We start from the raw sequence: 114,872 nt of genomic DNA on the forward strand, positions 1-114,872 counted from the left end.
ATTCGTCGTCGTCGAAGTTATAACTGCCCGGCGCAAGGTTCTCGAACCGCGTGTACTTGCCGATAAACGCCAGGCGGATAAAGCCGATCGGGCCGTTCCGCTGCTTGCCGATGATGATTTCGGCGATGCCTTTATGCTCGGTCTCCGGGTGATACACCTCGTCCCGGTACACGAACATGATCACGTCGGCGTCCTGCTCGATCGCTCCGGATTCCCGCAAGTCGGAGTTCACCGGGCGCTTGTTGGGACGTTGTTCCAGGGAGCGGTTGAGCTGCGACAGCGCCACCACCGGGCAGTTGAATTCCTTGGCCAGGGCTTTCAGGGATCGCGAGATTTCGGAAATCTCGTTGGTCCGATTGTCACCGCTGGAACCGGGGATCTGCATCAGCTGCAAATAGTCGATCATGATCAAGCCGATTTCGCCGTGCTCACGCACCAGGCGGCGGGTCCGCGCGCGCATTTCCGAAGGGCTGATACCGGCGGTGTCATCGATGAACAGCTTGCGGTCATTGAGCAGGTTGACCGCCGAGGTCAGGCGCGGCCAGTCGTCGTCTTCCAGCTGGCCGGAACGCACTTTGGTCTGGTCGATGCGGCCCAGCGAGGACAGCATACGCATCATCAGCGATTCGCCTGGCATCTCGAGGGAGTACACCAGCACCACTTTGTCGCTGCGCAGTACCGCGTTTTCCACCAGGTTCATGGCGAAGGTGGTTTTACCCATCGACGGACGGCCGGCGACGATGATCAGGTCGGACGGCTGCAGGCCGCTGGTCTTGTCATCGAGGTCGGTGTAACCGGTGGACAGGCCGGTAATGCCTTCACCGGTGTTGAACAGCGTGTCGATGCGATCGATCGCCTTGGTCAGCAATTCATTGACGCCGACCGGCCCGCTGGTTTTCGGCCGAGCCTCGGCGATCTGGAAAATCTGCCGTTCGGCTTCATCGAGGATTTCTTCGGCGGTACGGCCCTCGGGGTTGAAGGCCGCATCAGCGATTTCGGTGCTGATACCGATCAATTGGCGCAGCGTCGCACGCTGGCGGACGATCTGCGCATAGGCCTTGATGTTGGCGACCGATGGCGTGTTTTTCGCCAGTTCGCCCAAGTAACCGAGGCCGCCGACCTGCGATGTCTGACCTTCCTTGTCCAGTTGCTCGGCAAGGGTCACGACGTCGATCGGCATGTTCTGATCGGCCAGCTTGGCGATCGCACGGAAGATCAATCGGTGGTCATGCCGGTAGAAATCGCCGTCGGAGACTTGATCGAGCACACGCTCCCAGGCGTTGTTGTCCAGCATCAGACCACCGAGTACAGCCTGTTCGGCCTCGATGGAATGCGGCGGCACTTTCAGCGCGGCGGTTTGCAGATCGTATTGCTCGGGAGCGGAGATTTCGTTCATGGCCACTTGGAGTCAGGGTTGAAAACGGGAGTACCAGAAAGACAAAGGGCACGACCTGTAAACAGGATCGTGCCCGATGTTACCGGCAAGCACCCAAGGGTGCCAGCCGACAAGTGTTGCTTAAGCTGCTACCACGACAACGCGTACGGTGGCTTCAACTTCAGCGTGCAGGTGCACGGCTACGTCGAATTCACCCACGTTGCGGATGGTGCCGTTCGGCAGACGAACTTCGCTCTTCTGCACTTCAACGCCGGAAGCGGTCAGTGCGTCAGCGATGTCGTGAGTACCGATCGAACCGAACAGCTTGCCTTCGTCGCCAGCGGTGGCAGTGATGGTCACTTCCAGCTCGGCCAGTTGGGCAGCACGGCTTTCAGCCGATGCTTTACGGTCTGCGGCGGCTTTTTCCAGCTCAGCGCGACGCTCTTCGAACGCAGCCAGGTTGGCAGCGGTCGCAGCGGTAGCTTTGCCGAAAGGCAGCAGGTAGTTACGGCCGTAACCGGCCTTAACGTTTACTTTGTCGCCCAGGTTGCCCAGGTTGGCGATTTTTTCCAGAAGGATCAGTTGCATGTGGAAATCCTCTTAACTTTTAACCTTCACCGTTCGCGTTATCGGTGTCTTTCGACACGTGACGACCGCGAAAATCAATCAGGCTGTCGACAATGGCTAGAACCACGAGCAACGGATAGATCAGCTGCATGAACAACAGCAGCGTGACGTACAACCCCACCAGCCAGAAACCGGCCAGTCGCTTCTGCCCGACCAGCCCGTGAATCAGGGCCAGTCCGGCGAACACCAGCGGTACACTGCACAACGGCGTCAACATGGCCATCTGTGCACCGAGATTCGGGCCCAGAAGCATCAACGCCAGCAGCAACATCGCCGGCCCCAGCGGGATCCGGATGGCGCGAAACTCGCGACCAAAACCACCCGGGTTGTACAACAACGCTTGCCAATGCCGCCCGACAATCAGGCTCAGCACGCTGACGATCTGCAACAGCGCCGCAATCAGTCCGGTCAGGACCGGTGCAATCAGGGACGCGAACCGCGCTTGCTCATCCACCGACAATTGCTTGTAGGTATCACCAAGAAGCGCCGGCATGACCTTTATCAAGGCTTGCGCGAGCATCTCGATCTGGGCCGCAAACGCCGCCCCGAGCACCACTGAAAACACCACTCCAATCACTACGCTGACCAACAGCGTGCGAACCCAGGACTCACTTGCGCGCAAAACCAACGCAAGTCCCGAAGACCCCAGCAGCACCAGAAGTGCCCGTGGGTCATCGGCATACAGCCACCAGATCAAAGCCGGCAGCAGCCCCAGAGACAGAACACCCAGGGCGTCCGTCAGTCCGCGCCGCAGCAGCACAAGGCTCCCGGCGGCAGCGCCCAACCAATACAACAACGGCAATGTTGCACATCCGGCCACCACGAGTGTGGCCTGCATACGGCCTCGCATGATGAACTCAGCTAAGGCACGCATGCATTCAATCCTTTGCTACTTGTCGACTGCCCGGTCTCAGCGGCCGTGGCTGTCGGTGTAGGCCAGCAGGGCCAGGAAGCGGGCGCGCTTGATAGCGGTGGCCAGCTGACGCTGATAACGAGCTTTGGTACCGGTGATGCGGCTTGGAACGATTTTGCCGGTCTCGGATACGTAGGCTTTCAGAGTGTTGAGATCTTTGTAATCGATCTCTTTCACGTCTTCAGCGGTGAAACGGCAGAATTTACGACGACGGAAGAAACGTGCCATTTGATAGGCTCCTTAATAAGGTCCGTGGATTACTCGTCAGCGTTATCGCTGTCGTTCTCTTCGCCTTCAGCGCTTTCAGCGCCTTCGTGCTCAGGACGATCGCGACGCTCACGGCGCTCACTGCGGTTTTCTTCAGCCTTGAGCATCTCGGATTGGCCGGTAACGGCTTCGTCGCGACGGATGACCAGGTTACGGATCACTGCATCGTTGTAGCGGAAGTTGTCTTCCAGCTCGGCCAGGGCCTTGCCAGTGCACTCAACGTTCAGCATCACGTAGTGAGCCTTGTGAACATTGTTGATTGCGTAGGCCAGTTGACGACGGCCCCAATCTTCCAGACGGTGGATTTTGCCGCCGTCTTCTTCGATCAGCTTGGTGTAACGCTCAACCATGCCGCCGACTTGCTCGCTCTGATCCGGGTGGACCAGAAAGATGATTTCGTAATGACGCATGAATGCTCCTTACGGGTTGTAGCCTGCCGCTCAAAAACGGTCAGACAAGGAGTGAATGACACTTATGGACTTGCTGGCGCGGGGCACATGCGTGCCTGCCGTCACAGCAAGGGGCGTAATTGTAGAGAAGGGATTGGGGCGGCGCAAGGCAATTGGTGATTATTTGAACAATCACCGGAAGACATCTGTAGGAGCCGCCGAAGGCTGCGATCTTTTGACTTTGTTTTTTAAGATCAAGATCAAAAGATCGCAGCCTGCGGCAGCTCCTACAGGGGGCCTTATTTCTTGGCGGCAGCCTTGGCTTTTGCGCCGCGCTGACGCTGGGCTTCGAACAGGCACACGCCGGTGGCCACGGACACGTTGAGGCTGCTGACGCTGCCGGCCATCGGCAGATTCACCAGATAGTCGCAATGCTCGCGGGTCAGGCGACGCATGCCTTTGCCTTCGGCGCCCATGATCAGGATGGTCGGGCCGGTCAGGTCCTGGTCATAGATGCTGACCTCGGCCTCACCCGCCGTACCGACCACCCACAGACCACGTTGCTGGAGCTTTTCCAGAGTACGCGCGAGGTTGGTCACAGCCACCAGAGGAATAACCTCGGCCGCGCCACACGCCACTTTACGCACCACCGGGGTCAGAGTTGCCGACTTGTCCTTGGGCACGATTACCGCCAGCGCACCGGCCGCATCGGCCGAACGCAGGCAGGCGCCGAGGTTGTGCGGATCGGTCACGCCGTCGAGCACCAGCAACAGCGGCGCGCCTTCGGTGCGGTCGAGCAGTTCGTCGAGCATCGCCTCGCCCCAGACCTGGCTCGGACTCACGTCCGCCACCACGCCCTGGTGCACGCCCTCAACCCAGGCGTCCATTTCGCGGCGCTCGGCCTGACCGATCTGCACACGATTCTCGTTGGCCAGTTCGATCAGGGTCTGCACGCGCGGATCGTTGCGGCTTTCAGCCAGCCAGATCTGCTTGACGCGTTTCGGGTGGTGACGCAGCAACGCTTCTACCGCGTGAACGCCGTAGATTTTTTCCAACTGACTCATGACTTCGCCTTCGGTTTACGTGCCCCGCCACTTTTGGCTGGAGCGGAACCCGCTTTCGGCGGGCCCTTGCGGTGTTTGCTCGGTTTGCCGGATTTGCCGGAGGCCGCTTCAGGCGCCGAGCGACCGGTCTTTCCCCCGGACGCCGCTTTACCACCGTTTTTCGCATCGGCCAGCAAGGCCTTCTTCATTTCACGGCTTTTGCGCAGCTCGGCGTTTTTCGCCACGGCATCGCTCGGACGATAGGCCTCGGCGGCTTTCTCTTTGGCCGGACGACGACCAGCGGTTTTTGCCGGTGCCTTTTCTTCGGCAGCCTTGGACGCCGGAGCAGCAGTTTCAGCACCGCGCTTCTTGCGGCCAATCGGCGCACTGATGGTTTTTTCTGCCATCTCGAAGTCGATCTTGCGCTCGTCGAGGTCAACGCGCATGACCCGCACTTCAACGGTATCGCCGAGGCGGAAGCTGCGACCGGTGCGCTCGCCCGCGAGGCGGTGATGCACAGGATCGAAGTGGTAGTAATCGCCCGGCAGCGCGGTGACGTGCACCAGACCTTCGACGTAAATGTCGGTCAGTTCGACGAACAGACCAAAACCGGTCACGGCAGTGATCACGCCCGGGAAAGACTCGCCCACGCGATCCTTCATGAACTCGCACTTGAGCCAGTTCACCACGTCGCGGGTGGCTTCGTCGGCGCGGCGTTCGCTCATCGAGCATTGCTCGCCGAGTTGCTCCAGCGCCGCCTCATCGTACGGATAGATGCGCGCCTTCGGAATGGTCATCGCCCCGGCACGACGTACGTGCGGAGTGTCCTGTTTCGAATGGATCACGCTGCGGATCGCGCGGTGCGTGAGCAGGTCCGGGTAACGACGGATCGGCGAGGTGAAGTGGGTATAGGCTTCGTAATTCAGGCCGAAGTGGCCTTCGTTCTGGGCGCTGTACACCGCCTGGCTCAGGGAGCGCAGCATCACGGTCTGGATCAGGTGGAAGTCTGGACGGTCCTTGATGCTCGCCAACAAGGCCTGATAATCCTTCGGCGACGGGCCTTCCTTGCCTTTGTGCAGGGACAGGCCAAGCTCGCCAAGGAAGGCGCGCAGTTTTTCCAGACGCTCAGGTGGCGGGCCGTCATGGACGCGATACAACGCAGGGATTTCGTGCTTTTTCAGGAACTCTGCGGTGGCCACGTTGGCCGCCAGCATGCATTCCTCGATCAGCTTGTGCGCATCATTGCGAGTGGTCGGACGGATTTCGGCAATCTTGCGTTCGGTACCGAAGATGATTCGGGTTTCCTGGGTTTCGAAATCGATTGCGCCACGCGTATGACGGGCCGCCAGCAGCACTTTGTACAGCGCATAAAGCTGCTTGAGGTGCGGCACCACGTCGGTGTATTCGCCGCGAAGCTTGCGCGCTTCAGTGGCTTTGGGGGTTTCCAGCATCGCGCTGACCTTGTTGTAGGTCAGACGGGCATGGGAGTGGATCACCGCTTCATAGAAGCAGTAGTCGGTCATTTCACCGGACTTGGAGATGGTCATCTCGCAAACCATGGCCAGACGATCGACGTGCGGGTTCAGCGAGCACAGACCGTTGGACAGCTGCTCAGGGAGCATCGGCACCACGCGCTCAGGGAAGTACACCGAGTTGCCGCGCACCTGGGCTTCGTTGTCCAGCGCCGAACCGATCTTCACGTAGCTGGAAACGTCGGCGATCGCCACGTACAACTTCCAGCCGCCGGAGAACAGGCGCAGTTTGCCCGGTTTGGCTTCGCAGTAGACCGCGTCGTCGAAGTCGCGAGCGTCTTCGCCGTCGATGGTGACGAACGGCAGATGGCGCAGATCGATGCGCTTCTCTTTGTCCTTCTCTTCGACTTCCGGCTTGAGTTTGGCCGCTTCTTTGAGAACGGCTTCAGGCCAGACGTGCGGGATGTCGTAGGTACGCAGCGCGACATCGATTTCCATGCCCGGCGCCATGTAGTTGCCGACCACTTCGACCACATCGCCTTGCGGCTGGAAGCGCGGCGTCGGCCAGTGGGTGATTTTCACCTCGACGAACTGACCGATCTGGGCGTTGGCGTTGCGGCCCGGGGTGACCAGCACTTCCTGCTGGATCTTCGGGTTGTCGGCAACGACAAAACCGATGCCGCCCTCTTCGAAGTAGCGACCGACGATGGTTTCGTGAGCACGCGACACAACTTCGACGATCATGCCTTCGCGGCGACCGCGACGGTCAAGACCGGAAACGCGGGCCAGGGCACGGTCACCGTCGAACACCAGACGCATTTGCGCCGGGCTCATGAACAGGTCATCGCTGCCATCGTCCGGCACCAGGAAGCCAAAACCGTCACGGTGACCGCTGATGCGGCCGAGGATCAGGTCGAGCTTGTCCACCGGCGCGTAAGTGCCACGGCGGGTGTAGATCAGTTGAGCGTCGCGCTCCATGGCGCGCAAGCGGCGGCGCAGGGCTTCGATCTGGTCTTCGGTGGTCAGACCAAACTCTTCGACCAGCTCTTCACGGGCAGCAGGCGAACCACGATCAGCAAGGTGCTGAAGGATCAGTTCGCGGCTGGGAATAGGGTTTTCATATTTTTCCGCTTCACGAGCGGCCTCGGGATCGAGGGACTGCCAATCGGCCATTAGATAGTTTTCACCTTGTCTATATGCGGGTTAGTTTGGCATAGGCGCCATCAAACGGGAAATTTCCCACTCTATAAGGCTGTTCTAAAGCCTTGTATCGACGCGTGAAAGCCCTTTTGAACACCACCGGTAAAAAAAATCCATTTTTTTTGCGGGCAGGGGTTTACAGCTAAAAAGGCGCTCCGTATAGTGCGCGCCATCGACGACGTACACACGTTGCCGAGATGCCCAGGTGGTGAAATTGGTAGACACGCCAGCTTCAGGTGCTGGTGACCTTACGGTCGTGGAAGTTCGAGTCTTCTCCTGGGCACCAATTTCGAGTTTTGAGACTAGATCAGTTTCGAGACTCACACAAAAACCCGCGAAAGCGGGTTTTTTGCATTCTAAGGAACGCGTTTGTTAAAACCGATTTATTAAAATTAAATCAGGGGTTTACAGATCAACAAGCGCTCCGTATAGTGCGCCACATCAACAGCGGCAACGCTCGCGATGAATGCCCAGATGGTGAAATTGGTAGACACGCCAGCTTCAGGTGCTGGTGACCTTACGGTCGTGGAAGTTCGAGTCTTCTTCTGGGCACCAATTCAAATTCAAGGTTACGACCTTGAGTTTCCCAAAAACCCGCGAAAGCGGGTTTTTGCGTTTCTGCCTTCCTGAAATTCTTGATCAAACCCTGTAGGAGCTGCCGCAGGCTGCGATCCTTTGACTTTGATTTTTAAAAACAAGATCAAAAGATCGCAGCCTTCGGCAGCTCCTACAGGGGGGGGGGAATTCGTCGAGCAGCAAGGCGCATTTGAGAAACAATATCGTTTATCATTGTCACAAGTTTTTGCAATGCGACAGTGAGGAACCCTGCGAATGATATTTCGAAATACCCTGCGCCGAGGCTTGACCTTCACCCTGCTCGGCCTGGCACTCGCCACTCCCCTCACCCAGGCAGCCGACGCGGTTTCCCTGACGCTCTACAACGGTCAGCACAAGGAAGTCGGCGATGCAATCGCCAAAGCCTTCGAAGCCAAGACCGGCATTCACGTCAATGTGCGCAAAGGCAGCAGCAACCAGCTCGCCAGCCAGATCATCGAAGAAGGCGAGCGCTCTCCCGCCGACGTGATCTACACCGAAGAATCCCCGCCACTGAACAATCTTGGCGAACAAGGTCTGCTGGCCAAGACCGATGACGCCACGCTGGCTGTGCTGCCGAAAGAATATGTCGCCGGCAACGGCACCTGGATCGGCGTCACCGCGCGGGTTCGCGTGGTTGCTTACAACCCGAAGCTGATCGATGAAAAGGATTTGCCGAAATCGGTACTCGGTTTCTCCGATCCAAAATGGCAAGGCAAGGTTGGCTTCGTACCAACCAGCGGCGCGTTTCAGGAACAGGCCGTAGCAATCATCAAAATGCACGGCCGTGATGCCGCCGAAGAATGGCTGACCGGGCTGCGCGCTTTCGGCAAGACCTACAGCAACAACATGGTCGCGCTCAAAGCGGTGGAAAACGGCGAAGTCGCCACGGTGCTGGTGAACAACTACTACTGGTTCGCCCTGCAGCGCGAAAAAGGCCAACTCGATTCGAAACTGCATTACTTCACCGACGGCGACGTCGGCGGGCTGATCACCGTGTCCAGCGCGGCCGTCCTCAAATCCAGCAAACACCCGAAAGAAGCCCAGCAATTCCTCGCCTACATGGCCAGCGAGGAAGGTCAGCGCGTGATCACCCAGACCACCGCCGAATACCCGCTGCACAAAGGCATGGAGTCGGACCGCGGTCTCAAACCATTCAGCGAGCTGCAAGCGCCAAATGTCACTCCGGCCGACCTGGGCAACGCCGAAGAAGCGCTGGAACTGGAACGTGAAGTTGGCCTGAACTGATGGCCGCATCGTTATCCGCCCCCGCCGCGCGCGGGGGTTACGTGCCACGGCGCAAACGGCCGTCAATCTGGCTGGTGCTGCCGGTTTTATTACTGGTGGTGCTCAGCCTGCTGCCGCTGGCCTACGTCGGCCTGAAAGCCTGGCAGGCCGGCTGGGCCGAAGCGCTGCATCTGCTATGGCGCCCGTATGTGTTCGGCCTGCTGCGCAACACTCTGGCGCTAATGGTCGGCGTGACGCTGACCTGCGGCGTGATCGGTCTGTCGCTGGCCTGGCTGCTGGAACGCAGCAATCTGCCGGGCCGACGCCTGTGGGGCGTGGTTCTATGCCTGCCGTTCGCGGTGCCGGCGTTTGTCAGCAGCTTCACCTGGGTCTCGTTGAGCGCACAGTTCGAAGGCCTCGGCGGGGCGATTCTGGTGATGAGCCTGTCAAAGTATCCGCTGATCTTTCTGCCGGTGGCAGCGACCCTGCGCAACCTCGATCCATCTCTGGAGGAATCCGCCCGCACCCTGGGACAGAACCGCTGGGGCGTATTTTTCCGCGTCACCCTGCCCTTGCTCTGGCCGTCGCTGCTGGCCGGCTCGCTGCTGATTGCCCTGCACATGCTGGTGGAATTCGGCGCGCTGTCGATCATCGGCCTGCAAACCTTCACCACGGCGATCTATCAGCAATTCGAACTGGAATTCAGTAACGCCAACGCGGCGATGCTCTCCGCGGTATTGCTCGCCCTGTGTCTGATGCTGCTGTGGCTGGAGCTGCGGGTGCGCGGCAAGGGTCGGCATGTACGCACCGGCCAAGGCGCGGCGCGTCAGGCCGAACAAGTGCGCCTCGGGCCGTGGGCCATCGTCGGTCAGCTGTATTGCCTGCTGCTGGCAATTGTCGGCAGCGGGATTCCGCTGGGCATGCTCGCCTATTGGCTGGCGGTCGGCTCGTCGGCAGCATTTCCGGTCGCGGCGATCAGTGAAGCGCTACTGTCGTCACTGGCCCTGTCGCTGGGTGGCGCAGCGTTGTGCCTGCTGCTGGCGGTGCCGGTCGGATTGCTGGTGGTGCGTTACAAGGGCCAACTGGCGATCTGGGCCGAGCGTCTGCCGTATCTGCTGCATGCGCTGCCGGGGCTGGTGATTGCGCTGACGCTGGTGTATTTCGCCCTGCATTACGTGCCGGCGCTGTACCAGACTTCGGCACTGCTGCTGATTGCCTATGCGTTGCTGTTTCTGCCACTGGCGCAGGCACCGATTCGCACCGCATTGAACAAGGCTGCGCCGCAGCTCGAAGAAGCCGCACGCACGCTGGGCGCGTCGTCGTTCACGGCGTTTTGCCGGGTGACGCTGCCGATCATTTTCCCGGCACTGGGTGCCGCGTTTGCCCTGGTGTTTCTGGATGCGATGAAGGAGCTGACGGCGACGCTGCTGTTGAGTCCGACCGGGTTGAACACGCTGGCGACCGAGGTCTGGGCGCATACGGCGAATGTCGAGTTCGCGGCGGCGGCACCTTATGCGGCGTTGTTGATTGTGGTGTCGGGATTGCCGGTGTATCTGCTGACGACGCGGATGTATCTGAGTCGCTGAAGTCGCCTTCGCGAGCAAGCCCGCCCCCACAGTTTGATCGCATTCCCCGGTTGGAACTCGGTCAAACTGTGGGAGCGGGCTTGCTCGCGAAGAGGCCCGCCAAAATACCCTTAAGCCCTGAACTGCCCCAGACTGGCCTTCAACTGCGCCGCCAAGCTATCCAGCACCTTGCCACTGGCCGTGGTCTCCACCACCGCCTGCGCCGCTTTCTCGGCCTGAGCATGAATCGTCTCGACCCGTCCGCGCACCGCTTGTGCGCCCTGCGCCTGATGCGCCGCTGCCTGCGTCGCCAGACCGATCGCTGCGTGCACTTGCTCGACCGATGCCTGCACCGACTGCTGCAGCCGTGCACTGTCGCGCAACACCAGCAAACCTTCGCTGGCCTGGCGCCCGGCCTGCCCGATTGCCTCTACCGCCTCACGCGCCCCCTGCTGCAGAGCGACGATGTGCGCCTGAATGTCGCCGGTGGAGCTTTGCGTCTTGCTTGCCAACGCCCGCACTTCGTCTGCCACCACCGCGAAACCACGCCCGGTCTCGCCCGCCCGCGCCGCCTCAATGGCGGCGTTGAGCGCCAGCAGGTTGGTCTGCTCGGCGATACCGTGAATCACCGTCAGCACCACTTCAATCTGTTCACTCTGTTGCGCCAGGCGCTCGATGACTTTCGCCCCGGTGTCGACCTGCCCGGCCAGCGCTTCGATCAGGCTGCCGACCTTGGCCGAGGTGCGGGTGTTTTCGTCGGTGGCCTGACGAATGTCCACCACCTGCTTCAACGCCGCCTGCATCGCCTGGCTTTCCGATTGTGCCTCGTCGGCCATCTGCGACAGCGCGCGCAGGCTCTCAGCGACTTCATCACGCTGCATCCCGGCTGCCGCATCGGCGCCGGCATTGCGCAGGGTCATCGCGCCAATTTCCACGCCGGTACGCTGGGCCACGTCGCCCGCCTCACGCACGATCGGCTGCAACTTGTCCACAAAGCGATTGACCGCCGACGCCATGTCGCCGATCTCATCCTTGCTGTTGATCTGCACGCGCTTGGTCAGGTCGCCCTCACCCGCCGCCAGATCATCCATCGCGGCGTTGAGCATCTTCAGGCGATTGACCACCCGATGCCCGAGCACCACCGCCAGCAGCAACAGCACGCCACAGCCGACCAGCGCCAGACCCATACCGATGCGCCAGCGCAACGTCGCGGCGGCGTCCTGCACGGTACTGCTGGTATTGGCTTTCATTTCGGTCGCGGTGGATTGCGCCGACTGCAGGCGCGCCTGCATTGCTTTGGCGCTATCAGCGGCGGCACCCTTGAGGCTGTCGCCGACCAGTTGATCGCTGCTGGCGATCAGCGCCGAGAAGCGCTGGTCGAGCGCGGCCAGATCGGTTTCCACCGAAGCGGTCGACACACCCATCAACACTTTGCCAATCTCGACGCCGTTGGGGTTGATCGAGGCTTCGAGGTAGTAGACGGAGGGATCGTTTTTCGCCGCGTCCAGCACCTTGTCCAGCGCCCGCTCGCCCTGGCCTTTTTCCAGCAGGGCCTTGTTGATCGGGTTTTCGCGATTCAGATAGCGGGTCAGGTGCTGCCCGGTAGCGTCGTCGTAAACCACGAAAAGTACGTTGGGATTGCGCTGGGCGCGGCGGGCGAATTCGGAAAGGGTCGGCACGTCGCTGTCCCACATGGCGCGCGGCGCCACCGAGGCGAGCAACTGCGCCATGTCATTGGCCGAGTCCTTCAGGTCCTTTTCCAACGTCGCACGCAGTTGCGCCTGCTCGTCCTTCAGACGCGCGGACAGGCCGGCGGTCAAACGCTGGCGGGTGCTCGAGGAAAGGTTATCGAGGCTCGAGGTGACTTCACGCCCGGCCTGCTCCAACTCGCTCGAGAGCTTCTGGCTATCGGCGCCCAGGCGAACGCCAAGGTCGGCTTCCAGCGCCGTGACCGTGCTTCGTGTCAGGGCGACTGCCACCAGCACTTGCACCAAAAGGGCGATACCAAGGGTAACGAACACGGGCCGCAACAAACGGCTTTGTAACAGTGAGAGAACGGCCGACACTGTGAATCCCTCTACTTCTGACGCCATTAATTTGATGGCACTCTTGTAGACAGAATCACAGCAAAGGTCATGCCGTGCAGCCGGCATAAACGACAAAGGCCCCGATTAAGGGGCCTTTGTTTTTTACATCAACGACTTATCAAGCGAACGGATGACGCAGAACGATGGTTTCGTTGCGGTCCGGGCCCGTCGAAATAATGTCGATCGGTGCACCGATCAATTCTTCAACGCGCTTGATGTAGGCACGAGCGTTAGCCGGCAGCTCTTCCAGGGTCTTGGCGCCCACGGTCGATTCGCTCCAGCCCGGCACTTCTTCGTACACAGGCTGCAGGCCTACGTAGCTGTCAGCGTCGGTCGGCGCCACGGCATTGCCTTGCGCGTCCTTATAGCCGGTGCAGATGTTGATGGTTTCCAGACCATCGAGCACGTCCAGCTTGGTCAGGCAGATACCCGAGATGCTGTTCACATCGATAGCGCGACGCAGGATAACGGCGTCGAACCAGCCGCAACGACGGGCACGGCCGGTGGTCGCTCCGAACTCGTGACCTTGCTTGGCCAGGTGCGCGCCGACTTCGTCGAACAGCTCGGTCGGGAACGGGCCGGAACCGACGCGAGTGGTGTAAGCCTTGGTGATGCCCAGGATGTAATCGAGGAACATCGGGCCAACGCCCGAACCGGTCGCCACGCCACCGGCGGTGGTGTTGGAGCTGGTCACGTACGGGTAGGTACCGTGGTCGATGTCGAGCAACGAACCTTGGGCGCCTTCGAACATGATGTCTTTGCCGGCACGACGCAGGTCGTGCAGTTCGGCCGTCACGTCGAGCATCAGCGGCTTGAGCAGCTCAGCGTATTCCTTGCACTCGGCCAGGGTCTTTTCGAACTCGATGGCCGGCTCTTTGTAGTAACCGACCAGCATGAAGTTGTGGTAATCCACCAGTTCACGCAGCTTGTCTTCGAAGCGCGGCATGTTGAGCAGGTCGCCAACGCGCAGGCCACGACGGGCAACCTTGTCTTCGTACGCCGGGCCGATGCCGCGACCGGTGGTACCGATCTTCAGCTCGCCACGGGCCTTTTCACGGGCCTGGTCCAGCGCCACGTGGAAGGACAGGATCAGCGGGCAGGACGGGCTGATACGCAGGCGCTCGCGCACCGGTACGCCTTTCTCTTCCAGCTTGGTGATCTCGCGCAGCAGGGCGTCAGGTGCAACCACCACGCCGTTGCCGATCAGGCACTGCACGCCTTCGCGCAGCACGCCCGACGGGATCAGGTGCAAGACGGTTTTTTCGCCGTCGATCACCAGGGTGTGGCCAGCGTTGTGACCGCCCTGGTAGCGCACTACGGCGGCAGCATGTTCGGTCAGCAGATCAACGATCTTGCCTTTGCCCTCATCACCCCATTGGGTGCCCAGGACTACGACATTCTTACCCATAACACTTGTCCTCATTCGCGCAAACTTGGTGCCGGCGATGGCCGGCAGGAAAACTCAAGAAGCCAGTGGCGATACTTGCCAAAGCCCGTTCTGCTGAATCAATTGCCGGTCGCAGTCCGCTTCACGGGCGGCGGCCAAAGGTTGTCCAGGCAACGCCTGAACGACACGCTGACCCTCACTGCGCAACTGGCAAACCTGCTGCCAGAGTGCCGCATCCGTACTGTCAGGCATCCAGATACCGCCAGACGGTAGCTCGATCTCAGCACGCCCCAGGGTCACCAGGGTTTTCAAATCGGTAGAGAAGCCGGTTGCCGGACGGGCGCGACCGAAGTCGGCGCCGATGTCATCGTAACGACCGCCCTGAGCGATGGACTGTCCCACGCCCGGTACGAATACCGCGAACACCACACCGGTGTGGTAGTGGTAGCCGCGCAGCTCGCCCAGATCGAAGTACAACGGCAGCTCCGGGAAGCGCACCGACAGACGCTCGGCGATCGCCAGCAAGTCTTCCAGCGCGGCCAGCACCGGCGCCGGCGCATTGGCCAGACGTTCGCGAGCGGCAGCCAGTACCTCACGTCCGCCACACAGATCGACCAGTGCCCGCAGCATGCCGGACAGATCGGCCGGCAGGCCTTCGGTCAAGGTAATGACCTCGTCGATGGCCTTGCGTTGCAGCGCGTCGAACAACTGCTGCTCGACTTCGCCGGACAGCCCGGCGGCGCGCGCCAGACCACGGTAGATGCCGACATGACCAAGGTCCATGTGCACATCCGGCACGTCGGCCAGTTGCAGCATGGCCAGCATCAGGCTGATCACTTCAACGTCGCTGCTCGGGCTGGCATCGCCGTACAGCTCCGCGCCCAGCTGGATCGGGCTGCGCGAGGACGACAATGCACGCGGCTGGGCATGCAGGACGCTGCCGGCGTAGCACAGACGGCTCGGGCCTTCGCGACGCAGGGTGTGCGCATCGATGCGCGCCACTTGCGGCGTGATGTCTGCGCGAAAGCCCATCTGCCGGCCCGATTGCGGGTCGATGACCTTGAAGGTACGCAGATCCAGGTCCTGGCCTGCACCGGTCAGCAGGGATTCCAGGTACTCGATATGGGGAGTCACGACAAACTCGTAACCCCAGCTCTGGAACAGATCCAACACCTGACGACGCGCGACTTCAATGCGCGCCGCTTCCGGTGGCAGTACTTCTTCGATGCCATCTGGCAGCAGCCAGCGGTCTACCGTTGCCATTACGCCATTCCCCTTTGATCCGGGCGGCCAGCCTGCGGGCGAGCCTTGAGTGAAGCAGAAAATGACCGATCCGTTCAAAACGCACGCGCATGAACGACGCGGCGAAAGGCCTGTCACCGGCTTCGCCCATCACTTTCCTCGAAAAACGTTCGGGCCATTCAACCCGATGCCTGCAACAAAAAACAGCAATCAAACGTGCAGACGCAAAAAAGCCGGGAATTTCCCGGCTGCCGCATCATACACACGTTTTCCCAAAGGATCACCCCGCCCGAGGTTTTAGCCGCCGGGCGGAGCGATTCAGGTCAACGCCGTATCAAGGCTTGGACTTTTCCAGGTAACGGAAGAAGTCGCTGCTTGGGTCGAGAACCATGACGTCGGATTTGTTCGCGAAGCTTTCACGGTAGGCGCGCAGGCTGCGGTAGAAACCGTAGAACTCCTGATCCTGACCGTAGGCCTTGGAGTAGATCGCAGCCGCCTGGGCATCACCGTCACCGCGAATTTCTTCGGATTGACGATAGGCTTCAGCCAGCAGCACGCGGCGCTGGCGATCGGCGTCGGCACGAATGCCCTCGGCCAGCTCGTTACCCTTGGCGCGGTGCTCACGAGCTTCACGCTCACGCTCGGTGCTCATACGTTCGAACACGCTGCGGTTCACTTCTTTCGGCAGATCGATGGCCTTGACCCGGACATCGACCACTTCGATACCCAGCTCTTTTTCCGCCATCGAGTTCAGCGAGGCGGTGATATCAGCCATCAGTGCGTCGCGCTCACCCGACACCACTTCGTGCAGGGTGCGCTTGCCGAACTGGTCACGCAGGCCCGATTCCAGACGACGGGACAGACGCTCGTCGGCGATCTGCTTGAGGCCGGACGTCGCGGTGTAGAAGCGCTCGGCATCTTTCACCCGCCACTTGGCGTAGGCATCGACCATCACGGCTTTCTTTTCCAGCGTCAGGAAGCGTTGTGTCGGTGCATCCAGCGTCATCAGGCGTGCGTCAAATTTACGCACCTGGTTAACGTAAGGCACTTTCACATGCAGACCCGGCTGGACATCGGCCTGAACCACACGACCGAATTGCAGCAGCACCGCACGCTCGGTCTGAGCCACGATGTAGAAGCAGTTCCAGCCGACCAGAACCACAACGACGCCAACAATCAGGGCGATCAGCGATTTATTGCTCATCAGCGGGTCTCCCTTGTGCGTGTCTGCGGCAGGTCAGTGACATGCGGCGCGACGTCCGTGTTGTTGCCGGCAGCGGCCGAACCGGTCACCGGTGCATTGCTGCCACCCGAGCTGTTCTGAATCATCTTGTCCAACGGCAGGTAAAGCAGGTTGCTCTGGCCGTTCTTGTTGCCGGTCACGAGCACCTTGCTGGTGTTGCTGAAGACTTCCTGCATGGTGTCCAGGTACAGACGCTGGCGGGTGACTTCAGGTGCCTTGCGATACTCGGCGACCAGTTTGGTGAAGCGGTCGGCCTCACCCTTGGCGCGCGAGATCGTTTCGTCGCGGTAACCGTTGGCATCCTCGAGGATGCGCTGGGCCTGACCACGAGCTTCCGGCACGACGCCGTTGGCGTAGGTTTCCGCCTGGTTGCGCGAACGCTGCTCGTCTTCGCGGGCGCGGATCACGTCGTCGAAGGCTTCCTGCACTTCACGCGGGGCTGCCGCGTTCTGTACGTTGACCTGGGTGACGGTGATACCGGTGCGATAGGTATCGAGGAAGCGTTGCAGACGCTCCTTGATTTCGCTGGCCATCAATTCACGACCTTCGGTCAGCACCTGGTCCATGGCGGTGGAACCCACCACGTGGCGCAGGGCGCTGTCGGTCGCATGCTGCAGGCTGATTTCCGGCTGATCGACGTTCAGCACGAAGTCCTGCAGGTTGGTGATCTTGTACTGCACGGTCAGCGGCACTTCGACGATGTTCTCGTCTTCGGTCAGCATCTGGCCCTGCTTGGTGTACGCACGCTCACGCGTAACGTTTTCCATGTACTTCTTGTCGATCGGCGGGAAGTAGATGTTCAGGCCCGGACCGACAGTCTCGTAGTACTTGCCGAAGCGCAGCACCACGGCCTGCTCCTGCTCGTCAACCACATAGACCGCGCTGTACAGCCAGACGGCCGCCAGCACCACGAGGCCGATGCCGAGCAGACCGCCGAAGCCGCCACCGCTCCGGCCCGAACCACCGCCGTCATCACCACCGCGTTTCTTACCACCACCGAACAACCCGTTCAGGCTTTCCTGCAGCTTTCGGAAGGCCTCGTCGAGATCCGGTGGCCCCTTGCGGTCGCCGTTATTGCGGCGCTTGCCACCCCAGGGATCCTGATTATTCGAGTTGCCACCCGGCTCATTCCAAGCCATAGCGCTCTCCATCTGATAAAGCAAAGACGCACCCACGGCGCGCCGACCAATGCTACAGAATGCCTGCCGTTGCGGCACAACCGCTTTGCCAGGCTTTTATTGCAAAGTGTGTTGCTCGATGAATTCCATCGGCTGCAATCCTTCGCGGCTTACCAGTCGATTCAACTCGACCCGGGGCAAACGAACGGTCAGCAGGCTGATGCCTTCTTCGTCGTGCTGTTCTTTTTGCACCGCACCAAGTTCGAAGAACTGCGCACGCAGTCGAGCGAAGCGTTGCGGCAAACGCAATGTCCCCACGAACAAATCACTGCCCAGCAACTCGGCAATGGCTTGTTCAAGCAATTCCAGACCCGTGCCATCGCGCGCCGACAACCAGACCCGTTGCGGCTTGCCATCGGCATCGCGCTGGATCTGCGGCTCAACGCCTTCAAGCAAATCGAGTTTGTTGTATACCTCCAGGATCGGCAAGTCCTGGGCCCCGATCTCGCCCAGCACCACCATCACTTGCTCGATCTGCAACATGCGATCCGGTTCGGCCGCATCGATCACGTGCAACAGCAGGTCGGAGTTGCTCGACTCTTCGAGCGTAGACCGAAATGCCTCGACCAGCTTGTGCGGCAGGTGACGAATGAAACCCACGGTGTCGGCGAGAACAATCGGCCCCAGGTCGTCCAGTTCCAGACGGCGCAAGGTCGGGTCGAGGGTGGCAAACAGCTGGTCAGCCGCGTACACCTCGGACTTGGTCACGTTATTGAACAGCGTGGATTTGCCGGCGTTGGTGTAGCCCACCAGCGATACGGTCGGGATATCCGCACGGGAACGACCGCGGCGCGACTGCTCGCGCTGACTGCGGACTTTCTCCAGCCGGCCCTTGATCTGGCGCAGGCGCACCCGCAGCAGACGGCGGTCGGTTTCGAGCTGGGTTTCACCCGGGCCACGCATGCCGATGCCGCCACCCTGACGCTCAAGGTGAGTCCAGCCACGCACCAGCCGCGTGCTCATATGGTCAAGCTGAGCCAGTTCGACCTGGAGCTTGCCTTCATGGGTACGGGCGCGCTGGGCGAAAATATCGAGAATCAGGCCGGTACGGTCGATCACGCGACACTCGAAAACACGTTCGAGGTTACGTTCCTGACTGGGCGTGAGAATGTGATTGAAAATCACCAGATCGGCTTCTTCAGCCTTGACCAGGTCGCGCAGCTCTTCGACCTTGCCGCTGCCGATCAGGAATTTGGCGGTTGGCCGATGACGCGGTACGTTAAAAAACGCAACGGTCTCGGCGCCCGCCGAATTAGCCAATTCCTGAAACTCCTGCGGATCTTCGCGCGCCTCAGGGTCCTGACCATCCAAGTGAACGAGGATCACTCGCTCACCACCACCGTGGCGCTCAAAGAACAAAGGAGACTCCTATCAGGCGTTACCTGGCTCAGCGTCACCTGCATCGGATTCGGTTGCGCTAGGCAGACGAATTGGACGTACTGGCACGACTGTAGAGATAGCGTGTTTGTAAACCATCTGGCTGACGGTGTTTTTCAGCAGGATAACGAACTGGTCGAACGACTCGATCGTGCCTTGCAGTTTGATACCGTTGACCAGGTAGATGGAAACCCCGACTTTCTCTTTACGTAAAGTATTCAAGTAAGGGTCTTGTAGCGAATGCCCTTTTGACATGTGCCGCACTCCTTTAAGGATTCAATAATAAAAATAGGTAATTCAGATGGCTTTGGCCGCCACACCCCCAAGGATAGACGGCAATTGCAAGGACTCAGCTCAATATGGAGATGGTTCCAAGGTATTTCAAGGCGCGTGGCAGATTGTCGCAATCAAGACTGTCCAGCCAGTGCAGATCATCCCAGCTGCGCAGCCAGGTGAACTGGCGCTTGGCCAATTGACGCGTGGCAATGACGCCGCGTTCCTGCATTTCAACTAACGACAGCTTGCCATCCAGGTAGTCCCAGACTTGGCGGTAGCCTACCGCACGTATAGACGGCAACCCGGAATGCAGGTCACTTCTTTTACGCAGGGCTACGACCTCGTCGATGAACCCCTGTTCCAGCATATTTGTGAATCTTTGTTTAATGCGTTCGTGCAGTACCTGGCGATTTGCCGGAGCAATGGCCAAGTTCGCGACAGTATAGGGCAATTGTTGCCGTCCCGAAGCGGCTGCTTCAGTACTTTGCGCAGATTGTTGCTGACGCAGCGCGGTCATGCTCTGACCGCTGACCCGATACACCTCCAGCGCCCGGCTCAGACGCTGTGGATCATTCGGGTGAATCCGCGCCGCCGACTCCGGGTCGATTACCGCCAGTTGTTCGTGCAGGGCTTGCCAGCCAAGGCGTGCAGCCTCTTCTTCGATCTGTGCGCGAACCTCGGGATCCGCCGCCGGCATGTCCGCCAGCCCTTCGACCAAAGCCTTGTAATAGAGCATCGTGCCGCCGACCAGCAGCGGAATTTTCCCGCGCGCGGTGATCTCGGCCATCGCTTGCAGGGCATCGCGACGGAAATCCGCGGCGGAATAGGCCTCCGCCGGGTCGAGAATATCGATCAAACGGTGTGGATATTCGGCCAGCAGCTCTTTCGAAGGCTTGGCCGTGCCGATGTCCATGCCGCGATAGACCAGCGCCGAATCGACACTGATCAGCTCGCACGGCAGCACCTTGCTCAGCTCGATGGCCAGGTCGGTCTTGCCCGCAGCGGTCGGGCCCATCAGGAAAATCGCTGGAGGAAGCTGGCTCATCAACGACCGCGCAAGAACAGTTTGTCCAGATCGTCCAGGCCCAATTGGGTCCAGGTCGGTCGGCCATGGTTGCATTGACCGCTGCGCTCGGTGTTTTCCATGTCGCGCAGCAGGCCGTTCATTTCTGGCAGGGCCAGGCGCCGATTGGCGCGGATCGCGCCGTGGCAGGCCATGGTCCCCAGCAGTTCGTTGAGGTGCGCCTGAATCCGGTCGCTGGTGCCGTACTCCATCAGATCCGAAAGCACGTCGCCTACCAGCCGATTGGCTTCGGCCTGCTTGAGCAGCGCCGGAATCTGCCGGATCGCCAGGGTTTCCGGCCCCAGTCGTTGCAGTTCGAAGCCCAGTTTCTGGAACCATGCAGCGTGCTCTTCAGCGCAATCGGCTTCACGCTGACTGACCGCCAGCGACTCCGGCACCAGCAATGGCTGGCCGCTCAGGCCTTCACTGGCCATGGCAATCTTCAGACGCTCGTACATGATCCGCTCGTGGGCGGCGTGCATGTCCACCAGCACCAGACCCTGAGCGTTCTCGGACAAGATGTAGATGCCCTTGAGCTGCGCCAGCGCGTAACCGAGCGGTGGAATGTCCTCCTGACCGGCCGGCAGCGCGTTGGCATTGGCCTCCGGCAGCGGCGCGAAAAACTCGCGGTACGCCGCTTGTGCCTCGGCGGCAGGCACCGCCGTTTGTGGCCGCGGTGTGTACTGATATTGATAGGCGCCACCCGCAGCGGCACCGGACGACGTGTTGAACGCCGGTTGCGCCTGCGGCTGCTCCAGTAGCGCATTGGCCGCCAGACGCATCTCGCCTTGCGGGCCGAACTCGCCAGCCTCGATGCCAGTTGGCCGTACCACAGCGGTGGTCACCGACCCGGCCAGTTGATCCTCCGGACGCACATCGCCCAGCGCACGGTGCAGCGTGCCGTAAAGGAAGTCATGCACCATACGCCCGTCACGGAAGCGCACTTCGTGTTTGGTCGGGTGCACATTGACGTCGACCGCTGCCGGATCGACCTCGAAAAACAGCGCGAAGGTCGGATGCCGCCCGTTGAACAGCACGTCGCGATAGGCCTGGCGCACCGCGTGGGCCACCAGTTTATCGCGCACCGCGCGGCCATTCACAAAGAAATACTGCAGATCCGCCTGACTGCGGTTGAACGTCGGCAAACCGACCCAACCCCACAGATGCAGACCATTGCGCTCGATCTCGATCGGCAGCGCCTGTTCGAGGAAACCCGAGCCACAAATCGCCGCTACCCGCCGCGCACGGGCCGCATCATCGTGGGCCTCGTGCAGGCTGAGGATGGTCTTGCCGTTGTGGCGCAAATGAAAAGCCACGTCGAAACGTGCCAGCGCCAGACGCTTGATCACTTCTTGCAGGTGATCGAATTCGGTTTTTTCGGTCTTGAGAAACTTGCGCCGCGCCGGGGTGTTGAAGAACAGGTCGCGCACTTCCACCGATGTGCCCACCGGATGCGCAGCCGGCTGAACGCGAGGCGCCATGTCGCGGCCTTCGGTCTCGACCTGCCAGGCCTGATCGGCGTCGCGGGTGCGCGAAGTCAGGGTCAGGCGCGCCACGGAACTGATCGAGGCCAGTGCTTCACCACGGAAACCAAGGCTCATCACCTGTTCGAGGTCTTCGAGGTTGCGGATCTTGCTGGTGGCGTGACGAGCGAGGGCCAGCGGCAGATCGTCGGCGGAAATCCCGCTGCCATCGTCGCGCACCCGCAGCAGCTTGACGCCACCCTGCTCGACATCAACATCAATGCGCCTGGCACCGGAATCGAGGCTGTTTTCCAGCAGTTCCTTGATCACCGAAGCCGGGCGCTCGACCACCTCACCGGCGGCGATCTGGTTCGCCAACCGTGGGCTGAGCAGTTCGATGCGTGCGGCGTTCAACAGCTGATTCATTCTTTGGACGCCAGTTCGGTGCCGGGAATGGTCAGGTGCTGACCGATTTTCAGTTCATCGCTGCTGAGATTGTTGGCACTGCGCAGGGTCGCCGGCGACACCTGATAACGCACCGCAATCATCGCCAGCGTCTCGCCGGGACTGACGCGGTGATCGCGCGGCCCTTGGGCAATCTTGCCGGAGTCACGCAGCCAGGCAATGTAGGTGCCCGGTGGCGGGTTTTGCTGGAAGAACTGACGCACGCCGCTGCTGATCGAACGGGCCAGCGCCTGCTGGTGGCTCGACGCCGAAAGCTTGCTCGCCTCGTTGGCGTTGGAGATAAACCCGGTTTCGACGAGGATCGACGGAATGTCCGGCGACTTCAGCACCATGAACCCGGCCTGCTCCACGCGCTGTTTGTGCAGCGGCGTCACGCGACCAATGTTGGTCAGGACTTTCTGGCCGACGTTGAGGCTGGAGGTCAGCGACGCGGTCATCGACAGATCGAGCAACACGCCAGCCAGCATGCGGTCCTTGTCGTCGAGGCTGACGTTGCCGGCACCGCCGATCAGGTCGGAACGGTTTTCGCTGTCGGCCAGCCAACGGGCGGTCTCCGAAGTCGCGCCGCGATCGGACAAGGCGAACACCGAGGCACCAAAGGCCGCCGCCGAGGGCGCGGCGTCGGCGTGGATCGAGACGAACAGGTCTGCGCCCTTCTTGCGGGCAATTTCGGTACGGCCACGTAACGGAATGAAGTAGTCGCCGGTGCGCGTCAGTTCGGCGCGGAAGCCTTTCATGCCGTTGACCTGACGTTGCAGCTCGCGGGCGATCTGCAGCACCACGTCTTTCTCACGCTGGCCGCGCGAACCGGACGCACCCGGGTCTTCGCCGCCGTGACCGGCGTCGATCACCACGATGATGTCGCGTTTGCCGGCCGGGGCTGGCGGCAACTTGATTGCAGGTTCTGCCGGGGTCACCGGTACCGCAGGCACAGTCGCCACCGTAGGGGACGACGCAGGCGCAGGCGGCGGTGCGGCATCGGCCGGGTTATCGAACAGGTCGACCACCAGGCGGTTGCCATATTGCGCGTTCGGCGCCAGCGAGAAGCTTTTCGGAGTGACGGCTTTTTTCAGGTCGATGACCACCCGCAGGTCGGTCGGCGTGCGCTGGGCCGAGCGCATCGCGGTGATCGGCGTGTTGGCGGTCGACACTTTCAGCGGCGCACCCAGGGTGGCGCCATTGATGTCGATCACCAGCCGGTCCGGTGCGGTCAGGGTAAAGACACTGTGCTGCACCGGGCCGCTCAGGTCGAAGACCAGTCGCGTGTTGTCCGGCGCCCGCCACAGGCGCACGCTGTTGACCTTTGTGTCAGCCACAGCGTTGACGGCCACGGCCATCAACATCAGTCCTGCGGCAGCCACCAACGCGCGAAAGCGCATACCTAACCCCATCATTTAATTGGATTCCAATGCCAAAGCGGCACACCAGGCCTCGCCACGCGAGCCCTGGGATAAAATTTTCAGCGAACGCCCGCCGTCTTGCGGGCTAATGGTAATGGTCAGGTCAGGCTTTGGCAAAAAGCCTGCACCTTTATCGGGCCACTCGATCAGACACAGGGCATCGTCTTCGAAATAGTCGCGGATGCCGAGAAACTCCAGCTCCTCCGGGTCGACCAGACGATACAGGTCGAAGTGGAAGGCGCGCACGTCGCCGATCTCGTAAGGTTCGACCAAAGTGAAGGTCGGACTTTTTACCGCACCGACATGCCCCAGCCCGCGAATGATGCCCCGCGACAGTGTGGTTTTGCCCATGCCCAGGTTGCCTTCGAGAAAAATCAGGCCATGGCCCTGGGTCACGCGGGCGATCCGTGCGCCAAAGTCGCTCATGGCCTGTTCATCGGCCAGGTACAGGGTTACTTCAGACACGGTGAATGCTCCTCCAACAACTGACGAATGACTGGAATCAGATCACTGGCCGCCAGTCCACGGCCGAATTTACCTTGTTGCGCGCCGGCATTGGCGTGCAGCCAGACCGCCAGGCATGCGGCATCGAAAGCGTCCATGCCTTGCGCCAGCAACGCGCCGGTCAGACCGGCGAGTACATCGCCCAGCCCGGCAGTGGCCATGGCCGGATGGCCCTGATGACACAACGCCAAACGGCCATCGGGATGGGCAATCAGACTACCGGCGCCTTTGAGCACGACGACCGCCGAATATTTCTTGCTCAGTGCCAGCGCCGCTGCCGGGCGATCGCCTTGCACCTCGGCGGTACTGATTCCCAACAGGCGCGCCGCCTCCCCCGGATGCGGGGTGATCACGCAATCCCTGGGCAGACTGACAACAGCGCTGGCCAGCAGATTCAATGCGTCGGCGTCCCACACCTGCGGCAGCGCCGCATTCGCCGCCGCCGACAACAGCGCCCGCCCCCAACTCGCCTGCCCTAACCCCGGCCCGACCACCAGCACCGAGACTTTCTCCAGCAGGCCCATCAACTGATTGGCCGATGAAGCACCGAGCACCATGGCCTCCGGCACGCGGGTCAATGCAGCGGGCACATGTTCCGGGCGCGTCGCCAGCGAGACCATGCCCGCGCCGCTGCGCAGGGCGGTTTCGCTACTGAGCAGGATCGCCCCGCCAAACCCGTGATCGCCGCCGATCAATAGCACATGACCGAAGCGGCCCTTGTGGGCTGTCGGCGCACGCGGCGCCAGTCGCGGCAGATTAGCCGCCGTGAGCCGCAGCGCGCGGGCCGGCATGTCACGGTAGAAATCGGCGTCGGCTTGCAGATCGTTAAACACCAAGGCACCGACCCGGTCCGCCGCATCCCCGGTGAACAGGCCGACTTTCAAAGCAATAAAGGTCACGGTAAGGTCGGCGCGAACCGCATCACCGAGGACATGCCCGGTATCGGCCGACAACCCGGAAGGAATATCCACCGCCACCACCGGCAGGCCACTGGCATTGATCGCCTTGATCGCAGCGGCATAAGGCTCGCGCACCTCGCCGGCCAGGCCGGTGCCGAGCAAGGCATCGACCAGCACACCGCGCAGCTCGCTGTGCGCGGCCCAGTTGTGCACGGCAACGCCATCATTCATGGCCTGTGCATAAGCCTGCGCAGCATCGCCCTGCGAACGTTGCGGATCACCGACGGCCAGCACCTGCACGGTCCAACCGGCCTGGTGCGCCAGAGCGGCGATCAGAAAACCGTCGCCGGCGTTGTTGCCATGCCCGGCCAGCACGGTCATCTGCTGCGCCGAAGGCCACTGTCGCACCACAGCGCGCCAGGTCGCATGCGCGGCGCGCTGCATCAGTTCGAAGCCCGGCGTGCCGGCGGCAATCAGCCGCGCGTCGAAGTCGCGCACCTGGGCGGCGGCGTACAGCGCGTCGGGTAATTCATCTTTCGTGTGCGGCATGCGTCTTCGGGCTCCGATGTCTGGCAGAATTATACGCACCTCAGCTCCGGTTTCTCTCGCCTCATGTCCGCCATCACCACAGATCTGCCCGCCCTCGCCCAATCGATCAAGGATTGGGGCCGCGAGCTGGGTTTCCAGCAAGTCGGCATCAGCGGTCTGGACCTGGCCGAACATGAGCAGCACCTGGAACGCTGGCTCGCCGCCGGCTACCACGGCGAAATGGATTACATGGGCGCCCATGGCAGCAAACGCTCGCACCCTGAAGAGCTGGTGCCCGGCACCTTGCGCGTGGTGTCGCTGCGCATGGACTACCTGCCCGGCGACACGCAGATGGCACAAAGGCTCGCGCAACCGGAAAAAGCCTACGTCTCGCGTTATGCCTTGGGCCGCGATTACCACAAATTGATCCGTAAACGTGTGCAGCAACTGGCCGACAAGATTAAGGCCGAAATCGGCCCGTTCGGTTTCCGCGCGTTCGTCGACAGCGCCCCAGTGCTGGAAAAAGCCATCGCCGAGCAGGCCGGACTGGGCTGGATCGGCAAAAACACCCTGGTGCTTAATCGCAAGGCCGGCAGTTATTTCTTTTTGAGCGAACTGTTCGTCGATCTGCCACTGCCGGTGGATGAACCGCACAGCACTGAACATTGCGGGCGCTGCACCGCGTGCCTGGACATCTGCCCGACCAATGCCTTCGTCGGCCCGTATGTGCTGGACGCCCGGCGCTGCATTTCCTACCTGACCATCGAACTGAAAAACGCCATCCCCGAAGACCTGCGCCCGCTGATCGGCAACCGCGTGTTCGGCTGCGACGACTGCCAGATCGTCTGCCCGTGGAACCGCTTCGCCCGCCCGACCGGGGAAAGCGACTTCAAGCCCCGGCACAATCTGGACAACGCCGAACTGGCCGAGCTGTTCATGTGGGACGAGGACAAATTTCTCAGCAGCACCGAAGGCTCGCCGCTACGCCGCGCCGGTTACGAACGTTGGCTGCGCAATCTGGCCGTGGGCCTGGGCAATGCGCCGTCGAGCATCCCGGTGCTGGAGGCGTTGAAGGCACGCCGTGATTATCCGTCCGAGCTGGTACGCGAACATGTCGAGTGGGCGCTGAAACAGCACGGCCTCGTGTAATTACATACTGTAGGAGCTGCCGCAGGCTGCGATCTTTTGATTTTGTTTTTTAGAAGCAAGATCAAAAGATCGCAGCCTTCGGCAGCTCCTACAGATTATTCGTGTCAGGGCTGGTCGTTGTAGACAAACTTGGGCATTTCCCAGTGGAAACGGATCGCCAGCAGCCGTAGCAGGAAGCCGCCGAACAAGGTGATCAGGATCGCCTGCTCGCTCGGCACGTTCAGGGCCAGGCAGAGCATGTAGCACCACGCTGCCGCGAACGAGACGCTGGCGTACAGCTCGCGGCGGAAGATCAGCGGGATGTCGTTGCAGAAGATGTCGCGCAGGATGCCGCCGAAGACCCCGGTGATCACGCCGCTGACCGAGGCCACCAGCATGCCGTGGCCCATTTCCAGTGCGGTCATGCAGCCGATCAGGGTGAACGCCACCAGACCGACCGCGTCGAGCACCAGAAACAGCGAGCGCAGGTGACGCATCCAGCGCGCAGTGAACACGGTGAGCATGGCGGCGGCCGAGGTCAGCACCAGGTATTCCGGGTGTTTGACCCAGGTCAGCGGGTAATGCCCGAGCAGCACGTCGCGCACCGAACCGCCGCCCAATGCCGTGACGCAGGCGATCAGCACCACACCGAACCAGTCCATGCCGCGCCGTCCGGCAGACAGCGCACCGGTCATGGCTTCGGCGGTAATGGCGATCAGATAGAGCATCAGCAGCATGGCGGCGGTCCTGGCAGGAAGGCGCGCAGTCTAGCCATTTCGGCGCCGCACCAGAAGAGGGCGGTGCCATCACATGAATGCTTTATCTGTGGCGGGGGGATTTATCCCCGATCGGCTGCGTAGCAGTCGCAAAACCTGAAAACTCGGTCTGTCTGATGGGTTGCATGGGATCGCTTCGCAATCCATCGGGGATAAATCCCCTCGCCACAAAAAGCGTAACCAGCCCCGGAGGTCCGCGAAGCCATCTAGCTGATCAGAACTTGATGAAGTGCTTGCGGTAATGCTGCAGCTCGGCGATCGATTCGCGGATGTCGTCCAGCGCCAGGTGGGTGCTGCCCTTCTTGAAGCTGTCGCGTACGTCCGGCGCCCAGCGTGCGGCTAGCTCTTTCAGCGTCGACACATCGAGGTTGCGGTAGTGGAAGTAGCTTTCCAGCGCTTTCATGTGGGTATAAAGGAAGCGCCGGTCCTGGCAGATGCTGTTGCCGCAGATCGGCGACTTGCCCTTCGGTACCCACTTTTCCAGGAACGCGATGGTTTCGGCCTCGGCTTCAGCCATGCTGATACGGCTTTCACGCACACGCTGGGTCAGACCCGAGTTGCCGTGGGTGCGGGTGTTCCACTCGTCCATGCGGGCGAGCACTTCGTCACTGTGGTGAATGGCGATCACCGGGCCTTCGGCGAGGGTGTTCAGCTCGCTGTCGGTGACAATGGTGGCCATTTCGATTATGACGTCGTTTTCCGGATCAAGGCCGGTCATTTCCAGATCGATCCAGATCAGGTTCTGCGGGTTTGGCATATTCGGACTCCTAGGCAATGCTGCGCAGTTTAGCCTAGGCGGCTGCCCGGGCGTGCTAAACTCGCGGCCGTTTTACCTAATCGCTGCATTCTTCAGACGGAACACCCATGGCCAAACGCCAACTCAATCGTCGTCAAAACTGGCGCATCGAAAAGATCCAGGGCGAGCGCGCTGCCCGCGCCGCCAAACGCGAATCCTCGGCGGTCGAAGCCCTCGAGGGCGGCGACCTCGGCCCTGAGCAACACGGCCTGGTGATCGCGCACTTCGGGGTGCAGGTCGAAGTCGAGGCCGTGGAAGGCGAACTGGCCGGCCAGGTCTTCCGTTGCCACCTGCGCGCCAACCTGCCGGCGCTGGTGACCGGTGATCGGGTGGTCTGGCGTGCCGGCAACCAGGGCATCGGGGTGATCGTCGCGCAACTGCCGCGCACCACCGAACTGTGCCGCCCGGACAGCCGAGGCCAGCTCAAGCCGGTGGCCGCCAACGTCGACATGATTGTCATCGTCTTCGCGCCGCTGCCCGAGCCGCATGCCAACCTGATCGACCGTTATCTGGTGGCCGCCGAGCACGCCGGCATCCGCCCGTTGCTGCTGCTGAATAAATTCGACCTGATCGACGAGCAGAATGCGCCAGCCCTCAACGCGCTGCTGGCGGTGTATCGCACGCTGGGTTACCCGGTGCTGGAGGTTTCGGCGCATCACGGCAACGGCATGGAGCAGTTGCAGAAGCAGCTCGACGGGCGCATCAGCGTGTTCGTCGGCCAGTCCGGCGTGGGCAAGTCGTCGCTGGTCAACAGCCTGCTGCCGGAAGTCGACACTCGCGTCGGGCCGCTGTCCGAGCTGTCCGGTCAGGGCACGCACACCACGACCACCGCGCGCCTGTTCCACTTCCCCGGTGGCGGTGAGCTGATTGACTCCCCGGGTATCCGTGAATTCGGTCTGGGCCACGTCAGCCGGGCTGATGTCGAAGCCGGTTTCATCGAGTTCAATGACCTGCTCGGCACTTGCCGCTTCCGCGACTGCAAGCACGATCGCGAACCCGGTTGCGCACTGCTCAAGGCCCTGGAAGACGGGCGCGTGCAGCAGCAACGGATGAACAGCTACCGCTCGATCATCGCCAGCCTGCCGGAAAACGGCTACTAAACATCCGCGTCGGCAGCCCCTCGCCCGAGGGCTGCCGGATGTCGGAACGCGCCTGACAAATCCCCGCCCCCGTTAAACGTCAGAGCTTTCTGAAAGGCCCGCCCGCGCCTGCCAGCAGGACGTTTCTGTTTCACCGCCCAACCCTTGCAGGCTCGCCTCAGATGCCTAGATTGGGGTCCTCCTTCGCACTTTCGCGACCCTCGAGGAACCCCATGCAGACCTATCACCTGTTCATCAGCCATTCGTGGAACTACTCCCACGCTCACGACAATCTGGTACGCCTGCTCGGCGCCAAACCCGGTTTCACCTTCAAGAATTTTTCCGTGCCGCCGCACAACCCGATCATGGGCGCGCAGACCGACAAGCAGCTCGAAGAGGCCATCGAAAACAAGATTCGCCCTTGCTCGGCGGTGCTGATCATGGCCGGGATGTATTCGACCTACAGCAAGTGGATCAACAAGGAAATCGAGATCGCCAAACGCCTGGGCAAGGTGATCATCGCGATCAAGCCGTTCGGCGCCGAGCGCATCTCCACGGTAGTGCGTGACGCGGCGCACGCCGAATGCGCATGGAACACCGACAGCATCATCAGTGCGATTCGCCTGCACACGGCGGTGTAATCATGCGCAAGGGACTGTTTATCGGGATCAACCACTACGACCATGTCTCGCCCCTGAGCGGCTGTAACAACGACGCAATGGCCATGGCGTCAGTGCTGGAACGTCACGCCAACGGGCGGCCTAACTTCAGCAGCAAAGTGCTGACTTCAGCCGAAGAGAAACTGGCGCTCAACCACATGAAACAGCAGATCCAGAGCCTGTACTCAGGCGACTGTGACGTCGCACTGCTGTACTTCGCCGGTCATGGACAATTCGACACCAGCATTGACGAAGGACTGCTGATTCCGCAGGACTATCAGCCTGGCGGAGACGGTATCCGCATCAGCGACATTCTGGAATGGGCGGACAAGGCCGCGCACATCAAGAACAAAATCATCATCCTCGATTGCTGCCAGGCCGGCGCCGCAGGCGCCACGCGTAACCTGCGCGGCGGCAGCAGCGTGATCGGCGAAGGTGTGACCATTCTCACGGCCTGCAAAAAAGAACAATACGCTTTGGAAAGTCGCGGCCACGGCGTTTTCACCGATCTGTTGCTGCAAGCGCTGCACGGTGGCGCTGCCAACGTACTCGGCAAGGTCACCCCCGGTAGCGTCTACTCGTTTGTCGACAATGCTTTGGGCGCTTGGGAACAGCGTCCGGTGTTCAAGACCAACGTCTCGCAGTTTGTACCGCTGCGCGAGGTCGCGCCGCTGATCGCCGAGGAGACCCTGCGCAAACTCAAGGACTGGTTCCCCGAGCCGAGTTTTGTCTTCCGGCTTGACCCAAGCTACGAGCCCACCGAAGCGACGTTCGACCCCGAGCATGGCGACATCTTCAAGCAACTGCAGATGTGCAATCGCCACAGTCTGATCGAGCCGGCGGATGCCGAACACATGTACTACGCCGCCATCAACTCCACCGGCTGCCGCCTCACAGCACTCGGCGCCTATTACCGTGAACTCGCCCTCAAAGGACATTTCTGATGCCGGTTTTCATCAGCTACCGCCACATGGATCGCCCGCAGGCCATGGCCATCAACAGCCGCCTGATGCAGGCCAACATCAAGACCTACCTCGACGTACTCGACCCGGAGTCGCAGACCACCGAAGACATCACCAGCGTGATCACGCGCAATATCACCGAATGCACGCACCTGCTCGCGGTGGTGTCGGAAAAGACCGCGTTGTCATGGTGGGTGCCGTTTGAAATCGGCGAGGCGACGATCAGCAACCGGCGCATCTGCTCATTCAGGACCGGGCCGGCGGAATTGCCGCTGTACCTCGACAAGTGGCCGAAGTTGAGCACCGACAATGACCTGAATTTCTTTATCGATGCCTATCGTGAGGAAGTGACCAACCGACGGTCGATGGCGCTGGACTCGATCAACGAATCGATCAAGGGCACTTACAAGCGCAATGCCGAGCTGTTTCATGATCAGTTGAAAAGCCGGATCCGGCGCGGGTTCTAAGGCCAATCGACAGGCACAAAAAAGCCGACATCACTGTCGGCTTTTTATTGGTCAGATACTCGCGGGCGGCTTTGGCACGACCGTCTTTGGCTCAGGCTTTTGAAATGCATACAAATGCTGACGCACAATCCCGCCCGGCAGCTCCTTGCCAAACACGCCATAACGCACCGGCCACTCTTTCGGCGGCAGCTTGAACGTGCCGAACAGCATGTCCACCAACGGCGTGTGAATGGCGTAGTTCTTGTAGATGTAGTCCTTGTGCCGGGCATGGTGCCAGTGGTGATAACGCGGCAGCACGATCAAGTAATTCAGCCAGCCGCCGTTGATGCGTACATTGGCATGGGCGAGCACGGCCTGGACGCCGACCAGAATCACATAGGCGTTCAACGCCTGCGGCGCGAACCCCAGCAACATTAATGGCACCAGCACACCGGTGCGGGTCAGCAGGATTTCGATGAAGTGCACGCGGGAACCGGCAAGCCAGTCCATGTGGGTGCTGGAGTGATGCACCGCGTGGATGCGCCACAGAAATGGCACCACATGGTAGAGCCGGTGCAGCCAATACTGGCCGAGATCCGCCACCAGCACCGCGAGCAGGAACTGCACCACCAGCGGCAGGCTTTGCACACTGGCCTGCAAGCCGGGCGATACCGCCCAGCCGGCGATGTAACTCGACGAGGCGGTGATGAAGATCAGGATGAACTGCACCAGCATATGACTGACGAAAAAGTAGGTCAGGTCGGTGCGCCAGTGCGGGCGCAGGATATTTTGCTCGGGATCCTTGGAGTAGAGCTTTTCCAGCGGAATAAACACAATCGCAGAGACCAGCAGCGCCAGCACAAACCAGTCCAGCCCCAGCGAGTACGGCGTCTGTCCGATCGAACTGACCTGAACATTGGTGCCACCAAGAAACACCGCCAGCCCCGACGCCAGCAGCCCGGTAATCCCCAGACGTTTGCGTTTGTTGAGCAGGATATTCAGGGTGCCCAGGCTGAACGATAGCACCAGACCCAGCAACAGTGTGGTGCGTGCGAACTGCTCGTCATAGACCTTGCGCAGTTCGGCTGTGGTCAGCCACTCGGGAAACAGGAAGCAGAACACCGCCAGCAGACTCAACAGTCCGAGAGTGGCGGAAATATAGCCACTGACCCGCCCCTCGCCAAACTTGAAGGGTGCGTTGCCGTGCCGCTGAAAATAGGCTTTGAGTCTTTCCATAACTGATCTTCCGTGATTTGCGAGAACTGCGACTGGTCATTGCGACGCAGGCAGAAACAAAAAAGCCACGGTCACCGTGGCTTTTTGTTAATCACTGCTTCGGCGCGGGCGCCGGTGCAGTGGCTGGCGGAGCAGCCGGGGCTGGTGCCGCAGCCCCGGGAGCGGCCGGTTTTGGCGCGGCATCGTCGAACAGGTTCAGCCGTTCGCGCAGCTCATGGGCCGGGACCGGTTGCTGGTCCGCCGGCAGCGCGTTCGGGTCGACCGGGGTCGCCGGCGCGGCGCCGTGCTCGTCTTTGGCGGAGGGCTTGGCCGCGTCGGCACCTTGCGCACCTTCGATCGCGGCCTGGGCTTTCTTGGTCAGGACCACGATGTCGATACGACGGTTGACCGGGTTGAAGGGGTTTTCCTTGTCGAACAGTGCCGACGAGGCATAACCGACGACCCGCGCCACCTGCGAATCCGGATAGCTGCCTGCCACCAGCGCACGCCGGGCGGCGTTGGCGCGGTTGGCCGAGAGTTCCCAGTTACCGAAATCGCCGGTGCCGGTGTACGGCTTGGCGTCGGTGTGGCCGCTGATGCTGATCTTGTTCGGCACCGCTTTGATGGTATCGGCCATGGCCAGCAGGATGTCTTCGAAGTACGGCTTCAGACGCGCCGAGCCCGAGTCGAACATCGGCCGGTTTTCCGCGTCCATGATCTGGATGCGCAAGCCGTTCGGGGTGATCTCGAACAGGATCTGATCCTTGAACTTTTGCAGCTGCGGATTCTCGTCGACCTTGTTCTGCAGTTCTTGCAGCAACAGTTCCAGACGCTCTTTCTCGACCTGCTCGGCCATGCCTTCAACCTGCTCGGTGTCGACCGTGACCTTGTCCGGCTGCGGCTGCGACTTCACCTCGGGGTTGAGGGTGTTTTCCGGAGCGAGGGTCGGCGTGCCGCCCAGATCGATGATGTATGGCGTGCCGCTTTCGGAGAAGCCGACCGGATCCTTGAAGTAACCGGCGATGGCGATCTTCTGCTCCGGCGTGGCGGTAGACAGCAGCCACAACACCAGGAAGAACGCCATCATCGCCGTGGCGAAGTCGGCGAAGGCGATTTTCCATGCCCCGCCGTGATGCCCGCCGGCTATGCGCTTGACGCGCTTGATGATTATCGGCTGATTGTTTTCCATGGCTTAGCGACCGCGAACGGCTTGTTCCAGCTCGGCAAAGCTTGGACGGTGCGCCGGGTACAGAACCTTGCGCCCGAACTCCACGGCCAGCGATGGCGGCATGCCGGAAGCCGAGGCTACCAGGGAAGCCTTGATCGCCTCGTAGACGTTCAGCTCTTCCTTGGCATCGTGGGCCAGGGAGTGGGCCAGCGGACCGAAGAAACCGTAGGCCGCGAGAATACCGAAGAAGGTACCGACCAGTGCCGCACCAACGTGCAGGCCGATGGATTTCTGGTCGCCTTCACCCAGCGAGGCCATGGTCACCACGATCCCCAGTACCGCCGCGACGATACCGAAACCGGGCATGGCGTCGGCGATGCCGTTCACCGCGTGGGACGGGTGCTCGAGGTCTTCCTTGAGGCTGTAGAGTTCCATGTCGAACAGGCCTTCCAGCTCATGCGGCGCCATGTTGCCGGAGGACATGATGCGCAGGTAATCGCAGATGAACGCGGTCATGCGTTCGTCCTTGAGCACGGCCGGGTACTTGGCGAAGATCGGGCTCGCGGCGGCATCTTCGATATCGCCTTCGATGGCCATCATGCCTTCGCGGCGGCTCTTGTTGAGGATCTCGTAAATCAGCCCCAGCACTTCCAGATAGAAGGTGTGGCTGAAACGCGAACTGAACATGCTCAGGGATTTCTTGAGCACGTGCATGGTCATGTAACCGGGGTTGGCCTGGAGGAATGCACCGAGGGCCGCACCACCGATGATCATCACCTCGAAGGGCTGGATCAGGGCGGCAATCTTGCCGTGGGAGAGCACGTATCCGCCGAGCACGCTCGCGAATACGACGATGATGCCGATAATTTTAGCCATAGATAGAAAGTACTTACTTAAGTCGGGTTCAAGGTCATATTCGGAAGTTAAAAAATCTCTTCTTCTACTTATCGGCAAAACTGCGCCAGACTATAGCCAGTTCAGGCGAAAAGCCAATTTAGCCCATGCCGGGCGCGTCTAAAGTCAGTGAAGATCTCGTCCAGACATGGCTAATGAAACGAACGTCCCACACGCAAAACCGACCACGCTCGAAGGCTGGGTCAAGCTGCTCGATGGCGTCCGCCTGCCCGTGCCGCAAGAGGCTCACGACAAAGTCTGCCGGGCGATCCGTGATAATCGCAGTTCCCTGCGCGACATCGCCGACCTGATGCAGGACAGTCCGGCACTGGCCTTGAGCATCATCCGTGAGGCCAATCGTCACACCCACGGCACCATGGCCGCTCCCGCGGAAAATCTTGAGGTAGCGATCAATCGTCTGGGCCTGGCGCGTACCGAAGAATTGCTCGCGCGGCTGCCCGTCGAAGCGCATATGCAGATCCCCAAGGCCTTGCGCCAGCTGCAAATGATCAGCCAGCACGCCATGCAACAGGCCAACGGTTTTTTCGCCAGCCGCCTGGCGCGCCTGTGGCAGGACATTCATTGGGGCAGCCTGCTGTTTCTCTCGCCGCTATGGCCGTTGGCGCTGACCTATCCCGAATTGCTCGAAGAGTGGGAATTGCGCGTTATCCACAAGGGCGAATCGGCACCAGTGGTTGAAAAGCAACTGTTTGGCGTACGCCTGCTGAAGGTCGCCGAAGCGCTGGTCCAGGCCTGGCACCTGCCGATCTGGGTGCAGCAAGGCTATAAGCTGCTGCTCAGCGAACAACGCGAATTGGTGAAAGTGCTGCGCATCGCCCGCGACAGCGAACATCCGTTGCGCCAGCAACACCGTCTCGACGAAGACCCGACCCTGCGCCGCTGGCTGAACCAGCCGGCCAACACCGTGCTGCTCGCTAACGGACTGGCGTTGTCGGCGCAACAGGCCTGGGACAGTCCGCACAGCGCGCGCTGGCAGTACCTGACCAGCCTTTATCTGCAGGTTCCCATGGATGAAGTGCAGCAGCAGTTGCACCAGCAAGCCGCCAACAGCGCGCGCCAGCATGCCATGCCCGATCTGTGGCACCCGGCCGTTGCCTTATTGTGGCCGTGGGGCACCCATCGTTTGCCGGCCGGGATGTTGCCGGCGGCCGCGCCGAATGCCGAGGATCTGAGCCAATGGCGCCGGCAATGCGCCGAATTGCTGGCCGAGCCGAGCCGCTTCACCAATGCCATGAGCCTGACCGTTGCCGCCCGCGATGCATTGGCCGCCAGCGGCATGCGTCGGGTGATGATCCTGATGGCCGATCGCACCCAGTCCAATCTGCGCGTGCACCAGACCTACGGCCTGCCGAAAGACGCCGCCGCGCTGAATTTTGTCGTCAGTCAGAGCAAAGTCCTGCAACGCTTGCTCGCGCAACAGGCACAGGTGCGAATCAACCCCGAAAACAACGCGCAATTCTCCGCCCTGCTGCCGCCTGGCCTGCGTTCGCTGTTTCGTGGCGAACATCTGTTCCTGCGCTCGCTGGTCAATAACGGCCGGGTGATCATGATCGTCGTGGCCGATCAGGGCGGCGGGCCATTCGCCGACATCACCGTGCAGGCCTTCGGCAAAACCGCACAGTGCATCGAAAAGGCCCTGCACAGCTTTAGCAGCCGTGGTCGATGAGGCTGCGCTACAATCCCCCCCTTTGTGCTCTGGAGACCTCACATGTCTGACTTCTCTGGCTTGCCGCTCGTTATCGAGCCGAGCGACCTGCTCCCGCGGCTCGAGTCCCCCGAACTGATTCTGGTGGATCTGACCAGCCCTGCCCGCTATGCCGAAGGTCACCTTCCCGGCGCACGCTTTGTCGACCCGAAACGCACCCAGCTCGGCCAGCCACCGGCACCGGGGCTGCTGCCGGCGAAAGCCGATCTCAAAGCGTTGTTCGGCGAACTGGGCCATCGCAAAGAAGCGGTCTACGTGGTCTATGACGATGAAGGCGGCGGCTGGGCCGGACGTTTCATCTGGCTGCTCGACGTGATCGGTCATGACAAATATCACTACGTCGACGGCGGTCTGCCGGCGTGGCTGGCGGCTGGCATGCCAATGTCGATCCAGGTGCCGCCGGCGGCAGGTAACCCGGTAGCACTGACTCTGCACGAAGAGCCGACCGCCACCCGCGAATACCTGCAAAGCCGTCTCGGCGCTGCCGATCTGGCAATCTGGGATGCCCGTGGACCACTGGAATACTCCGGCGAGAAAGTACTGGCCGCCAAGGCCGGGCACATTCCCGGCGCAGTGAACTTCGAGTGGACCGCCGGCATGGACCAGGCGCGCCAGTTGCGCATCCGCAGCGACATGCCGCAGATCCTCGAAGACCTCGGGATCACCAAGGACAAAGAAATCATTACCCACTGCCAGACCCATCACCGGTCCGGCTTCACCTATCTGGTGGCCAAGTCCCTCGGTTATCCGCGGGTCAAGGGCTACGCCGGTTCCTGGGGCGAATGGGGCAACCACCCTGACACGCCTGTCGAGATTCAAGGTTCTAAGGACAACTAATGAAAGAGCGTCTGTTTATCCTCAGTCAGTACCTGCTGCCGCATCACCTGCTGTCGCGCCTGGCCGGCTGCGTTGCCGAGTGCCGCGTACGCTGGTTCAAGAATGCCTTTACCCAGTGGTTCGCCAAGCGTTATCAGGTGGACATGTCGCAAGCGCTGGTCGAAGACCTCACCGCTTACGAGCACTTCAATGCCTTCTTCACCCGCGCCCTGAAAGACGGCGCGCGTCCACTGGACGAAACCCCGGGTGCGATTCTCAGCCCGGCGGACGGTGCGGTCAGCCAGCTTGGTCCGATCGAGCACGGTCGGGTGTTCCAGGCCAAGGGCCACAGCTTCAGCGTGCTGGAACTGCTCGGCGGTGACGCGGCAAATGCCGCACCGTTCATGGGCGGCGACTTCGCCACCATTTACCTGTCGCCGAAGGACTACCACCGCGTGCACATGCCGCTGGCCGGCACCCTGCGCGAAATGGTCTACATCCCGGGGCGGATCTTCTCGGTCAACCAGACCACCGCGGAAAACGTGCCGGAGCTGTTCGCCCGTAACGAGCGCGTGGCGTGCATTTTCGACACCGAGCGCGGGCCGATGGCCGTGGTGCTGGTCGGCGCGATGATCGTTGCGTCGATCGAAACCGTGTGGGCCGGTCTGGTCACTCCGCCGAAGCGCGAACTGAAAACCTTCCGCTACGACGAAGCCGCCCGTGCCCCGATCCATCTGGAAAAAGGCGCCGAACTGGGGCGCTTCAAGCTGGGTTCCACCGCGATCGTGCTGTTCGGGCCAGATCAGGTGAAGTGGGCCGAACAACTCGCCGCCGGTTCGCCAGTACAGATGGGCCAAGCCCTGGCACTGCCAAAAGCCTGATACCCCGCCCCCCTGTAGGAGCTGCCGCAGGCTGCGATCTTTTGATCTGTTTTTTAAAAAACAAAATCAAAAGATCGCAGCCTGCGGCAGCTCCTACAGAGATCGCCACCGCGACAGACCGTGACGTTTGCTGCTATGGTTTTTGGCATGAGCCAGACCATGCCCCCTCCGCTGTTAAGCGCCCCGACTCCCACGCAGTCGCGCCTGTCGTTCTGCGAAGCCACCCCGCGCGACCTCAAGCGCTGGATCGCCGGCCTGCCCAAGGCCAACATCGGCGAAACCGCCCGCCAGTTGTACCAAGGCCTGGGCGAACTCAACCAACTGCTGACCCCCAGCGACAACCGCCTGCAACTGCTGGAGCTGCTGCGCCCCGAGGTGTATTTCGTCTGTCAGCATCTGGAGCGACACTTCCTGCACCAGGCGATCATGCTCGACGACCGCTCGCGCAAGATCAGCAACCTGTGTCAGGCCCTGCAAAACCAGTTGGCCATTGGCTACAAGCAGATCGTGTTGCGCATCGTGCCCAAGTACCACAAGGACCGCGCGGCGCTGGTCAGCCTGGCGCTGCAGCGCGCCGCGCATGCGCTCAAGGGCCAACTGTTGCGGGCTGCGCAGCTTTACAGCGCGGCGCCGGAACAGCTGTGGTTCGAGCTACATCAGTTGTATCGCTGTGCTTGCGGCCTGCAACTGCAACAGCGTCGGGTTCACGACGATCTGGCGAGTCTGAGCACAGAATTGAGCCTGGAACAGACCTACATCGCCGCACTGCTATTGGGCAGCGCCCGCTGCAATCAACTGCGGCAGAACCAGATCGCCCGGCTGGCCGAGGTGCTGGAGCCGTGGGGCGCCTTGCTCAAACTGCATCCCGGCAGCCCCGATGACGGACTGTTCGCCATCAGCGCCGAACTGGACACTGGCCCGCGCTACCGCAGCCAGTTTCGTAAAGAGCAAGCGGGCGCGCTGCTCGGCTTCAATCCGCAGCCGCTGGTGGAGGTCATCGAAGCGCACTTGCTGCATCAGCAGACCTCGACGCCACTGTCCGTGCCGAACGGACTGACCCTCGACACCCTGCAACACGTGCACGCCAGTTGGGGCCAGGCCGCCGAGCGCAGTTTTCAGCGCACTGCCGGCCAAGGCAACCTGACCGTATGCGTGGGCATGAGCGCCCTGCACTTCTATCTCGGTGGCGAGCGCACCTTCAGTGAGTTGCTCAAGCATCCCGGCGTGCGTACCGCCAACTTCAGCCGCGCCGTGGTCAAGGGCGAAAAAGACAGCTGGAGCCAGGCCTTCGACGCCGCTCCGCAAAGCAATGCGGAGGAATTTCTGCCTTACGAAGAAATCCAGTACGACCAGCTCGGTGAAGACGAAAATGCCGCTGACCAGACCCAGCATTACCCGACCTACTCGCTGCCGGTGATCAACCACAGTCCCGGCGGTTACTGCCTGGGCTGGCCCGGCGAAGTGCCCGCCGAGTTGCAGGCCGGTGAGATGGTCGGGATTCAGGACAGTTCGAATCAGGGCTGGAGCATTGCGGTGGTACGCTGGATTCGCCAAGTGCGCGGCAGCGGACCGCAAATGGGCATCGAGCTGGTGGCGCCGCACGCCGAACCGTGCGGCTTGCAACTGGTGCGCTCACAGGATGATCACAGCCACTACTTGCGCGGCTTGCTGCTGCCCGAGATCAGCGCCATCGACCTGCCCGCGACCTTGCTCGCACCGCGCCTGCCGTTTCAGGAAGGCAATAAAGTGCTGATCAACACCCACGGCGAAGAACACCGCGCCGGCCTTGATCGACGGGTGGCGAGTACGCACAGTTTCAATCAGTTTGCCTATCGTTCGCTGGAGGCCGCAAAGAATGGCGGCGGCGAGGAGGATTTTGATTCGTTGTGGAAGTCGCTTTGAAAGCAAAAGATCGCAGCCTGCGGCAGCTCCTACAGGGAAATGTGTAGGAGCTGCCGCAGGCTGCGATCTTTTGATCTTTAATTACAACTGCCCGTCACGATCCCGGAACCCCAGCAGATACAGCACGCCATCCAGCCCCAAGGTGGAGATCGCCTGCTTGGCCGACTGTTTGACCAGCGGCTTGGCCCGGAACGCCACGCCGAGGCCTGCAATCGCCAGCATCGGCAGGTCATTCGCGCCATCGCCGACCGCAATGGTCTGCTCCAGCCGCAAGCCTTCCTTGTGCGCCAGCTCCTTCAGCAGATCAGCCTTGCGCTGCGCGTCGACAATCGGCTCGATCGCCACGCCGGTGCATTTACCGTCGACCACTTCCAGTTCGTTGGCGAACACATAGTCGATGCCGAGTCTGGCCTGCAGCTGCTTGGCAAAGTAAGTGAAGCCGCCAGACAGGATCGCGGTCTTGTAGCCCAGGCGCTTGAGTTCGGCGAACAGGGTTTCCGCGCCTTCGGTCAGGCGCAGCGAGGCGCCGATCGAATCCAGCACGCTGACGTCGAGGCCCTTGAGCAGCGCCAGACGCTCCTTGAAACTGGCACGGAAATCCAGCTCACCGGCCATCGCCCGCTCGGTGATGGCCGACACCTGCTCGCCCACGCCGGCAGCTTTCGCCAGCTCATCGATGACTTCGGCTTCGATCAGCGTCGAGTCCATGTCGAACACCGCCAGACGCCGGTTGCGCCGGAACAGCGAATCTTCCTGGAAGGCGATGTCGACGTTGAGTTCCTGGGCAACGCTGAGGAATTCGGCGCGCAGGGCCTGCGGATCAGCCGCCTCGCCACGCACGGAAAACTCGATGCAGCCCTTGCCCTTGTCCGCCGGTGTGTCCAGCGGCATGCGACCCGACAGACGGTCGATATGGTCGATGTTCAGGCCATATTTGGCGGTGATCGAGCTGACCGCCTGCAATTGGCCGGCGGTCACTTTGCGGGTCAGCAGGGTGACGATGTGGCGTTTCTTGCCTTGATTGCCCACCCACTGCTGGTAATCCTCTTCGGACACCGGGGTGAAACGCACCTGCTGGTCGAGCTCGTAGCCCTTGAACAGAATGTCCTTGAGCACGGCTTTGCCTTGCTCGGAATCGGGGATTTCAACCAGGATGCCGAACGACAGGGTGTCGTGGATCACCGCCTGACCGATGTCGAGAATGTTCACACCACCTTGTGCCAGAACGCCGGTAATGGCCGCAGTCAGACCCGGACGGTCGACTCCCGTGATGTTAATCAGGACGATTTCGCGCAACGCGCACCCCCGCAACTGGAAAAAAACCGCATTCTACCCACTTTCAGTGACCATCGGGCACCGCGAGCGCTTTGCCGGTCTAGGGCCTGTCGCTATACTGCGCGTCAACTTCACGGACAAAAGAGCCGAGCTCAGTGAACCGGCCCACGCCAGTTAAAACCGATAACTTCTTCCTGCTGATCTTCCGTGCACTGCGCCACCGCCGTGTACCGATTGCATTGCGCATTGCCAGCCATAACGTGATCCTGGTCGCTCTGGCCCTGGTGATCTATGCCGGAGTGATGGGCTTGCAGTTCAAGCAGGCCATGCACGAGCAGGCCGATGCGCTGGGCGAAAGCCTGACCACGCAGACCGCCACCTCCGCCACTGAACTGCTGGTGTCCAACGACATCCTCAGCCTCAACGTGCTGCTCAACAACCTGACCAAGAACAAGCTGGTGGCCCACGCGGCGATCTATAGCGTGGACAACCGCATCCTCGCCGAATCCGGTCAGCGCCCCAAGCACAGCCTGCTGGGCGAAGCCGAGGGCATGTACGAGAGCAAGATCACTTTCCAGGACGTGACGGCCGGGCAACTGCGCATCAGCCTGGACATGGATCAGTTCCAGCAGCCGATGACCATCAGCCTGCAGAGCATGGGCATTCTCAGTGCGATCCTGCTGGCGCTGTCGCTGGCCTTGAGCCTGCGCATGGGCCGCTATCTGTCGACGCCGCTGCTGCAATTGCGCGTTTGGCTGCGCAACATCGACGAATACACCCCGGGCACCGACCGCCAGGACGAAATCGGCGATCTCGCGCGCCAGTTGCATGCCAACTTCGCGCCGGAGCCTGCGCCAAAACCCGAGCCCGAGCCGGAACCCGAGTTCGAGGAAGACGACGAACCGGAGTTCGAGGTGCGCAACCTGCGTGACCCGAGCTTTGACGAAACCCGGCCGATGGCAGCGCAGAAACCGGCGCCACGCCACGTGGTCAGCACCGTTGAGGACGATGATGACGACGACGCGTTCGCCGATCTGCGCGACGAAGCACTGACCGACGCCGCCGTGCCAGCTGTTCGCCGGCCGACACCAAGCGTGCCGCAGCACAGCGCGGTGCTGGCGGTGCAACTGGGTTCGCAGGAACAACTGCGGCGCCTGCCACGTGCGCGTCTGGAAGAGTTGCAGGAGCGCTACCGCGACTGCCTCGATCAGGCCGCTTCGCTGTATCAGGGCGAAATCGAAACCCTGAACGACGGCAGCACGCTGATGCTGTTCCACACCGAAGACAGCGGCGACGATTACCTGACCAATGCGATCTGCTGCGGTGAGTTGCTGCGCGCGCTCGGCCATCAGTTGCAGATCGAAGTCGCCGACAGTGGCATCACCCTGCAACTGCAGTTGGGTCTGACGCTGGGCGATGAACTGTTCGGCCTGAGCCAGATCGACCTGTTGCTGACCGACTCGGCCCAGGACGCCCTGGCCCTGTCGCAACACAGCCGCAACCTGCTGCTGGTCGAGCGCAAGGTCGGTGACGATGCGCTGATTCGCCAACGCGCGCGCATCCGCCCGATCGCCAGCCCGGAAGGGGCTTGCTGTGTCGAGCGCTTGATGGAGCCGTATCCGTCGCTGCTCGAGCGGCAACTGGCGCGGATGCACGAGCGCCGGGTGTAAGCCTTGGCCTGAAACGCAAAAGCCCGCAGACGAGTGATTGTCTGCGGGCTTTTTGTTGCCCTTGAAAAGATCGCAGCCTGCGGCAGCTCCTGCATTTTGGAATGCGTTCCCCGGTAGGAGCTGCCGCAGGCTGCGATCTTTTGGCGTCTGTACGGGCCTCTTCGCGAGCAAGCTCGCTCCCACAGTGGATCGGCAGCGCCCGAACACCCTGTAGGAACGGGCTTGCCCGCGATGGCGTCAACCCTGCCCCCACAGAACCTCAGCCCCAGAAACAACAAAGCCCGCACTAGGCGGGCTCTGTTCTGAGGCGATCCGGGCTTAGAAGCGGAACACTTCCATGTCGGTGCGAATTGGCGAGGCCATCGGTATCTTCGGCTGCTTCTCGGCATCCGCCGCCGGCGCTGCCGGTTTTGGTGTCGCCTTACGCGGTGCTTCGGCCACCGGAGGCTGGTTGGCCAACGGTTTCAGCGCCGCCGACAACTGCTCGGCGAGGCGCTGCAGCAGAATGCCTTGCGCCTGGACCTGCGACGCCGTGGTGCCGGCGTGCAGCTCCTGCAGATGGACGATGCGGTTATCGCGGACCTTGCCACGGCGATCGATCAAGCGCCATTGCGCATCGAGAATCGCCGGTTGCTTTTCACCCGAATCCAGACGCGTGATGGTCATCAATACCTGCACATCCGGGGTAAACCCCAGCGTGGCGGGTGCCAGCACCACGCGCTGGCTGTCGAGATGACCGGCCACCTGACGCATCAGCAATTGATCGATATCCGACGAAAGGCTGCCTGCCCAACGACCGTCGGTCGATGCTTGCAGGCTGCCGTCCGGCTGACGTTGCAGCAGGGTTTCACGTTGCAGGTAATCAGCAATGACTACCGGGCCCAACAAAACCGCCATGCCTGTGCTTTGCGCAGGCTGAGCCGGACTTCCGCTGTCCAGCTGATACAGCGACACCGGCTGGTGTACGCTGCAACCCGCCAGGCCCAAAACGCCGGCGAGCAGGAAAATAAGGGGGCGCAGAGAAGTCATCATCCCGTCCAGGTGGTCGCCACAAGGCTGCCCACAGTGAAAATACTCAATAAATATAAAGAACGCTCGGCCACGCCGGCGCTTGGAGAGGCCATATCATCCGTGAATATGCGTCGCGACTCCAGCGCCAAAGCATCGATCTACGCGTTAAATCGTAGATCGACACGTCTAGAGAGGGCGTTCTGGCCTAGTTGAGGTTTTCGACGAGCAGCGCATCCACCCTCTGGAAGCCTCTTGGCAGCTTGTTGCCACGACGGCCACGCTCACCTTTGTAGTGTTCGAGGTCGTCGGCTTTCAGCGACAAGGTGCGTTTTCCGGCCTGCAACACCAGGGTGGCGCCTTCCGGAAGTACGGCGATGTCCGTGACATATTCTTCGCGACTGGCCACGCGTTCACCGGAGATACCGATGATCTTGTTGCCCTTGCCCTTACCCAATTGTGGCAGATCGCTGATCTTGAAGATCAGCAGGCGACCTTCGGTCGTGACCGAAGCCAGCCAGTTCTGCTCGCGATCGGCCACCGGGCGCGGCGCGATGACTTTGGCATTGTTCGGCAGGCTCAACAGGGCCTTGCCGGCCTTGTTCTTGGCTTGCAGATCTTCACCTTTGACCACGAAGCCGTAACCGGCATCGGAGGCGATCACGTAGAGCGCATCGTCGTCCGGCATCAACACGCATTCGAAAGTCGCACCCGGCGGTGGCGTCAGACGGCCGGTCAGCGGCTCACCCTGGCCGCGGGCCGACGGCAGGGTGTGCGCGGCTACCGAATAGCTGCGACCGGTGGAGTCGATAAACACCGCAAACTGGTTGGAACGCCCCGCCGCCGAAGTCTTGAAGCCGTCACCGGCCTTGTACGACAGGCCGGTGGCGTCGATATCGTGGCCCTTGGCCGAACGGATCCAGCCTTTTTCCGACAGTACGACAGTCACTTTCTCGTTCGGCAGCAGATCGTGCTCGGTCAGCGCTTTGGCTTCAGCACGCTCGACGATTGGCGAGCGGCGATCATCGCCGTAGGTTTCCGCGTCTTTGAGCAGTTCGCTGCGCACCAGCTTCTTCAGCTTGGCTTCGCTGCCCAGCAAGGCCTGGAGTTTGGCTTGTTCCTTGAGCAGTTCGTCCTGCTCGTCGCGCAGCTTCATCTCTTCCAGACGCGCCAATTGCCGCAGTCGGGTGTCGAGAATGTAGTCGGCCTGAATCTCGCTGAGGGCAAAACGCTCGATCAGCTTGGCCTTCGGGTGCTCCTCGGTACGGATGATGTGGATCACTTCATCGAGGTTGAGGTAGGCGATCAACAAACCGTCCAACAGGTGCAAGCGACGCTCGACCTTGTCGAGGCGGAATTGCAGGCGGCGACGCACGGTCAGCACGCGGAACTCCAGCCATTCGACCAGCAACGCACGCAGGTTTTTCAGCTGCGGCTTGCCGTCCAGACCGATGATGTTGACGTTGACCCGGTAGGTCGACTCCAGCTCGGTGCTGGCGAACAGGTGCTGCATCAGCGCTTCGTGATCGACGCGGCTGTTGACCGGAATGATCACGATGCGGCACGGGTTTTCGTGGTCGGATTCGTCACGCAGGTCGGCGATCTGCGGCGCTTTCGACGGTTTGGCCTGCATCAGCGCGGCGATCTGCTCCAGCACCTTGGCCCCGGAGACCTGATGCGGCAGCGCGGTGACGATAATGTCGCCATCCTCGACGTGGTACACGGCGCGCATGCGCACCGAGCCCTTGCCGGTTTCGTACATTTTCAGCAGGTCGGCGCGCGGCGTGATGATTTCCGCTTCGGTCGGGTAGTCCGGGCCCTGAATGTGTTCGCAGAGCTGCTCGACCGTGGCTTTGGGCTCATCGAGCAGACGCACGCAAGCGGTGGCGACTTCGCGCAGGTTGTGCGGCGGCACGTCGGTGGCCATGCCCACGGCGATGCCGGTGGTGCCGTTGAGCAGGATGTTCGGCAAACGTGCCGGCAATACCAGCGGTTCCTGCAGGGTGCCGTCGAAGTTCGGACCCCAGTCCGCGGTGCCCTGCCCCAGCTCGCTGAGCAGCACTTCGGAATAGCGCGACAGACGTGCTTCGGTGTAACGCATGGCGGCGAAGGACTTCGGATCGTCCGGCGCACCCCAGTTGCCTTGGCCATCGACCAGCGTGTAGCGATAGCTGAACGGCTGGGCCATCAGCACCATCGCTTCGTAGCACGCCGAGTCGCCGTGCGGGTGGAACTTGCCGAGCACGTCGCCGACGGTACGCGCCGATTTCTTGTGCTTGGAATCGGCGTCCAGCCCCAGCTCGCTCATGGCGTAGACGATACGCCGCTGTACCGGTTTCAGGCCGTCGCCGATATGCGGCAGAGCACGGTCCATGATCACGTACATGGAGTAGTTGAGGTAGGCATTTTCGGTGAAGTCAGCCAGCGAGCGGCGTTCTACACCGTCCAGGCTGAGATCAAGGGAGTCGCTCATGCGGGCCTCATCGGTTCGTTGTCTGGCGCAGCAGCATGGTGCCACCGCGCTGGGTAAATTCAAGTTTGTTCAGGGCGCTCATGCCGAGCAGCACCTGATCGCCATGCAGTCCCGGCGCCACCAGTGCACGGACGTCCCGCAGCACGATGTCGCCCAGTTGCAGGCGGGCGATTTTGGTCCGGTAGCCCTGACTGAGGCCGTTGGCCGTGCTCAGGGTCACGCCGAAGCCTTCTTCCAGTTTCAAGCGTCTGGCCAGATCCGCCGGGATCGCCACATCGGTGGCACCGGTGTCGAGCATGAACTCCACCGGCTCACCGTTGATCTGGCCGCTGGCGACAAAATGCCCTTGGGCGTTGCCGGCCAGCTTGACTTCGATCACCCCGTTACGCTGCTCGGATGTGACCACTACATTTGGATTCTGCTGGCGTTCTTCCCATTGGCCGAAAAAACGCGTCGCCAGAAACAACCCGGCGCACCAGGCCAGAATCATCAACACCCGACCGGCACGCTTGCCCGGCGGTTGCTGACTCACGGCTTGGCGCTCCAGCCACCGTCCGGCGCGGCAAAGCGCCAGACGATCGGGCGTTTTTCGCCATCGGCACGCGCGCCGTCGTTGTTGTCCAGACCGATCCACGCGCCTTCGGCGTCCACCACCAGCGCCTCCGCCAGACCGTAGGCCTGTGAATAACGCCGTTGCGGCTGCAAAGCTTCATCTGCGAACGACCAGCAGCGCTCGACTTTGGCCGTCAGCGCATCACGCCGACAGATGCGGAACGCATTGCGCTCGAGGGTGAACAGTTTGCCGTTGAACAGTGACAGGTCGGCGAAGTCCCGAGTGACCGCGCGGGCCTTGGGAAACTGCGGCGGTTGCATCTCGACCCCGGCTTCGCTGAGCAGCACACAGCCGCCGTCGCAATCCCAGACCGTCTGCTGGCGCTTGATCTTCAGCAGGCCACGGCGCTCACGCTCGGCAGCCAGCCAGATTTCATCGCCGGCCGGGTTGATCGCCAGACCTTCGAACAAGGCGTTGAAGTGAAGCAACATGCCACTGGCCCGGGCCTCACGCACCAGCATCGGCGAGATTTTCAGCCACGCCGCCGTGCCTTGCGGCGAGACCTGCAGCACCGCCGCATGCGCCTCGCTGACGATGTAGCGGTTACCGGCGCTGTCGCAGGTGATGCCTTCGAAATCGAGGTCACCGCCACGGATGAACGACGCCGCCCAGGTCCGCGAGCTCAGGCCCCACGGCAAGCCGCTGTCGGGCACTTTCGGCACGTCGAGGTGCACGGTTTCGGCCTGCCACACCGGATCAGCCGTGTTGAGGCGATAGATCTGGTCGTCGTCCCGATCGGACACGGTCCACAGATCTTTGCCGCACAGCGCCAGCCCGGAGAGGTTGCCGCCGCGCATGCCGTCCACCGGATGCTCGGCCAGCAGCTTCAACTCGGGGACCGCCTCGGCCGCCACCGTCGTCGTCGAACCCAGCAATAACGCGCACGCCAGGGCGACGGCAAAGCGCATCAGGCCAGCACCTCGGCAAGGTTGCCCTTGGATTCGAGCCAACTCTTGCGGTCGCCGGCGCGTTTCTTCGCCAGCAGCATGTCCATCATTTCCGAGGTCTGGGCGAAGTCTTCACCGAGGGTCAACTGCACCAGACGCCGGGTGTTCGGGTCCATGGTGGTTTCACGCAACTGCGGCGGGTTCATTTCACCCAGACCTTTGAATCGGGTGACCTGCGGCTTGCCGCGTTTCTTCTCGGCCACCAGACGGTCGAGAATCCCGTCGCGCTCGGCTTCGTCGAGGGCGTAGTAGATCTCTTTGCCAAGGTCGATGCGGTACAGCGGCGGCATGGCGACGTAGACGTGACCGGCATCCACCAGCGGGCGGAAATGCTGGACGAACAACGCGCACAGCAACGTGGCGATGTGCAGACCGTCGGAGTCGGCGTCGGCGAGGATGCAGATCTTGCCGTAACGCAGCTGGCTCATGTCCTCGGCACCCGGATCGACACCGATGGCCACAGCAATGTTGTGCACTTCCTGGCTGGCCAGCACTTCGCTGCCGTCGACTTCCCAGGTGTTGAGGATTTTGCCGCGCAACGGCAGGATCGCCTGAAACTCTTTGTCCCGCGCTTGCTTGGCGGAACCACCGGCGGAATTACCTTCGACCAGGAACAGTTCCGAGCGCATCGGATCCTGTCCGGCGCAGTCCGCCAGCTTGCCCGGCAGCGCCGGACCTTGAGTGATCCGCTTGCGCTCGACCTTCTTGCTCGCTTTCAGGCGGCGACCGGCGTTGCTGATCGCCAGCTCGGCGAGGGCCAGACCGGTTTCCGGGTTGGCATTGAGCCACAGACTGAACGCATCCTTGACCACACCGGAAACGAACGCCGCCGCTTCACGGGACGACAGACGCTCTTTGGTCTGGCCAGAGAATTGCGGCTCCTGCATCTTCATCGACAGGACGAAAGCGATGCGTTCCCAGACATCTTCCGGCGCCAGCTTCACGCCGCGCGGCAGCAGGCTGCGGAATTCGCAGAATTCACGCATGGCATCGAGCAGGCCCTGACGCAGGCCGTTGACGTGGGTGCCGCCCTGCTCCGTGGGAATCAGGTTGACGTAGCTTTCCGTCACCGAAGTGCCGCCTTCGGGCAGCCACAGCAACGCCCACTCGACGGCCTCCTTGGTGCCTGCCAGATTGCCGCAGAACGGCGCATCCGGCAGACGCTCGAACTCGCTCACCGCATCAACCAGATAGGAACGCAGACCGTCTTCGTAATGCCACTCGACCTTCTCGCCGGTGCCTTTGTCTTCGAAGCTGATCAACAGCCCCGGGCACAATACGGCCTTGGCCTTGAGCACATGCTTGAGGCGGCTGATGGAAAACTTCGGCGAATCGAAATACTTCGGATCCGGTGCGAAGTAAACGCTGGTACCGGTATTGCGTTTGCCGACGGTGCCGATCACCGCAAGGTCAGTGGCCTTGAAGCCGTCGGCGAAAGTCATTTCATATTCATTGCCGTCACGCTTGACCCGCACACGCACTTGCGTCGACAAGGCGTTGACCACGGAAATACCCACCCCGTGCAGACCGCCGGAGAACTGGTAGTTCTTGTTGGAAAACTTGCCGCCCGCGTGCAGCTTGGTGAGGATCAGCTCGACGCCCGACACTCCCTCTTCCGGGTGAATGTCGACTGGCATGCCGCGCCCGTCGTCGCTGACTTCCAGCGAGTGGTCGGCGTGCAGGATGACCTGGATCGATTTGGCGTGGCCGGCCAGAGCTTCGTCGACACTGTTGTCGATGACTTCCTGGGCAAGGTGGTTCGGCCGACTGGTGTCGGTGTACATGCCGGGGCGTTTGCGCACCGGGTCGAGGCCCGAGAGGACTTCGATGGCGTCGGCGTTATAAGAGCTAGCGCTGGGAGTGGCCATAGGGTCTCGTCGTCAGTGATTCAATAAAAAAGGGGCAAGACATCACAGTGCAGTGAAATCGATTGCCTGATACAAATCGGCGCCAATGCCGGCAAAACTCAGCAACGCCGGCAGTTGCCCGGCAAAACCCTGAAAACTGTGGTCGCCGCCGGCCTGAATGCGCAAGGCACAGGCCCGGTAATACTGCTGGGCGAGGCGATAATCCAGTGTTTCATCGCCGGTCTGCAACCACACCTGATAGCGCTGCGCATCCACCGGCGCCGGCACTTCCAGTTCGGCCAGCGCCGTGACGTGGTCGTGGGTCAGTTCCCAGGTTTCTTCGGTATACAGGTTTTGCTGCGTGCCCAGGTAGCCGTCGAACATCCGGTGCGGACTGACTGCCGGGTTGACCAGCAGGGCTTTCAAGCCGTGGCGCTCGGCCAAGTGAGTCGCATAGTAGCCGCCGAGCGAGCTTCCCACCAGTAACGGCCGGCCCAGCTCGGCAATCGCCTGCTCCAGCTGACCGATGGCTTGACGCGGGTGGTGATGCAGCGCCGGGACACGCAGTTGCTCGCTCAACCCCAGTTGCTCCATCACGGCGACCAGCTGACAGGCCTTCTTCGAGGACGGCGCGCTGTTGAAACCGTGGATATAGAGGATCGAACCGGACATTTGAGCTCCCTGGGTGTCGGCGAAAGATAGCGGAGTTTACAGGGAGTCAGGGAAGTCGTGGGTGTTTGTAAGGACGCCATCGCGAGCAAGCCCGCTCCCACTTTGGAATGCGTTCCCCTGTGGGAGCGGGCTTGCTCGCGAAGAGGCCCGATGGGCCTCAGTAACCGTTGGAGCCGTAATCGATGGTGAATTCGAAATCGGTCACGCGCTCGACGCCCGTCTCGATTCGCCCATCCGGCATCAGCCGCAACCAGCGATACCCCGGCGCCTGTTCGCCGACCTTGAAGTCGTGACTGCGCGGTTCGAACTGAATGCAGGTCGACGGCGAGGCCAGCAGTCGTACGCCGTTGCGCTCGCGGTCGATTTCCTGGTGCACATGCCCCCACAGCACCGCGCGGACCTGTGGAAAACGGTCCAGCACCTCGAAGAACGCTTCGGGATTGCGCAAACCGATCGGCTCCATCCACGGGCAATCGATCGACACCGGATGATGGTGCAGACACACCAGATGATGGCGCTCCGGCGCTTCGCTCAGCGAACGGGCCAGCAGTTGCAGTTGATCGTCCTGCAGAAACCCTGGCACCGATCCCGGCACCGCCGAATCGAGCATGGTCACCCGCCAGTTGCCGATATCGACCACCGGCTCCAGCAGCGCGCTCTGCACCGCGGCCTGCGCCATGATCTGCGGTTCGTCGTGATTACCGGGAATCCAGCGCGCCGGCGCGTCGATTTGTGCGCTCAGCTGACGAAACTGTTGATACGACTCCAGTGTGCCGTCCTGGGAAATATCGCCCGTGGCCAGAATCAGGTCGATCTGCGGCTGCTGTTCCAACACGCACTCAATAACCCGTTGCAGGCTGGCACGGGTGTTCATGCCCAGCAGCGTGCCATCCGCCTCGGCGAACAGATGACTGTCGGATAGCTGCACCAGCAACGCCGGATCAGCGGTGGTCAATGTGGATACGCTCGGCAAGGCGCTCTCCCAGGGCAAAAAGCACGGAATCGGTTGAGTGGCGCAATTATGCTGGGGGATGACGCAAAGAGGAAACCGGCGAACCGGACGCAGTTCACAACTAGCGTACGACTTCGTACTCGTGCCCCAGGGCCAGGCAATGGCTCAGCCATTCCCCCAGGAACAGATTGAGCTGGGCCTTTTCATCCGGCTGATGCATCGCGGCGTTCGGATAAGGATAGATGCCGCGAAAGCGTCGTGCGTGTTCGGCGCTGATCACCTCGGCCATACGCGCGTCGTGATACACCTGCACTTCCAGTTGCGGCACCGGCAGCCATGGCAGGCTGTGTTCCTGACGCACTTGTAACGTGGTGGTGTAAGGACAGGTCTGCAGCACTTCGAGGGCCAGCACGCCGAGCATTTGTTCGCCCTGGGTCACGGCGATGCGCCGCGCCTCGGGGTCGTTGCGCATGTCCGGCAGCAGTCGCATCAGGCGCGCGTAGTTGGCCTCGCAGGCGGCTTGCAGCCCTGCCAGGTCAACCCGATACCGATCGCGCAGCTTGTTTACGACCATAGCCCCCTCACTTCGGCGCGGTTGAGCGCCAGCCACTGCAAGGCGATGATGCTCGCCGCGTTGGCAATGCGTCCGTCACGGACGGCCTGCAAGGCATCTTCAAAAGCCCAGACCGTGACGCGGATATCTTCGGCTTCTTCCTCCAGCCCATGCAGGCCGCCTACGCCTTCGGTGCTGCACCGCCCCAGAAACAAATGCACGAATTCATTGCTGCCACCCGGCGAAGGGAAATATTTGGTCATCGGCCACAGGGCCTTGATGTCCAGCCCAGCTTCCTCCTGCGCCTCGCGGTGAGCAACCTCTTCCGGCACTTCGGCCTTATCGATCAGACCGGCGACCAGTTCCACCAGCCACGGGTTGTCGGTCTTGCCCATGGCGCCGACGCGAAACTGCTCGAGCAGCACCACTTCGTCGCGCTGCGGATCGTAAGGCAGCAGGCACACCGCATCGTGACGCACGAAGACCTCGCGGTTGATCTCGCGGCTCATGCCCCCGGCGAACAGTTCATGGCGCAGGTGCAGACGGTCGAGCTTGTAGAAGCCTTCGTAGCAGCGCTCGCGCTTCACGACATCGACGGTGGTCGGAATGGCATTGGCAAAATCAGTCATGAACATCCTCTTTACTGCAAATCCGTTTACGCGGTGCCTGGCGGGACGGGCAACCTCGACTTCGCGCCATCCTAACGCGCCGATGCCGATTGATGCAGCCCCTTTACCGTCAGCGGGATGGACGGTGGCGGCGAAACCCACTCTAATTAGCTTAGTGGCGAACTGACTGCTTCGGTGAGAGTCGAAGCGGATAACTTTTTGCCTTCCCCTGTTTCAGAAAGGACGCCCATGTCGCTTTTCAAAATTGCCTCCGTGGCCGCCATCGCCCTGACCCTGGGTGCCTGCGCCAACCTGTTCCAGCCCAATTACCGCACGCCGCTGGAGACCACCCGCGACGCTTCGGAAACCCTGAAACCCGGCTGCTCCAACCCGGACTGCCCGCTGGTCAACATCGACACCGTGCACTTCGCGGCCGAGCCTGCGCTGGACGGCATCATCGAAAAACGTCTGCTGCAAATGACCCGCACCGAGGCGAACGCACCGGTGGCGCCAACCCTGGCGGCCTATCGTGATCAATTTCTGCGCAGCGCCGGCCCGCGCAACAGCAGCTATCTGCAGGCCAAGGTACGCGAGCAGCATGACGGCTTGGTGATCATCGAGCTGTCGAGTTACCTCGACACCGGTGGTGCACATGGCACCCCGGGCCGCGGCTTCATCAACTACTCACGCCAGCAGCATAAAGTGCTGAACCTGTCGGACATGTTGCTGCCGGGTCAGGAAGAGGCGTTCTGGAAAGCCGCGCAAGTGGCGCACAACAGCTGGCTGATCAGCACCAAACTGGATCAGGAAGCCGAGTTCGTGAAGAACTGGCCGTTCGTGAAAACCCCGAACGTGGCGCTGACCTACGGCGGCGTGATCCTCAAGTACGACGTGAGCACCATCGCGCCATACGCGCTGGGCCACGTCGAACTGAAGATTCCTTACCCGCGCCTGAACGGTATCGTCAAACCCGAGCTGTTTCCGGGCCGTAACTGAAGGCTCGACCGAGCACCAGCTGCAACAGCCCTGCCAGCATCAGTGCCGGCAGGGTCGCGCCGACATCCGGATACAGATTCGCCAGCAAGTGGTAGGTGCTGATCCCGCCCAGCCACGCCAACAGCGCCGGCCAGCGCAATGCGGCTGACGCCACCTGAGCGCTGCGCTTGCGCAGGATGAAGTGATCCACCAGCACCACGCCGAACAGCGGCGCGAACACCGAGCCGATCAGCAGCAGGAAGTTCTGGTACTGCGCCAGTGGCGCCAGCAGCGCGATCAGGGTGCAGAGCACACCGATGGCCAGCGCCAGATGCTCGACCTTCAAACGCAACAGAATCCCGCTCGATACCGCTGCCGAATGAATGTCGGCGAAGGCGTTTTCCGATTCGTCCAACAGAATCAGCAGCAGCGGAATCCCCAGGCCGGCACCGGCCAAAGCCAACAGCAAAGCATTGACCTCACCGCTCGGCGCGAACGCCAGGGTGTAGGCCACGCCGAGGCTCATCAGCCAGAAATTGCCGATGAAGAAACCGATCGCCGTACCACCGAACACGTTCTTCGCGCGCTTGCCGAAGCGCGAGTAGTCGGCAATCAGCGGCAGCCACGACAGCGGCATCGCGATGGCGATGTCGAAACCCACGGCGAACGGCATCGAACCATCCCCGCTACGCGCCCAGAGCGCCGCCAGATCGGCCTTGGCGAACAGGTTCCAGGTCAGCCAGATGCACGCGGCGAGGATCAGCCAGATGCCCCATTTGCGCAGGATCTTGCGCACGAACGTCAGCGGCCCGCTGACCGCAAGCAGCGTTGCCAACGCACCGAAGCACAAGGTCCAGAGCATCGGGCTGGCCCACAGCGAACCTTCGCTGAACGCGCGGCCGCCCAGCAGGCTGGCGGCATCGCGCATGACGATGATTTCGAACGAGCCCCAACCGATCAATTGCAGCAGGTTGAGCAGCGCCGGCAGGCTCGCACCTTGACGGCCGAGACTGAGTTTGAGCGCGGCCATCGACGACAGGCCGGTGTCGCTGCCGATCACCCCGACCGCCGCCAGCAACAGCACGCCGACCAGCGTGCCAAGGAAAATCGCCAGCAACGAACCCGACAGGCCCAGCCCCGGCGCGAGCAACGCACCGGTCTGCAGCACCATCAGGCCGATACCGAGGGAGAACCACAGGGAAAACAGATCGCGACCGCCGAATACCCGCTTGTCGGCGGGTACGGCGAGGTCGGGGGAATAGGTGCCGGGTTGAATGCTCAAGGGTGTTATCTCAGAGGGACGTTTGTTGTTGTGTTGATCACACAGACCTCTTGTGGCGAGGGGATTTATCCCCGATCGACTGCACAGCAGTCGCAATTTTGAGTAATGGGTATTTCAGATGTACCGCACTCTCAGGTATTGGGGCTGCTTCGCAGCCCATCGGGGATAAATCCCCTCACCACAAAAAATCAGCCAGATATCAAACCTTCTTGTACAGCTGACTGCCTTCCTTCTTGAACCGCTCGGCCTGTTCCGCCAGGCCTTGGGCGACGTCCACGTCGACCGTGTCGATCCGCTGGTTGGCCGCGTATTCACGGACTTCCTGGGTGATCTTCATCGAGCAGAATTTCGGCCCGCACATCGAACAGAAGTGCGCGACCTTGGCCGAATCCTTCGGCAGGGTTTCATCGTGATAGGAACGCGCAGTGTCCGGATCGAGGCCAAGGTTGAACTGGTCTTCCCAACGGAATTCGAAACGCGCCTTGCTCAGGGCGTTGTCGCGAATCTGCGCGCCCGGATGCCCTTTGGCCAAGTCCGCAGCGTGGGCGGCGATCTTGTAGGTGATGATCCCGGTCTTCACGTCATCCTTGTTCGGCAGGCCCAGGTGTTCCTTCGGCGTCACGTAGCAGAGCATCGCGCAACCGAACCAGCCGATCATCGCCGCGCCGATACCCGAAGTGATGTGGTCGTAGCCCGGCGCAATATCAGTGGTCAGCGGGCCGAGGGTGTAGAACGGCGCCTCGTCGCAGCACTCCAGCTGCTTGTCCATGTTCTCCTTGATCAACTGCATCGGCACGTGGCCCGGGCCTTCGATCATGCATTGCACGTCGTGCTTCCAGGCGATCTTGGTCAGTTCGCCCAAGGTTTCCAGTTCGCCGAATTGCGCTTCATCGTTGGCGTCGGCAATCGAGCCCGGACGCAGACCATCGCCCAGCGAGAAGCTGACGTCGTAGGCCTTCATGATTTCGCAGATTTCGTCGAAGTGGGTGTAGAGAAAGTTCTCTTTGTGATGCGCCAGGCACCACTTGGCCATGATCGAACCGCCACGGGAAACGATGCCGGTCACGCGCTTGGCGGTCAGCGGCACGTAGCGCAGCAACACGCCGGCGTGGATGGTGAAGTAGTCGACGCCCTGCTCGGCCTGCTCGATCAGCGTGTCGCGGAACAGCTCCCAGGTCAGGTCTTCGGCGACGCCATTGACCTTCTCCAGCGCCTGATAGATCGGCACGGTACCGATCGGCACTGGCGAGTTGCGGATGATCCACTCGCGGGTTTCGTGAATGTGTTTGCCGGTGGACAAGTCCATCACCGTGTCCGAACCCCAGCGAATGCCCCAGGTCAGTTTCGCCACTTCTTCTTCGATGGACGAACCCAGGGCGCTGTTGCCGATGTTGCCGTTGATCTTCACCAGGAAGTTACGGCCGATGATCATCGGTTCCAGTTCGACGTGGTTGATGTTGGCCGGAATGATCGCGCGACCACGGGCGATTTCTTCGCGGACGAACTCAGGGGTGATTTCTTTCGGGATGCTCGCGCCGAAACTGTGGCCGGCGTGTTGCTGGTTCAGCAGGCCGGCAGCGCGGGCCTCTTGCAGTTTCATGTTTTCGCGGATGGCGACGTATTCCATCTCGGCGGTGATGATGCCTTTGCGCGCGTAGTGCATCTGGCTGACGTTGGCCCCGGCCTTGGCGCGGCGCGGGTTGTTGACGTGGGCGAAGCGCAGCTTGGTCAGTTCCGGGTCGGCGAGACGTTCCTGGCCGAAGTTGGAACTCAGGCCTGGCAGGCGCTCGGTGTCGCCGCGGTCGTCGATCCACGCCGAACGCACGTCGCCCAGGCCTTTGCGCACGTCGATCACCACGTTCGGGTCGGTGTACGGGCCCGAGGTGTCGTAGACGGTCACCGGCGCGTTGATTTCGCCGCCGAAGTCGGTCGGCGTCACATCGAGGGTGATTTCGCGCATCGGCACGCGGATGTCCGGGCGCGAGCCCTGAACGTAGACTTTTTGCGAACGGGTGAACGGCTGAACCGATTGCTCGTCGACCTTGGCCGAGTCACTCAGGTTGATCGCGTTTTTTGATTTTGTCGTCATCACGGGCTCTCCAGACAGCATCCAGGCAGTGGATTGTCGGAGCAGAACCTGAAAGGCACGGACGCACCAGGGCTGGTGCTGTGCATCGTCGTCGAGCGTTCGATTGTCGAACAATTTCCCGGACGAAGCACAAGAGGACTCGCCGGGTGACGAGAAATCTTGTTCCCTACGCAGGCGCTAACCTGATCAGGTTCAACGGGATCCGAAATTATTCGATCTCAGCCTCATAGCAAGGCACCCCGACAAGAACCCGGCCAGTCTAGACACAACCGGCAAAGAACGCCAACACCGCGGCAAACACCATGATGAATGGCGCAATTAGCGGGACTTGCAGGATTGTTGCCGCACGATTGCGCAACTACACTCGCTTGGCCCCGTGCGCCTTGACGCTGCCGGGGCCGCGCCGTAGCCTTGGCGCGCACATTATTTCCGTAATATTTTTGCTAGGGATCGCCTCATGCTGCGCAAACTTTCACTGGCTGTTGCCGTGTCTTGTGCGTCCAACGCAATGGCCTGGGCAGCAGAAGCGCCGTTGTCGACCAAGACCGATCTGGTCAGCGTCTATCAGGAAGCGGTCGACAACAACGCCGATCTGGCCGCCGCCCGCGCGCAGTACGGCGCGCAGAAAGAAGTGGTGCCGCAGGCCCGCGCCGGGCTGCTGCCGAATCTGTCCGGCGGCGCTGAAGTAGCCGACGTGCGCACTTCGATCGACCAGCCCTCGGCGATCGCCAATCGCAGTGCGCATTCCTATCAGGCGACCCTCGCCCAGCCGCTGTTCCGTGCCGATCGCTGGTTCCAGTACCAGGCAGCCAAGGACGTCAACGAGCAGGCCGCGCTGCAACTGTCGGCCACCGAACAGAACCTGATCCTGCAATCGGCGGAAAGCTATTTCAACGTGCTGCGCAGTCAGGACAACCTGGCCTCGACCAAGGCTGAAGAAGCCGCGTTCAAGCGTCAGCTCGACCAGTCCAACGAACGTTTCGATGTCGGCCTGTCGGACAAGACCGACGTCCTGCAATCGCAGGCCAGTTACGACACCGCGCGCGCCAACCGGATTGTCGCCCAGCGTCAGGTCGATGATGCCTTCGAAGCGCTGATCACCCTGACCAACCGGCAGTACAACTCGATTCAGGGCATCGTCCACACCCTGCCGATCCTGCCGCCGGCGCCGAATGACGCCAAGGCCTGGGTCGACACCGCCGCCAAGCAGAACCTCAACCTGCTGGCGAGCAACTTCGCGGTCAGCTCCGCCGAACAGACCCTCAAGCAGCGCAAGGCCGGGCACCTGCCGACCCTGGATGCCGTGGCCAAATACGAAAAAGGTGACAACGACGCCCTCGGTTTCGCCAACCCGAACGCATTCGGCACGCCGTACAGTGGCAACGTCGAGCAACGGACCCTGGGCCTGCAACTGAACATCCCGCTGTACAGCGGCGGACTCACCAGCTCGCAAGTGCGCCAGTCCTATGCGCAACTGGATCAGAGCGAGCAGCAGCGTGAATCGCTGCGTCGGCAGATCGTCGAAAACACCCGTAACCTGCACCGCGCGGTAAACACCGATGTCGAGCAGGTGCAGGCGCGCCGGCAGTCGATCATCTCCAACCAGAGCGCGGTGGAAGCCACGGAAATCGGTTATCAGGTGGGTACACGCAACATCGTCGACGTGCTCGACGCCCAGCGTCAGCTGTACACCTCGGTGCGCAACTACAACAACACCCGGTACGACTACATCCTCGACAACCTTCGTCTGAAGCAAGCAGCGGGGACGTTGAATCCGGGTGACTTGCAGGACCTGACGCGCTATCTGAAAGCCGACTACAACCCGGACAAGGACTTCCTGCCGCCGGACTTGGCATCGGCTGCGGAAGCACAGCTCAAGGCACGGCCTTAAACAATCTGGAATGAATCCCCTGTGGCGAGGGGATTTATCCCCGATGGGTTGCGTAGCAGGCCCAAAACCATTCACCGCGGTGATTCAGGCAGATCTGGCAAACAGCATTTACGACTGCTACGCAGCCGATCGGGGATAAATCCCCTCGCCACAATAATGTTCCAAGCGACTATTTGATCAACCGCCCCAAACCATCCAGCAACCGCTGCAACGCGCCCTGATTACGGCGCATCACCGCCAGCCCGGCCTCGGTCATGCGCTGCGCATCGCGCGGCAATTCGAACAGCCGCTGCACTTGCACCGCCAGCCCTTCGGCATCATCGACTTCCGCCAGCGCACCGGCTTCGCGCAATTGCGCGGCAATGTCGAGGAAGTTGAACAGGTGCGGACCGCTGAGTACCGGTTTGGCCAGCGCTGCCGGCTCCAGCAGATTGTGTCCGCCGTTCGGCACCAGACTGCCACCGACAAAGGCGCTGTCAGCCAGTGCGTAGAGAAACAGCAGCTCGCCCATGGTGTCGCCGAGCAGTACGCTCGTCTGCGCATCGACATTGGCGCCGGTCGAACGCCGCAGCGTGGTAAAGCCTTCGCGCTGGCACAGTTCGAACACCGAATTGAAGCGTTCCGGGTGACGCGGTACCAGAATCAGCAACGCATTCGGGTAGTTCGCCAGTAGCCGACGATGGGCGTCGAGGACCACTTCGTCTTCGCCTTCGTGGGTGCTGGCGGCGATCCACACCGGACGTTCCAGTGCCTGCCATTGGCCGCGCAGTTCAGTGGCGCGTTGCAGCAGCTGCGGGTCGATGGTCAGGTCGAACTTGATCGAACCGGTGACCTCGACCGTCTCCGGGCGCGCGCCCAGATCGCGGAAACGCTGGGCTTCGGTTTCGGTCTGCACCGCGAACAAACTCATCTCGGCCAACATCGGTGCGGTCAGCTTGCTGAAGCGGCCATAACCCCGGGCCGAACGTTCGGACAGCCGGCCGTTGGCCAGCGCCACTGGAATCCCGCGTCTGGCGCATTGGTGGATGTGGTTGGGCCACAATTCGGTTTCCATGATCACCGCCAGTTTCGGCTGCGCCCGGTCAAGAAAGCGCGCCGCGGCACACGGCAAGTCATAAGGCAGATAGCAATGCTGGATGCGCGGCTCGTTGGCGAACAGTGCCTGAATTCGCTCCGAACCGGTCGGGGTCATGCAGGTCACGGTGATCGGCAGCTGTGGATAACGTTGCAGCAAGGCGCGGATCATCGGCGCCGCGGCGATGCTTTCGCCGACGGACACCGCATGCACCCAGATCCCGCCAGGCTGCAGCGACGGCATGCCGTAGGAGAAGCGCTCGCCAATCCGTTTGGCATACGCCGGGGCCTTGCGCGAGCGCAGCCACAGCCGAATCGCCACCAATGGCAGCCCCAGGTAAAACAGCGCGGTGTACAGAGTTCTATTCATGGCGGCGGAGTTTATCGACTTTTGTCGCCAATCGCCCGCAAGTGCACGGCAAAACGTTCAGCCAGCCAGCGCGCCGCCGGCCCCAGCGGTTCGTCGCGGCGCCAGACCAGCTCCACCACCAGCGCCGGCGGCGTCCACTCGCTGTCCAGTTCCACCATCAAACCCTGATAAGCCGAATATTGCACCACGTGTCGCGGCAGCCAGGCCCAGCCAAGGTCGCGCACCAGCCACTCGGCCATCACGTAGAAACTGTCGGCGCGCCACACCTGCGGGCTGGCCGGTTCGTTACCGGGATAGACACTGGTTTGCGTCGACATCAACAGTTGCCGGTGTTGCGCCAGTTGCTGGCAAGTGACGTAGGACTGTTGCGCCAGCGGATGATTGATTCCGCAGACCGTGACCATGTCCACCCGCCCCAAAACCCGACGCTCCAGCGCTTCGGGAATTTCATCGTGATAGAACAGCAGGCCCAGATCGGCGCGGCGCTCGACCAGTTTGCGCGCGACTTCACCCTGAGCGGCGCTGGTCAGTTGCACTTCGAGGCTGGGAAATTGCCCCGCCAGCGCGTCGAAACTTTCCACCAGCGCCTGATACGGCATCGCTTCGTCCTGAGCCACGCGCAACTGCGCTTCCTGGCCGCGCATCATTGCCATCGCCCGACCGTTCAGACGCTCGCATTGGCGCAGCACTTCCCGAGCATCTTCGAGCAGCGCCTCGCCCGCTTCGGTAAGACTGGGTGAACGGCCACTGCTGCGTTCGAACAGACTGACGCCCAAATCCTCCTCCAGCAGGGCAATCGCACTGCTGATCGCCGATTGCGCCTTGCGTTGCTGGCGGGCCACGGCGGAAAACGAGCGCTGTTCTGCGACGCCGACAAAGGCTCGCAGTTGATCCAGATTCCACTGGGTGTTCATCGCTTGACCCATCTTCAAAACAGATAGGTAATGACTTTACCGCATCTGACGAATCTCTAGAATGCCGCCTCAGCAAGCAATGTTTTACATGAGGATCCACACATGAACGCCTACGCCTTCCTGGCTATCGCCATCTGCGCCGAAGTGATTGCCACCGTCTCGATGAAAGCGGTCAAAGGCCTCAGCACTCCGCTGCCGCTGATCCTGGTCATCGTCGGATACGGAATCGCGTTCTGGATGCTGACCCTGGTGGTGCGCACCGTCCCGGTGGGTGTCGCCTACGCCGTTTGGGCGGGTTTGGGCATCGTCATGGTCAGCGTCGCCGCGCTGTTTATTTACGGGCAGAAGCTGGACGTGCCGGCGATGCTGGGGATGGCGCTGATCGTATTGGGCGTGGTGGTCATCCAGCTGTTCTCCAAGACCGCGGGGCATTGAAAAAAAGATCGCAGCCTTCGGCAGCTCCTACATGGGAATGCATATCCCTGTAGGAGCTGCCGAAGGCTGCGATCTTTTTTCGCCTCTGAGCTCCGATCCTCGAGTCTGTATACTGCGCCCTCGTCTTGAACACTGAGGTCGTTGCATGCCATCCGTTATTTCCACCGACGTTCTGATTGTCGGCGCTGGTGTCGCCGGCCTCTGGCTGAATGCGCGTCTGCGCCGTCAGGGTTTTTCGACCGTGCTGGTGGAAAGCGCCAGCCTCGGCGGCGGGCAGAGTGTGAAGTCCCAGGGCATCATCCACGGCGGCGCCAAATACGCATTGCACGGCGCGCTGACCGGCGCCTCGGAAGCCATCGCCGACATGCCGCGGCGCTGGCGCGAAGCGCTGGCCGGCAGCGGCGAGCTGGACCTGACCGGCGTGCGCCTGTTGTCCGAAGCGCATTACCTGTGGTCGCCGGGCACCCTGGCCGGCAATCTCACCAGTTTCTTCGCCAGTAAAGCGGTGCGTGGCCGGGTCGATCAGGTCAAGGGCGATCAACTGCCGCCGGCGCTGCAAGACAAGCGCTTCAAAGGCAAGGTCTATCGCCTCGCTGAGCTCGTGGTCGACGTACCTAGCCTGATCCAGCGCCTGGCCGATCTGGCTGGTGACGGCCTGCTCGCCGGGCAAATCATCGAACCGCTGCTGGAAGCCGGTGTGCTGGTAGGCCTGATAGTCGACGGCCGCGAGATTCGTGCCCAGCGCATCGTCCTCAGCGCCGGGGCCGGCACCGCGCAGTTGCTGGAGCAGTTGGGCCTGAGCCAACCGGCGATGCAACGCCGTCCGCTGCACATGATCATCGCCAAAGGCCCGGGCCTCAAGCCGCTGTACGCACACTGCCTGGGTGGCGGCACCAAGCCACGGATCACCGTGACCACCCATCCGGCCGCTGACGGTCAGTGGGTCTGGTACATGGGCGGCGACATCGCCGAAAGCGAAGGGGTCAACCGCGAGCCGGCGGAACAGATTGCCACCGCGCAAAAAGAGATCGCGCAGCTGTTGCCGTGGATCGACCTGAGCACCACGCAGTGGGCGACCTTGCGCGTGGATCGCGCCGAACCGCTGCAGACCGGCCTGACCCGTCCGGACAACGCCTTCCTCGCCGAGCAGGGGCGCCTGCTGGTGGGCTGGCCGACCAAACTGGCACTGGCGCCGGACTTCGCCGACCGGGTCATTGCCGCGCTGGAGCGCGACGGCATTCAGCCGCAAGCCGCCGAGCCACTGCCGCCACTGCCGAAACCACCACTGGGCGTTCCCGCCTGGGAGCAATTACTGCCATGACCATTGCGACATTGCACGACCTGCATCGCCCATTGGGCAGTACCGGCCTGATGGTGTCGCCACTGGGCCTGGGCACGGTCAAACTTGGCCGCGACCAAGGGGTGAAATACCCCAATGGTTTTCAGATTCCGGACGATGACGCCGCACGCCTGCTGCTCAATCAGGCAAAAGGGCTGGGCATCAACCTGATCGACACCGCCCCGGCCTATGGCCGCAGCGAAGAACGCCTAGGCCCGTTGCTGCGCGGTCAGCGTCAGGATTGGGTGATCGTCAGCAAGGTCGGCGAAGAGTTTACCGATGGTCTGTCGCGCCACGACTTCAGCGCCGCGCACACGCGGCTGTCGGTGGAGCGCAGCCTGCAACGTCTTGAAACCGATTTTATCGACCTGGTGCTGGTACATTCCGACGGCAACGACTTGGCGATCCTCGACCATGAGGAGGTCTATGCGACCCTCGCCGCGCTCAAGGCCGAGGGCAAGATTCGTGGTTTCGGCTTCTCCGGCAAAACCGTCGAAGGCGGCTTGAAAGCACTGGAGCAAGGGGACTGCGCGATGGTCACCTACAATCTGAACGAACAGAACGAGAAGGCAGTCATTGACTATGCTGCTGCCCACGGCAAAGCCATTCTGGTGAAAAAGGCCCTGGCCAGCGGCCATGTGTGCCTGAGCCCCGGTGTGGATCCGGTGCGCGCCAGCTTCGAGTTGCTGTTCCAGCAGCCCGGCGTGGCCAGTGCTATTGTCGGGACGATCAATCCGCTGCACCTTGCCCATAACGTTGCGACCGTTGCTCAGGTCCTTCGTGGTCACTGACGCCGCCCCGCGGCCTTAAGCAGGAGCCGACATGCCGCGCACGCTCATCAGAAAGAACCCGAGCAACTTCAAGACCCTGCCGCTGTTCGTCGAAGCCACGCCCGAAGGCCTGACCTATCAAAGCGTCGGCATGCCGCTGAACTTCGCGCAGACCTTGCAGCGCCGCAAACCGGTGAGCGTGGCAGATGCCGAGCGTTTCGCACTGGAGCTGGCCAACCTTGGGGTCTCGGTGCGCCTGACCCTGCACTGGCAGAATCGCGACTATTGGGTGCTGGTGCGCCAGCGCCGCCAGGATCGCGGTGACGTGGTGCTCAAGCTGATTTCCGGTTACGTGCCGGCCCACGAACTGAATATCCCGCTGCACACCGCGATTCAGGAGATTGCCGAAGAGTGCCTGCTGGAAACCCCGGAAGGCTGGCTCGGCGGACGCTTCAACGACACCTGGCTGCCGGCGCCCTACGCGGCCGCCCTGCATTATCGCGAGGCGCTGCCGTTTCGCCTGACGCCGTTGTCCGGCTCGGCGCGGCCGGTGCGTTGTGCCAATCTGCAATTGCTCGAGCGGCCGCAAGCCTATGTGCATTTGCCCACGGCTTCGCTGCAACTGATCTACGACCTGCGCCTGGAAGTGCCGAAAGAGGCGAAATCGCTGAGCCTGTTTCACGTCGATGAGCGGCTGGAGGGTGATCAACTGGTGGCGCGTCTGGATCGCAAACGCCCGGACCTTTACCTGATGCCGTTGCAGGACGGCGAGCCGCTGGCCGAACTCTACACCCTGAAAAAGGGCCAGCTGTATCCGGCCGGCACCCGCGGTCTGTATCTGGCCGAAAGCTTTGCCAGACAGGATGGCTGGCTGGTGCGCGAGGAGCGGATTCGCTGGAAGGACTGGCTGCGCCAGCAAGGTCTGACGGCGCCGGAGAGGCCTACGGGACTGGCGCGGCTGCGCGGCAAAGCAAAGCAGTTGCTGAAGAAAATCGTACCGCGCAAGAAGGTCAGTTCCTGAAACGCAAAAGATCGTCACCTGCGGCAGCTCCTACAAGGAACCGTATTCCAATGCAGGAGCTGCCGCAGCGGCGATCTTTTGACTTTATTGACCGCGGATTTTTTCGACAATCGCCGTCGTCGAGCTGTTTTCCACCAGCCCCAACACTTTCACCGTGCCGCCATAGGCCTTGACGATGTCCGCGCCGACCACCTGGTCAATACCGTAGTCACCGCCCTTGACCAGTACGTCCGGTTTGACCTCGCGCAGGAGGTTTTCCGGTGTGCCTTCCGGGAAGCTGATCACCCAGTCCACCGCGCCGAGGCCGGCGAGGACCGCCATGCGCCGGTCGACACTGTTGATCGGCCGGCCCGGCCCTTTCAGGCGGCTGACGGAAGCGTCGTCGTTGATCGCCACGATCAGCCGGTCGCCTTGCGCACGCGCCTGCTCGAGGTAGGTCACGTGACCGGCATGCAGAATGTCGAAGCAACCGTTGGTGAAGACGATGCGTTCTTTGTGCGCGCGGGCATCGGCGACGGCCTGTACCAGTTGTTCGAGCCCCAACACACCACGCTCGGAACCTTCTTCACGCTGAATCGCACGACGCAGTTCCGGCGCGCTGATCGCTGCAGTACCGAGTTTGCCGACCACGATACCGGCCGCCAGATTGGCCAGCGCCACGGCGTGCGGCAGATCTTCACCAGCAGCAATCGCTGCCGCCAGCGTGGAAATCACCGTGTCGCCGGCACCGGTCACGTCGAACACTTCACGGGCACGGGCTGGCAAGTGCAGCGCCGGATGCTCCGGGCGCAGCAGGGTCATGCCGTGTTCGCCACGGGTCACCAGCAGTGCACCGAGTTCGAGATCGTGCATCAGGGCGGCGCCCTTGCTCACAAGTTCGTGTTCATCGGCGCAACCGCCGACGATCGCTTCGAATTCGCTGAGGTTCGGCGTGATCAGACTGGCGCCACGGTAGATGGAAAAATCCTTGCCCTTGGGATCGGCCAGCACCGGAATGCCTTTGGCCCGGGCCGCTTGAATCAACGCCTGATGGTTCTTCAATGCGCCTTTGCCGTAATCGGACAGCACCAGCACCTTGATGCCTTCCAGCAGATCATCGACCTGCGTGGCCAGGGCCAGGGCATCGGTGGCAAACGGTTCTTCGAAGTCGATACGCAGCAATTGCTGGTGCCGGCTCATGACCCGCAGTTTGACGATGGTCGGCTGATGCGCAATGCGCTGGAACAGCGCGCGCACGCCCGCACCCTTGAGACTGTTGCTCAGGCTGTCGGCGGCCTCATCATCACCGGTCACACCGACCAGCGACGCCGGCGCACCCAGCGCGGCAATGTTCAAGGCAACGTTGGCAGCACCGCCCGGGCGGTCTTCGATTTGCTCGACTTTTACCACCGGTACCGGTGCCTCAGGGGAAATCCGTGAGGTTCCGCCATGCCAGTAACGGTCGAGCATGACATCGCCGACCACCAAGACTGGGGCTTGATCGAATCGCGGCATGGACAACTTCATGGAGCAACCCACATACAAAATGAACAGGGGCGCGATATTAGCACAGGGTGGCGCAGGCTTGAGTGCCGCCTGCAACAGGATGAAACAGCTGCACTTTTTGCCTATTTTTTGAGCAGCAGCGCCGCCAGTTGTCTACAGGCTTCGGACAACTCCATGTCGTCGCTGTCAATCTGCCACTCGGCTGCCAAGGGCGCTTCATAAGGACTGTCCACCCCCGTGAAGTGTTTGAGTCGTCCCTCGCGCACCGCTTGATACAAGCCTTTCGGATCGCGTCGAGCGCAGACCTGCAACGAAGTACTGACGTGCACTTCAATGAAATCACCCTGCGCAAACAGCCGGCGCGCAGCGTCCCGTTCGGCACGGAACGGTGAAATGGCGGCGACGATCACAATCAACCCGGCATCGACCATCAGCCGCGCCACCTCGGCCATGCGTCGGGTGTTTTCCCGGCGGCAGGCGTCACTCATGCCCAGATCGCGACACAGCCCGTTGCGCACATTGTCGCCATCAAGCAGGAAGGTGTGCAGACCGGTATCGTGCAGATGCACTTCGAGTGCATTGGCCAGAGTTGACTTGCCAGCGCCAGAGAAGCCAGTCAGCCACAGACAACGTGGGCGCTGTGCCTTGAGCGCCGCCCGGGCCCGGTGCGAGAGCGCCAGAGCATACGGGCGAATGGCGAGTGTCGGCAGCGCCAGCGACAACCTGTCATTCATAACCGAGCCACTCGTAATCACGCTGATACACCCGGCGCACCAAGCGTCGTGTGCGCACGGAGCAGAACTCACGCGCCGGCAGGGCTTGCCGTTCCCGGGAGCCGTTGACGTGCGGTAACGGGCAGGTCAGCCCCAGGTGCTCACAGACCAGCGCGAAATCCCGCGCCAGATGTTCCTGATAACCCACAAAGTCCAGCGCCAGGTGTCCCAGCGAATCAGTGAGAAAGTCGCTCTGCGCGGCAAAGTGCAATTGCCGGACGATCGTTTCCGGATGCAGCCAGCGCGCGACAAAATCGTCGAAGTCCCGGTATTGCCGCACCAGCCGCTGCGCCGCCTGGTCACGCGCACTCAGTTCATTACCGCGCAAAAAAGCGTAGGCCGAGTAGGCGCGCTCCAGCGGGTCGCGGACAAACGCGAACTTGAAAGCTTGCGCAAACTGCTCGGGAAACTGCTCTTCATACCAGTACAGCGGCAAATGCCCGGGACGCCAGCCGTCGAACATCGCCGCGCAAATGCTGCTGCCAGCGCACTTGGGAACATGAATGAACAGGCAGGAGCGTTGCTCGAAGGCGCGGGGAAACCTCAGGTTGGCGGACATCGATTTGTTCACCGCCTGGCGATCGACCACCGACAGGCGCCCGAGCAGAAAGGCCCGCTGCGGCTTGGGGAGCAGTTTCCAGAGATAGCGTTGCAGCATGAAAGTACCCGCGCGACGGGGATGCCCCCTCGATGGACGTCAGAGTTCGTTGAGGAACCTTAACAAGCGCGGTGCCGGGATTTATTCCGGTTTGGTCAAGAAGGGTAAAGGTCTGGATACAAATCGCCGGGCGCATTGCGCGCCCGGCAACCAACGGTACAGATCAGGCGATGTCTTCGGCCGGCGCATCCAGGCCCATGGCGTTCAGGCGGGCGTAATAGCCGTTTTGCGCGAGCAACTCGCTATGGGTGCCGCGCTCGACGATCCGGCCTTGATCCATGACCAGAATCAGGTCGGCCTTTTCGATGGTCGACAGGCGGTGAGCGATCACCAGCGTGGTGCGACCCTTCATGACCTGATCCAGTGCCGCTTGAATGTGTCGTTCGGATTCGGTGTCGAGCGCCGAGGTGGCCTCGTCGAGAATCAGCAATGGCGCATTTTTGAGCAGCGCGCGGGCAATCGCCAGACGCTGGCGCTGGCCGCCGGACAGCAGCACGCCGTTCTCGCCGACCTGGGTGTCGAGGCCTTGCGGCAGCTGCGAGATGAAGTCCATCGCGTAGGCGTCACGCGCGGCTTTCTCGATGTCTTCGCGCGGCGCACCGGCCAGATCGCCATAAGCGATGTTGTTGGCCACGGTATCGCTGAACAGGGTGACGTGCTGCGTAACCTGGGCAATGTGACGACGCAGGTTGAGCAGCTTGTACTGCTCGACCTCCACGTCGTCGATGAGGATTTCGCCCTTGTCGTGGTGATAAAAACGCGGAATCAGGTTGGCCAGCGTCGACTTGCCGCTGCCCGAACGCCCGACCAGCGCCACCATCTGCCCCGGCTGGACCGAGAAGCTGATGTCATCGAGCACCTGACGTTCGGTGCCCGGATAAGTGAAGCTCAGGTTGCGCACGTCCAGACGACCGCTCACCGCGTCGCGCTCCACCGTACCGGTATCGACTTCCGGCTCGACGTCCAGTTGTTCGAAGATGCTTTCGGCACCGGCCACACCTTTCTGGATGGTCGAGCTGACCTCGGACAATTGGCGGATCGGCTTGGGCAGCAGGCCGGCCAGAGTGATGTAGGCGACCATGTCACCGGCCGAGGCGTCACCGCGCAGGTACAGCACCAGGAACATCAGCACCGCCATTGCGGTATAGATCACCAGTTGCAGCATCGGCGTGTAGATCGCGCCGGTGCGGGTCATGCGCAGTTGTTTGTCGGTGTTGCCCTGGCTGGCGTCGAGGAAGCGCTGTTGCTCGTAAGCCTCGCCGCCGAAGCTGCGAACGACGCGATAGCCCTGGATGGTTTCCGAGGCCACATGAGTGACGTCGCCCATCGCCAGCTGAATCTTCTTGCTCTGCTTGCGGAATTTCTTGCTCGCGGTGCGCACCATCACAGCGATGAGCGGCAGGATCGCAACCATCACCAGCGTCAGCTTCCAGTTCATGAACAGCAACGACGCGAACAGGAAGATCACCGTCATCCCTTCACGGATTACGACCTTGATCGCATCTGTTGCCGCCCCCGTGACCATGGTCACGTTGAAGGTGATACGCGAAATCAGATGGCCGGAGTTATGCTTGTCGAAGTAGCGGTTGGGCAGGACCAGCAGGTTGTTGAACAACTGCACCCGCAGGTCGTGCACGAGGCCCAGGGAAACCTTGGCCAGAAAATAGTTGCCCAGATAGGAACCCAGGCCCTGCCACGCGGCGATCAGGATAATCAGCAGCGGCACGGCCTGCAGCAGCTGCAGGTCACGCAGGTACGGTACGGAAGGAAACAGCACCGCTTCAGGATTGGACAGCCCGTCGACAAAATACTTGAGGATGTAGCCGAGCATCGGCTGCGTCGAGGCGAAAATCAGAAAGCCGACGATGCTGATCAGAAACAGACTGATGTACGGCCGGACGTAGCCGAGCAGGCGGAAGTAGATTTTCAAGCTCGAAGGGCTTGCGGCGGGACTGGAGTCGGTCATATCACGCGAAAGTCGATAAAAAGGACGCTGACTTTAGCACAGCTTCTTCAGGGTTCTGGCAATCGGCGAAAGGCTGTTATTGTTACGCATCTTTTTTGCATCAAATAGCCATCAGTCGAATGGTCGATCAACTTCAGGAATGAATCTCACAGCATGCAACTTCGCGGCTTCAGCAGTACGTCCAATCGAGTTTTCGATTTCATTAGCCTGTGGATCCTTCCCACGGGTTACTTCTTGCTCCTGTGCGCGCTGTTCTTTTTGCCCGGCCGAAGCCTGCACCACAAGCTGTTCTACGGACTGTTCAGCATTCCGACACTGATCGCGCTGTGCCTGCGCCCGCGTGAACTCAAAGAGCTGCTGCGCGAGCCGATCTTCGTCGCAGTGCTGTTGTTCGCGGCGTGGGCGCTGCTCAGCCTCGCCTGGGGCCCGGGAGGTGAGCCATTCGGCGGAATGTTCAAGCCGCCAATGCATACCTTGCTGCTGTTTGCCGGTTGCTATCTGCTGGTGCGCTATCGCAGCGACATCCTCCAGCCGTTGCTGTTCGGCGCCGCGCTGGTCGCGCTGGTCGCCACCGCAATTTTCCTCATCATGTTCGCCCGGGTCTATGAGCCCGGCATGCGCCTGATCGGCGGTGGCGCCTTCGATAACCCGTTGCTCAGTTCGCACCTGTTCGGGTTCTTCAGCGCCTATTGGCTGAGCGTGAGCATGACCTGCAAACGCCGGCAGATGCTGTGGCTCAGCGTACCGGCGATGGCCATCATGTTCATGGCGGTGATCGGTACCGGCTCCAGAACCCCGCTGGTGGCGCTGACCATGGCGGCACTGTGGCTGTGCTTCATTTGCTGGAACCGACGCTCGGTGGGACTGCTGATCGCCCTGGCTCTGGGCGGTATCACCGTATTGACCCTGTTCCGGCAGATGATCACCGAACGCGGCGATTCCTATCGTCTGGAAATCTGGCAGAAAGTGCTGCACATGATTGCTGACCACCCATGGCTCGGTCACGGCTACAGCGCCAGCCTTGCCGTCGATCCAGGCAACGGCGTCAGCTTTCAGGAGCCGCACAGTTTTGCCTTGGGCGTTCTGTATTACGTCGGCATCATCGGTTTGCTGCCCTGGTTGTTTTTCCTGTTCCGGGGCCTGCTGAGCAGCTGGCGCCAGCGGGTTCAGCCCCTGTTGATCATTGCCTCGACCTGGCTGGTATTCGGGATCGGTGCCGGCCTGACCGAAGGCGGCGGAATCATTTCGCGGCCCAAGGAGCACTGGTTCCTGCTGTGGATCCCGCTGGCGCTGATCGCGGCAGTGAGCATCAATCAACGCGCGCGACGCCTGTTGACCCTGCCGGTGCAAAAGCTGGCAGTTGCCGACCTTGAGCAATTGAGCCGCGAAGCGCAGATCATCGAAGAAGATGGCTTGGGCCCGAAAGTCCTGCGCCTGAGCGACGGCAGCTTCCTCAAACTGTTCCGTCGACGCCGCTGGTACACCTCCGGCAGTTTCAATCCCTACTCCGAGCGTTTCGCAGTCAACAGCGAACAACTTCGCCTGATGGGCATTCCTACCCCACAGGTATTGAATCTGTATCGTCTGGACGACGGCAGCAGCGCCGTGCATTACGCGCCATTGCCGGGTCACACCCTGCGTCAGGTACTGCAAAGCATTACCGCCCCGGCGGTACGCCAGGCGCTGGTCGAGCGCTTCGGCAAATTCATGGCGCAACTGCATGAGAAAGGCGTGTATTTCCGCTCGCTGCATCTGGGCAATGTGCTGGTCCTGGAAGATGGCGAATTCGGTCTGATCGATCTGGCCGACCTGCGCATCTACCCTACCCCGCTCAGTCTTTCGCTGCGCCAACGCAATTTGCGTCACATGCAACGTTACACTGTCGACAGGCGCTGGTTATTCGAGGATCACCTCGATGCGCTGCTCCAGGGGTACGCCATGACGGCGTCTAAATCCGCGGTTGAAAATCTGCACAGGCAAGTGCTGGCCGGTAACACGGCGGCCCGGGTTCACTGATGAACGAAACCAATCCCCTATTGGCGCTGGCCGCTTATCTGCTGGCCATTGCCACCTCCGCGCTGCTGTTGCGCGCGATACCGAAGATCGCCCGACACCTGCAGCATTCCGGCGAAAGCCGTTATGCCAGCATCGACGGTCTGCGCGGCTACCTGGCGTTTGGCGTATTCGTGCACCACTCGATCATTACCTGGATCTTCCTGCGCACCGGGGTGGTCGACTTCCCCCCCAGCAACTTCTATTCGATGCTGGGCCAGGGCAGCGTCGCGCTGTTCTTCATGATCACCGGGTTTCTGTTCTGGAGCCGCCTGCTCGCCCAAGGACGCAACCACGACTGGCTGGCGTTCGGCGTCTCCCGGGTATTTCGCCTGTATCCGCTGTACCTGCCACTGATGCTGCTGGTATTCGTGTCGGTCTTCCACCTGCAGGACTGGCAACTGAAAGAACCGGGCCTGGAACTGGTCAAGCAGATACTCGCGTGGCTGACATTCGACCGCCCGGACATCAACCAGTACCGCCACTCCGGCATGCTGATTTCCAACGTCACCTGGACGTTGGCTTACGAGGTGTTTTTCTACCTGGCACTGCCCCTGGCCGGGCTGGTGTTCATCTACCGCGGCAACTGGCTGCAGGTGGTGCTGTGCCTGATCGGGATATACGCGCTGTATCAGGTCATCGGCTGGGAGCACTCGCTGAAGAAGCACTTTCTGGCGAGCTTTCTCGGCGGCATTGCTGCCGCGTACTGGATTCGGCGCCCGGCGCTCGTAGCCTGGAGTCAATCGCGCCTGGCAAGTGTCATCGCCGTGCTCGCCCTGGTGACTGCATTCACCGCGTTCAGTCGGGCATTCAAGACCGCGCCGTTGCTGTTGCTGAGCCTGTTTTTCGTGATTGTGGCGTCCGGCAACAACCTGTTCGGCACCCTGAAACCACGCAGCATTCGCTGGCTCGGCGAGATCAGCTACAGCACCTACCTGCTGCATGGCTTCATCCTGTGGATGATGGTGCAGCGTCTGCCGCTGCTGCTGAATATCGATGCGCGGGAAACGTCGGTGTACCTGCCATTGATGGCGGTATGTACGTGCTTGCTGATTCTGATCAGCAGCGCGACGTTCCTCTATATCGAGCAACCGGGCATGGCTGCCGGCAAAAAGCTTGTGCACTGGTTGCGCCAGCGCCAAAACGGCGCAAAGCGCCTGCCGGAGAAAGTCGCTCGCTGAGGGCGAGCGAGCGCTGCCTCAGTCCTTTTCCAGCGGAGAAAACAGCAAACGTCCAAGACCGCGCCAGGTCTTCTTGTTCCAGGCCTTGAACGGGATCTGCGCCAGCAGCTCGCGTGCCAGCTTGCGATTGCGGTTGGCGGTCTTGAGGAACATCGAGTTCAGCGCCTTGAAGCGCACTTCGTCGTACAGCGGATGATCGCTGAACAACGCGTAGGTGCGCAGGATGTTCTCGATCATGAAGCGATGGTTCTTGTACGAGTTGGTGGCGTGCTTGCGGTAGCGGGCCATCACCACGTTCAGGCCATCGATGAAGTAACCGGCACGGGTCACCTTCAGCTCGATATACAGGTCCTCAAGGCGAATCGTCGGATCAAACCCACCGACCTTTTCCAGCGCTTCACGGCGGATCATCAGGGTCGGCGCAGGCGGATAAGGCTTGCGCTCGAGAAACATGTCATCGAAATCGAGACGGCGGAACGGCACATCACGGCGCTGACGCTTTTCCGGGTAAAGGCTACCGTCGGCGTGCATCAATTCGATATTGCCGGCACAGATGCCGACTTCGGGCTTGCCGTCCATGTACGCCACCTGGGTGGCGATTCGCTCCGGATACATGATGTCGTCGGAACCGAACGGCACGATCAGGCTGCCCTTCGAACGGGCAATGGCGCCGTTGAGAGTGTTGGTCAGGCCCTGATTCTGCTGCACGCGAAAATCGAAACCGTACTGCGCCTGTAGCGCGCTGATGCGCTCGACGCTGTTGTCCGTCGAACCGTCATCGACCACCAGCAGCTCGATGTTCCTGTAGCTCTGGTTGAGGACGCTGAGGATGCTTTCCTCGATATACGGGCCGTGGTTATACGAGGCGATGATCACGGTAACGAGGGCGTTTGCTTCACTCACTGCGTTCTCTGCGCTCATGGCTGCTCCTTGCGAGCCTGCTCCAGGCCAGAATCGATCAGGTCCAGATATTCCTGACGGAACACCTCGATATCATGTTGCTCCTGCAGGTAACGGTAAGCCTGCTCACCCTTGGCCTTGAGCTCCTGATCCGACAGGGCCAGATAGTTATCCAGCGCGACCACCAGACTCGGCACATCCTTCGGCGTGATCGCCAGACCACCGGCCCCCTCGATCAGCGGCAGCATCGCTGGCACATTCGAGGCGATCACCGGCAGATGCCCGCTCATGCCTTCGAGCAGCGCCAGGCCCAGGCCCTCGGCCAGCGACGGCATGGTCCAGATGTCGAACGCGCGCACGTATTGCAGCGCGTTCTCCTTGAAGCCCAGCAGGTGTGCACGGCCGCTCAGACCCAGTTGCTCGATCTCGGCAGCCAGCGGCGCCTGCAGGCGCCCGGCACCGATGATCGCCAGCTGGGTGTTCGGGTATTTGTCTTTCAGCGCCGCGAACGCCTGCAGCAGATAAGTGTGGCCCTTGACCGACACCAGTCGCCCCAGCGCGCCGATCAAACGTACATCGGGGTCTATGCCAAGCAGCTCGCGGGCTTTTTCGCGACTGTGTTGCAAGCCTTCGGCCTGTTCGATGTCGATGGCATTGGTAATCGCGTAGGTGTTCTGCTCGGTGAAACCGCAGTCGCAATCGAGCAAATACTGTTTGACCGCCGGCGACACGCCGACAAACCGCCAGTGGCGGTCGATCAGGCGCTGAGTCTGGCGGCGTCGGTAAAAGCGGTCGTATTCGCCGAACCCGTGGGAGATGCCGATGCACAGCGGCACCTTCAACCAGCGGTTGAGCGTGAGCATCATGTTCACCGGTTTGAAGCGGTTGCAGATCACCACGTCGAACTTTTCCTGACGGCAGAACTTGTACAACTGCCACATCGCCCGCAGGCGCATGCCTTTGAGCGACTTGTCGGAAAACTCGAAATACACCGAACGGTCGGCCCGGCTGACCGGCTCGCCCGGCCCCGGCTTGCCGCGCAGGAACGCGGCGGTGACCTCATAGCGATCCGAAGGCAGCGCTTTGACGATCTGCTCGGCCAGGTCGGCGAAATCATGGGCTTTGACGTTGTAGTCGGGTTGCAGCTGCAACACCTTGGACCGTTGACTCATGACTCTCCCCGCTGATCGCCCGGTTCACCGTGCTTCAATAACCAGAACAATTCCTGGCGTCGGACCGCTTTTCGAAAAAATTCGTTTTCGCCGTACACCGAAGATGCACGACCGGCCAGCAAGCGCTGAATCACTCGGCGCAGGCGACGCTTGAACGGTGCCGGCGGCTGCAGGTCGTGCATCATGCCCAGCGCCATGGCCTTGTCGCGCTGCTGTTCGATCGACAGCGGCAAACACAACGGCTGCATCGCCACGCTCGAATCGAAGGTCGGCGGCAGCGCAATGCCCTGCCCGGTGTTGCCCATCGGCCAGCGGTCGTTGTCGTGCAAATGGTTGGCGTAACCGAGCAGCGTCGGCTGCCAGTCGAGGCCGTGCAAGGCCTGTAGAACGGCTTGTTGCGCGCAGATATGGTCCGGGTGGGGATCGAGCGTCGGGTGCGGCAGCACAATCACCTGCGGACGCGCGCGCAGCAGCACCTCACGCAAGTCGGCCAGCAGATTGTTCCAGGTCGGTGCGCCATCGGCGTCGCCTGGCAACGTGAACGGGTTCAACTGACGAAACAGTCGCGTGTCGTTCAGGTCGGCTTCCCGCGAACCCACCGCCTGATTCGGTGCAGCCTGCATCGCCGCCAGTTGCAGGCAGAAGTACCCGAGTTGTACGCAGTGTTCCTGCGGCACGCCGGCCCAGCGCGGCACGGCAAGGCTGTCCCACGCACGCAGACGGCCCTTGAGCCGCGCCGCCTCGACCTTGTTCAGGCCCATCTGCTGATAATGCTCAGCTTCGATCTCGCCCGCGGTCAGAGTGACAATCCAGGTTTCATCGGCCTGGCTGTACAGGCCATAAGCGGCCAGTTCGGCGTCATCGGCATGCGGCGCGATCACCATCACCCGCTGACGGCGATAGTCCGGTTGCTCCAGCGCCCACAGCACTGGCTCACCGCTCACCCGGCAGAAGCGCCCGCGCAAACGCAACTGGCCCTGCGACAGGGCTTGCGCCTGCCCGCTGAGGTTCAGGTAACGCAGGCCGTTGACGCCGCGCTCGAAGGTTTGCGCATCCGGATTCGTGCCGCCGCGCAATTCGACGCGCGGATCGAAGAAGCGTCCGAGCCAGCTGCTTTTGACTCGCACGGCAAGGATCAGGGTGGCTTCGTCGACCAGCATCACGCCCTCGTCCAGGCGCAATTGCTCGCCGTGCAGATGGACCTTCGGCTGCGGCGTGAACGGCGGAAAGCTGTACTGGTAATCGTCTTTCGGCGAGTAGAACAGGTGATCGGCAAACCACGCCTCGTGGGCGATCCAGCCAACCAGCGCGAGCACCAGCGGCAGCCACCACGCCACCAGCACCCCGAGCGCGATCAATACGATCAGGGCGATCAGCAAGGTGATGCGTTTATTGCGCCGATGACGCTTGAGCAGTTGCTGTTTGCGGCTCATGGGCTGACTCATACGGTGAACACCGGCACAGGATTGCACCAGCGATCCTTGTATTCACGGTCGGCGCGACCGAAGGAGAAACGCAGCGGTTTGTTCAGTGCTCGCGCCTGTTCCCAGGCACTTTGCGTATTGAGGAAGCTCAACACGCTGCCGGGGCTGAATTCGCGGGTTTCGGGGTCGACGCCGCCGTTGATGTATTCGACGCTGATCCATTCCGGCGCTTCGACGCGGTACACCAGTTGAATCGCAATCGGCGCATCGTTGAGGAAGATCACCGAGCCGATCAGCAACTCGCGCAGCAATTCGATGACCTCGGCCATGCGCGCCGCACCGGTAGCGGGGAAGCCCCAGCGGCGCTGGAACAGATCACAGTAGATCGCCGCCAGTTCGGCACTGGAGAACTCGCTGACCGCACGCACCACACCGCCGGCTTCTTCCAGCAGACGCAATTCGCGACGCTGGTTGTAGCGAAACTTTTTCGACAGCTCTTCCGGGGTGCGGGCCATGGCCAGCTGCTCGGTCTGCAACTTGAGGCCGCTGAAGCGGTTCTCGTTGAGCGCCGACAGATAGCGTGCGCGATGACGCAGCGGGGCCTGGGCATCGGCGGCGGCCGGCAGGATCAGCTCGGCATTGCCGAGGTCGAACAGGCCTTTCTTGCCGTTGCGCTTGAGCACGTCCTTGGACAGCGCCAGATCGCGGCCCCAGGTCGCAATCGCCGCTTTGACTTCGCCGCCCTGCTCCCAGGCCAGATAACGCACCGGAATCCCGGCCAGCGCGGCCAGGCGTTCGACCACCAGCGGATGGGTGGCCACGCTGCCGCCGAAACGCTGCCAGGCGGCGGCATAGGTGGAGGCGTCAACGGGCGACCAGCCACGTTCGCGCCAGCCTTGAAATCGGTTGAGCATCAGCCCCTCGGTGCCAGATCGATAACTTGCGGCAGACGCCAGAAGGTGTCGCGCACCGCACGGTCGGAGAAACGCTCACGCAGACGGTCGAGCATCAACTCGGCGCATTGTCGGCGCTGCTGATCATCCATGCTCGCCAGATGTTGCAGGCCTTGTGCGAGGTGTTCGGCATCGCCCAGCGGAAACAGAATGCCCACGCCTTCGACCACTTCCTTGGCGCCGCCACAGGCGGTGGCGAGCAGCGGCACGCCGGCGGCCATGGCCTCCAGCAGCACCATGCCGAACGGTTCGTGATCGGAGCTCAGGGCAAACACGTCGAAGGCACGGAAGTAATTGCGCGCCTCCGGGACCTGACCGAGAAACAGCACGCGGTCGCCAATGCCCAGCTCGCGTGCCAGTTCCTTGAGGTCCTGTTCCAGACGACCCTTGCCGAGGATCACCAGTTGGCTGTTGCCCGGCAGGCCGGGCAAGGCTGCGGCAAAACCGTGCAGCAACGTGGCCTGATCCTTGTCCGGGTGCAGCCGCCCGACGTTGCCGACAATGAACGCATCCGCCGCCAGCCCCAGGGTCTCCCGGGCTTCGCGAGGCGACACCTGACTGGCCTGCAGGGCCTGCACGTCGATGCGGTTGTACAGGGTCTGGATGCGGGTCGACGGCCATTTCGGCAGGCAACGGCGCATGTCGTCGCGCACCGCGTCGGACACACCGAGCAGGCTCAGACGTTTGCGGAAAATATGCGCGAACAGCTTGCGCGTACCGCGCTTGTAATCGTCAAACGCGTGGTGCACACCAATCACCGGCAACGAGGTGCCAAGCAAGGCGATGTAGATCGGCTTGAAACGATGGGCGATGCAGAAACTGAAATTGCGTGAAGCGGCGATCTTGCGCAGATCGCCGATGGCGCCCAGCTTCAGGCCACGAATGGCCTTGGAGCTGTATTCCATGAACAACACTTCATCGGAAGCACATGCGGCGGCCACCTCGCTATCGGCGGCCCCGGTCAGAAAGACCGTGGTCACCCGATAACCGGTGCCCGCGAACAGGCTGGCGTACTGCCGTGCGCAGTCGAGGAACGGCCCGTCATAGCCGTGACAGAACTGCAGCACATGGCGTTCAGCCGAGCGAGTCATAAGCGTTTGCGCCCTCTTTGACCACCAGAATGTCTTCCATGATCAGGTACTGCAAATCGGAGCCGAAGAACATGTTCAGCGCGTCGGTCGGCGAGCAGATCATCGGTTCACCACGACGGTTCAGCGAGGTGTTCAGCGACACGCCGTTGCCGGTGAGGTTTTCCAGTGCCTTCATCATGTCGTAGTAGCGCGGATTGTATTCACGCTTGAGCACCTGGGCACGGGAGGTACCGTCTTCGTGGACGACTTCCGGCACGCGGGTCTTCCACTCTTCCGCCACTTCGAAGGTGAAGGTCATGAACGGCGCCGGGTGATCGATCTTGATCATCTGTGGTGCCACAGTGTCGAGCATCGACGGGCAGAAAGGCCTCCAGCGCTCGCGGAACTTGATCTGGTGGTTGATGCGGTCAGCCACCCCGGCCACGCTCGGGCAGCCGATGATCGAACGCCCGCCCAGCGCGCGCGGACCGAACTCCATGCGGCCCTGGAACCAGGCCACCGGGTTGCCATCGACCATGATTTTGGCGATCTGCTCCGGCATGTTGTCGAGTTTGCGCCAGGTCGGCTTGTTCTCGTGACGGGCGCACGCGGCGATCACGTCTTCGTTGCTGTACGACGGGCCGAGGTAGACGTGTTCCATCTTCTCGACCGGTACGCCACGGGCGTGGGACACGTAGGCCGCAGCGCCGACCGCGGTACCGGCATCGCCGGACGCTGGCTGGACGAACAGCTCCTTGATGTCATCGCGAGCAATGATTTTCTGGTTCAGCTTGACGTTCAACGCACAGCCACCGGCGAAGGCCAGTTTGCCGGTTTCCTTGAGCACGTCGCCCAGGTAGTAGTCGATCATCTGCAACGCCAGTTTCTCGAACAGCGCTTGCATGCTCGCGGCGTAGTGGATGTACGGCTCGTCGGCGATGTCGCCTTCGCGCTTCGGCCCCAGCCATTCGATCAGCTTCGGCGAGAAGTAGAAGCCTTTGCCCTTCTCTTTATAACGACGCAAGCCAATCACGTTGGCGTAGTCGGTATTGATCACCAGCTCGCCGTTCTCGAACGAGGCCAGACGCGAGAAATCATATTTGCTGGCGTCGCCGTATGGCGCCATGCCCATGACCTTGAACTCGCCGTCGAGCATCTCGAAACCGAGGAACTCGGTGATCGCGCCGTACAGGCCGCCGAGGGAGTCCGGGTCGAAGAACTCCTTGATCTTGTGGATCTTGCCGTTTTCGCCGTAGCCGAAGAAGGTCGTGGCGTATTCGCCCTTGCCGTCGATGCCGAGGATCGCGGTTTTCTCTTTGAAACCCGAGCAGTGGTAGGCACTGGAGGCGTGAGCCAGGTGGTGCTCGACCGGTTCGATCTTGATCTTCTTCGGATCAAAACCCAGCTGCTCCAGGCACCAGACGATCTTGTTGCGATAGCGCTTGTAGCGACGGTTGCCCATCAGGATCGCATCGAGGGCGCGGTCCGGGGCGTACCAGTAGCGCTTGGCGTAGTGCCAGCGCGCCTTGCCGAACAGGCTGATCGGGGCGAACGGAATCGCCACTACGTCAACGTCGGACGGCTTGATACCGGCCTGTTCCAGGCAGAACTTCGCCGATTCGTAGGGCATGCGGTTCTTTGCATGCTTATCGCGGACGAAGCGCTCTTCTTCAGCCGCCGCCACCAGCTTGCCGTCGATGTACAACGCGGCTGAAGGGTCATGGCTAAGGGCGCCGGACAGGCCAAGAATCGTCAATGCCACAGGGTCTAGCCTCTCAAGTCTGCATTCAGGCGCGACGCGCCCTGAAAATTGATGTGCCCTCGCACCGGGCGAGAGACAGCTAAAGGGCGGGATTATAGCGTAAACGTGGCAGGAATGACCCTGTGCGAATTGTCCCAGGTCGATTGGCCCGGATAAGCCTTGCGCTAAGGCTTAATAACCGCCCTGCCGCCAATAGACGCTGAGATTGCCATCCATGACCTGTCGATAAACCGTAAACGGCAGCACCACCGTGTCCATCACTCCGGACAACGGCAGATCCACCAGCACGAATGGCAGCAGCACGCCGGTAGGGTCGGGCGGGGCGTTGAGTACGCAGAAATCGAACGCCAGGCCGCTGTAGATCCGTGGAATCGATTGGCAGTAGGTCTTCTGCTTGCGCAGGTCGCGGGCGACGTCGGCGTCCATTTGCAGTACCGAGGCGGCGGTGCCGCAACCGGATAAAACCCACGTGCAGGCGGCGACGGCCACAGCTTTTTTGATGATCAAGTTTTGCCCTCCGAAATGGTCAGGGCAAACTAGCAGCGTGGCTGTGGCGGGCACAGTTCATGGCTTCTGGAGAAGCTGTAGGACAAGTCAGTGGAGTTTGTCCGGCGTTGCTCGAGGGGAGGCTTTCACGGCCTTGGAGGCCTCATCGCGAGCAGGCTCACGCCTACAGGGAAATGCATTCCCATGTGGGAGCGAGCTTGCTCGCGAAGGCGAATCAGGCTGCGCTGGAGATATCCTTGGGCAAGCGCTGGTCAATCACCCGATACAACGCGCTGCTCTCGGGCCAGTTGCGCATGAACCGCGCTCGATCCCGCGCGTAAGCTGGGGCGAAACTGCTGACGGAGCTGTGCTGACACATTGAATCGAGATCGATCAATGCCCAGCGATCCTCCTGCCAGAACAGGTTGTGGCCCTTGAAATCGCCATGGCTGATGCGCTCGGCGATCAGTTGCGCAAACAGTTGGTCCAGCGCCTGCAGTTCGGACTCCGGCGCCGCGCCGCTTTCGACGTACGGGGCGAAACGCTCGATGATGTCCGGCCCCGGCAGGAAGTCGGTAACCAGATAGGCCCGACTGCGCAGCCACAGGAAGCGCTTCTCCAACACTGCCAGCGGTTTCGGCGTGGCGATTCCAAGGAAGGCCAGGCGATTGCCTTCACGCCAGGAATGCCAAGCGCGGCTCGGGCGCCAGAAACGCTTGAGCCAGTGGGCAAAGCCTTTGATGTTGTAGCGCTTGATCACCAGCGTGCGCCCGGCCACTTCGACCTTGCCGACGCTCGCCGCGCCGCCGGTCTTGTACAGATGGCCCTGATCAAGCAGCGCGTCAGCCTGCGCCAGCACCGGCAGCATCGCCGCCTCTTCCTCACGGCGGATCGCCCGCAAGCTAAACGCACCGCGCTGCACACTGAACAGGGTGCATTCACGGCCAACCTTGATCAGGTAATCCTTCAGGCGCCAGGCCCGGACCCTGGCGATCTGCTTTTGCAACGCCTCCAGCGGCAGTGCGTGTTCGCTGTTGCTCAGCAGGTAATACACCAGCAACTCTTCGGTGTACGGCTCCAGTGACTTGGGCAACTGGGCAAAAAACACCCCGAGGTTTTCCAGCACCTTCTGCCGCGACAACGGCTGACCGGCGGTTTCCGCGCAAATCCCGGCACCATCGATCAGGTACAGCTGACCCGCGTGGCGCAACAGGTTGTCCAGGTGCAGATCTTCCTGCCACAGGCCTTTGCCATGCAGTTGACCGATCGCGCCCAACGCCTCGGCCAGTACCGCCGACTGCTCGTCCGCCAGCACCGGCAACGACTCGACCTGCTGCCAGGCATCGCCGAGGCTTTCGGCGTTTTCCAGAAACTCGAACAACAGCCAGCCGCCTTCACCGTCCTGCAAGCCATCAGCCAACAGCAACGGCGTGGTCAAGCCCTGCCCGGCGAGCAGTTTGACGCCCGCCAGCTCACGCTGAAAATGCCGCGCGGCCTTGCTGCCCACCAGCAATTTGGCCAGTACCGGCCGCCCGCGCCAGACCCCGGCACCGACATAGCGCTGTCCGGGCAACACCCGCAGCAGACTCAGCAACTGCAGATCCGCAGGGCCTGCCGCATCAGCCAGAGTGATCGTCAGCGGCAGGCTCGGCGTACGTCCGGCGTTTTTCAGGTCGGCCAGGCGCATCAGCGGGTCTCCTTGCGACTGCGTCGTGCAGTCAGGCGCGAAACCCAACTGTCGACCAGCGAACTGTCGACGGGCTGATCGAGATAGGCCGCGAGCAATTCGCGCAATTGCGCCTCGCCCCATTGCGGCGCGCGACGCAGCAGCGGCTCCAGATCCTTGACCCGGTCACGGTGACCGAACAGCAGCGGCCGGGTCTTTTCCAGGTCGATCAGTTGCGCCCGATAGTGCTCGCCATCGGCCTGCAAAAAAATGTGTTTGGGATAAAAACAGCCGTGCACCTGACGCACGCCGTGCAGTTGGCGCGCCAGTTGCCCACAAGCCTGGAGAATCGCCGACTGCTGTGCAGCGCTCAGTTCGGACCAGCGTTGCAGCAGCGAATCGAGGTCGTCCCACCCATCGAGGGCACGGGTCAGCAGGATCGCGCGGACGTCGCCGTTGACCTTGCGCTCACCGAAGAACGCCGCTTGCAGCGCAGGAATCCCGAGTTTGCTGTAGCGACTGATATTACGAAACTCACGGGCGAAACTCGGTTCGCCGAACGGCGCATGCAGGGTGCGGGTCAGGTAATTGCTCTGACGCTTGAGGTAGTAGGCCCGCCCTTCCAGCTCAAGGCGAAACACACTGCTCCAGCCACCGCCATCGGTGTTCGGCTCATCCACCGCTTCGAGCTGCTTGGCCCACAGCGCATCGAACGTATCGAGGCCATGACGCTCAAGCAGCGCGCGGTCTTCAGCGGCCAGAAAATCAGTCATTCGCGTCCCTCGAAAAATCTCACCACGTGACGAATCCGTTGCTTGTCGGCGGCATTGAGCCGGTCACGTCCGCGGTATTGCAGATAGAAGCGCAAGCGCTGGGTGTTCGACAGGTGATATTTGGCCACCTTGTCGAGACAGGCCAGGTCCTTGGTGATCCGGTACTTGAGCCAGAAACCGCGCCAGAAATCGCCATTGGGGCAGTCGATCAGAAACAGCTGCGCCTGATCGTCGATCAGCAGGTTGCGCCACTTCAGGTCGTTATGGGTAAAGCGATGATCGTGCATCGTCCGCGTGTAAGCGGCCAACTGTCGGCTTACGCCATCGACCCATACGCGATCCTTCAGCTTCGGATCGTTGCGTTCGGCCAGCGCCGAAAGGTCTTCGGTGCGCGGCAGCTCACGGGTGATCATCGCCCCACGGGCGTAGGCCGCACCGCGACGCTCCAGGCCCCAGGCCACCACCTCAGCGGTAGGAATGCCCCACTTGGCGAAGCGCTTGAGGTTCTGCCACTCCATCTTCACCCGTGGCTTGCCCAGGTAACGGCGCAGGCCTTTACCGGCGCCAACGTAGCGCTTGACGTAATAATTGACGCCGTTGCGCTCGACACGCACGACTTCCGACAGCGGATCGCGGGTCAGCCGTTCACCCTGCAAGGCAAACACCGCTTCGAGGCTACCGAAATCGTCGGCCAGATCGCTGTATTGCGGTTCCAGAATCCAACCCGCCATCAGAGCGCATCCCCATAACGCTGTTTACGCGCATAGAGCTTGTTGGCCTTGCCTTCGAGCCAGCTCAGCAGCGGCGCTTCTTCGGCCAGGATCTGCCGCAGCGGTTGCTGGAAGTAGCCTTTGAGAAAACGCAACTTGTCGCGGCGGGTCAGGCCGATGTCCAGCGCCGAGAAATACAGCGCGGCCAGGTCCTTGTTGCGCCAGCGCTGAGTGATCTTTGCCCGGGTCTGCGCGCGGTGCAGGTCGATCACCGAGAGCTTGAAATCACTCGAGGTGATCGGCTTGTCGGTGTGCAGCAGGAAGTGGCAGATATAGCAGTCGCGATGGTTGACTCCGGCGCGGTGCATCATGCCGGTCATGCGCGCCACTTCAGCGATCAGCGCGCGTTTCAGGGTTGGCTCCGGCGGCTGCTTGACCCAGTCGAGGCTGTAGTCTTCGAGGCTGATGGTCGGCGCCAGCTCTTCGGTGACAATGAACGAATGCTGATCGGCCGGGTTGCTGCCCTTCTCGCCGTAAGCGACTGCAGTCATGGTCGGCACGCCGACCGCCTGCAGGCGCTGGATCGCCTTCCACTCCTGACCCGCGCCGAGCACCGGCAGCTTGGCGGTCAGCAGATTCTTGAAGATCTCGCCCCAGCCGATGCCACGGTGGATCTTGACGAAAAATCCGTTGCCGTCGACTTCCGTGCGCAATGTCCGGCGAGCTTCCAGCTCGCGGTAGACCTCGCCCTGCAAGCCCTCGACTTCAGCGAACGGGTCGCGCCCGGCCCAAAGGCTCTTGAACGGTTCAGCCAGCATCAACTTCATTTAAGCGTGCTCCGCCAGAATCACATCGGCCGCGTGTTGCGGCATGCTGTAGAGGTCGGCCGTCTCGGCGAAGGCCAGACCATTGCGGCTCCAGGCCGCGCGTGCAGAGGCGTCGCTCAACATCTCGGTCAGGTACTGAGTCAGTTGCGCCTGCTCGAACGGCTCGTCCAATACGCGCCCGGCGTCGGCCTCGGCAATGTAATGGGCGTAACCGCAGACCGCGCTGACCAGCACCGGCAAACCCGCTACCAGCGCTTCGAGCAGCACCGTACCGGTGTTTTCGTTGTACGCCGGATGGATCAACAGATCGGCGCCAAGCAGGAAACGCGGGATATCGCTGCGGCCCTTGAGGAACGTCACGTTGTCGCCCAGACCCAAAGTGGCACTCTGCATCTGGAACAATTTGGGGTCATCCTGGCCGATTACAAACAGCCGGGTACGTTTCTTCAGTTCGGCGGGCAATGCGGCCAGCGCCTTGAGGCTGCGATCGACGCCCTTGGTCTTGAACCCGGAACCGATCTGCACCAGCAGCAGTTCGTCGTCTTTCAGATCGAATTCAGCGCGGAAACCGGCGCGAATTTCATCAGCATCCGCTGGACGCCGGCGGTCCTGGGCAATCCCTGGTGGCAGCAGATGGAAGCGCTCCAGCGGCGTGTTGTAATGCTTGATGAACAGCGGCTGCTGCACTTCGGAAATCATCAGCACTTCGGTTTTCGCGTCTTTGGCGAACACCGCGCGCTCGTACTCGGCGAAGTGGCGATAACGGCCCCAGCGGCGGTACAGCGAATGACGCAGGTTCTGCGCCTTGTCTTCGAAGCAGCCGTCGGCGGCGTAGTAGACGTCCAGCCCCGGCATCTTGTTGAAACCGATCAGACGGTCCACCGGACGCTTGGCCAGGTCCGCTTCCATCCACGCCGTGAGTTTCTCGTTGCGCCGATGATTGAAGAACGCCTTGACCGGCGCCACCAGCACTTCGAAACCGGGCGGCACGTCGCCTTCCCAGATCAGGGTGTAGACGCGAATCTGGTGACCGCGCTTCTGGCATTCGAGGGCGATGCGCATGAAGTCGCGCTGCAGGCCACCGAACGGGAAATATTTGTACAGGACGAATGCCAATTGCATCAGCGCAGCTCCTCAGCCATCAACAACGTGCTCAGTCGGCTGGCGACACGCTCGGGATTTACACGCGTGAAGCACAAGGGCTGCTCGCGTTTCAGGTCAAACTGACGGGCATCCTGCGCAGTCGGTTGGTAAGTGCATTTCTTTTGCAGGCAAGGGGCACAGGGGAAATCACTGGCCATGTGGATCTGCACCTTGCCGTAGGCGCCGGTCAGGCCCGGATTGGTCGGGCCGAACAGGGAGATGGTCGGCACGTCCAGCGCCGCGGCCAGATGACCGAGACCGGTGTCCACCGCCACACACGCCTGGGCGCCGGCCAGCACTTTGCCGACCCCGGCCAGATTCAGCTTCGGCAACACCTCGGCGTGTTTGAAACCGGCGGCGATGCGTTCGGCGCGAGCCTTCTCCAGCGGGTTGCCCCACGGCAGCCTGACCCCGACGCCAAGATAGCCGACCCGCTCGGTCAGCTCGCGCCAGTAGGCTTCCGGCCAGTGTTTGGTGTCCCAGGTGGTGCCGTGCAGGAACACCACGAAGGCGCTCTTGCGCGGCAGTTCCACCAGACGCTCGACGTTGAGGCCGTAATCGCCCCGCCCTTTGGGCAGGTCATAGCCGAGGGCGATGGCGAACAACTGCCGCACGCGCTCGACGGCATGCTGCCCGCGAGCCACGGCCAGTTTGCGGTCGTAGAACCGTGCGGCGATCGGCTCGCGCGCCGAGCCCTTGTCGAGGCCGGCCACCGGGGCTTTGACGTAGCGGGTCAGCCAGGCGCTTTTCAGCAGGCCCTGAGCGTCGATCACCAAATCGTATTTGCTGGCGCGCACGCTTTGCTTGAAGCGCTTCCACTCGCCACTCTTGATGGTTTGCCAGAGGTTCTTGCGCCAGCGGCGGATCGCCACCGGGATCACCTTGCCAACCGCCGGGTGCCAGGTCGGGATCTCGGCGAAACCTTCTTCCACCACCCAGTCGAACTTGATCCCGGGGATGGCCCGGGCCGCATCGGTCAGCGCCGGCAGCGCGTGAATCACGTCGCCCAGCGATGAAGTCTTGATCAGCAATACCCGCAACTTATTGAACCTCGACCACGGAGCCCTGCAATTTCTGCAAGGCATCGTTGACCGCGTCCGGCAGCAGCTGGCGCAGGCAGTTGTAATGGCCGAAACGGCAGGTGCGATCGAAGCAAGGGCTGCAATCGAGACCCAGGCGGACGATTTCGACGTGCTCGGCCAGCGGCGGGGTGAACCCCGGCGAGGTCGAACCGTAGACCGCCACCAGCGGACGGTTCAGCGCCGCTGCCACGTGCATCAGGCCAGAGTCGTTGGACACCACCGAGTCGGCGCAGGACAGCAGGTCGATGGCCTCGGCCAGCGAGGTGCCACCACTGAGGTTGACAGCCTCTTCACGCAGGCCGGGAATCAGCCGCGCGCGGATGTCTTCACCCACGGCGTGATCGTTTTTCGAGCCGAACAGCCATACCTGCCAGCCTTCGCGAATTCGCGCTTCGGCGACTTTGGCGTAATGCTCGGACGGCCAGCGCTTGGACTCGCCGAACTCGGCGCCGGGGCACAGGGCCAATACCGGGCGATCAAGACTCAGGCCAAACTTGGCCAGCGCCGCTTCGCGGGTCACCGGGTCGATTTGCAGGCTCGGGCGCGGATAGGGTTTCGGCAGCTCGGAGTTCGGTTCATAGGCCAGCGCCATGAAACGCTCGATCATCAGCGGATAACGTTGTTTATCCAGGGTGCGCACGTCGTTGAGCAGGCCGTAGCGGAACTCGCCACGCCAGCCGGTGCGTTGCTTGATGCCGGCGAAGAACGGTACCAGCGCCGACTTCAGCGAGTTGGGCAGCAGGATCGCCTGGTCGTACTGGCCGGCCAGGGACTTGCCGATCCGCCGCCGCGTCGCCAGCTCCAGCGCGCCATGGCCGAGCGGAAAGCTCAAGGCCTTGCGCACTTCGGGCATGCGCTCAAGGATCGGCCGGCTCCACTCGGGGGCCAGCACGTCGATTTCGCATTGCGGGTGGCGCTGCTTGAGACACTGAAACAGTGTCTGCGCCATCACCATGTCACCGACCCAACTGGGCCCAACGATCAGAATATTCATGTGGTTTCCATAAACGAACCGGGGAGGCAATTACGCCTCCCCGCCTCGAGAATCACAGTGGGAACACCGGCGGCTTGCGATGGGTCATTACCTCAACATCACTGTCGACAGTCACTCCGCTATCGCGAGCAGGCTCGCTCCTACATTGTTTGTTCGTGTCTCAATCTGCAAATCACCACAAATCCCTGTGGGAGCGTGGCTTGCCCGCGATGAGGCCATCACATTCAACCGTGAGGTGGCTGACACTGCGCCATCGCTGGCAAGCCAGCTCCCACAGGGTTTTGCATCTGTTCACACCTCTGCGAATCACCACAGATCCCTGTGGGAGCGTGGCTTGCCCGCGATGAGGCCATCACATTCGACCGTGAAGGTGGCTGACACTGCGCCATCGCTGGCAAGCCAGCTCCCACGGGGTTTTGCATCTGTCACACCTCTGCGAATCACCGCAGATCCCTGTGGGAGCGTGGCTTGCCCGCGATGAGGCCATCTCATTCGACCGTGAAGGTGGCTGACACTGCGCCATCGCTGGCAAGCCAGCTCCCACGGGGTTTTGCATCTGTCACACCTCTGCGAATCACCGCAGATCCCTGTGGGAGCGAGCTTGCTCGCGAAGGCGCCATTACACCCCGACATCTGTGTCAACTGACACTCCATCTTCGCGAGCAAGCTCGCTCCCACAAGGTATTCAACTCAGCCCCAACTGCTTCCAGATCCGCAACACCTGCCGGCGCTCCTCGACAAACTGGTCGCCCGGGATCACCCCGGCGTCCTTCTGCAGGGCCTGCCGGTGGGCGGCGGAGCGGTAGGCTTTATAGGCCTCACGCAACAGACTGGCATCTTCGGCAGGCATCAGCCTTTCGTGTTCCAGCTCTTCCAGAATGCGGATGTTATCGGTCCAGCGCAGCAATGGCGGGTGACTGTGCGACCACGCCAGGGCCGCGTATTGCACCATAAATTCAATATCGACGATACCTCCGGCGTCCTGCTTGAGGTCGAACGGCGCCGTGGCCTCGAAGGCATTTGCCGCGGTACCGGCCACGGTGCCCTTGCTGCCGAGGTTGTCGCGCATCTTCGCGCGCATCTCGCTGACTTCCTGTTGCAATTTCGCCAGATCCCGCGCCTTGCCCAGCACCTGCGCACGAACTTTCTCGAACGCTTGGCCGACATCCTGACTGCCCACCAGCACCCGCGCCCGCACCAGCGCCTGATGTTCCCAGGTCCAGGCTTCATTTTCCTGATAGCGCTCGAACGCCCCGAGCGAACTGACCAGCAGCCCCGAGGCCCCGGACGGCCGCAGGCGCATGTCCACTTCGTACAACTGCCCGGAGTTGGTCTGCGCGGTCAGCAGGTGAATGATGCGCTGACCGAGCCGGGTGAAGAACTGCGCGCCATCGATCGGCTTCGGCCCGTCAGTTTCCGCCTGCGGATCGCCGTCATGGATGAACACCAGATCCAGGTCCGAACCATGCCCCAGTTCCAGACCGCCGACTTTCCCATAACCGACAATGATGAAGCCGGGATCGCACAAGGTGCCGTCGGTGCGCAGCGGCGTGCCGTACTTGGCCACCGTCTGACGCCAGGCCAGCGCCAGCACTTGTTCGAGAATCGCCTCGGCCAGCCAGGTCAGGTAATCGCTGACTTTCATCAACGGCAGGCTGCCGGCGATTTCCGAAGCGGCGACGCGCAAACGGTGCGCCAGTTTGAAGTGACGCAGCGCTTCCATCTGTTGTTCGAGGTCATCTTCGGGAATTCGCGTCAGGCGTTCGCGCAACTCGGCGGCCAGTTCCGGTGCCAGCGGCGGCTTGAACAGCCGACCTTCGTTGAGCAACTCATCCAGCAACAGCGGGAAACGGGTGATCTGCTCGGCGATCCACGGACTGGCCGCGCACAGCGTCAGCAAACGCCGCAGCGCGCCGGGGTTTTCCGTCAGCAGCACTAAATAAGCCGAGCGTCGGGCCACCGCTTCGACCAGCGGCAACACCCGCTCCAGCACCAGATCCGGGTTGTCATGCTCCACTGCCTGCGCCAGCAGACGCGGAATAAAGGCATCGAGACGCTCGCGCCCCAACCGTTGCATCGCGCGCAATTGCGGGCTGCCACGCAGACTCGCCAGCGCTTTCAACGCTTTGCTCGCGTCCTTGAAACCGCCCTCTTCCAACTGGCGGCAAGCGGCCTCCTCGTTCTGCGCTTCTTCCCACAGCGGCAGCCACTCCCCGCCCACCACCACTTCGCAGTCGGCGCCCTCTTCTTCATCGGGATCGGCGATCACCTGGGCGAAGTGCCAGGCGACCCGGCCACGCCAGAACATCAGTTTTTCGTGGAAAGCATCCCAGTCGGCGAAACCGAGCATGAACGCGATGCGCGCCTGATCCTGCGCGCCGTCCGGCAGCATCTGGGTCTGGCGGTCGGCAATCGCCTGGATCGCGTGTTCGGTGTAACGCAAGAATTCATAACCTTCGCGCAGCTCGCTGATCACCGCCGGCGGCAGATAACCCTGCCCTTCCAGCGTGCTCAATACCTTTAATAGAGGACGCTGCTGCAGGCTCAGATCGCGCCCGCCGTGGATCAACTGGAAGGCCTGGGCGATGAACTCGACTTCACGGATGCCGCCGGAGCCCAGCTTGATGTTGTCGGCCATGCCTTTGCGCCGCACTTCCTGCTGGATCAGCTGCTTCATGGTGCGCAGCGCTTCGATCGCCGAGAAGTCCAGATAACGCCGGTAGACGAACGGCCGCAGCATGTCGAGCAATTGCGCGCCGGCCGTTTGATCGCCGGCCACCACCCGCGCCTTGATCATCGCATAGCGTTCCCAGTCGCGGCCCTGATCCTGGTAATACTGCTCCAGCGCATTGAAGCTCAGCACCAGCGCGCCGGACGAACCGTAGGGACGCAGGCGCATGTCGACGCGGAACACGAAGCCGTCGACGGTCATCGGATCAAGGGCCTTGATCAGGCGCTGGCCGAGACGGATGAAGAATTCCTGGTTATCCAACGCACGTTTCACCCCAACGGTTTCGCCGCCCTCGGGGTAGGCGAAGATCAGGTCGATGTCCGAGGACAGGTTCAGCTCCACCGCGCCGAGCTTGCCCATGCCGAGGATGACCATCTGCTGCGGCAGACCGCTGCGCCGCCCGGTCGGCGTACCGAACTGTTGGCAATGGCGGCTGTACAGCCATTGGTAGGCCTGATCGATGGTGGCGTCGGCCATGTCGGAGAGATCGCGGCAGGTCTGCACCAGATCGGCTTGGCGATTGAGATCACGCCAGATGATTCGCACTTGATGGCGGGCTCGCTGGCGACGCAGGACGCGACCGAGTTCGTCTTCGCTTTGCGCGGTATTCACCGCGGCGGCAATCTGCGCGCACAATTCACCCGGCGCGAACGCCCGGTCGAGCTCACCGGACTGCACCAGCGACAGCAACATCAAAGGGTCACGAACGCTCTGTTCAATGACAAAATCGCTGGCGGCGGTAACGCGGGCGAATTGCGCCCAGCGTTCCGGGGTCCAGTTGGCGAAGCGGTGATCGTCTTCCAGCGCGGCGACGACCGTACGGAACGACTGCTCGGATCGAGTGACCAACGGCAAGAGAATGGCGGGCAGTTCGGCAAGCGCGGGCAGGGTCATGGTCTATCCTTGATCGGCGTGTAAAGGGCCGCTTGTAGTGTTTGATGAAAACCCGCTACGTGAAGGACTGTCGAACAAAAGTTAGAAATAGCTGAAATTTGTTCTTCTTTGGCATCCAGCATCAAAGTTTCACCTTTTACGGATGGTATTCGACCAACCTTAACGATTATTCTCACAACGCAGTCGGAGGCCACAAGCCTTTCCGCTGTAGTTTTACTACTCGTCTATACATCCCAAAGGCTGAAATGCGCGAAGATTTGTAGTAAAACTACACGCCGCCGGAACAACCTGTCGGCAATCCAAGAATTTTAAATCGTCTGCCCACAAGGCCAGTCGCAAACTCAGGCAACCGATTCTGGAAGCCTTTCCGCCCTGGAGCAAGCCATGCAAGACCTCGATCCCGTCGAAACCCAGGAATGGCTGGACGCCCTGGAATCGGTTCTCGACAAAGAAGGCGAAGACCGTGCTCACTATCTGATGACCCGTATGGGCGAACTCGCGACCCGCAGCGGCTCGCAGCTCCCTTACGCCATCACCACGCCTTACCGCAACACGATCCCCGTTACCCACGAAGCACGCATGCCTGGCGACCTGTTCATGGAACGCCGCATTCGCTCGCTGGTACGCTGGAACGCGATGGCCATGGTAATGCGTACGAACCTGAAAGATTCTGACCTGGGTGGTCACATCTCCAGCTTCGCCTCCAGTGCGACCCTGTATGACATCGGCTTCAACTACTTCTTCCAGGCCCCGACCGACGAACACGGCGGTGACCTGATCTATTTCCAGGGCCACACCTCGCCAGGCGTTTACGCCCGCGCGTTCATGGAAGGCCGCATCACCGAAGACCAGATGAACAACTTCCGCCAGGAAGTCGACGGTCAGGGCCTGTCGTCCTACCCGCACCCTTGGCTGATGCCTGATTTCTGGCAGTTCCCGACCGTATCCATGGGCCTGGGCCCGATCCAGGCGATCTATCAGGCGCGCTTCATGAAGTACCTGGAGCACCGCGGTTTCATCCAGCCGGGCAAACAGAAAGTCTGGTGCTTCCTGGGTGACGGCGAGTGCGACGAGCCGGAATCCCTGGGCGCGATCTCCCTGGCCGGCCGCGAGAAGCTGGACAACCTGATCTTCGTCATCAACTGCAACCTGCAGCGCCTCGACGGCCCGGTTCGCGGCAACGGCAAGATCATCCAGGAACTCGAAGGCGTGTTCCGCGGTGCACAGTGGAACGTGACCAAAGTCATTTGGGGCCGTTTCTGGGATCCGCTGCTGGCCAAAGACGTCGACGGCATCCTGCAACGCCGCATGGACGAAGTCATCGACGGCGAGTACCAGAACTACAAAGCCAAAGACGGCGCGTTCGTTCGCGAGCACTTCTTCAACACGCCTGAACTCAAGGCGATGGTTGCCGATCTGTCCGACGACGAGATCTGGAAACTCAACCGTGGCGGCCACGACCCGTACAAGGTCTACGCGGCGTACCACGAAGCGGTCAACCACAAAGAACAACCGACCGTCATCCTGGCCAAGACCATCAAGGGTTATGGCACCGGTGCCGGCGAAGCGAAAAACACTGCGCACAACACCAAGAAAGTCGACGTCGACAGCCTGAAGTTGTTCCGCGATCGTTTCGACATCCCGGTCAAGGACGAAGAGCTGGAGAACCTGCCGTTCTTCAAGCCAGAACCAAACAGCGCCGAAGCCCGTTATCTGGCGGAGCGTCGCGCCGCACTGGGCGGTTTCGTGCCACAGCGCCGCGCGCAAAGCTTCAGCGTGCCGACCCCGGATCTGGACACCCTGAAAGCCATCCTCGATGGCTCGGGCGACCGTGAGATCTCCACCACCATGGCTTTCGTGCGGATCCTCGCGCAACTGGTCAAGGACAAGGAAATCGGCCCGCGCATCGTTCCGATCATCCCGGACGAAGCCCGTACCTTCGGTATGGAAGGCATGTTCCGTCAGCTGGGCATCTACTCCTCCGTCGGCCAGCTCTACGAGCCAGTCGATAAAGACCAGGTGATGTTCTACAAGGAAGACCAGAAAGGTCAGATCCTTGAAGAAGGCATCAACGAAGCAGGTGCCATGAGCTCGTTCATCGCTGCCGGTACTTCGTACTCCAGCCACAACCAGCCGATGCTGCCGTTCTACATCTTCTACTCGATGTTCGGTTTCCAGCGTATCGGTGACCTGGCCTGGGCCGCTGGCGACAGCCGTACCCGTGGCTTCCTGATCGGCGGCACCGCCGGTCGTACCACCCTGAACGGTGAAGGTCTGCAACACGAAGACGGTCACAGCCACCTGCTGGCCGCGACCATCCCGAACTGCCGCACCTACGATCCGACCTACGGCTACGAGCTGGCGGTGATCATTCAGGACGGCATGAAGAAGATGACCGAAGAGCAACAGGACATCTTCTACTACATCACCGTGATGAACGAGTCGTACCAGCAGCCAGCCATGCCGGCCGGTGCCGAAGAAGGCATCAAGAAGGGCATGTACCTGCTCGAAGAAGACACCCGCGATGCGGCGCACCACGTTCAGCTGATGGGCTCCGGCACCATCCTGCGTGAAGTCCGTGAAGCGGCGAAGATTCTGCGTGAAGAGTTCAACATCGGCGCCGACGTGTGGAGCGTCACCAGCTTCAACGAACTGCGTCGCGACGGTCTGGCTGTAGAGCGCAGCAACCGTCTCAAGCCTGGCCAGAAGCCTAAGCTGAGCTACGTCGAAGAGTGCCTGAGCGGCCGTAAAGGTCCGGTCATCGCCTCTACCGACTACATGAAACTGTTCGCCGAGCAGATCCGTCAGTGGGTACCGTCCAAGGAATTCAAGGTCCTGGGCACCGACGGTTTCGGCCGCAGCGACAGCCGCAAGAAACTGCGTCATTTCTTCGAAGTCGACCGTCATTTCGTGGTGTTGGCAGCCCTGGAAGCACTGGCTGACCGTGGTGATATCGAACCTAAAGTGGTGGCCGAGGCCATCGTCAAGTTCGGCATCGACCCGGAAAAACGCAACCCACTGGACTGCTGAGGAGACATTTTGTGAGCGAACTCATTCGCGTACCTGACATCGGCAGCGGTGAAGGTGAAGTAATTGAACTGTTTGTGAAGGTCGGCGACCGCATCGAAGCCGACCAGAGCATCCTGACCCTGGAATCGGACAAGGCCAGCATGGAAGTGCCGGCCCCGAAAGCCGGCGTGATCAAGAGCCTGAAAGTGAAGCTGGGCGACCGCCTGAAAGAAGGCGACGAACTGCTTGAGCTGGAAGTCGAGGGTGCCGCGCAAGCGGCCCCTGCTCCGGCTGCTGCTCCTGCCGCCAAGGCTGAAGCTGCTCCGGCAGCCGCTCCTGCACCGGCTGCGCCAGCCGCTGCGCCTGCTGCCGCTTCGGTTCAGCAAGTGCACGTGCCGGACATCGGTTCGTCGGGCAAGGCCCAGATCATCGAGATCCAGGTCAAGGTTGGCGACAGCGTCGAGGCTGATCAGTCGCTGATCACCCTGGAATCCGACAAGGCCAGCATGGAAATCCCGTCGCCTGCCGCTGGCGTGGTCAAGGCCATCAGCGTCAAGCTCAACGACGAAGTCGGCACTGGCGACCTGATTCTGGATCTGCAAGTGGCGGGTGCTGCGGCCCCTGCTGCTGCCGCTCCGGCTCAGGCGGCTGCACCAGCCGCTGCCCCTGCACCGGCTCCTGCGGCAGCCCCGGCTGCTCCAGTGGCCGACAGCGTTCAGGACATCCACGTGCCGGACATCGGTTCGGCTGGCAAGGCCAAGATCATCGAAGTGCTGGTCAAGGCTGGTGACAGCGTTGAAGCCGACCAGTCGCTGATCACCCTCGAGTCCGACAAGGCGAGCATGGAAATTCCATCACCTGCCGCTGGCGTGGTGGAAAGCGTTTCGATCAAGCTGGACGACGAAGTCGGCACCGGCGACCTGATCCTCAAGCTGAAAGTCAAAGGCGCGGCCCCTGCGGCTGCTCCGGCTCCAGCTGCCGCTGCCGCACCGAGCGCTCCAGCGCCGGCCGCCGCTGCTCCGGCCGCCGCGCCTGCTGCTGCCGCTCCGGTTGCTGCGCCTGCCAAGCCGGGCGCGAAAGTTCACGCCGGTCCCGCCGTGCGTCAACTGGCCCGCGAGTTCGGCGTCGAGCTGAGCGCTGTTGGCGCCAGCGGTCCGCACGGTCGCATCCTCAAGGAAGACGTACAGGTTTACGTCAAGGCGATGATGCAGAAGGCCAAGGAAGCGCCAGCTGCTGCAGCGGGCGCAACCGGTGGCGCGGGCATCCCGCCGATCCCGGTCGTGGACTTCAGCCGCTTCGGTGAAATCGAAGAAGTGCCGATGACCCGCCTGATGCAGGTCGGCGCGGCCAACCTGCACCGCAGCTGGCTGAACGTGCCACACGTGACGCAATTCGACTCGGCGGACATCACCGAGCTGGAAGCCTTCCGTGTCGCGCAGAAAGCCGTTGCCGAGAAGGCTGGCGTCAAGCTGACCATCCTGCCGCTGCTGCTCAAGACCTGCGCGCACCTGCTCAAGGAGCTGCCGGACTTCAACAGTTCGCTGGCCCCGAGCGGCAAGGCAATCATCCGCAAGAAGTACGTCAACATCGGTTTCGCGGTCGACACCCCGGATGGCCTGCTGGTACCGGTCATCAAGAACGTCGACCAGAAGAGCCTGCTGCAACTCGCCGCAGAAGCCGCTTCGCTGGCTGAAAAAGCCCGCACCAAGAAGCTGTCTTCGGACGAGATGCAGGGCGCCTGCTTCACCATTTCCAGCCTCGGTCACATTGGCGGCACCGGCTTCACGCCGATCGTCAACGCGCCGGAAGTGGCGATCCTCGGTGTTTCCAAGGCAACCATCCAGCCAGTCTGGGACGGCAAAGCCTTCCAGCCGAAGCTGATGCTGCCACTGTCGCTGTCCTACGATCACCGTGTGATCAACGGGGCTGCCGCTGCACGCTTCACCCAGCGTCTGGGCAGCCTGTTGGGCGACATCCGCACCATTCTGCTGTAACCCCGATCGGCCCTCCCATGCGGGAGGGCCGATTGCGTTTCACGTTTTCGAGCGCCACACGCTCGTACCTCAACCCCGTCACTTTGACGGGGCTTTTTTTTCCTGAAGAAAACAGCACCGCCCCTTCCTACGTGTTCGGCTGACTTGAGCTACGAACCCAGTCCACTTCGCCTCGATATTTTTTGCCAGCAGGCAACTAACCTTTGCCCCTCCAGTTAATAGCAAGCACTTCTACTTTATTTACTGACATCAACTTACTCGAATGGATTCGACTATGTTCAAGCCAACTATTGGCCCAATCATCGGCCACACGACCACTAACCACGCGCGAATATTTATTCGCGCGGACCGCCAAGACAACACGTCGGTATTTGCCGCCATTCGTTATCGGGTGTCCGGCACACGACAATGGTCGAACGGCACTTTTGCCGAACTCGATATATCGCACGACATGAGCACTGTGTTTGCACTCAACAACTTGAACAGCGACACCGAATATGAATACCAGACAGGCTGGTTCAGCCCGATGAATCCAGTGCATAACGTGGATAGCGTGGCCGAACTGCCGCTGCAATGGCCCCGGGAAATCCATCGCCTGCGCACCCGCTCCAGTAAAGCACTGCAACCTCGCGCCTATATCGTCGGCTCTTGCCGTTATTTGCGCATGACCGCCGGCATCCCGTCACTGCCGCACCTCGGTGACCGGATCTTCGCGTCCATCAATCAGTTGATTGAAGGCGCACAACCGCCAATCAGTGCGACACTGATGACCGGAGATCAGATTTATGTCGATGACCTTAATCTGATTGCACCCGACCGTGAATATAAGGAAATCCTCAGCAAGTACCGTGCGGCGTTCTCCCAACCCAACATTCAGCGACTGATGGCCGGCACCTCCACTTACATGATCCTTGATGATCATGAAATCGAAGACAACTGGCCGGCGAACGCCGGAAAGTCTGATCATGCGTTATACCGAAACGCCATGGCAGCTTATGAGATCTATCAGGTCAGCCACAGTCCGGCGCATGAACTGACAACTAACAATGAAATTAACCGGGCAAAACTCGAGCACTACTGGTATCAATTCAGCGACGGCGATATCGAGTGGTTCGTGACCGACAGTCGCACTCGACGCAACCTGTCAGCCGATGATCGCCGCATACTCGACGAGGCGCAGGAACAGGCGCTGCTGCAATGGCTGATCAACAGCCCGGCGCGGGTCAAATTCGTGGTCACCAGCGTGATGTTTTACCCGGACCGCAAACTGCTTGGCGACGACGCCTGGAAGGCTTTCCCCGAACAGCGCCTGCGCCTGCTGGAAACCATCCGCACCCAGCGGATCAAGAATGTCGTATTTGTCTCGGGTGACGTGCACGGCTCGCTGACCGCGCGTCTGACCCACAGCGAAGATCCGGACTTCGAAGTCCACACCATCGTCTCCTCACCGTTTTACAACAGCAAGCTGCTGCCCTACGCCAAAGCTTCGACATTTATCCTCGATCAACCGCTGGCGCGTACGGCAGCCGGCGACTACCGGCATGAACTCACCAGCACGGTGGTCAGCGAAGACAACTTCGCTCACTTGGTGGTCGCGACTGATCAGATTTTGATCAACTACCATGATCGGGATGGCAAGCAGCTGCAATCGATCGGTATCAAATTGCGCTGAAGCCTTGAAAGATCGCAGCCCTCTACAGGGTGATGCGCCCTGTAGGAGCTGCCGCAGGCTGCGATCTTTTGCTCTTTTACAGGACAGACTGGAGAAATGCCCAAAGCGGCCGACACATTCTTATAGCACTTGGCCTTCATCTCTCTTGTCAGTCGGTGCTGCAATGATGCAACCTTGCCGCAGGCAACAGTAAAGAGGGCGAGAGCCCGGCGCGTTCAGCATATTTCCAAGCGAGTTCCTTCATGAAGAGCCAACCCGATGCCGCCAGCCGTATGGCGGCCGAGGTAGTGACGCAGTTGCCTGTGCCCTCGCGGCTCGGCATGCTGCGTTTCGAGCGCTTGAATGAGGCCAGTTGGGCGATGCTGTTCCTCGATCCCAATTGCGAGCGCCAGTTCGGCCTGCCAGCCGTCGAACTCTGCGCCCTGGTCGGTTCACCCTATGCCAGCCTGATGGAGCCCGAAGCGCGCTATCAACTGCATGACGCGATCCAGCAGCAACTGCGCGACAGCCCGCATTATCTGGTGCGCTATACCTTGCACACCGCCGCTGGCGAATTAAGCATCCTCGAACTCGGCGAAGCCTACAAACAGCACAATCGGCATCTGTTGCGCGGCTATCTGCTGGCCGTTGATGACGTGTTCGACGAAGCGCCGACGCTGCCGTCGGTCGACCTGGAAACACAGAATTCCCGCCTGCAGATCGCCCTGGAACTCAATCAGCGCGCCCAGCAGGAGCAACTGCAGCACCTTGAGCGAGTGCGCGCGCAACAGGATCTGATCCTGTTGCTGGCCCGTCAGCGCTACAGCAGCCACAACTCGCTGCAGGAAGCCGCCGAGCTGATCACCCGCTGCGCCTGCGACATCTATGAAATCGACTGCGCCAGCCTGTGGAACCTTGAAGGCAACCTGCTGGTGCCGATTTCTTCGTATCACCGCGCGACCCAGGAATACCTCCTGCCCGAGCCGATCGACATCAGCGCCTTCCCCGACTACATGGAGGCCCTGCACGGCAGCCGCGCCATTGACGCGCACAACGCCACGCGCGATCCGCGCACCCGCGAGATGGCCGAGGCCCTGCGCCCGCGCGACGTCAACGCGATGCTCGACGCCAGTATCCGCGTCGACGGCCAGGTGGTCGGCGTGCTCTGTCTGGAGCAGAGCGGCGTGACCCGCGCCTGGCAGTCCGATGAGATCGCCTTCGCCGGGGAACTGGCGGATCAGTTCGCCCAGGTCATCAACAACCACAATCGCCGCACCGCCACCAGCGCCCTGCATCTGTTCCAGCGTGCGGTCGAACAAAGCGCCAACGCCTTTCTGCTGGTCAACTGCGACGGCGTGGTCGAGTACGTCAACCCGAGCTTCACCGCGATCACCCAATACACCACCGAGGAAGTCCACGGCCAGCGTCTGTCAGAGCTGCCGGCCCTGGAAAACCTTAGCGAGCTGCTGTTCGACGCGCCCTCGGCGCTGGCCAAGAGCAACAGCTGGCAAGGCGAATTCAAGAGCCGGCGCAAAAACCTCGAACCGTACTGGGGCCAGTTGTCGATCTCCAAGGTGTATGGCGACAACCGCGAGCTGACGCACTACATCGGCATCTACGAAGACATCACCCAGACCAAACTGGCGCAGCAGCGCATCGAGCGTCTGGCGTACACCGACAACCTGACCAACCTCGGCAACCGCCCGGCGTTTATCCGCAACCTGGATGAACGTTTCGCCCGCGATAGCGATACGCCGATCAGCCTGTTACTGGTGGACATCGACAACTTCAAGCGGATCAACGACAGCCTTGGTCACCAGACCGGCGACAAACTGTTGATCAGCCTCGCCCGGCGTCTGCGCAACAGCCTCAGCCCGAGCGGCAGCCTGGCGCGGTTCGCCAGTAACGAATTCGCCGTGCTGCTCGACGACACCGATCTGGCCACCGGTCAGCAGATCGCCAACCAGTTGCTGGCGACCCTCGACAAACCGATGTTCGTCGACAACCAGTTGATCAGCGTCACCGGCTCCGTGGGTCTGGCCTGCGCGCCGTTGCACGGGCGCGACCCGCAAACCCTGATGCGCAACGCCGGTCTGGCTCTGCACAAGGCCAAGGCCAACGGCAAACATCAGGTGCAAGTGTTTACCGAGGCGCTGAACGCCGAGGCCAGCTACAAGCTGTTCGTCGAGAACAATCTGCGCCGTGCCCTGACCCAGAACGAGCTGGACGTGTTTTACCAGCCCAAGCTGTGCCTGCGCAGCGGTCGCCTGCTGGGCATGGAGGCGTTGCTGCGCTGGAATCATCCGGAGCGCGGCATGATCCGCCCGGACCAGTTCATCAGCGTCGCCGAAGAGACCGGTCTGATCATCCCGATCGGCAAGTGGATCGCTCGTCAGGCCTGCCGCATGAGCAAGGCCCTGACCGCCGCCGGCATGGGCAATCTGCAAGTGGCGATCAACCTCTCGCCCAAGCAGTTCTCCGACCCGGACCTGGTCGCCTCGATCGCCAACATCCTCAAGGAAGAAGCGCTGCCGGCCAATCTGCTGGAGCTGGAGCTGACCGAAGGCCTGTTGCTGGAAGCCACCGAAGACACGCACTTGCAGCTTGACCAGCTCAAGCGCCTGGGCCTGACCCTGGCCATGGACGACTTCGGCACCGGCTACTCGTCGCTCAGCTACCTGAAGAAATTCCCGATCGACATCATCAAGATCGATCGCAGCTTCATCCACGAAATCCCCGACAACCAGGACGACATGGAAATCACCTCGGCGGTGATTGCCATGGCGCACAACCTCAAGCTCAAGGTCGTGGCCGAAGGCATCGAAACCGCCGAGCAACTGGCGTTTCTGCGCCGTCACCGTTGCGACGTCGGCCAGGGCTACCTGTTCGACCGGCCGATCCCCGGCGCCGAGCTGATCCAGGCGCTCAAGCGCTACCCGCGCGGCCCGCTCTGCCTCTAGACCCGCTACCCCATTCTCGCCATAACATGCCCCCCTGTAGGAGCTGCCGAAGGCTGCGATCTTTTGATCTTGTTTTTAAAAAGCAAAATCAAAAGATCGCAGCCTTCGGCAGTTCCTACATTGGGTAGTGATTAACCGGGCATCATTGGGCACACTGACGGTCTGACTTTTTACATCCCATCCTGACTGAGAGGAACGATCATGGTTCTGCGCTCGGAAATTCTGGTGAACAAAAACGTGCTACCGACCAAAGACCAAGCCCTGCCCGGCCGCGAAACCCCGATGGCTCTGCCTGAAAAGCATTTTGTCTTCGAAGAAACCCCGCTGCTCGGCCCGTTTTTCCAGGACGTCGATTTCGCGATTTTTGGCCTGGGCTGCTTCTGGGGCGCCGAACGGCGCTTCTGGCAGCGTGAAGGCGTGGTCAGCACCGTGGTTGGCTACGCCGGCGGCTACACGCCGAACCCGACCTATGAAGAAGTCTGCTCGGGCCTGACCGGGCACGCCGAAGTGGTGCTGGTGGTGTATGACAAGGCCAAGGTCAGCTACGAAGAGCTGCTGGCGATGTTCTGGGAATTGCACAACCCGACGCAGGGCATGCGCCAGGGCAACGACATCGGCACCCAGTACCGCTCGGTGATCTACGCAACCACACCGGAGCAACTGGACGCGGCGCTGAAGAGCAAAGCGCTGTATCAGGCAGAGCTGGCGAAGGCCGGCCTGGGCGAAATCAGCACCGAGATCGAACAGGCACCGACCGTGTACTTCGCTGAGGCGTATCACCAGCAGTATCTGGCGAAAAACCCGGAAGGCTACTGCGGGATTGGCGGCACCGGGGTGTGCATGCCACCGAGCCTGGCGGGTAACTAAAGCTTAGAAGCTTCGCGAGCAAGCCCGCTCTCACAGGGTAACGCGCCATTTTTGAGTTCGGCGCTAAACCTGTGGGAGCGGGCTTGCCCGCGAAGGCGTCCGTTCAGACGCCATCAAAGCAACTGATCAGCTCTCGGCGATCAACCAATCCATCTGCCACCCACCCTGGGTCTGCCCAAGTTTCTTCGACAGCCACGGCAGCAGCTCACGCAATTCTTCCTCCAGCCCCCACGGCGGATTGGCAATCGCCATTCCCGAGCCATTCAGGCTGTTCGGCGTGTCCAGCGGATGCACCAGCAACTCCACGCGCAACAACTTCGGCGCGCCGGTACCGGCCAGGTCCTGATAGAAACGACGCAGCGCACGCTGGTCCTTCACCGGGTACCAGATCGCCGCCACGGTCTGGCGCATGCGGCCGATCGCCTCTTTCATCGACGCCGCGCAGCGCTGCATCTCGTCAAGCTGTTCGAATGGCGGATCGATCAACATCACCGCACGCTTCTCCTGCACCGGCAACATCGCCCGCGCCACATGCCAGCCCTCGCCCAGATGGACTTTGACCCGGCGATCACCGGCCATGTTGTCCTTGAGCAGCACACCATCTTCCGGGTGTTTCTCGTTGAGCATCACCCGATCCTGCGGCCGGGTCAGACGCCGCGCCAGCTCCGGCGAACCCGGGTAATAGCGCAACTGGCCATCCGGGTTCATCTCGTGCAGAACCTTCATGTAGTCGGCGGTCAACGCCGGCAGATCCGGCTGAGCCCACAAGCGCGCGATGCCTTCCAAGTACTCGCCCGTACGATTGGCCTGATCGCCCTGCAGGTCATACAGGCCAATGCCGGCGTGCGTGTCGAGATAGGCAAACGGCTGCTCCTTGCGCGACATCAGGGCGATGAGGCGGGTCAAAGTCAGGTGTTTGAACACATCGGCATGATTGCCGGCATGGAAGGCGTGACGATAATTCATGGCTGCTCCTGCGACGGCCGTGAAGTTTACCTTTTACCGCGCGGCAAGTCAGGGGTTGGCGGCTGAGCGGCCGTCTTGCCCGCCAAGATCTGGCCCCATACCTGTGGCGAGGGGATTTATCCCCGATGGGCTGCGAAGCGGCCCCCGATTCTGCTGACGCGGTGTGACTGCCGCATCGCGATGACAGGGCTTAGGGCCGCTTCGCTGCCCATCGGGGATAAATCCCCTCGCCACAGGTCATTTATCTCGCTTAACTGGCAGGTAAACGCCTATGCGGCCTACGAGCAGACACCGTCGATCAGCAAGCACTCGAATAACAATGTGGTTTTTTATGGCTGCCTGGAGGTCTACAACTCAGAAGCTTTCGACAGTTTTATCAAGACTCAGGATCGGTACATCGCAGACTGACTGCAACCGCCATAACGTCAAAGATCGCAGCCTGCAGCAGCTCCTACACGGGATCATCTGTAGGAGCTGCCGCAGGCGGCGATCTTTTGATCTTTCTGAGGACGGCATGATGCCCAAGCGTCCCGCGATCACTTGCAGCGCATCACTGCCATCACGCCCGAATATCACTCCGTCTCTGCCAGCAAATACTCCACCAGCGCCGCTTGCGACGATTCTTCCGACGCCGCCAGCAGAAAAAGCTGCCTGACCTTGCAACGCAAAACCGGCCCGGGAAAACCTTCAAACAGCACCGGATGCTCCTCGCTCAGCCACTGCAGAGCATTGCCGACGCGGACATCATCTCCTGCCGCAGCCAACACCGATTCCGGCACCTTCCACCATGGAAACACCCGTCCCGAAACCTGCGCCCTGCCGCCGATATCCACAGCCTGACCATTGATCAACCCGCGTGAAATCACCGGCATCAACTGCGCCGGATCCACATCATCCGACTGCAGGATCGGCAACAAAAACCGCCCATCCCAGAAGCGAAAAAACACCGCTTTGCCATCGGGCACCAGCACCTGCGTCAGGCTGCGAAAATGTTCGACCAGCACTTCAAGTTTCGCCGAGGACACCGCCAGCCAACCCCAATCGCGAGACGCGGTGTTCGCCACCCAATCAAGAAACTCACCGTCAGCCGCGACCATTCCCACAAAGGGCATTACCGCGTCCCACTCGGCGTAGATCGTATCCGCCCAGATCGGGCTCGACGTATCCAGCGGCGGCCTGGCATCGCTAGCGTTACCGAAAATAGCGAACAGCTGCTCCGAAGGTTTCAGCGGTTCACGCGCCAGCCACTCTGCTGGAAGTAAAAACTCAGGCGGCACAGACACCGTCCTTGCAGCGCTCGCATTCTTCGCAGAACGGTGCATCACCCTTGAAGCTCATGATTTGTGCAGCGGTGAGCATGGCTGCCGGCGCTGCTGCGAGTTTGGCGGGCAACCCCGGCACGCTCGGCGCCGCGCTCATGGCCGCCATCGGCGCACCACCGACCTGGATCGGCACGCTGCTGAAGATGCCGCCGGGGCCAATGTTGATCCACTGTCCGCCGGCCTGAATCGTCACACTCGCGCCGCCGTCGATCACCACTTGCTGGCCGGCACTGACATGAAATTGCGCGCTGGCGCTGGTGGCCTGACTGCTCACCCGAATGTGTCGATCACCAACCACGGTCAAATGGTCGTCCTGCTTCACTTCGGTCTGACGCAGGCCGTGGGTGATGCGCTGTTCGTCGGCCTTCAGCTCATGCCTGGCGGTGCCCGTGACCAGGATGCTGCGCTGGTTGTCGACCTGCACCTGCTGGTCGTGCAATACATGCTGGGTCCAGTTGCGCTGGGCGCGCAGGTAAATTTCTTCGGCGCCTTTTTTGTCCTCGATGCGCAGTTCGTTGTAACCGCCGCCACCGGGGCTGCTCTGGCTGCGGAAGACGCTGCGGGTCTGTTCGGCCGGCAGGTCCAGCGGCACCGGGTTCGCCGCATTCGGCAGGCAGCCCATGACCAGCGGCTTGTCAGCATCGGCGTCGATAAAGCCGACCAGCACTTCCATGCCGATCCGCGGGATCAGCACACTGCCGTAATGCTCATGCGCCCAGCCCGTCGCCACGCGCAGCCAGCAACTGGAATGCTCATTCAACTCGCCGTCGCGATCCCAAGCCAGTTGCACCTTGACCCGCCCGTACTCGTCGCAGTGGATTTCCGTATCTTTCGGCCCGGTAACGACCGCAGGTTGATAGCCGAGCATCCGTGGTTTTTCCGGGCCGAGGGCCGGGCGGAAGAACACGTCCCACGGCGTGGCGCGAAAGGTATTACGGTAGCCCTGGAATGTTTCCCCATCACTGGTCACCGATTCCTCCAGCACTTGCGGCTGCCGCCCACGGTGTTCGATGGCAGTGAGCAGCCACAGGTCATTCCAGTCGTTGCGCGGGTGGCCGCTCAGTTGCAGGAAATGTCCGCACACCAGGGCAGATTCATCGCTGGCGCCTTCTGCCTGACGGTAGTCGGCGACATGGCGTTCAAGCGCACGCAGGGCCAGATGTTTGCCGGTTTCACGATCGCTGAATTGACCGGGGAAGTGATAATCCTCCAGCACCGGGCGCTGTTCGCTGTCACTACGGCTTTGCAGCTGCAAGTGCGGCTTTTCAAAGTTGTAGTCGCGCCGAGTCACCACGCTGGTACGGGTTTGCACCCGGACATTGAAGCGCTGGATGGCCGGCGCGCCAGCCGACATGCCGCTGCCCGGCAGATACAGCGTCGACATGGGCAGACGTGGAAACACCGTTTGATCATCACCAAACACCAGCACATGCCCCTCGGGACTGTGTCGAAAGTGGTAGTGAATGCCGACCTCGGCACACAGGCGCTGGATGAACGCCAGATCGCTCTCGGCGTATTGCACGCAATATTCACGCACCGGGTAATCGCTGCCGAGGCGAAACTCGAAGGCATCGCGCAGGATCGCGTGATCCTTGAGGATCCGCGCGACGATCTGCGGCACGGTTTGCTGCTGAAAGATCCGCTGATTGATGCGATGGCCGAGGTACGTCAGACGCGGTACCAGGCTCAAGTGATAGCGCGTCAGACGTTTCCCGGAGTCGCCCTGCCCGACCTGATAGATCTGACCGTGGACACCGGAACCGTCCGCATCGAAACTCAGAAACGCCTGACGGTGCAGCAGGCTTTCGAGGTCCAGATCCGGCCGTTCACTGACCAGTTCCAGCTCGAAACGAAAGGGTTGGCTGATGGCTTCCTTGCCCGTGAACTCAAGGACCTTGAGGTCAATCTGGGCGCCTTCGAGGGTCAACGTGAAACGCGGTTGATTGGCAGGCGCGAACATCCGATGTGTCTCTGCAGAATGGGGGCGGGCGATTCTGCATGAGGGGCAAGGGGGGTTGGGTGGGTGACGGGAAAATCAGATTTTCCCTACTTTTTCTGTCGAAAAAGCCTGCGGATATCGAAGCATCCGGCTACAGACATATCCCTCAAACACAGTGCAGAACCTGTGGGAGCTGGCTTGCCAGCGATGAGGTCGGCACATTCAACCTATTGCTGACTGACACACCGCTATCGCTGGCAAGCCAGCTCCCACAGGATCCTCCAATGTCCTTGAGAAATCACGGGCACAAAAAAACGGCCGATCTCCTGTAGGAAACGGGCCGTTCTCTTGTGAGCCTAAGCTCAGCGCATCACTTGTTCAGGTGAAAATCTTTTTCCGCCGCTTCGAAGCGCTGCACCATGCCAGTGGTCGGCGAGCCGAGCTTGCTGACGATGTAGATCGCCAGGCTGGCGAAAATGAATCCCGGGATGATTTCGTACAGACCCAGCAGTTCGAAATGCTTCCACACCACCACGGTGATCGCGCCGACCAGAATGCCAGCCAGTGCACCGTTGCGGGTCATGTCCTTCCAGACCACGGAAATCAGTACCACCGGACCAAACGCGGCGCCGAAACCGGCCCAGGCGTAAGACACCAGGCCCAGTACGCGGTTTTCCGGGTTGGCGGCCAGTGCGATCGCGATCAACGCTACCAGCAGCACCATGGCGCGACCGACCCAGACCAGCTCCAGTTGCGAAGCGGATTTACGCAGGAAGGTTTTGTAGAAATCTTCGGTCAGGGCGCTGGAGCACACCAGCAACTGGCAGCTCAGGGTGCTCATGACGGCCGCCAGAATCGCCGACAACAGCACACCGGCAATCCACGGGTTGAAGAGGATTTTCGCCAGCTCGATGAACACTCGCTCGTGGTTCTCGGTCACGGGACCGGCCACTTCCGGGTGCGCCGAGAAGTAGGCAATACCGAAGAAGCCCACGGCCACAGTGCCACCCAGGCACAGGATCATCCAGGTCATGGAGATGCGACGCGCGTTGGCGATCGATTTCACCGAGTCCGCCGCCATGAACCGCGCGAGGATGTGCGGCTGACCGAAATAGCCCAGACCCCAGCCCATCAGCGAAATGATGCCGATGAAAGTGGTGCCTTTGAGCATGTCGAAGTTGCTTGGATCCTGCGCTTCGATAGCCAGGAACGTGGTATCAACGCCGCCAGTGGCCAGCAGGACGATGATCGGCGTGAGGATCAACGCAAAAATCATCAGCGTGGCTTGTACGGTGTCAGTCCAGCTCACCGCGAGAAAACCGCCGACGAAGGTGTAGGCAATCGTCGCCGCAGCACCGGCCCACAGCGCCGTCTCATAGGACATGCCGAAGGTGCTTTCGAACAAACGGGCGCCAGCGACGATGCCGGAAGCGCAGTAAATGGTGAAGAACACCAGAATCACGATTGCCGAAATGATCCGCAGCAGGCCGCTTTTGTCTTCGAAACGGCTGGAGAAGTAGTCCGGCAGGGTCAGGGCATCGCCATTGTGCTCGGTCTGCACGCGCAGACGGCCGGCGACGAACAGCCAGTTCAGGTAGGCGCCGACGATCAGGCCGATGGCGATCCAGCTTTCGGACAGACCGGACATGTAGATGGCGCCCGGCAGGCCCATCAACAGCCAGCCGCTCATGTCGGAAGCACCAGCGGACAGTGCGGTCACGACGCTGCCGAGGCTGCGGCCGCCAAGAATGTAGTCAGAAAGGTTGTTGGTGGAGCGATAGGCCATGAAGCCGATCAGCACCATTGCTGCGATGTAGATCACGAACGTGATCAGTGTTGGATTGCTTACGCTCATTAAGTTACGCCCTGGCTTTGTTTTTATGTTGCAGCGGTGATCCATCGCCGACAAACGACGACGTTTGGCAGACGAATGCGGTTCCCGCGCATTTAGGACTGATGTTTCCCCAGGAAAGCCACCAGCCGATGCCCCGGATATTCCCGGTTGCACCTTGGGCGCGAATGCTATGCAACAAAGCGAAAAAGGTGCAACCAGTTTCTGGCGATTAAGTTGCACCTAGTCGGATATAGCGAGAAATAAGGTTTTTTTGCTCCCTTTTAGCGCAGTCAGGGCGCTTCGCTAGAAGCAAAAGCACCAAGCAGGGGCGGCATGTCAGTGCCGGAAAATAATTCCTGACGAGCTGCTTATTATTCCGACAAAAAAAGGGTTGCACCCGGTTGCACCTCATCTGACGCCCGGCTAATCTTGCCGCCAGCTGATGCCACGCAACTGTGGCACCCATGAGGATAAAAATATGGCTACCACCACCCTTGGGGTCAAACTCGATGACCCGACCCGCGAGCGCCTGAAGGCTGCCGCGACCTCGATTGATCGCACACCGCACTGGCTGATCAAGCAGGCAATTTTCAATTACCTGGAAAAACTCGAGGGTGGTGCAACCCTGACCGAGCTGAACGGTTTGACCGCCAAGGATAGCGACGACGCCGGTGAGGTCCACACTGATCACGCTCACCAGTGCTTCCTTGAATTCGCCGAAAGTATCCTGCCGCAATCGGTGCTGCGCGCCTCGATCACCGCCGCTTACCGCCGCCCTGAGCCGGAAGTGGTGCCGATGCTGATCGAGCAGGCTCGCCTGCCGGCGCCGATGGCCGAAGCCACCAACAAACTTGCCGCGACCATTGCGGAAAAACTGCGTAACCAGAAAAGTGCCGGCGGACGTGCAGGCATTGTTCAGGGCCTGCTGCAGGAATTTTCCCTGTCGTCCCAGGAAGGCGTGGCGCTGATGTGCCTGGCCGAAGCGCTGCTGCGCATCCCGGACAAAGGCACTCGCGATGCGCTGATCCGCGACAAGATCAGCACCGGCAACTGGCAGCCACACCTGGGCAACAGCCCATCGCTGTTCGTCAACGCCGCGACCTGGGGTCTGCTGCTGACCGGCAAACTGGTCTCGACCCACAACGAAGCCGGCCTGACTTCATCGCTGAGCCGCATCATCGGCAAGAGCGGCGAGCCGATGATCCGCAAGGGCGTCGACATGGCCATGCGCCTGATGGGCGAGCAGTTCGTCACCGGCGAAACCATCGCCGAAGCGCTGGCCAACGCGAGCAAGTTCGAAGCCAAGGGCTTCCGTTATTCCTACGACATGCTCGGTGAAGCCGCACTGACCGAGCACGACGCACAGAAGTACCTGGCGTCGTACGAACAGGCCATTCACTCCATCGGTAAAGCCTCCCACGGCCGTGGGATTTATGAAGGCCCGGGCATTTCCATCAAGCTCTCGGCATTGCACCCGCGCTACAGCCGTGCGCAGTACGAGCGAGTGATGGACGAGCTGTACCCGCGCCTGCTGTCGTTGACCCTGCTGGCCAAGCAATACGACATCGGCCTGAACATCGACGCCGAAGAGGCCGACCGTCTCGAACTGTCGCTGGATCTGCTCGAGCGCCTTTGCTTCGAACCACAACTGACGGGCTGGAACGGTATCGGCTTCGTGATCCAGGCCTACCAGAAGCGTTGCCCGTACGTGATCGACTACGTGATCGACCTGGCGCGTCGCAGCCGTCATCGCCTGATGATCCGTCTGGTGAAAGGCGCGTACTGGGACAGCGAAATCAAACGCGCTCAGGTCGAAGGTCTGGAAGGCTATCCGGTCTACACCCGCAAGGTGTACACCGACGTTTCCTACATTGCCTGCGCACGCAAACTGCTGTCGGTGCCGGAAGTCATCTACCCGCAGTTCGCCACGCACAACGCCCACACCCTGTCGGCCATTTACCACATTGCCGGTCAGAACTATTACCCGGGCCAGTACGAATTCCAGTGCCTGCACGGCATGGGCGAACCGCTCTACGAGCAGGTTGTCGGCAAAGTCGCTGAAGGCAAGTTGAATCGTCCGTGCCGCGTGTACGCACCGGTCGGCACCCACGAAACCCTGCTGGCATACCTCGTGCGGCGTCTGCTGGAAAACGGCGCGAACACCTCGTTCGTCAACCGCATCGCCGACCAATCGATTTCGATTCAAGAACTGGTCGCCGATCCGGTGGCACAGATCGAGCAGATGGCCACCGTGGAAGGTGGGTTCGGCCTGCCGCATCCGCGCATTCCGCTGCCGCGTGACCTGTACGGCGCCGAGCGCGCCAACTCCGCCGGCATCGACATGGCCAACGAACATCGTCTGGCTTCGCTGTCCTGCGCCCTGCTCGCCACCGCGCACAACCACTGGAAAGCCGCGCCGATGCTCGGTTGCGCTTCGAGCAACGAAGTGCCAACGCCAGTGCTGAACCCGGCGGATCACCGCGATGTGGTCGGCCACGTGCAGGAAGCCACCGTCGAAGACGTCGACAATGCGATCCAGTGCGCCCTGAATGCAGCGCCGATCTGGCAGGCCACCCCGCCGGCCGAACGTGCGGCAATTCTCGAGCGCGCCGCAGACCTGATGGAAGGCGAGATTCAGCCACTGATGGGCCTGCTGGCCCGTGAAGCCGGCAAGACCTTCGCCAACGCCATCGCCGAAGTGCGTGAAGCGGTGGACTTCCTGCGTTACTACGCGGTGCAGGCGCGCAACGATTTCAGCAACGACGCCCACCGCCCACTGGGCCCGGTGGTGTGCATCAGCCCGTGGAACTTCCCGCTGGCGATCTTCAGCGGCCAAGTCGCTGCCGCACTGGCCGCGGGTAACCCGGTGCTGGCCAAACCGGCCGAGCAAACCCCACTGGTGGCCGCGCAAGCCGTGCGCCTGCTGCTGGAAGCCGGTATTCCGGAGGGCGTGCTGCAACTGCTACCGGGTCGCGGTGAAACCGTCGGTGCCGGTCTGGTGGGTGATGAGCGCGTCAAAGGCGTGATGTTCACCGGTTCCACAGAAGTCGCGCGTCTGCTGCAACGCAACATCGCCGGCCGCCTCGACAGCCAGGGCCGTCCGATTCCACTGATCGCTGAAACCGGTGGCCAGAACGCGATGATCGTCGACTCCTCGGCACTGACCGAGCAAGTGGTGATCGACGTGGTGTCGTCGGCTTTCGACAGTGCCGGCCAGCGTTGCTCGGCGTTGCGCGTCCTGTGCCTGCAGGAAGATTCCGCTGATCGTGTCATCGAAATGCTCAAGGGCGCGATGGCTGAAAGCCGTCTCGGTAACCCGGAGCGTCTGTCCGTGGACATTGGCCCGGTGATCGACGCCGAAGCCAAGGCCGGTATCGACAAACACATTCAGGGCATGCGCGACAAAGGTCGCAACGTGTACCAGGTGGCGATTGCCGACAGCGAAGAAGTCAAACGCGGCACCTTCGTCATGCCGACCCTGATCGAGCTGGAAAGCTTCGACGAGCTGCAACGCGAGATCTTCGGCCCGGTGCTGCACGTGGTGCGCTACAAGCGCAAGGACATCGACCAGTTGATCGGCCAGATCAACGCCTCCGGTTATGGCCTGACCCTCGGCGTGCACACGCGCATCGACGAGACCATCGCCAAGGTGATCGACAACGTCAACGCCGGTAACGTCTACGTCAACCGCAACATCGTCGGTGCCGTGGTCGGCGTCCAGCCGTTCGGCGGCGAAGGTCTGTCGGGCACTGGCCCGAAAGCCGGTGGCCCGCTGTACCTGTACCGCTTGCTGTCGACCCGTCCTACGGATGCGATCGAACAATCCTTCGCTCGCGGTGATGCAGTCGTCGCGCCGGACGTGCGCTTGCGCGATGCCATGAGCAAACCACTGAACGCTTTCAAGGCCTGGGCCGAGAGCAATAAATGCGCCGATCTGAGCAGCCTGTGCGTGCAATACGCCGCCCAATCACAAAGCGGCATCACCCGCGTGCTGGCCGGCCCGACCGGCGAGAGAAACAGCTATGCGATCCTGCCGCGTGAGCATGTGCTGTGCCTGGCGGAGGTTGAAGGCGATCTGCTGACGCAACTGGCGGCGGTATTGGCTGTCGGCGGTTCGGCGGTATGGCCGGAGTCCGACATCAGCAAGACATTGTTCGCACGCCTGCCGAAGGAAGTTCAGGCGCGGATCAAACTGATCGGCGACTGGCACAAGGATGAGTTGGTGTTCGATGCGGTGCTGCATCACGGTCATTCCGACCAGTTGCGCGGCGTCTGCCAGCAGATCGCCAAGCGTGCCGGTGCCATCGTTGGTGTTCAGGGCCTGTCCCAGGGCGAAACCAACATTGCGCTGGAGCGTCTGGTGATCGAGCGGGCGCTGAGCGTCAACACGGCGGCGGCGGGTGGTAATGCGAGTTTGATGACCATCGGTTAATACCCGATAAACCGGGCATCTGCAGCAGGTGTCCGGTTCAGCAGAAATCCCTGTGGGAGCTGGCTTGCCAGCGATAACGATATTTCAGTCACCATCGATATTGACTGATCTGCCGCCATCGCTGGCAAGCCAGCTCCCACAGTGGTTTGTGGTGTTGGTTAAGCCGGCGCAGGGCTCCACCATCACGCTGATCAATCATGCTGTTCAGGTGTTATCAGCACACCTAGACTCGGCCCAACCCCAAATCCCAGGTAGGCCGCCATGTCCGAGACGCTGCTCAGTTCCCGCAATCTGGCTTTCGAGCTGTATGAAGTCCTCGATGCCGAGGGCCTGACCCGGCGTGAGCGCTTTGCCGAGCACAACCGCGAAACCTTCGATGCCGCCATCGGCACCGCGCGCAACATCGCCGAGAAGTATTTCGCGCCGCACAACCGCAAGGGCGACGAGCACGAGCCACGCTATGAGGATGGCCAGGCGATTCTGATTCCCGAGGTGAAACCGGCGGTAGATGCCTTCCTCGAAGCCGGTTTCCTTAACGCCGCGAGAAGCTTCGAAGCCGGCGGCATGCAATTGCCGACATTGCTTTCACAAGCCTGCTTCGCGCACTTTCAAGCGGCGAACGCGGCAACCACTTCGTACCCGTTCCTGACCATGGGCGCGGCCAACCTGATCGAAAGCTTCGGCACCGAGGAGCAGAAACAACGCTTTCTGCAACCGATGATCGACGGCCGCTTCTTCGGCACCATGGCCCTGACCGAACCGCATGCCGGTTCCTCGCTGTCGGATATTCGTACCCGCGCCGAACCGGCGTCTGACGGCAGTTATCGACTCAAGGGCAACAAGATCTTTATTTCCGGTGGCGATCATCCGCTGTCGGAGAACATCGTGCACATGGTCCTGGCCAAGCTGCCGGACGCGCCGCCGGGGGTTAAAGGCATTTCGTTGTTCATCGTGCCGAAGTTTCTGGTCAACGATGACGGTAGCCTCGGTAAACGCAACGACGTGCTGCTGGCCGGGCTGTTCCACAAGATGGGTTGGCGTGGCACCACCTCTACCGCACTGAACTTCGGCGATAACGGCGAGTGTGTCGGCTATCTGGTGGGCAAGCCGCATCATGGCTTGAGCTACATGTTCCAGATGATGAACGAGGCGCGGATCGGCGTCGGCATGGGCGCGGTGATGCTCGGCTATGCCGGGTACCTGTACTCGCTGGAATACGCCCGCGAACGCCCGCAGGGCCGAGTGCCGGACAGCAAGGACCCGAGCACCGCGCCCGTGGCGATCATTCAGCACGCGGACGTCAGACGCATGCTGTTGACGCAAAAGTCCTACGTCGAAGGCGCCTTCGACCTCGGCTTGTATGCGGCGCGGCTGTTCGATGACACCACCACACTGGAAAGCGAAGCCGAGCGCAAACAGGCGCATGAGTTGCTGGACTTACTGACGCCGATCGTCAAATCCTGGCCATCGGAGTTCTGCCTCAAGGCCAACGAACTGGCGATCCAGATTCTCGGCGGCCACGGCTACACCCGTGAATATCCGGTGGAGCAGTATTACCGCGACAACCGCCTGAATCCGATCCACGAAGGCACCCACGGCATCCAGTCGCTGGACCTGCTCGGACGCAAACTGGCGCAGAACGGCGGCGCCGGACTCAAGCAACTGGTCCGTTTGATCGCCAGCACCGCCGAGCGCGCGACTGCGTACGAATCGTTAACCGCACTGCGTGAGCCGCTGGAGCAACTGGTGGCGCGCCTGCAAACGGTCACCCTCGGTTTGCTCACCGATCTGGCGCAGGGCAAGGTCAACAGCAGCCTGGCGAATTCGGCGCTGTACCTGAAAGTGTTCGGGCATACGGTGATTGGCTGGCGCTGGCTGGAACAGGCGATCCGCGCTGAGGAAGGCCTAGCCAGGGGCAATGCGGCGGATGCCGACTTTTATAAGGGCAAGTTGCAGGCGGCGCGGTACTTCCTGACGTGGGAAGTGCCGGGTTGCCAGCATGAGCTGGCGTTGCTCGAGGCGCGGGATGAGACGTGTCTGGGGATGCAGGATGCGTGGTTCTGATCCGGATTGTGTGTCGATGCGGTTGCCGTCTTCGCGGGCAAGCCCGCTCCCACAGGTTCGGTGGTGTTCACACATTATGTAAACCTGCCGCAATACCTGTGGGAGCGGGCTGCCCGCGAAGA

The 114,872-nt window shown here is 61.4% G+C and carries 88 protein-coding genes, 2 tRNA genes and 1 riboswitch; of the genes, 29 read left to right on the plus strand and 61 right to left on the minus strand.

Going from position 1 to position 114,872, the window contains the following annotated elements; genetic code table 11:
• The 7 genes from dnaB to rnr all read right to left on the minus strand — a co-directional run.
• The coding region (dnaB, locus tag ACXR0M_RS23080; protein ID WP_458833981.1) for a replicative DNA helicase at positions 1–1,396 on the minus strand (1,396 nt) is incomplete at its 3' end.
• A 120-nt stretch (positions 1,397–1,516) separates the two neighbouring features.
• Positions 1,517–1,963, minus strand: coding sequence for a 50S ribosomal protein L9 (gene rplI / locus ACXR0M_RS23085; RefSeq protein WP_003221136.1), 447 nt, complete (start codon positions 1,961–1,963; stop codon positions 1,517–1,519).
• A gap of 19 nt (positions 1,964–1,982) precedes the next feature.
• A complete protein-coding gene (locus tag ACXR0M_RS23090) occupies positions 1,983–2,876 on the minus strand; it encodes a hypothetical protein (protein WP_064585714.1) in 894 nt (297 codons plus the stop codon).
• 36 nt (positions 2,877–2,912) lie between these two features.
• Positions 2,913–3,143 (minus strand): 30S ribosomal protein S18, encoded by a 231-nt coding sequence (gene rpsR, locus ACXR0M_RS23095; RefSeq protein ID WP_002551829.1) that lies wholly within the window; start codon positions 3,141–3,143, stop codon positions 2,913–2,915.
• Positions 3,144–3,172: 29 nt separating this feature from the next.
• Positions 3,173–3,592 carry a 30S ribosomal protein S6 gene (gene rpsF, locus ACXR0M_RS23100; RefSeq protein ID WP_007915844.1) on the minus strand — a complete coding sequence of 140 codons (420 nt, stop codon included), beginning with the start codon at positions 3,590–3,592 and terminating at the stop codon, positions 3,173–3,175.
• A 278-nt stretch (positions 3,593–3,870) separates the two neighbouring features.
• Positions 3,871–4,635, minus strand: coding sequence for a 23S rRNA (guanosine(2251)-2'-O)-methyltransferase RlmB (rlmB, locus tag ACXR0M_RS23105; RefSeq protein WP_003221131.1), 765 nt, complete (start codon positions 4,633–4,635; stop codon positions 3,871–3,873).
• Positions 4,632–7,259 carry a ribonuclease R gene (rnr, locus tag ACXR0M_RS23110; protein WP_458833982.1) on the minus strand — a complete coding sequence of 876 codons (2,628 nt, stop codon included), beginning with the start codon at positions 7,257–7,259 and terminating at the stop codon, positions 4,632–4,634. The genes rlmB and rnr overlap by 4 nt, the downstream gene beginning before the upstream one ends.
• A 226-nt stretch (positions 7,260–7,485) precedes the next feature.
• On the opposite strand from rnr, the gene ACXR0M_RS23115 reads away from it, so the two are divergent.
• The 4 genes from ACXR0M_RS23115 (at position 7,486) to ACXR0M_RS23130 (ending at position 10,693) form a co-directional block, all read left to right on the plus strand.
• Positions 7,486–7,572, plus strand: a tRNA-Leu gene (locus ACXR0M_RS23115).
• A gap of 182 nt (positions 7,573–7,754) precedes the next feature.
• Positions 7,755–7,841 (plus strand) — tRNA-Leu (locus ACXR0M_RS23120).
• 276 nt (positions 7,842–8,117) lie between these two features.
• Positions 8,118–9,128 carry an extracellular solute-binding protein gene (locus ACXR0M_RS23125; RefSeq protein ID WP_458833983.1) on the plus strand — a complete coding sequence of 337 codons (1,011 nt, stop codon included), beginning with the start codon at positions 8,118–8,120 and terminating at the stop codon, positions 9,126–9,128.
• A complete protein-coding gene (locus ACXR0M_RS23130) occupies positions 9,128–10,693 on the plus strand; it encodes an ABC transporter permease (protein WP_458833984.1) in 1,566 nt (521 codons plus the stop codon). Before ACXR0M_RS23125 ends, ACXR0M_RS23130 begins: the two co-directional genes overlap by 1 nt.
• A gap of 110 nt (positions 10,694–10,803) precedes the next feature.
• On the opposite strand, the gene ACXR0M_RS23135 is transcribed toward ACXR0M_RS23130, so the two are convergent.
• The 12 genes from ACXR0M_RS23135 to ACXR0M_RS23190 form a co-directional block, all read right to left on the minus strand.
• The gene (locus ACXR0M_RS23135) at positions 10,804–12,738 is read right to left on the minus strand and encodes a methyl-accepting chemotaxis protein (RefSeq protein ID WP_458833985.1); all 1,935 of its coding nucleotides are present in this window, start codon (positions 12,736–12,738) and stop codon (positions 10,804–10,806) included.
• Positions 12,739–12,877: 139 nt separating this feature from the next.
• A complete protein-coding gene (locus ACXR0M_RS23140; protein WP_011332187.1) occupies positions 12,878–14,167 on the minus strand; it encodes an adenylosuccinate synthase in 1,290 nt (429 codons plus the stop codon).
• A 54-nt stretch (positions 14,168–14,221) separates the two neighbouring features.
• Positions 14,222–15,409: an ATP phosphoribosyltransferase regulatory subunit gene (locus ACXR0M_RS23145; protein WP_458833986.1), complete on the minus strand. Its 1,188-nt coding sequence runs from the start codon at positions 15,407–15,409 to the stop codon at positions 14,222–14,224.
• A gap of 313 nt (positions 15,410–15,722) precedes the next feature.
• Complete coding sequence (hflC, locus tag ACXR0M_RS23150; RefSeq protein WP_458833987.1) at positions 15,723–16,592, minus strand: protease modulator HflC; 870 nt, start codon at positions 16,590–16,592, stop codon at positions 15,723–15,725.
• Complete coding sequence (gene hflK / locus ACXR0M_RS23155) at positions 16,592–17,770, minus strand: FtsH protease activity modulator HflK (protein WP_458833988.1); 1,179 nt, start codon at positions 17,768–17,770, stop codon at positions 16,592–16,594. The genes hflC and hflK overlap by 1 nt, the downstream gene beginning before the upstream one ends.
• A gap of 96 nt (positions 17,771–17,866) precedes the next feature.
• The gene (gene hflX / locus ACXR0M_RS23160; protein ID WP_458833989.1) at positions 17,867–19,168 is read right to left on the minus strand and encodes a ribosome rescue GTPase HflX; all 1,302 of its coding nucleotides are present in this window, start codon (positions 19,166–19,168) and stop codon (positions 17,867–17,869) included.
• Positions 19,169–19,180: 12 nt separating this feature from the next.
• Positions 19,181–19,441 (minus strand): RNA chaperone Hfq, encoded by a 261-nt coding sequence (hfq, locus tag ACXR0M_RS23165; RefSeq protein ID WP_003221112.1) that lies wholly within the window; start codon positions 19,439–19,441, stop codon positions 19,181–19,183.
• A 94-nt stretch (positions 19,442–19,535) separates the two neighbouring features.
• Positions 19,536–20,507 (minus strand): tRNA (adenosine(37)-N6)-dimethylallyltransferase MiaA, encoded by a 972-nt coding sequence (gene miaA / locus ACXR0M_RS23170; RefSeq protein ID WP_458833990.1) that lies wholly within the window; start codon positions 20,505–20,507, stop codon positions 19,536–19,538.
• Positions 20,507–22,405: a DNA mismatch repair endonuclease MutL gene (mutL, locus tag ACXR0M_RS23175; protein ID WP_458834057.1), complete on the minus strand. Its 1,899-nt coding sequence runs from the start codon at positions 22,403–22,405 to the stop codon at positions 20,507–20,509. Before mutL ends, miaA begins: the two co-directional genes overlap by 1 nt.
• A gap of 5 nt (positions 22,406–22,410) precedes the next feature.
• Positions 22,411–23,796, minus strand: a complete 1,386-nt coding sequence (locus ACXR0M_RS23180; RefSeq protein ID WP_458834058.1) for an N-acetylmuramoyl-L-alanine amidase — start codon at positions 23,794–23,796, stop codon at positions 22,411–22,413.
• Positions 23,797–23,847: 51 nt separating this feature from the next.
• Positions 23,848–24,318, minus strand: coding sequence for a tRNA (adenosine(37)-N6)-threonylcarbamoyltransferase complex ATPase subunit type 1 TsaE (gene tsaE, locus ACXR0M_RS23185; RefSeq protein ID WP_458833991.1), 471 nt, complete (start codon positions 24,316–24,318; stop codon positions 23,848–23,850).
• Entirely contained in the window at positions 24,306–25,805 is a 1,500-nt protein-coding gene (locus tag ACXR0M_RS23190) for an NAD(P)H-hydrate dehydratase (protein WP_458833992.1), read from the minus strand. Before ACXR0M_RS23190 ends, tsaE begins: the two co-directional genes overlap by 13 nt.
• 63 nt (positions 25,806–25,868) lie before the next feature.
• On the opposite strand from ACXR0M_RS23190, the gene queG reads away from it, so the two are divergent.
• A complete protein-coding gene (queG, locus tag ACXR0M_RS23195; RefSeq protein WP_458833993.1) occupies positions 25,869–26,933 on the plus strand; it encodes a tRNA epoxyqueuosine(34) reductase QueG in 1,065 nt (354 codons plus the stop codon).
• A gap of 104 nt (positions 26,934–27,037) precedes the next feature.
• On the opposite strand, the gene ACXR0M_RS23200 is transcribed toward queG, so the two are convergent.
• Positions 27,038–27,649, minus strand: coding sequence for a trimeric intracellular cation channel family protein (locus ACXR0M_RS23200; protein ID WP_458833994.1), 612 nt, complete (start codon positions 27,647–27,649; stop codon positions 27,038–27,040).
• Positions 27,650–27,902: 253 nt separating this feature from the next.
• The gene (gene orn / locus ACXR0M_RS23205; protein WP_458833995.1) at positions 27,903–28,445 is read right to left on the minus strand and encodes an oligoribonuclease; all 543 of its coding nucleotides are present in this window, start codon (positions 28,443–28,445) and stop codon (positions 27,903–27,905) included.
• 107 nt (positions 28,446–28,552) lie between these two features.
• Between orn and rsgA the strand changes: the two genes are divergently transcribed.
• The 4 genes from rsgA to ACXR0M_RS23225 all read left to right on the plus strand — a co-directional run bounded on the left by rsgA (position 28,553) and on the right by ACXR0M_RS23225 (position 31,651).
• Positions 28,553–29,584, plus strand: coding sequence for a small ribosomal subunit biogenesis GTPase RsgA (gene rsgA, locus ACXR0M_RS23210; protein WP_458833996.1), 1,032 nt, complete (start codon positions 28,553–28,555; stop codon positions 29,582–29,584).
• Between the two features lie 212 nt (positions 29,585–29,796).
• Positions 29,797–30,204, plus strand: a complete 408-nt coding sequence (locus ACXR0M_RS23215; RefSeq protein ID WP_458833997.1) for a TIR domain-containing protein — start codon at positions 29,797–29,799, stop codon at positions 30,202–30,204.
• A 2-nt stretch (positions 30,205–30,206) separates the two neighbouring features.
• Positions 30,207–31,166 (plus strand): caspase family protein, encoded by a 960-nt coding sequence (locus ACXR0M_RS23220; protein ID WP_458833998.1) that lies wholly within the window; start codon positions 30,207–30,209, stop codon positions 31,164–31,166.
• Positions 31,166–31,651 carry a toll/interleukin-1 receptor domain-containing protein gene (locus ACXR0M_RS23225; protein ID WP_458833999.1) on the plus strand — a complete coding sequence of 162 codons (486 nt, stop codon included), beginning with the start codon at positions 31,166–31,168 and terminating at the stop codon, positions 31,649–31,651. Before ACXR0M_RS23220 ends, ACXR0M_RS23225 begins: the two co-directional genes overlap by 1 nt.
• A gap of 51 nt (positions 31,652–31,702) precedes the next feature.
• Here the strand turns inward: ACXR0M_RS23225 and ACXR0M_RS23230 are convergent, their stop codons facing one another.
• The 3 genes from ACXR0M_RS23230 to motA form a co-directional block, all read right to left on the minus strand.
• Positions 31,703–32,866 (minus strand): sterol desaturase family protein, encoded by a 1,164-nt coding sequence (locus tag ACXR0M_RS23230; protein WP_458834000.1) that lies wholly within the window; start codon positions 32,864–32,866, stop codon positions 31,703–31,705.
• A 91-nt stretch (positions 32,867–32,957) separates the two neighbouring features.
• Complete coding sequence (motB, locus tag ACXR0M_RS23235; protein ID WP_458834001.1) at positions 32,958–34,034, minus strand: flagellar motor protein MotB; 1,077 nt, start codon at positions 34,032–34,034, stop codon at positions 32,958–32,960.
• 3 nt (positions 34,035–34,037) lie between these two features.
• A complete protein-coding gene (motA, locus tag ACXR0M_RS23240; protein WP_007952169.1) occupies positions 34,038–34,889 on the minus strand; it encodes a flagellar motor stator protein MotA in 852 nt (283 codons plus the stop codon).
• A 166-nt stretch (positions 34,890–35,055) separates the two neighbouring features.
• On the opposite strand from motA, the gene ACXR0M_RS23245 reads away from it, so the two are divergent.
• The 4 genes from ACXR0M_RS23245 (at position 35,056) to ACXR0M_RS23260 (ending at position 40,232) form a co-directional block, all read left to right on the plus strand.
• Complete coding sequence (locus ACXR0M_RS23245; RefSeq protein ID WP_458834002.1) at positions 35,056–36,594, plus strand: HDOD domain-containing protein; 1,539 nt, start codon at positions 35,056–35,058, stop codon at positions 36,592–36,594.
• Between the two features lie 42 nt (positions 36,595–36,636).
• A complete protein-coding gene (rhdA, locus tag ACXR0M_RS23250; protein ID WP_458834003.1) occupies positions 36,637–37,470 on the plus strand; it encodes a thiosulfate sulfurtransferase in 834 nt (277 codons plus the stop codon).
• Positions 37,470–38,330 (plus strand): archaetidylserine decarboxylase, encoded by an 861-nt coding sequence (gene asd / locus ACXR0M_RS23255; protein WP_458834004.1) that lies wholly within the window; start codon positions 37,470–37,472, stop codon positions 38,328–38,330. Before rhdA ends, asd begins: the two co-directional genes overlap by 1 nt.
• A gap of 147 nt (positions 38,331–38,477) precedes the next feature.
• Positions 38,478–40,232: a molecular chaperone gene (locus tag ACXR0M_RS23260; protein ID WP_458834005.1), complete on the plus strand. Its 1,755-nt coding sequence runs from the start codon at positions 38,478–38,480 to the stop codon at positions 40,230–40,232.
• Positions 40,233–40,313: 81 nt separating this feature from the next.
• Here the strand turns inward: ACXR0M_RS23260 and serB are convergent, their stop codons facing one another.
• A complete protein-coding gene (serB, locus tag ACXR0M_RS23265) occupies positions 40,314–41,528 on the minus strand; it encodes a phosphoserine phosphatase SerB (RefSeq protein WP_127648997.1) in 1,215 nt (404 codons plus the stop codon).
• A 134-nt stretch (positions 41,529–41,662) separates the two neighbouring features.
• Here serB and ACXR0M_RS23270 point away from each other — a divergent pair, with 134 nt between their 5' ends.
• On the plus strand, positions 41,663–43,177 hold the full coding sequence (locus ACXR0M_RS23270; protein ID WP_458834006.1) for an AhpA/YtjB family protein: 1,515 nt from the start codon (positions 41,663–41,665) through the stop codon (positions 43,175–43,177).
• A gap of 318 nt (positions 43,178–43,495) precedes the next feature.
• On the opposite strand, the gene ACXR0M_RS23275 is transcribed toward ACXR0M_RS23270, so the two are convergent.
• From ACXR0M_RS23275 to ACXR0M_RS23315, 9 genes are all read right to left on the minus strand, one after another.
• Entirely contained in the window at positions 43,496–44,206 is a 711-nt protein-coding gene (locus ACXR0M_RS23275; RefSeq protein ID WP_458834007.1) for a PqiC family protein, read from the minus strand.
• A gap of 187 nt (positions 44,207–44,393) precedes the next feature.
• Positions 44,394–46,658 (minus strand): DNA topoisomerase IV subunit A, encoded by a 2,265-nt coding sequence (gene parC / locus ACXR0M_RS23280; RefSeq protein WP_458834008.1) that lies wholly within the window; start codon positions 46,656–46,658, stop codon positions 44,394–44,396.
• 7 nt (positions 46,659–46,665) lie between these two features.
• A complete protein-coding gene (locus ACXR0M_RS23285) occupies positions 46,666–47,190 on the minus strand; it encodes a retropepsin-like aspartic protease family protein (RefSeq protein ID WP_458834009.1) in 525 nt (174 codons plus the stop codon).
• Positions 47,187–48,179: an esterase-like activity of phytase family protein gene (locus tag ACXR0M_RS23290; RefSeq protein ID WP_458834010.1), complete on the minus strand. Its 993-nt coding sequence runs from the start codon at positions 48,177–48,179 to the stop codon at positions 47,187–47,189. Before ACXR0M_RS23290 ends, ACXR0M_RS23285 begins: the two co-directional genes overlap by 4 nt.
• Complete coding sequence (gene parE / locus ACXR0M_RS23295) at positions 48,179–50,086, minus strand: DNA topoisomerase IV subunit B (protein ID WP_458834011.1); 1,908 nt, start codon at positions 50,084–50,086, stop codon at positions 48,179–48,181. The genes ACXR0M_RS23290 and parE overlap by 1 nt, the downstream gene beginning before the upstream one ends.
• A 42-nt stretch (positions 50,087–50,128) precedes the next feature.
• Positions 50,129–50,737, minus strand: coding sequence for a YqiA/YcfP family alpha/beta fold hydrolase (locus ACXR0M_RS23300; protein WP_458834012.1), 609 nt, complete (start codon positions 50,735–50,737; stop codon positions 50,129–50,131).
• Between the two features lie 157 nt (positions 50,738–50,894).
• Positions 50,895–51,710, minus strand: a complete 816-nt coding sequence (gene cpdA, locus ACXR0M_RS23305) for a 3',5'-cyclic-AMP phosphodiesterase (RefSeq protein ID WP_458834013.1) — start codon at positions 51,708–51,710, stop codon at positions 50,895–50,897.
• A gap of 100 nt (positions 51,711–51,810) precedes the next feature.
• Complete coding sequence (locus ACXR0M_RS23310) at positions 51,811–52,263, minus strand: DUF1249 domain-containing protein (protein ID WP_458834014.1); 453 nt, start codon at positions 52,261–52,263, stop codon at positions 51,811–51,813.
• Complete coding sequence (locus ACXR0M_RS23315; RefSeq protein ID WP_458834015.1) at positions 52,254–52,871, minus strand: NUDIX domain-containing protein; 618 nt, start codon at positions 52,869–52,871, stop codon at positions 52,254–52,256. Before ACXR0M_RS23315 ends, ACXR0M_RS23310 begins: the two co-directional genes overlap by 10 nt.
• Positions 52,872–53,099: 228 nt before the next feature.
• Here ACXR0M_RS23315 and ACXR0M_RS23320 point away from each other — a divergent pair, with 228 nt between their 5' ends.
• The gene (locus tag ACXR0M_RS23320) at positions 53,100–53,846 is read left to right on the plus strand and encodes an RsiV family protein (RefSeq protein ID WP_458834016.1); all 747 of its coding nucleotides are present in this window, start codon (positions 53,100–53,102) and stop codon (positions 53,844–53,846) included.
• On the opposite strand, the gene cytX is transcribed toward ACXR0M_RS23320, so the two are convergent.
• Both cytX and thiC read right to left on the minus strand, forming a co-directional pair.
• A complete protein-coding gene (gene cytX / locus ACXR0M_RS23325; RefSeq protein ID WP_458834017.1) occupies positions 53,815–55,107 on the minus strand; it encodes a putative hydroxymethylpyrimidine transporter CytX in 1,293 nt (430 codons plus the stop codon). The two genes, ACXR0M_RS23320 and cytX, sit on opposite strands and share 32 nt — an antisense overlap.
• Before the next feature lie 199 nt (positions 55,108–55,306).
• Positions 55,307–57,196, minus strand: coding sequence for a phosphomethylpyrimidine synthase ThiC (thiC, locus tag ACXR0M_RS23330; RefSeq protein ID WP_458834018.1), 1,890 nt, complete (start codon positions 57,194–57,196; stop codon positions 55,307–55,309).
• A gap of 146 nt (positions 57,197–57,342) precedes the next feature.
• A riboswitch (TPP riboswitch) is annotated at positions 57,343–57,448 on the minus strand.
• 205 nt (positions 57,449–57,653) lie between these two features.
• Between thiC and ACXR0M_RS23335 the strand changes: the two genes are divergently transcribed.
• Positions 57,654–59,087 carry a TolC family outer membrane protein gene (locus ACXR0M_RS23335; protein WP_458834019.1) on the plus strand — a complete coding sequence of 478 codons (1,434 nt, stop codon included), beginning with the start codon at positions 57,654–57,656 and terminating at the stop codon, positions 59,085–59,087.
• Between the two features lie 169 nt (positions 59,088–59,256).
• Here the strand turns inward: ACXR0M_RS23335 and waaA are convergent, their stop codons facing one another.
• Both waaA and ACXR0M_RS23345 read right to left on the minus strand, forming a co-directional pair.
• Positions 59,257–60,531, minus strand: coding sequence for a lipid IV(A) 3-deoxy-D-manno-octulosonic acid transferase (gene waaA / locus ACXR0M_RS23340; RefSeq protein ID WP_458834020.1), 1,275 nt, complete (start codon positions 60,529–60,531; stop codon positions 59,257–59,259).
• Positions 60,532–60,542: 11 nt separating this feature from the next.
• Positions 60,543–61,445 carry a LysR family transcriptional regulator gene (locus ACXR0M_RS23345; RefSeq protein WP_458834021.1) on the minus strand — a complete coding sequence of 301 codons (903 nt, stop codon included), beginning with the start codon at positions 61,443–61,445 and terminating at the stop codon, positions 60,543–60,545.
• 102 nt (positions 61,446–61,547) lie between these two features.
• Between ACXR0M_RS23345 and ACXR0M_RS23350 the strand changes: the two genes are divergently transcribed.
• The 4 genes from ACXR0M_RS23350 (at position 61,548) to ACXR0M_RS23365 (ending at position 65,010) form a co-directional block, all read left to right on the plus strand.
• The gene (locus ACXR0M_RS23350; protein ID WP_458834022.1) at positions 61,548–61,880 is read left to right on the plus strand and encodes a DMT family transporter; all 333 of its coding nucleotides are present in this window, start codon (positions 61,548–61,550) and stop codon (positions 61,878–61,880) included.
• 145 nt (positions 61,881–62,025) lie between these two features.
• Positions 62,026–63,201 carry an NAD(P)/FAD-dependent oxidoreductase gene (locus ACXR0M_RS23355; protein WP_458834023.1) on the plus strand — a complete coding sequence of 392 codons (1,176 nt, stop codon included), beginning with the start codon at positions 62,026–62,028 and terminating at the stop codon, positions 63,199–63,201.
• Positions 63,198–64,010, plus strand: coding sequence for an aldo/keto reductase (locus ACXR0M_RS23360; protein WP_458834024.1), 813 nt, complete (start codon positions 63,198–63,200; stop codon positions 64,008–64,010). Before ACXR0M_RS23355 ends, ACXR0M_RS23360 begins: the two co-directional genes overlap by 4 nt.
• Before the next feature lie 31 nt (positions 64,011–64,041).
• A complete protein-coding gene (locus ACXR0M_RS23365) occupies positions 64,042–65,010 on the plus strand; it encodes a metal ABC transporter ATPase (protein WP_458834025.1) in 969 nt (322 codons plus the stop codon).
• A gap of 84 nt (positions 65,011–65,094) precedes the next feature.
• Here ACXR0M_RS23365 and hldE read toward each other — a convergent pair whose 3' ends face one another.
• From hldE to msbA, 4 genes are all read right to left on the minus strand, one after another.
• A complete protein-coding gene (hldE, locus tag ACXR0M_RS23370; RefSeq protein ID WP_458834026.1) occupies positions 65,095–66,516 on the minus strand; it encodes a bifunctional D-glycero-beta-D-manno-heptose-7-phosphate kinase/D-glycero-beta-D-manno-heptose 1-phosphate adenylyltransferase HldE in 1,422 nt (473 codons plus the stop codon).
• Positions 66,517–66,617: 101 nt separating this feature from the next.
• Complete coding sequence (gene cysC, locus ACXR0M_RS23375; protein ID WP_458834027.1) at positions 66,618–67,229, minus strand: adenylyl-sulfate kinase; 612 nt, start codon at positions 67,227–67,229, stop codon at positions 66,618–66,620.
• The gene (locus ACXR0M_RS23380) at positions 67,222–67,926 is read right to left on the minus strand and encodes a sulfotransferase family 2 domain-containing protein (RefSeq protein ID WP_458834028.1); all 705 of its coding nucleotides are present in this window, start codon (positions 67,924–67,926) and stop codon (positions 67,222–67,224) included. The genes cysC and ACXR0M_RS23380 overlap by 8 nt, the downstream gene beginning before the upstream one ends.
• A gap of 163 nt (positions 67,927–68,089) precedes the next feature.
• Positions 68,090–69,892: a lipid A export permease/ATP-binding protein MsbA gene (msbA, locus tag ACXR0M_RS23385; protein ID WP_458834029.1), complete on the minus strand. Its 1,803-nt coding sequence runs from the start codon at positions 69,890–69,892 to the stop codon at positions 68,090–68,092.
• A 153-nt stretch (positions 69,893–70,045) separates the two neighbouring features.
• On the opposite strand from msbA, the gene ACXR0M_RS23390 reads away from it, so the two are divergent.
• Positions 70,046–71,908 (plus strand): O-antigen ligase family protein, encoded by a 1,863-nt coding sequence (locus ACXR0M_RS23390; protein WP_458834030.1) that lies wholly within the window; start codon positions 70,046–70,048, stop codon positions 71,906–71,908.
• On the plus strand, positions 71,908–73,125 hold the full coding sequence (locus ACXR0M_RS23395; RefSeq protein ID WP_458834031.1) for an acyltransferase family protein: 1,218 nt from the start codon (positions 71,908–71,910) through the stop codon (positions 73,123–73,125). Before ACXR0M_RS23390 ends, ACXR0M_RS23395 begins: the two co-directional genes overlap by 1 nt.
• Before the next feature lie 18 nt (positions 73,126–73,143).
• On the opposite strand, the gene ACXR0M_RS23400 is transcribed toward ACXR0M_RS23395, so the two are convergent.
• The 15 genes from ACXR0M_RS23400 to glnE form a co-directional block, all read right to left on the minus strand.
• Positions 73,144–74,046 carry a glycosyltransferase gene (locus tag ACXR0M_RS23400; protein WP_458834032.1) on the minus strand — a complete coding sequence of 301 codons (903 nt, stop codon included), beginning with the start codon at positions 74,044–74,046 and terminating at the stop codon, positions 73,144–73,146.
• Positions 74,043–75,197 carry a glycosyltransferase gene (locus ACXR0M_RS23405; protein ID WP_458834033.1) on the minus strand — a complete coding sequence of 385 codons (1,155 nt, stop codon included), beginning with the start codon at positions 75,195–75,197 and terminating at the stop codon, positions 74,043–74,045. The genes ACXR0M_RS23400 and ACXR0M_RS23405 overlap by 4 nt, the downstream gene beginning before the upstream one ends.
• A complete protein-coding gene (locus tag ACXR0M_RS23410; protein ID WP_458834034.1) occupies positions 75,194–76,630 on the minus strand; it encodes a PIG-L deacetylase family protein in 1,437 nt (478 codons plus the stop codon). The genes ACXR0M_RS23405 and ACXR0M_RS23410 overlap by 4 nt, the downstream gene beginning before the upstream one ends.
• A gap of 8 nt (positions 76,631–76,638) precedes the next feature.
• Complete coding sequence (locus ACXR0M_RS23415; RefSeq protein ID WP_458834035.1) at positions 76,639–77,535, minus strand: antimicrobial resistance protein Mig-14; 897 nt, start codon at positions 77,533–77,535, stop codon at positions 76,639–76,641.
• On the minus strand, positions 77,535–78,665 hold the full coding sequence (locus ACXR0M_RS23420; RefSeq protein WP_458834036.1) for a glycosyltransferase: 1,131 nt from the start codon (positions 78,663–78,665) through the stop codon (positions 77,535–77,537). The genes ACXR0M_RS23415 and ACXR0M_RS23420 overlap by 1 nt, the downstream gene beginning before the upstream one ends.
• Positions 78,649–80,406, minus strand: coding sequence for a carbamoyltransferase family protein (locus ACXR0M_RS23425; protein WP_007967355.1), 1,758 nt, complete (start codon positions 80,404–80,406; stop codon positions 78,649–78,651). The genes ACXR0M_RS23420 and ACXR0M_RS23425 overlap by 17 nt, the downstream gene beginning before the upstream one ends.
• Before the next feature lie 171 nt (positions 80,407–80,577).
• Positions 80,578–80,913: a YceK/YidQ family lipoprotein gene (locus ACXR0M_RS23430; RefSeq protein ID WP_458834037.1), complete on the minus strand. Its 336-nt coding sequence runs from the start codon at positions 80,911–80,913 to the stop codon at positions 80,578–80,580.
• A 214-nt stretch (positions 80,914–81,127) separates the two neighbouring features.
• Positions 81,128–82,579, minus strand: coding sequence for a lipopolysaccharide kinase InaA family protein (locus ACXR0M_RS23435; protein ID WP_458834038.1), 1,452 nt, complete (start codon positions 82,577–82,579; stop codon positions 81,128–81,130).
• Entirely contained in the window at positions 82,579–83,331 is a 753-nt protein-coding gene (locus ACXR0M_RS23440; protein WP_458834039.1) for a lipopolysaccharide kinase InaA family protein, read from the minus strand. The genes ACXR0M_RS23435 and ACXR0M_RS23440 overlap by 1 nt, the downstream gene beginning before the upstream one ends.
• Positions 83,328–84,062: a lipopolysaccharide kinase InaA family protein gene (locus tag ACXR0M_RS23445; protein ID WP_458834040.1), complete on the minus strand. Its 735-nt coding sequence runs from the start codon at positions 84,060–84,062 to the stop codon at positions 83,328–83,330. The genes ACXR0M_RS23440 and ACXR0M_RS23445 overlap by 4 nt, the downstream gene beginning before the upstream one ends.
• Complete coding sequence (rfaP, locus tag ACXR0M_RS23450) at positions 84,062–84,868, minus strand: lipopolysaccharide core heptose(I) kinase RfaP (RefSeq protein WP_458834041.1); 807 nt, start codon at positions 84,866–84,868, stop codon at positions 84,062–84,064. The genes ACXR0M_RS23445 and rfaP overlap by 1 nt, the downstream gene beginning before the upstream one ends.
• Positions 84,869–85,990 carry a glycosyltransferase family 4 protein gene (locus ACXR0M_RS23455; protein ID WP_458834042.1) on the minus strand — a complete coding sequence of 374 codons (1,122 nt, stop codon included), beginning with the start codon at positions 85,988–85,990 and terminating at the stop codon, positions 84,869–84,871.
• A complete protein-coding gene (gene waaC / locus ACXR0M_RS23460; protein ID WP_458834043.1) occupies positions 85,990–87,051 on the minus strand; it encodes a lipopolysaccharide heptosyltransferase I in 1,062 nt (353 codons plus the stop codon). The genes ACXR0M_RS23455 and waaC overlap by 1 nt, the downstream gene beginning before the upstream one ends.
• Position 87,052: 1 nt before the next feature.
• Positions 87,053–88,087, minus strand: a complete 1,035-nt coding sequence (gene waaF / locus ACXR0M_RS23465; protein ID WP_458834044.1) for a lipopolysaccharide heptosyltransferase II — start codon at positions 88,085–88,087, stop codon at positions 87,053–87,055.
• A gap of 685 nt (positions 88,088–88,772) precedes the next feature.
• Positions 88,773–91,712 carry a bifunctional [glutamate--ammonia ligase]-adenylyl-L-tyrosine phosphorylase/[glutamate--ammonia-ligase] adenylyltransferase gene (glnE, locus tag ACXR0M_RS23470; RefSeq protein ID WP_458834045.1) on the minus strand — a complete coding sequence of 980 codons (2,940 nt, stop codon included), beginning with the start codon at positions 91,710–91,712 and terminating at the stop codon, positions 88,773–88,775.
• A gap of 384 nt (positions 91,713–92,096) precedes the next feature.
• Between glnE and aceE the strand changes: the two genes are divergently transcribed.
• The 5 genes from aceE (at position 92,097) to msrA (ending at position 102,193) form a co-directional block, all read left to right on the plus strand.
• On the plus strand, positions 92,097–94,742 hold the full coding sequence (aceE, locus tag ACXR0M_RS23475; protein WP_458834046.1) for a pyruvate dehydrogenase (acetyl-transferring), homodimeric type: 2,646 nt from the start codon (positions 92,097–92,099) through the stop codon (positions 94,740–94,742).
• 11 nt (positions 94,743–94,753) lie between these two features.
• The gene (gene aceF, locus ACXR0M_RS23480; RefSeq protein WP_458834047.1) at positions 94,754–96,715 is read left to right on the plus strand and encodes a dihydrolipoyllysine-residue acetyltransferase; all 1,962 of its coding nucleotides are present in this window, start codon (positions 94,754–94,756) and stop codon (positions 96,713–96,715) included.
• Positions 96,716–96,989: 274 nt separating this feature from the next.
• Positions 96,990–98,387, plus strand: coding sequence for an alkaline phosphatase D family protein (locus ACXR0M_RS23485; RefSeq protein WP_458834048.1), 1,398 nt, complete (start codon positions 96,990–96,992; stop codon positions 98,385–98,387).
• 242 nt (positions 98,388–98,629) lie between these two features.
• Complete coding sequence (locus ACXR0M_RS23490) at positions 98,630–101,326, plus strand: putative bifunctional diguanylate cyclase/phosphodiesterase (protein ID WP_458834049.1); 2,697 nt, start codon at positions 98,630–98,632, stop codon at positions 101,324–101,326.
• A 201-nt stretch (positions 101,327–101,527) separates the two neighbouring features.
• On the plus strand, positions 101,528–102,193 hold the full coding sequence (gene msrA, locus ACXR0M_RS23495) for a peptide-methionine (S)-S-oxide reductase MsrA (protein WP_458834050.1): 666 nt from the start codon (positions 101,528–101,530) through the stop codon (positions 102,191–102,193).
• Positions 102,194–102,319: 126 nt separating this feature from the next.
• On the opposite strand, the gene ACXR0M_RS23500 is transcribed toward msrA, so the two are convergent.
• The 4 genes from ACXR0M_RS23500 to putP form a co-directional block, all read right to left on the minus strand.
• Complete coding sequence (locus ACXR0M_RS23500; RefSeq protein WP_458834051.1) at positions 102,320–103,159, minus strand: 23S rRNA (adenine(2030)-N(6))-methyltransferase RlmJ; 840 nt, start codon at positions 103,157–103,159, stop codon at positions 102,320–102,322.
• Between the two features lie 572 nt (positions 103,160–103,731).
• Positions 103,732–104,436 (minus strand): DUF4123 domain-containing protein, encoded by a 705-nt coding sequence (locus ACXR0M_RS23505; RefSeq protein WP_458834052.1) that lies wholly within the window; start codon positions 104,434–104,436, stop codon positions 103,732–103,734.
• Positions 104,426–106,441 (minus strand): type VI secretion system Vgr family protein, encoded by a 2,016-nt coding sequence (locus ACXR0M_RS23510; RefSeq protein WP_458834053.1) that lies wholly within the window; start codon positions 106,439–106,441, stop codon positions 104,426–104,428. The genes ACXR0M_RS23505 and ACXR0M_RS23510 overlap by 11 nt, the downstream gene beginning before the upstream one ends.
• Positions 106,442–106,790: 349 nt before the next feature.
• Positions 106,791–108,275 carry a sodium/proline symporter PutP gene (gene putP, locus ACXR0M_RS23515; RefSeq protein WP_458834054.1) on the minus strand — a complete coding sequence of 495 codons (1,485 nt, stop codon included), beginning with the start codon at positions 108,273–108,275 and terminating at the stop codon, positions 106,791–106,793.
• Positions 108,276–108,732: 457 nt separating this feature from the next.
• Here putP and putA point away from each other — a divergent pair, with 457 nt between their 5' ends.
• Complete coding sequence (gene putA, locus ACXR0M_RS23520) at positions 108,733–112,686, plus strand: trifunctional transcriptional regulator/proline dehydrogenase/L-glutamate gamma-semialdehyde dehydrogenase (RefSeq protein WP_458834055.1); 3,954 nt, start codon at positions 108,733–108,735, stop codon at positions 112,684–112,686.
• A 261-nt stretch (positions 112,687–112,947) separates the two neighbouring features.
• Positions 112,948–114,750, plus strand: coding sequence for an acyl-CoA dehydrogenase (locus ACXR0M_RS23525; protein ID WP_458834056.1), 1,803 nt, complete (start codon positions 112,948–112,950; stop codon positions 114,748–114,750).
• Positions 114,751–114,872: the final 122 nt, after the last annotated feature.

This window comes from Pseudomonas sp. Eth.TT006, assembly GCF_054456575.1.

Excerpts from the sequence above, each read along its gene's own strand:
- rplI (WP_003221136.1), bottom strand. The coding sequence starts at position 1,963 with ATGCAACTGATCCTTCTGGAAAAAATCGCCAACCTGGGCAACCTGGGC.
- ACXR0M_RS23090 (WP_064585714.1), bottom strand. The coding sequence starts at position 2,876 with ATGCGTGCCTTAGCTGAGTTCATCATGCGAGGCCGTATGCAGGCCACA.
- rpsR (WP_002551829.1), bottom strand. The coding sequence starts at position 3,143 with ATGGCACGTTTCTTCCGTCGTCGTAAATTCTGCCGTTTCACCGCTGAA.
- rpsF (WP_007915844.1), bottom strand. The coding sequence starts at position 3,592 with ATGCGTCATTACGAAATCATCTTTCTGGTCCACCCGGATCAGAGCGAG.
- rlmB (WP_003221131.1), bottom strand. The coding sequence starts at position 4,635 with ATGAGTCAGTTGGAAAAAATCTACGGCGTTCACGCGGTAGAAGCGTTG.
- rnr (WP_458833982.1), bottom strand. The coding sequence starts at position 7,259 with ATGGCCGATTGGCAGTCCCTCGATCCCGAGGCCGCTCGTGAAGCGGAA.
- ACXR0M_RS23125 (WP_458833983.1), top strand. The coding sequence starts at position 8,118 with ATGATATTTCGAAATACCCTGCGCCGAGGCTTGACCTTCACCCTGCTC.
- ACXR0M_RS23130 (WP_458833984.1), top strand. The coding sequence starts at position 9,128 with ATGGCCGCATCGTTATCCGCCCCCGCCGCGCGCGGGGGTTACGTGCCA.
- ACXR0M_RS23140 (WP_011332187.1), bottom strand. The coding sequence starts at position 14,167 with ATGGGTAAGAATGTCGTAGTCCTGGGCACCCAATGGGGTGATGAGGGC.
- ACXR0M_RS23145 (WP_458833986.1), bottom strand. The coding sequence starts at position 15,409 with ATGGCAACGGTAGACCGCTGGCTGCTGCCAGATGGCATCGAAGAAGTA.
- hflC (WP_458833987.1), bottom strand. The coding sequence starts at position 16,592 with ATGAGCAATAAATCGCTGATCGCCCTGATTGTTGGCGTCGTTGTGGTT.
- hflK (WP_458833988.1), bottom strand. The coding sequence starts at position 17,770 with ATGGCTTGGAATGAGCCGGGTGGCAACTCGAATAATCAGGATCCCTGG.
- hfq (WP_003221112.1), bottom strand. The coding sequence starts at position 19,441 with ATGTCAAAAGGGCATTCGCTACAAGACCCTTACTTGAATACTTTACGT.
- miaA (WP_458833990.1), bottom strand. The coding sequence starts at position 20,507 with ATGAGCCAGCTTCCTCCAGCGATTTTCCTGATGGGCCCGACCGCTGCG.
- ACXR0M_RS23180 (WP_458834058.1), bottom strand. The coding sequence starts at position 23,796 with ATGTTGATGGCCGTGGCCGTCAACGCTGTGGCTGACACAAAGGTCAAC.
- ACXR0M_RS23190 (WP_458833992.1), bottom strand. The coding sequence starts at position 25,805 with ATGCCGCACACGAAAGATGAATTACCCGACGCGCTGTACGCCGCCGCC.
- queG (WP_458833993.1), top strand. The coding sequence starts at position 25,869 with ATGTCCGCCATCACCACAGATCTGCCCGCCCTCGCCCAATCGATCAAG.
- ACXR0M_RS23200 (WP_458833994.1), bottom strand. The coding sequence starts at position 27,649 with ATGCTGCTGATGCTCTATCTGATCGCCATTACCGCCGAAGCCATGACC.
- orn (WP_458833995.1), bottom strand. The coding sequence starts at position 28,445 with ATGCCAAACCCGCAGAACCTGATCTGGATCGATCTGGAAATGACCGGC.
- rsgA (WP_458833996.1), top strand. The coding sequence starts at position 28,553 with ATGGCCAAACGCCAACTCAATCGTCGTCAAAACTGGCGCATCGAAAAG.
- ACXR0M_RS23215 (WP_458833997.1), top strand. The coding sequence starts at position 29,797 with ATGCAGACCTATCACCTGTTCATCAGCCATTCGTGGAACTACTCCCAC.
- ACXR0M_RS23220 (WP_458833998.1), top strand. The coding sequence starts at position 30,207 with ATGCGCAAGGGACTGTTTATCGGGATCAACCACTACGACCATGTCTCG.
- ACXR0M_RS23225 (WP_458833999.1), top strand. The coding sequence starts at position 31,166 with ATGCCGGTTTTCATCAGCTACCGCCACATGGATCGCCCGCAGGCCATG.
- ACXR0M_RS23230 (WP_458834000.1), bottom strand. The coding sequence starts at position 32,866 with ATGGAAAGACTCAAAGCCTATTTTCAGCGGCACGGCAACGCACCCTTC.
- motB (WP_458834001.1), bottom strand. The coding sequence starts at position 34,034 with ATGGAAAACAATCAGCCGATAATCATCAAGCGCGTCAAGCGCATAGCC.
- motA (WP_007952169.1), bottom strand. The coding sequence starts at position 34,889 with ATGGCTAAAATTATCGGCATCATCGTCGTATTCGCGAGCGTGCTCGGC.
- ACXR0M_RS23245 (WP_458834002.1), top strand. The coding sequence starts at position 35,056 with ATGGCTAATGAAACGAACGTCCCACACGCAAAACCGACCACGCTCGAA.
- rhdA (WP_458834003.1), top strand. The coding sequence starts at position 36,637 with ATGTCTGACTTCTCTGGCTTGCCGCTCGTTATCGAGCCGAGCGACCTG.
- asd (WP_458834004.1), top strand. The coding sequence starts at position 37,470 with ATGAAAGAGCGTCTGTTTATCCTCAGTCAGTACCTGCTGCCGCATCAC.
- ACXR0M_RS23260 (WP_458834005.1), top strand. The coding sequence starts at position 38,478 with ATGAGCCAGACCATGCCCCCTCCGCTGTTAAGCGCCCCGACTCCCACG.
- ACXR0M_RS23275 (WP_458834007.1), bottom strand. The coding sequence starts at position 44,206 with ATGACTTCTCTGCGCCCCCTTATTTTCCTGCTCGCCGGCGTTTTGGGC.
- parC (WP_458834008.1), bottom strand. The coding sequence starts at position 46,658 with ATGAGCGACTCCCTTGATCTCAGCCTGGACGGTGTAGAACGCCGCTCG.
- ACXR0M_RS23290 (WP_458834010.1), bottom strand. The coding sequence starts at position 48,179 with ATGCGCTTTGCCGTCGCCCTGGCGTGCGCGTTATTGCTGGGTTCGACG.
- parE (WP_458834011.1), bottom strand. The coding sequence starts at position 50,086 with ATGGCCACTCCCAGCGCTAGCTCTTATAACGCCGACGCCATCGAAGTC.
- ACXR0M_RS23300 (WP_458834012.1), bottom strand. The coding sequence starts at position 50,737 with ATGTCCGGTTCGATCCTCTATATCCACGGTTTCAACAGCGCGCCGTCC.
- ACXR0M_RS23310 (WP_458834014.1), bottom strand. The coding sequence starts at position 52,263 with ATGGTCGTAAACAAGCTGCGCGATCGGTATCGGGTTGACCTGGCAGGG.
- ACXR0M_RS23315 (WP_458834015.1), bottom strand. The coding sequence starts at position 52,871 with ATGACTGATTTTGCCAATGCCATTCCGACCACCGTCGATGTCGTGAAG.
- ACXR0M_RS23320 (WP_458834016.1), top strand. The coding sequence starts at position 53,100 with ATGTCGCTTTTCAAAATTGCCTCCGTGGCCGCCATCGCCCTGACCCTG.
- thiC (WP_458834018.1), bottom strand. The coding sequence starts at position 57,196 with ATGACGACAAAATCAAAAAACGCGATCAACCTGAGTGACTCGGCCAAG.
- ACXR0M_RS23335 (WP_458834019.1), top strand. The coding sequence starts at position 57,654 with ATGCTGCGCAAACTTTCACTGGCTGTTGCCGTGTCTTGTGCGTCCAAC.
- waaA (WP_458834020.1), bottom strand. The coding sequence starts at position 60,531 with ATGAATAGAACTCTGTACACCGCGCTGTTTTACCTGGGGCTGCCATTG.
- ACXR0M_RS23345 (WP_458834021.1), bottom strand. The coding sequence starts at position 61,445 with ATGAACACCCAGTGGAATCTGGATCAACTGCGAGCCTTTGTCGGCGTC.
- ACXR0M_RS23350 (WP_458834022.1), top strand. The coding sequence starts at position 61,548 with ATGAACGCCTACGCCTTCCTGGCTATCGCCATCTGCGCCGAAGTGATT.
- ACXR0M_RS23355 (WP_458834023.1), top strand. The coding sequence starts at position 62,026 with ATGCCATCCGTTATTTCCACCGACGTTCTGATTGTCGGCGCTGGTGTC.
- ACXR0M_RS23360 (WP_458834024.1), top strand. The coding sequence starts at position 63,198 with ATGACCATTGCGACATTGCACGACCTGCATCGCCCATTGGGCAGTACC.
- ACXR0M_RS23365 (WP_458834025.1), top strand. The coding sequence starts at position 64,042 with ATGCCGCGCACGCTCATCAGAAAGAACCCGAGCAACTTCAAGACCCTG.
- hldE (WP_458834026.1), bottom strand. The coding sequence starts at position 66,516 with ATGAAGTTGTCCATGCCGCGATTCGATCAAGCCCCAGTCTTGGTGGTC.
- cysC (WP_458834027.1), bottom strand. The coding sequence starts at position 67,229 with ATGAATGACAGGTTGTCGCTGGCGCTGCCGACACTCGCCATTCGCCCG.
- ACXR0M_RS23380 (WP_458834028.1), bottom strand. The coding sequence starts at position 67,926 with ATGCTGCAACGCTATCTCTGGAAACTGCTCCCCAAGCCGCAGCGGGCC.
- msbA (WP_458834029.1), bottom strand. The coding sequence starts at position 69,892 with ATGACCGACTCCAGTCCCGCCGCAAGCCCTTCGAGCTTGAAAATCTAC.
- ACXR0M_RS23390 (WP_458834030.1), top strand. The coding sequence starts at position 70,046 with ATGCAACTTCGCGGCTTCAGCAGTACGTCCAATCGAGTTTTCGATTTC.
- ACXR0M_RS23395 (WP_458834031.1), top strand. The coding sequence starts at position 71,908 with ATGAACGAAACCAATCCCCTATTGGCGCTGGCCGCTTATCTGCTGGCC.
- ACXR0M_RS23400 (WP_458834032.1), bottom strand. The coding sequence starts at position 74,046 with ATGAGCGCAGAGAACGCAGTGAGTGAAGCAAACGCCCTCGTTACCGTG.
- ACXR0M_RS23405 (WP_458834033.1), bottom strand. The coding sequence starts at position 75,197 with ATGAGTCAACGGTCCAAGGTGTTGCAGCTGCAACCCGACTACAACGTC.
- ACXR0M_RS23410 (WP_458834034.1), bottom strand. The coding sequence starts at position 76,630 with ATGAGCCGCAAACAGCAACTGCTCAAGCGTCATCGGCGCAATAAACGC.
- ACXR0M_RS23415 (WP_458834035.1), bottom strand. The coding sequence starts at position 77,535 with ATGCTCAACCGATTTCAAGGCTGGCGCGAACGTGGCTGGTCGCCCGTT.
- ACXR0M_RS23420 (WP_458834036.1), bottom strand. The coding sequence starts at position 78,665 with ATGACTCGCTCGGCTGAACGCCATGTGCTGCAGTTCTGTCACGGCTAT.
- ACXR0M_RS23435 (WP_458834038.1), bottom strand. The coding sequence starts at position 82,579 with ATGCGCCTGGCCGACCTGAAAAACGCCGGACGTACGCCGAGCCTGCCG.
- ACXR0M_RS23440 (WP_458834039.1), bottom strand. The coding sequence starts at position 83,331 with ATGACTGATTTTCTGGCCGCTGAAGACCGCGCGCTGCTTGAGCGTCAT.
- ACXR0M_RS23445 (WP_458834040.1), bottom strand. The coding sequence starts at position 84,062 with ATGGCGGGTTGGATTCTGGAACCGCAATACAGCGATCTGGCCGACGAT.
- rfaP (WP_458834041.1), bottom strand. The coding sequence starts at position 84,868 with ATGAAGTTGATGCTGGCTGAACCGTTCAAGAGCCTTTGGGCCGGGCGC.
- ACXR0M_RS23455 (WP_458834042.1), bottom strand. The coding sequence starts at position 85,990 with ATGCAATTGGCATTCGTCCTGTACAAATATTTCCCGTTCGGTGGCCTG.
- waaF (WP_458834044.1), bottom strand. The coding sequence starts at position 88,087 with ATGAATATTCTGATCGTTGGGCCCAGTTGGGTCGGTGACATGGTGATG.
- glnE (WP_458834045.1), bottom strand. The coding sequence starts at position 91,712 with ATGACCCTGCCCGCGCTTGCCGAACTGCCCGCCATTCTCTTGCCGTTG.
- aceE (WP_458834046.1), top strand. The coding sequence starts at position 92,097 with ATGCAAGACCTCGATCCCGTCGAAACCCAGGAATGGCTGGACGCCCTG.
- ACXR0M_RS23485 (WP_458834048.1), top strand. The coding sequence starts at position 96,990 with ATGTTCAAGCCAACTATTGGCCCAATCATCGGCCACACGACCACTAAC.
- ACXR0M_RS23490 (WP_458834049.1), top strand. The coding sequence starts at position 98,630 with ATGAAGAGCCAACCCGATGCCGCCAGCCGTATGGCGGCCGAGGTAGTG.
- msrA (WP_458834050.1), top strand. The coding sequence starts at position 101,528 with ATGGTTCTGCGCTCGGAAATTCTGGTGAACAAAAACGTGCTACCGACC.
- ACXR0M_RS23500 (WP_458834051.1), bottom strand. The coding sequence starts at position 103,159 with ATGAATTATCGTCACGCCTTCCATGCCGGCAATCATGCCGATGTGTTC.
- ACXR0M_RS23510 (WP_458834053.1), bottom strand. The coding sequence starts at position 106,441 with ATGTTCGCGCCTGCCAATCAACCGCGTTTCACGTTGACCCTCGAAGGC.
- putP (WP_458834054.1), bottom strand. The coding sequence starts at position 108,275 with ATGAGCGTAAGCAATCCAACACTGATCACGTTCGTGATCTACATCGCA.
- putA (WP_458834055.1), top strand. The coding sequence starts at position 108,733 with ATGGCTACCACCACCCTTGGGGTCAAACTCGATGACCCGACCCGCGAG.
- ACXR0M_RS23525 (WP_458834056.1), top strand. The coding sequence starts at position 112,948 with ATGTCCGAGACGCTGCTCAGTTCCCGCAATCTGGCTTTCGAGCTGTAT.